The sequence below is a fragment of the Pseudomonas sp. MWU349 genome (assembly GCF_017947325.1).
In the GTDB taxonomy this organism is placed as follows: Bacteria; Pseudomonadota; Gammaproteobacteria; order Pseudomonadales; family Pseudomonadaceae; genus Aquipseudomonas; species Aquipseudomonas protegens.
Window position 1 is genome coordinate 286,885 of the sequence record NZ_JAFEVP010000005.1, and the last position, 115,343, is coordinate 402,227.

A 115,343-nucleotide genomic window follows, 5' to 3' on the forward strand; every position below is an offset into this window, starting at 1 on the left:
AACGCATCCAGGGCAGCGGCGGCATGTCCTACAAGCCGATCAGCGACAGCGTCTATCTGATTAGCGGCGGCACCGCGAGCGACGGGCTGGAACTGCAGGTCCAGTCGGTGAAACACATGTCGATCGCCGGTATTCCCGTGGAATTTCCCTTCCCGATGGAAAGCTTCCTGGCCGACAACAACCAGGCCGAAGTGGTGATCGCCAAGAAGTTCGCCGTGGTCATCGGCCTCAATGGGCATCGCCTGGCCCAATGACGCACTGGCGGCCTGGCTGCCACCTTCACCGCTCGCCCATGCCCCGAGCCCTGCAACCATCGCTGCCCTGCAAGAGTCCGCCATGAAACGTCGCTACCTGCTGCTGTTGCCCCTGCTGCTGTCGCTGGCCGGGTGCAAGGAAGACTTCGCCACCCTGCACTTCCAGGAGCCGGTGCGCTCCGACCCCAAGGCCGGCCCGCAATACTCCGACCAGCTGGTGCACGAGGCGTACAAACAGAGCATTTACGCCGCGCTCGGCGCCCAGGGCCTGGACCCCGATGCCATCGCCCTGGAGCGCGACCAGGAGGATGACAAGGTCATTCACCTGCGCCTGGTGGATTACTCCCTGAGCCCGGAACAACGGGGCCGCCTCAGGGCCGTCTTCGAGCAGGTCACCGAGGCGCGCAAGGCCAGCTCGATGAACCTGCACCTGGAGCTGGACAACGCCCATGCCAAGGTCACCCCGTCGGGCACCAGCGACTTGCCGGACAGCATCGACGCCACCCTGGCGTTCGAGCCGGAGTTCGGCATGCTGCTGGACCGCAGCTACGCAGACAGCATGCAGGCCATCGTCAACGCGAGCGAAATCGAAGGCCCGGTCAGTTGCAAGATCACCGCGCGCCTGGCCACGCCCATGCCCTTGAAACTGATCGCCTACGAAGCCCTTGAGCAGGACAACAGCGAGCGCGGCCTGATCTCCTTGCTGACCCGCGGCGGCAGCATTGCCAAGGTGCCACTCAAGGTGCATTTCGATGACCCGGACCTGAACCGGCTCCTGCAACAGAAGACCATCCAGGCCTGGCCATCCAGCTCGAAGATCACCCGGCCCGCCCCGGTGCCCCTCGACGAATTCGCCATCGTCATCGGCTCCATCGGTGTCCAGACCCTGACCTCGGCCCTGCCTTTCGACACCCGCAAGGAGGAGCTGCAGGAGCTGTGCAATCAGCACATGCAGGCCCTCGGCCGGCCATTCACCTTTCACATGGGCCGCACCCTGGATCGCCTGGTCAGCGTCGAACTGGCCTCGCCCAGCCGCTGAACCCAGGACGGGCGTCAGCTTGATATTCACCCCGGGCGCCGCCATCTAAGGCGCTCAACCTATTTGCGGAGCCCATCATGTCCGAGCCACTGCTGATCCCCTGCCCGCACTGCAACGGCCTCAACCGCATTCCCGCCGAGCGCCTGGGCGATCACCCCAAGTGCGGGCGCTGCAAGGCCGAGGTCTTGCTGAGCCAACCCTTTGACTTGAAACAGGGCGACTACGCCAGCCAGATCAAGGGCGACCTGCCGTTGCTGGTGGATGTGTGGGCAGACTGGTGCGGGCCGTGCAAATCCTTTGCGCCGATCTTCCAGCAAGCCGCCGCGCAGCTCAGCGGCAAGTGCCGCCTGGCCAAGCTGGACAGTGAAGCCAACCCGCAGCTGGCGGGGCAGTTGGGGATTCGCTCGATCCCCAGCCTGATTCTGTTCAAGAACGGTCGGGAAGTGGCCCGGCAAAGTGGCGCCTTGCCACTGCCGCAATTGTTGAGCTGGCTGCGCAGCCAGGGGATTTGACGCAGCGCCAAGAGCCGCAGGCCACGCCCTGCGCTCATGGCCTCTTGAGGGTCAGGCGTTTTCCAGCAGGTTGTGCAGGTCGACGAATTGCTGGGTCAGCTTGTGTCGTGGGTCCAGGTGGATCAGCGGCAGGCTGGCCTGGTGGGACTCACGCATGCGCACCGAGCTGCCCAGGTACACCGGCAGCACTGGCAGGCCCTCGCTGATCAGTTCGTCGAGCATCTGCTGCGGCAGGCTGGCCCGGGCCTGGAACTGATTGACCACGATGCCCTCGACCTCCAGCCCCTCGTTGTGGTCTTCCTTCAGTTCTTCGATCTCCGCCAGCAGGCCGTACAGGGCCTGGCGGGAAAAACTGTCGCAGTCGAAGGGAATCAGCACACGATCAGCCGCGATCAGCGCCGATACCGCGTAAAAATTGAGGGCCGGCGGGGTATCGAGGTAGATCCGGTCGTAATCCTCGGCCAGCTCGTCCAGCAATTTGCGCAGCTTGTTGATCTTGTGCTTGGCCTCAAGCTTGGGCTGCAGGTCCGCCAGTTCGGCGGTGGCCGTGATCACGTGCAGGTTGTCGAAGGGGGTCTCGTAGATATCCACCTGGTTTTTCTTGGCGAACGGTCCGGACGACAGGGTTTGCTTGAAAAAATCGGCAATACCCATGGGAATGTCCTCGCCGGTCAGGCCGGTGAGGTACTGGGTCGAGTTGGCCTGGGCATCCAGGTCCACCAGCAAGGTGCGATAGCCCTCGCTGGCGCTGACCGCCGCCAGATTGCAGGCAATACTGGATTTGCCCACGCCACCTTTCTGATTGAACACCACACGCCGCATGTCTAGACCTCCCTGTATCAAAGATCACCGAGTGTAGTAGGCCACGCGGCCCCTTAGCTACCTTGCTGTCACACAGATGTTCCTTGCCCGCAGCCCTGGCACAAACACCGGGCAATGTCGGCCCCGAGGCCGGCCTGGGACCGAAAGACTTCAGATAGTGGCAAAAAGACACCTCGCATCGCGTCGGATTTTTCGCTTTTGCGACCAACAGGCCAAGGAGCATTTGCTACAAGCCAGTCGCACCGGGATAATGCGCGCCACTGACGCCTTCGCGTCACTCAGGTCAATCGCCGATCGAAGCGATATACCGCGTCAAGGAAGCCCGCAGGGGCGGGATGAAATCAAGTGATCAAGTTCAACATCGCTCAATGGCGTGCGTGGGCCCCTGGGCTCGAAAGCGTGGACGCCTGGCAGGCCTGGAGCCGTCAACCGGCCCTGCCTGAAAACAGCGATGCCGCCCCCGATGTGTCCTTTCTCCCCGCCATGCAGCGGCGGCGCCTCAGCCGCCTGGCGCGCATGGCGTTCAGCGTCGGCTGGCCCCTGGCCGAGGGCCTGGAACAACTGCCGCTGGTGTTCATCTCCCGGCATGGCGAAACCCCGCGCACCTTCGAGATTCTCAGCGACCTGGCCGCCGAGCAGCCGTTGTCGCCCACCCAGTTCAGCCTCTCGGTGCACAACGCAGTGATCGGCCTGTGGTCGATCATGCGCGGCGAAACCAGCGAAATGACCGCCCTGGCCGCTGCCGGCGATGGCCTTGAGCATGGCCTGCTGGAGGCGGCCACCCTGCTGGCCAACGGCGCCCCCCACGTATTGCTGGTGATCACCGAGGAACAACCGCCCGAGGCCTATGCCAGCTGGATCGACGACGTGCCGTTCCCCTATGCCCTGGGCCTGCTGCTGACCCCCGGCGACGACTGGCAGTTGTCCCTGGGCAGCCATGACGGTCAAACGCCCAGGGCCCAATGGCCCCACGCCCTGAATCTGCTGCGCACCCTGCTGGGCGCGCAGACCTTTTGCCAACATGCCTGGATGAATCGTGTATGGACCTGGCAACGCAACCACTGAGCGCCAAGGGCCGCAATGCCTACTACTGGCGCCTGATGGCCACGGCGCTGAGCTTTGCACTGTTCGGAATAGGTGGTTTGTGCCTGCGCCTGGTGATTTTCCCCCTGCTCGCCTGCCTGCCCGGCGACGCCCAGCGCCAGCGCCAGCGGGCGCGCAATACCGTGAGTCGGCTGTTCTGGCTGTTTATCCGCTTCATGGCCAGGAGCGGCGTGCTCACCTATGAGGTCCAGGGCGCCGAGCGGCTCGGGCGACCGGGGCAGATGATCATCGCCAACCACCCCTCGCTGATCGACGTGGTGTTCCTCATCGGCCTGGTGCGCGACGCCAACTGCGTGGTGAAGCAGAGCCTGTGGAACAACCCCTTCACCCGCGGCCCGGTGCGCGCCACCCAGTACATCAGCAACGACGGCAGCATGGACATGCTCGACAGCGCCTGCGGGGCGCTGCAAGCAGGCCAGACCCTGATCGTCTTTCCCGAGGGCACCCGCACCCAGCCGGGGGCCGCTCCGGCCTTTCATCGGGGAGCGGCGGCCATCGCCCTGCGCGGTGCGAAGATCATCACCCCGGTGGTGATCCGGGTCAGCCCCAGCACCCTGACCAAGGCCGAACCCTGGTATCGCATCCCGCAACGCCGCGTGCACTTCAGTTTTCACGTCGGCGCCGATATAGACCCACAGACCTTTGCAGCCCAGGGCCCGGCGCCCCAGGCTTCGCGCAAGCTCAATGAGCACTTGCACCATTTTTTCATTAAGGAGCTCGCCAGAGATGAGCGATACACACCCGGACCTGATGCTTGAAATCAAACTGCTGATCATCGACGCCCTGGGCCTCGAAGACATCAGTGCCCAGGACATCGGCAACGACCAGACGCTGTTCGGCGAAGGCCTCGGCCTGGACTCGGTGGACGCCCTGGAGCTGGGCCTGGCGATCCAGAAGAAGTACGGCATCAAGATCGACGCCGACGCCAAGGACACCCGCAACCACTTCAGCAACGTGGCGAGCCTTGCGGCGTTCGTCACTGCAAAACAGGCAGCTTGAGAACCGACCATGCAAACCCGTGACGATATCTTCAACACCCTGCGCGATGCCCTGGTCGAGCTCTTCGAACTGGAGCCCGAGCGCGTCAGCCTCGAGTCCAACCTGTACGAAGACCTGGAAATCGACAGCATCGATGCGGTCGACCTGATCGACCACATCAAGCGCCAGACCGGCAAGAAAATCGCCGCCGAGGAATTCAAGTCGGTGCGCACCGTCAACGACGTGGTCGAGGCGGTCTACCGTCTGGTCCAGCCGGCCGCATGAGCCGGCTGATCGGCCTGGGCTTGTTGCTGGCCGGCCTGCTCTACCCCTTCGCGGTGTACTTCGGCATGGAGCATTTCGCTCCGTGGCAGTTCGGCCTGCTGCTGGGCGGCCTGTGGCTGGCCCGGGCGCTGACCGGCGAACGCCGCCCCGGCAGCCTGTGGATGGCCATTGCGGCAATCGCCTTCTGCCTGCTGCTGGCCTGGTTCGACAACCCGGCGCTGCTGCGCTGGTACCCGGTGCTGATCAGCGCCTTCATGCTCGGCCTGTTCGGCCTGAGCCTGAAATACGGCCCCCCGGTGGCAGAGCGCCTGGCCCGCATCAGCGAGCCGCAATTGCCGGAAAAGGCCATACGTTATACGCGCCAGGTGACCGTCGCCTGGAGCGTGTTTTTCCTCTGTAACGGAATGCTCGCCGCGGCCCTGACCCTGTGGGCGCCGCTGAGCTGGTGGACGTTGTACAACGGCCTGATCGCCTATGGGCTGATGGGCCTGCTGTTTGCCATTGAATGGCTGTTACGACAACGGGTAAGAGGCCGTAGATGAACTGGATTGCCCTTGAGCAGCTGTTGCTCAAGCTACATACGCCGCGAGCGGTCAGCGCCGCGCCGGCCATCGACCTGGGTGCCGTGCAGGAACAGGCCCTGAGCCTGGCCGCGGCCCTGCAAGCCCGTGGCGTACGACGCCTGGCGGTGCACCTGGAAGACGCCGTGGAACTGGCGGTAGCCCTGCTCGGCGCCTGGCGTGCCGGGGCCAGCGTGCTGTTGCCCGCCGACCTGCAAGCCCAGACCCGCCAGCGCTGGTCGAGCGAAGTCGACCTGTGGCTGACCGACCAGGACACGCCCCTGCACCAGTTGCAGGCCAGCCCCCTGGCCCCGGCCGAGCTGGACCTGGACACCTGCCAGTTGAGCCTGTGCACCTCCGGCTCCAGCGGCGAACCCAAGCGCATCGAGAAGAACCTGCGGCAACTGGCCAACGAGGTCGTCGCCCTGGAACACCTGTGGGGCGCCGACCTGGGCCAGGCCTGGATCATCGGCAGCGTCGCCACCCAGCACATCTACGGTTTGCTGTTCCGCGTGCTCTGGCCCCTGTGCGCCGGGCGGCCTTTTGTACGCCGCCAGCTGCCATTTCCCGAAGACCTGCAACGGGCCAGCCGCGAGTGCCCGGCGTTTGCCTGGGTGGCGAGCCCGGCCCTGCTCAAGCGCATGGGCGACAACCTCGACTGGCCGGCCCTGAGCCAGGTACGGCGGGTGTTTTCCTCCGGCGGCGCCTTGCCCGCCGAAGCGGCCAGCGGCCTGCACCAGCGCCTGCAGCAATGGCCGACGGAAATCCTCGGCAGCTCGGAAACCGGCGGCATCGCCTGGCGCCAGGGGCCAGGCCTGTGGCAGCCCTTCGCCGATGTACGGCTGAGCCAGGATGCCGACGGCGCGCTGTTGATCGCCTCGCCCTACCTGCCGGCCGGGCATATCGAACACACGGCCGACGCCGCGCGGATCGCCGCCGACGGGCGCTTCGAACTGCTGGGGCGCCTGGATCGCATCGTCAAGCTGGAAGAAAAACGCATTTCCCTGCCCATGCTTGAGCAGGCCCTGGCCAGCCACGAATGGGTGGCGGAAGCGCGGCTCGGGGTGATCGAAGACAACCGCGCCTACCTCGGTGCCCTGCTGGTGCTCAGCGAGCCCGGCCTGCATGCCCTGCGCAACCAGGGCCGGCGCCACCTGACCCAGGCCCTGCGCCAGCACCTGGCCGGGCATTGCGAAGCCCTGGCCCTGCCCCGGCGCTGGCGCCTGGTGCGGCAACTGCCGCTGAACAGCCAGGGCAAGCTGCCCCAGGCGCAAGTCCAGGCCCTGCTGCTGGCTCCACGCCCGCAAGCCCCGGAAGTACTGGAGCAACGGCAGCACGAGGAGGAGTGGCAGCTGCAACTGGCCATTCCGCCGGACCTGGCGTACTTCAGCGGGCACTTCCCCCAGACCCCGGTGCTGCCGGGGGTGGTACAGGTGGACTGGGCCCTGGCCCTGGGCCAGCAACTGCTGGAGCTGCCGGGCCGCTTCGCCGGCATGGAAGTGCTGAAGTTCCAGCAACTGGTACGCCCCGGCGACCGCATCCAGCTGAACCTGCGTTTCGATGCCCAGCGCCAGAAACTGTATTTCGCCTACCTCAATGACGGGGCTCCCTGCTCCAGCGGGCGGATCGTCCTGGAGGCCAGCTGTGGATAAGTTGTACGGCGTTGCGCCCGGGATTCGCTGGCAGGCCAGCGCCTACGCTGAAGAGGCCCGCTACCATGCATAAGCCTTGTGCGGTGATCCCGGTCTACAACCATGAAACCGCCGTGCCGGCGGTGGTCCAGGCGCTCCTGGCCCACGGCCTGCCCTGTGTCCTGGTGGACGACGCCAGCAGCCCCGGATGCGCCGCGGTGCTGGAACAACTGGCCGGCCTCGACCAGGTGTTCCTGATCCGCCTGGCAATCAACCAGGGCAAGGGCGGCGCGGTCATGGCCGGCCTGCGCGAAGCGGCGCAGCTGGGTTTCAGCCATGCCCTGCAAGTCGATGCCGATGGCCAGCACGACCTCACGGATGTGGATAACTTCATCCAGCACTCCCAGGCCCACCCCGAGGCGCTGGTCTGCGGTTATCCACAGTACGACGCCAGCGTGCCCAAGGGGCGCCTGTATGCCCGCTACCTGACCCACGTGTGGGTCTGGATCAACAGCCTGTCACTGCAGATTCCCGATTCCATGTGCGGCTTCCGGGTCTACCCCTTGCCACCGACCCTGGCCCTGCTGGACTCGGTGCAACTGGGCCGGCGCATGGACTTCGACCCGGAGATCCTGGTGCGCCTGGCCTGGCGCAACCAGCCCATGCGCTGGCTGCCGACCCGGGTGCACTACCCGCAGGACGGCCTCTCGCACTTTCGCCTGTTCCATGACAACGCGCTGATCTCGAAGATGCACGCCAAGCTGTTCTTCGGCATGTTGGCGCGCCTGCCGCTGATCCTCTGGCGCCGGTGGCGTCCATGAGCCAGGAGCAACCCAAGGAGCCCGGCAACGAACACTGGGCCGGCCATCAGGAGCGCGGCAGCTTCTGGCTGATGAAGCTCACCGCCCTGGGCGTGCGGGTGCTGGGGCGCCGGCTGCTGAGCCCGGTGCTGTACGCCATCGTGTTCTACTTCTTCCTGTTCGGCCGCCGGGCCCGGCGCAGCATCTGGCAGTACCAGCAGCACCTGGCCCAATGGAGCGGGCGCGACGAGTTGCGCCCCAGCCACTGGCGGGTGTTCGGCCAGTTCATGGCCTTTGCCGATGCCCTGCTGGACAAGCTCGACGTGTGGAACGGCAAACTGCGCATCGAACAGATCGAGATCGTCGACCCGGCGCAACTGCGCCACCAACTGCGCGGCGAACGCGGGCAGATGCTGGTGGGCGCCCACCTGGGCAACCTGGAAGTGTGCCGGGCCCTGGCCGAGCTGGGGGAGCAGGTGACCATGAACGTGCTGGTGCACACCAAGCACGCCGAACGCTTCAACCGCCTGCTGGGCGAAGCCGGGGCCAGCAACCTGCGGCTGATCCAGGTCAGCGAGCTGGACCCGGCGATCATGCTGCAACTGAGCCAGCGCCTGGATCGCGGCGAATGGCTGGCGATTGCCGGGGACCGCGTGCCGCTGCACGGCGGGCGCAACGTGCGGGTGGATTTCCTCGGCCACCCGGCCGCCTTCCCCCAGGGCCCATGGCTGCTGGCCGGGCTGCTCAAGTGCCCGGTCAACCTGCTGCTGTGCCTGAAACAGCAAGGCCGCTACCAGGTGATCCTCGAGCCCTTCGCCGACGCCGTGCAGTGGAAACGCAATGACCGCCAGCAAGTGATCGCCCAGTGGACCGCCCGCTACGCCGAGCGCCTGGGCCAGTACTGCCTGCAAGCCCCGCAACAATGGTTCAACTTTTACCCATTCTGGAAGACCGATGACGACCTCGACCCATGAGCCGGTAACCTTCGGCGAACACCCCCTGCGCATCGAAGACGTGCTGGCCCTGGCCAACCGCCAGGTGCCCACGCGCCTGCAAGGCGACGCCGCCTGGCGCCAGCGGATCGCCAAGGGCGCGCAGTTCCTCGATTCCCTGCTGGACAAGGAAGGGGTGATCTACGGCGTGACCACCGGCTACGGCGACTCTTGCGTGGTGGCGGTGCCGCTGCAGCACGTCGAGGCGCTGCCGCGCCATCTGTACACCTTCCACGGTTGCGGCCTGGGCAAGCTGCTGGACGCCCAGGCTACCCGCGCGGTACTGGCGGCGCGCCTGCAGTCGCTGTGCCACGGGGTTTCCGGGGTGCGCGTGGAACTGCTGGAGCGCCTGCAGGCCTTCCTCGACCAGGACATCCTGCCGCTGATCCCGGAAGAGGGCTCGGTGGGCGCCAGCGGCGACCTGACGCCGCTGTCCTATGTGGCGGCGACCCTGTCCGGCGAACGCGAGGTGCTGTTCCGCGGCGAGCGGCGCGAGTCCGCCGAGGTGCACCGCGAGTTGGGCTGGGAACCGCTGGTACTGCGGCCCAAGGAAGCCCTGGCGCTGATGAACGGCACCGCGGTAATGACCGGGCTGGCCTGCCTGGCCTTCGCCCGGGCCGACTACCTGCTGCGCCTGGCGACCCGCATCACCGCCCTCAACGTGGTGGCCCTGCAGGGCAATCCGGAACACTTCGACGAACGCCTGTTCGCCGCCAAGCCGCACCCGGGGCAGATGCAAGTGGCCGCCTGGCTGCGCCAGGACCTGGCGATCGACGCGCCGACCGCGCCCCTGCATCGCCTGCAGGACCGCTACTCGCTGCGCTGCGCCCCCCATGTGCTGGGGGTGCTGGCCGACAGCCTGAACTGGCTGCGCAGTTTCATCGAGACCGAGCTCAACAGCGCCAACGACAACCCCATCATCGACGCCGAGGCCGAGCGCGTGCTGCACGGCGGGCACTTCTATGGCGGGCATATCGCTTTTGCCATGGATAGCCTGAAGAACCTGGTGGCCAACGTCGCCGACCTGCTGGACCGGCAACTGGCCCTGCTGGTGGACGTGCGCTACAACCACGGCCTGCCGAGCAACCTGTCCGGCGCCAGCGCCGAACGCGCCATGCTCAACCACGGCTTCAAGGCGGTGCAGATCGGCGCCAGCGCCTGGACCGCCGAGGCCCTGAAAAACACCCTGCCGGCCAGCGTGTTCTCGCGCTCCACCGAGTGCCACAACCAGGACAAGGTGAGCATGGGCACCATCGCCGCCCGGGATGCGATCCGCGTGCTGGAGCTCACCGAACAAGTGGCCGCCGCCACCTTGCTGGCGGCCAACCAGGGGGTCTGGCTGCGCAGCCAGGAAGCCGATGCCCGGCCTTTGCCGCCTGCCCTGGATGCCATGCACCGGCAACTGGCCGAAGACTTCGCACCGGTGATCGAAGACCGCGCCCTGGAGCGCGAACTGCGCCTGTGCCTGCAACGCATCGCCGAACAACACTGGAGGCTGCATGCGTAGCAAGGGAGTGATCCACGCCGACACCCAGATCCAGGTGCCCTTCTTCGACGTCGACACCATGCACGTCGTCTGGCACGGGCATTACGTCAAATACCTGGAGGTCGCCCGCTGCGCCCTGCTGGACAAGCTCGGCCACAATTACCAGCAGATGCTCGAATCCGGCTACGCCTGGCCGGTGATCGACCTGCAACTGCGCTACGTGCGCGGCGCGGTGTTCGGCCAGACCCTGAACGTGCGCGCCAGCCTGGTGGAGTGGGAAAGCCGGCTGAAGATCAACTACCTGATCACCGACCAGGCCACGGGCGAGCGCATGACCCGCGCCAGCTCAGTGCAGGTGGCCGTGGAGATCGCCAGCCGGGAAATGCAACTGGCCTCGCCCAAGGTCTTCACCGACGCCGTCGCGAGGGCCCTGCCATGACCGTAGGAGCGAGCTTGCTCGCCAAGAGGGTCGGTCTGTCTGCCCAGTGCATGGCGCTGCGCACCGTGGTGCGGCGGTTCGCGAGCAAGCTCGCGCCTACGCTCTTGGTGCTCTGGTGGGTGCCGGGGCTGGCCCAGGCCTTCGACCTGCAACAGTTGAGCGATCAGCTGTCGCGGCCGGAGGTGATCCACGGCCGCTTCATCCAGGAAAAACACCTGCGGGCCCTGCCCCAGCCGCTGACCAGCAAGGGCCACTTTGTCCTGGCGAAAAATCACGGCCTGCTGTGGCTGCTGCAGACCCCGTTGCAACAGGACTACCGCATCACTGCCCAGGGCATCGCCCGGCGCGATGGCAGCGGCTGGCAGATGCTTCCCGGCAAAAGCGCCGGGGCCGAGCAGAACCGCCTGTTCCTCGCTGTGCTGCAAGGCGACAGCAGCGGCCTGCAGCGGGACTTCGAACTCAAGCTGCAAGGCAGTGCGCAGAACTGGCAGTTGCAACTGATCCCCCGTTCCCTGCTGCTGAAACAGATCTTCACCCAGATCAATATCGACGGCGGCGAGCTGGTGCAGCGCATCGAACTGCTGGAAGCCCAGGGCGACCGCACCTTGCTGATCATGCAAGACAGCAGCAGTGCCCAACCCTTGAGCGAAGCGGAGCAACATGACTTTGCCGAGTGAACACTGGCTGCCGCGGTTTTTCCTGATTCTGCTGACCCTGGTCCTGGCCCTCGGTGCCTGGCAATGGCGCCATGGCGCGCCGCTGTCGGCCAACCTCATGGAACTGGTGCCCGGCACCGCCCCGGATGCCCTGGAGCAACAGGCCGAGCAACGCATGCAGGAACCGCTGAACCGGGAAATCCTGGTGCTGGTGGGGCATGCCGAACGCCAGCAGGCAGTGGCCATGGCCCGGCAACTGGCCGAGCAATGGCAGGCCAGCGGGTTGTTCGAGAAGGTCCAGTGGAACCTCCAGGCCGACCTGCCGGCGCTGCGCCAGCAGTTGCTGCAGGGCCGCCTGGCGATGCTCGGGGCCAAGGACCGCGAGCAACTGATCCAGCAGCCCGAGGCGTTTATCCAGCAACGGGTGCAGAGCCTGTTCGACCCGTTCGGCGGTTTTACCCTGGTGCCCAGCCAGGATGACTGGCTGGGCCTGACCGGGCGCATCCAGAACAGCCAGCCGCAACACGGCGCGGTGCAGCTGGACATCGGCAGCGGCGCCCTGGTGGCCGAGGCCGACGGCCAGCACTGGGTATTGCTGCGGGCCCGCACCGGTGGCAACGCCTTCGACATGCAACTGCCTCTGCAAGTGGCTGACCTGCTGCGCCACAGCCGTGAGCAGGCCAGCCAGCAACAGGTACAACTGTTGGCCGCCAGCGGTTTGCTGTACGCCGCCAACGGCCAGCAACAGGCCACTCGGGAAATCACCTGGGTCGGCGGCGGCGCCACCCTGGGCATCCTTTTGCTGTTGCTGCTGGCCTTTCGCCGCTGGCGCGCCCTGCTGGCCTTCGTACCAGTGCTGGTGGGCATGCTGTTCGGCGCCGTGGCCTGCGTGGCGCTGTTCGGCCGCATGCACGTCATGACCCTGGTGCTGGGGTCGAGCCTGATCGGCGTGGCCGTCGACTACCCCCTGCATTACCTGTCCAAGAGCTGGAGCCTGAACCCCTGGCGCAGCTGGCCGGCGCTGCGCCTGACCCTGCCGGGGCTGAGCCTGAGCCTGGCCACCAGTTGCATCGGCTACTTGGCCCTGGCCTGGACCCCGTTCCCGGCCCTGACCCAGATCGCCGTGTTCTCCGCCGCCGGCCTGGTGGGCGCCTACCTGTCGGCGGTGTGCCTGCTGCCGGCGCTGCTCAAGGGCGTCGAGTTGCGTCCGGCGCAATGGCCGCTGCGGGTCGCTGAGGCCTTGCTCAGCGTGCGTGAGGCGCTGCTCAAGCGTGTGCCGAGCACAGCGCTGCTGGTGCTGCTGGCGCTGTTCTGCGCCGGCGGCCTGTGGCAACTGGAAAGCAAGAACGACATCCGCCAGTGGGTCGGCGCGCCGCCGCAACTGCTGCAAGAAGCCCAGGCCATTGCGCGGATCACCGGCTATCAGCCCACCAGTCAGTTCTTCCTGGTGCGCGCCACCGATCAGCAGCAGTTGCTGGAGCGCCTGGAGGCCCTGGACCTGCGCCTGCAACAGCTGGTGAACCTGGGCAAGCTCAAGGGCTACCTGTCGCTGAACCAGTTGCTCAGCCAACCGACCGAACAACAGCAGGTGCGCGAAGCCCTTAAACAATTGCCGCGTTTCTGGCAGCCGCTGTTGGACCTGGGAGTGCCACTGGCCGCCCTGCAAGCGGAGCTGGAACAGCTGCAGCAATTGCCGGTGGAAGACCTCGACGCCGCGCTTTCCGGGCCGCTGGCCGAGCCTTATCGCCCGCTATGGCTGGGAGCCAACGCCAACGGCGTGGCCGCCATGGTCAGCCTCCAGGGGCTGAACGACGCCGCCCTGCTGCGAATCCAGGCCGATGGTCTGCCCGGGGTGCAACTGGTGGACCGCCTGGGTGAGCTGAACCGGGTATTCGCCGCCACCCAGGTCAGCGCCGCCGAGCTCAAGCTGGCCTCCTGCGTGCTGATCGTGCTGCTGTTGATCCTGCCCTTCGGCCTCGGCGGCGCCTTGCGCCTGGTGGCCCTGCCCCTGCTGGCAGCCCTGTGCAGCCTGGCCAGCCTCGGCTGGCTGGGCCAGCCGTTGACCCTGTTCAGCCTGTTCGGCCTGTTGCTGGTGACGGCCATCAGCGTCGACTACGCGATCCTCATGCGCGAGCAGATCGGCGGCGCCGCGGTGAGCCTGCTGGGCACCCTGCTGGCGGCCCTGACCACCTGGCTGTCGTTCGGCCTGCTGGCGATTTCCAGCACCCCGGCGGTGAGCAACTTCGGCCTGGCGGTCAGCCTGGGGCTGGCCTTCAGCTTCATCCTCGCGCCCTGGGCCGGCCACAGGCCGCACCCGGCGCCCGACGCAGAGCGCGCAGCATGCTGACCCTGCTGTTCTGGCTACTGGCCCTGACGCTGTTTGCCCTGGCTACCCACATTGGCCGGCGCCTGGGCCTGATCCCGATTGTCAGCCAGCTGCTGCTGGCGACCTTCGGCCTGCCGCTGCTGATGCTGCTGTGGATCGAACCGCACTGGCAGCTAAGTGGCGCGCAGCTGGTTTCGCCGCAGTGGCTCAAGCATCTGTACAGCCTGAGCTTTGCCTTGCTGCTGGGGCATATCCTCAGCGACGTGATCGACCTGCGCCTGGACCGCCAGAGCCTGAAGATCGCCGTGCCGAGCTTCGGTATTCCCTTCGCCTGCGGCCTGGCCACCGCCTTCTGGCTGCTGCCGGCACAACCCTGGATCAGCTCCCTGGCGGTCGGCCTGCTGTTCGCCATCACCGCGATCCCGGTGCTCTACCTGTACCTGCGACACATCCAGTACCCGCCCGCCGCCACCCGGCGCCTGGTGCAGAGCGCAATCCTCATCGACCTGGCCTGCTGGAGCCTGTTCGCCCTGGCCCAGGGCAGCCTGCACCTGAGCAGCCTGCTGCTGCCCCTGGCCGGCGCCTGCCTGCCTCTGGTGCTGCGCGGCCTGGGCCTGCGCCAGCCGCTGCTCTACAGCCTGGGCTTTTTCGGCCTGCTGGTGGTGGCCGAGCACTACCGGCTCAATGCGCTGATCTTCGGCATCGGCTACCTGCTGTGCATGGCCGCCCTCAAGCTGGCGCTGGTGCTGCCGTTACAGGCTGCCTGGATGAACCGCTTGCAGACCTACATCGCCATCCCGCTGATCCTGACCTTCGGCATCGTGCAGATCGATGTGCACAGCGCCATGGGCAGCCTCGGCTGGGTGCAGCTGGCGGCCCTGCTGCTGTTGCCGATTGCCAGCAAGCTGCTGGGCAACTGGCTGGGCCTGGGCTGGGCCGGTGCTTCCTTTACCGGCGCCAGCCGCTGGCGGGAAAGCCTGCTGCTGAACATTCGCGGCTTGAGCGAGATCGTCTTTCTCAACCTGCTGCTGCAACAACAGTTGATCAGCCCGGCGCTGTATTTCGCGCTGATGCTCATGGGCCTGATCGCCACCCTGCTGCCGGCCCTGGCCGGACTGCACCGAACTCCCAAGGCGGCGACCCACGCTGCCCCCTTGAACCTGAACATCGCCAAACCGGCAAGGAGCCCCAGTGCCAACAGTTGAAATGGAACGTCGCCAAGTCGTGGTGATCGGTGCAGGCCCCTCGGGGGCCATCGCGGCCGCGCTGCTCAAGCGCCAGGGCCATGACGTGCTGATCGTCGAGCGGCAACATTTCCCGCGTTTCTCAATCGGTGAAAGCCTGCTGTCCCACTGCCTGGATTTCGTCGAGGAAGCCGGGATGCTGGAGGCGGTGCAGGCCGCCGGCTTCCAACTCAAGAACGGCGCGGCCTTCGCCTGGGGCGAGCATTACAGCACCTTCGATTTCGGCGACACCTTCAGCGATGGCAAGCCCACCACCTTCCAGGTGCAGCGCGCCGACTTCGACAAGCTGTTGGCCGACCAGGCCACCCTGCAAGGGGTGGAGATCCGCTACGGCGAAGAGATTGTCGCGGTGGATGTGGAACGGCCCTTGCCGCAACTCGACTGCCGTCGTGAAGACGGCAGCCAGTACCGCATCGAAGCCGACTTCATCCTCGACGCCAGCGGTTACGGCCGGGTCCTGCCGCGCCTGCTGGAACTGGAAGCGCCGTCGAACTTTCCGGTACGCCGAGCGGTGTTCACTCATATCGAAGACCGCATCGACTGCGAGCACTTCGACCGCAACAAGATCCTCATCACCACCCACCCCGAACACCGCGACATCTGGTTCTGGAGCATCCCCTTCAGCAACGGCCGCTGCTCGGTAGGGGTGGTGGCCGCCCAAGAGCATTTCGCCGGGCGCGATGGCGACCTGGACGCCTGCCTGCGGGGCTTCATCAGCGAAACCCCGAGCCTGGCCCAGGTGCTGCAATACGCCGAGTGGGACACCCCGGCGCGGACCATCGGCGGCTACTCCGCCAACGTCAGTACCCTGCATGGCCCGGGCTTCGCCCTGCTGGGCAACGCCGCGGAATTCCTCGACCCGGTGTTCTCTTCCGGGGTGACCATCGCCATGCGTTCCGCGAGCATGGCCGCCGCCGTGTTGCACCGGCAGTTGCAGGGCCAGGGCGTTGACTGGGCGACGGAGTTCGCCGAACCGCTGAAACGCGGCGTGGACACCTTCCGCTGCTACGTCGAGGGCTGGTACGCCGGCACTTTCCAGGACGTGATCTACCATCCGGGCAGTTCCCCGGAAATCCGCCGCATGATCAGCTCGATCCTCGCCGGTTATGCCTGGGATGAACGCAACCCTTTCGTCAGCGAGCCCAAGCGCCGGCTCAAGGCCCTCTCGGAAGTCTGTGCGAGGGACCGCGCATGAGTGAGCAAACCAGCCAGTACCTGAGTGACAGCTACGTCGAGGAAACCCGCTTCGGCTTCTGGTTCCTGCGCAGCCACACCTGGCAGCACCATGTGCTGCGGGTGGCGATCAATGACCTGCGCTCGCTGTTCGATGGCGAGCTGCCCCGGCATCCGGTGTTGCTGGACGCCGGTTGCGGCCAGGGCAAGTCCTTCCAGTACCTGCGCCAGGTGTTCGCCCCGCAGCGCTTGATCGGCCTGGACGCCGACCCCCACAGCCTCAAGCTCAGCGCCGAGGAAGCCCGGCGCCAGCAGCTGCAGGTGGAGTTGATCGGCAGCGACTGCGCGACCCTGGAACTGGCCGACGCCAGCGTCGACCTGCTGTTCTGCCACCAGACCTTCCACCACCTGGTGGAACAGGAAAAAGCCCTGGCCGAGTTCTACCGGGTGCTCAAGCCCGGGGGTTACCTGCTGTTTGCCGAATCCACCGAGGCCTATATCGACACCTGGGTGATCCGCTGGCTGTTCCGCCATCCGATGCATGTGCAGAAAAGCGCCGCCCAGTACCTGCAGATGATTCGTCAGCAGGGCTTTGAATTCGGCCCGCAGAACGTGTCTTATCCCTACCTGTGGTGGAGTCGCGCCAAGGACTTCGGCCTGCTGGAGCGCTTCGGCCTGCGCCAGCCACCGCCGGTGGGCCAGCGCGAGGAAACCCTGGTCAACGTGGTGGCCCGCAAGCCACTCGCTCCCCCTGTTGCCGAGGAAGGTCCGTCCGAATGATCCGTGCCCTGCTGCTCGGTTGTGTCCTGTTGCTGAGCGCTTGCGTCAGTCAGGCTCCACTGCCCGAGCGCACGCCCTCGCTGGTTCTGCCGTTGCAGCTCCACGTACAGCGCCAGCTTCAGGACCAGCGCCAGGACTGGCTGCTGGTGATCCAGGCCGAAGGCCCGGACCTGCGCTGGTCGCTGATGGACCCGCTGGGCATTCCCCAGGCCCGTCAGCGCCTGGTGGGCGGCCACTGGCAGGCCGACGGCCTGCTGCCACCCAACCCGGAAGCCCGGGAGCTGTTCGCGGCCCTGCTGTTCGCCCTGACGCCTGTGGCCGAACTGCAGGCCAATTATCCGCACGCTCGGCAACAGGGCGCCCAACGTACCCTCGGCCCGCGCTGGCGAGTCGACTATCAACACGCTCTGGATTTCACCTTGAACCTGCCCCAAGGCCCGCACTACCACATCACGGCTCTGAGCACCGAGGCCACGCCATGACGGCTTACCTCAACGCCCTCGGGGTGATCTGCGCCCTGGGCCGCAATCGCCAGGAAGTCGCCCGCAGCCTGTTTGCCGGCGACTGCTCGGGCATGCGCGACGAAAGCCACTGGGTGCCCGAGCGCACCTTGCCGGTGGCGGCAGTGCGCAGCCCGCTGGCCGGCATGCCGGCGGGCCTCGAAGCCCAGAACAGCCGCAACAATCGGCTGTTGCTGGAGGCCACCCGGCAGATCGAGGACGACATCCAGCAGGCCATCCAGCGCTACGGCCATGGCCGCATCGGCATCGTCCTGGGCACCAGCACATCGGGCATCGACGAAGCCAGCCGGGGCATCGCCCGTTACCTGCAGGATCGGCAGTTCCCGGCGGACTACGACTACCGCCAGCAGGAGCTCAGCGCCCCGGCGAACTTCCTCGCCGACTGGCTGCAACTCTGCGGCCCGGCCTATGTGATTTCCACCGCCTGCACCTCCAGCGCCCGGGCCCTGATCAGTGCCCGGCGCCTGCTCGACCTGGGCCTGTGCGACGCCGTGCTGTGCGGCGGGGTCGACAGCCTGTGCAAGCTGACCCTCAACGGTTTTACAGCCCTGGAGGCGGTCTCCGGGCAACGCTGCAACCCGTTTTCCCGCAACCGCGACGGGATCAACATCGGTGAAGCGGCGGTGCTGTTCCTCATGAGCCGGGAGCCTGCCGGCCACGCCCCTGTTGCCCTGCTGGGCGGTGGCGCCAGCTCCGACGCCTACCATATTTCCGCCCCGGCCCCCGATGGCCGCGGCGCCCTGCAGGCCATGAGCCTGGCCTTGCGCAGCGCCGGCCTGCAACCGTCGCAGATCGACTACCTGAACCTGCACGGCACCGCCACCCAGCACAACGACGCCATGGAAAGCCTGGCCGTGGCCCAGCTGTTCCCCGAAGGCGTGCCCTGCTCTTCGACCAAACCCATGAGCGGCCATACCCTGGGGGCCGCCGGGGCCCTGGAGGCGGCGTTCTGCTGGCTGGCCCTGAGTACCGACAACCCCGGCCTGGCGCTGCCGCCCCATGTCTGGGACGCCCAGGTCGACCCGGCCTTGCCGCCACTGCGCTGGGTCACCCCGGACGACCGCCTGGCCTCCCACGCACCGCGCCGCCTGATGAGCAACTCCTTCGCCTTCGGCGGCAACAACGTCAGCCTGATTATCGGAGACGCCCCATGATTGACTGGCCGCTCGCCGAGTTGCTGCCCCACGCCGGGGACATGATCCTCATCGATCAGGTCCTGGCCTTTGATGAAGAACAGATCCGCACCCGCCTCGAAGTTCGCCCCGGTGGCCTGTTCAACCGCGCCGACGGCAGCCTGCCGGCCTGGGTCGGCGTCGAGCTGATGGCCCAGAGCGTGGCTGCCTACGCCGGTTGCCGCGCCCGCCAGCAAGGCTTGCCGGTGGAGCTGGGCTTTCTTCTGGGCACCCGCAAATTCGAATGCAATGTCGAGCACTTCCCCCTCGGCAGCACCCTGGAAATCCATGCCCTGCGCTCTCTGGAAGACGACAACGGCATGGGTGTGTTCGAGTGCCACCTCAGTGGCCCCGGCATCACCGCCAGCGCGCGCCTGAACGTGTTCCGTCCGCCCCAGGCCGCCGACTACCTGCATGAAACACCTGCCTCTTCTACAGGAACACCGTCATGACTGACTCCGTACTGGTCACCGGCTCCAGCCGTGGCATCGGCCGTGCCATCGCCCTGCGTCTGGCCCGGGCCGGGTATGACCTGGTGCTGCACTGCCGCAGCGGCCGCACCGAAGCCGAAGCCGTCAAGGGCGAAGTCCAGGCCCTGGGCCGCAGCGCCCGCGTCCTGCAATTCGATGTATCGGACCGGGAGGCCTGCCGGGCCGCCCTGGAGGCCGATGTCGAAGCCCATGGCGCCTATTACGGCGTGGTGCTCAACGCCGGCCTGACCCGCGACGGCGCCTTCCCGGCCCTCAGCGAAGAGGACTGGGACCAGGTGCTGCGCACCAACCTCGACGGTTTCTACAACGTCCTGCACCCGGTGATGATGCCCATGATCCGCCGCCGCGCAGCCGGGCGCATCGTCTGCATCACCTCGGTCTCGGGGCTGATCGGCAACCGTGGCCAGGTCAACTACAGCGCCTCCAAGGCCGGTGTGATCGGCGCCGCCAAGGCCCTGGCCATCGAGCTGGGCAAGCGCAAGATCACCGTCAACTGCGTGGCCCCGGGGCTGATCGACACCGCCATGCTGGATGAAAACGTGCCGGTGGAAGAACTGCTGAAAGTGATTCCCGCGCAGCGCATGGGCACCCCGGAAGAGGTGGCCGGCGCGGTGAACTTCCTGATGTCCGCCGAAGCGTCCTACATCACTCGCCAGGTGCTGTCGGTGAACGGGGGCCTGTGCTGATGAAACGTGTGGTCGTCACCGGCATGGCCGGCATCACCTCCCTGGGCAGCGACTGGGCCAGCATCGCCGAGCGCTTTGCCGCCAACCGCAGCGGCATCCGGCGCATGGACGAGTGGGACAGGTTCAGCGAACTCAACACCCGCCTGGCCGGCCCCATCGATGACTTCCAGGTGCCCGGGCACTGGACCCGCAAGCAGCTGCGCAGCATGGGCCGGGTTTCGCGCCTGGCCGTGGGCGCCGCCGAGCAGGCCCTGGCCGACGCCGGGCTGCTGGGCGACCCGTCGATCAAGGACGGGCGCATGGGCGTGGCCTGTGGTTCGTCCACCGGCAGCACCGACGAGATCAAGGCCTTCGGCAACATGCTGCTCAACTCGGTGGCCGAAGGGCTCAACGCCAACTCCTACGTGCGCATGATGCCCCACACCACCGCCGCCAATATCAGCATCTTCTTCGGCCTGACCGGGCGCCTGATCCCTACCTCCAGCGCCTGCACCAGCGGTAGCCAGGGCATCGGCTACGCCTATGAGGCGATCAAGTTCGGCCGCCTGCCGCTGATGCTCGCCGGCGGCGCCGAGGAACTGTGCCCCACCGAAGCCATGGTGTTCGACGCGCTGTATGCCACCAGCCTGAAGAACGATGCGCCGCACACCAGCCCGCGCCCCTACGACAGCGGCCGTGACGGCCTGGTGATCGGCGAAGGTGGCGGCATGCTGGTGCTCGAGGAGCTGGAGCACGCCCTGGCCCGTGGCGCGCGCATCCACGCGGAAATCGTCGGTTTTGGCAGCAACGCCGACGGCCAGCACACCACCCGCCCCGAACAGAGCACCATGCGCCGGGCCATGGAGCTGGCGCTGGAGGATGGGGCCCTGGCCCCGGAGGCCATCGGCTACGTCAACGGCCATGGCACCGCCACCGAGCAGGGCGACATCGCCGAGACCCTGGCCACCAGCAGCCTGTTCGGCAACCGCATGCCCATCAGTTCGCAGAAGAGTTTCCTCGGCCACACCCTGGGCGCCTGCGGCGCGCTGGAATCCTGGTTCAGCATCGAGATGCTCAACCGCGACCTCTATGTGCACACCTGCAACCTGGATCAGGTCGACCCCCGCTGCGGCGAGCTGGACTACCTGCAGGGAGGCTTTCGCGCCATGAGCCACGAATACGTGATGAACAACAACTTTGCCTTTGGCGGCGTCAACACCTCGTTGATCTTCCGCCGCTGGCCTTGACGCCTCACCCCACTGGAGAAATGGAATGTCTTCCCTGCTTCGCGCCACCCTCGTTGTCCTTGCCCTGCTCAGCGTCACCGCTTGCACCAGCAAGCGCATGTACACCCCCAACCGGGTGATCCCGGCCACCATCCAGGCCGACCAGGAGCAGGTCAAGCAGGCGATCCTGAAGAACCTCGTAGCCCGCAAGTGGACCGTGCAGCGCATCAGCCCGGAGCTGATCCAGGCCGAGATCACCGTGCGTCAACAGTTCCACGCGGAGATCGATATCCAGTACTCCGCCAGCTACTACAAGATCGTCTACCGCGACAGCCGCGACATGGACTACAAGGACGGCAAGATCCACAAGAACTACATCCGCTGGGTACGCCTGCTGGACAAGGGAATCCTGCGCGAACTGCGGGACAACCAGAACGAGCGGGCCGCGCAACAGCTGTCGGATGCCGCGGCCAAGAGCTTCCCGGCCGCACAATGAGCCCTTCCCTGTGACCCTGGTCACAGGGCTGCTTCACCCCCTTTGATGTCATGGAGAATGCGATGCGTTTGAAGACACTGGCGGCCACCGCCACCCTGCTGCTGTGCACCCTGCCCGGCGTCAGCCAGGCCCGCGATACGGCCCTGTACCTGCCCTTCGACAAGGTCGTGGCCGAGGCCATCAGCACCGGCAAGATCGACGGCAGCGTGAAGTTCTACCTGGCGGGCAACAAGCCGGCCGGCAAGGTCAGCGTGCTGAGCCCCGGCGCCGTGACCAACAAGAAGACCAATGCCTTCGGCAAAGCCGACCAGGTGGCCTGCGAGTGGGCCTTGCAGTCGGCACTGATCACCCTGCATGAAGCGGCGAAGAAAGTCGGCGCCAACGCCGTGACCGACATCGCCAGCTTCTACAAGAGCCACGAGCGCAAGGACGCCACCACCTATGAGTGCCATGCCGGCGCCATCATGGCTGGTGTAGCACTGCGTGGAGACCTGTCCAAGGTCCAGTGAGCTGCGGCTGACAACGAAAAGGGCGCCTGGGGCGCCCTTTTCGTTTCCGGGATTTTCCGAAAGCGCGCCAATCGGCGTCTACACTCGCAACAGCAGGCCGGGTCACCGCCGCCTGCGGGAGCCAAGTTGCGCGATCGGGCATCGGCCGGCGTGACAGTGGCGCCCCTTTCACGTCCGTCAAGGAGCCGACCATGCAAGTCAAAGCACTGATTGCCCTGGCCCTGCTAACGACCCTGAGCCCCGCCAGCCAGGCCACCAACCTGATGTACATGCCCTTCGAGAAAGTCGTGGCCGACGCCGAGCGCGCCGGGCGCCTGGATGGCAGCGTGAGCTTCCATCTGGCCGGCAACCCACTTCCGCCAGTGCTCCAGGTGCGGCTCACCGAAGTCACCACCAACAAGAAGACCAACGCTTTCAACAAGAGCGATATCGCCGCCTGCGAATGGGCCCTGCAGTCGGCCCTGATCACCCTGCAAGCCGCAGCCAAGCGGGTCGGCGCCAACGCAGTGACCAATATCGTCAGCTACTACAAGCACCACGTGCGCAAGGACCTCAACACCTACGAATGCCATGCCGGGGTACTGATGGCCGGAGTGGCCCTGCGCGGCGACCTGGTGAACCTGCAGGCCCCGGTGCGGCCCAACAGCCCCTCAGGGCGTAGCCCCGGTCTTGCGCGTCAGTAGCTCGACAAAGGCCTTGGCCATGGGCGAAGCCTGATCCTTGCGCTGCACCAGCCACACCGCCGACATCGCCGCCGGGTCCAGCAGGCGGCGATAGACCACGCCATCGATGCGCATGCGCTGATAGGACGCCGGCAGCACCGACACCCCCAACCCCGCCGCCACCAGACCGATGATGGTCATGGCTTCCGCCGCCTCCTGAGCGAAATGCGGGGTAAAGCCGGCATCCCGGGACAGGCTCAGCAACTGCGCATACAGGCCGCTGCCATAGCTGCGGGGGAAAAACACAAAGGGCTCATGGGCCAGCTCCGCCAGGTGCAGCCCCTCTTCACTGCCACTGGCCAGCGGGTGCTTGGAACTGAGCACCGCCACCAGCGGCTCGCGCAGCAGCTCCACCACCGACAGCGAATCCGGCAGGGGCAAGGGCCGCATGATGCCGACCTGGATCGCCTGGTCCACCAGGGCCTCGGCCACCTGGGTGCTGCTCATTTCCTTGAGCTTGAGGTGTACCGCGGGAAAGCGCTGGCGAAAGGCGAAGATCGCCTGGGGAATGGTCGAATTGAAGGGCGCCGACGAGGTGAAGCCGATCTTCAGTTCCCCCAGCTCGCCCAGCTGCGCGCGCCGCGCCACGTCCGCCGCCTTGTCCACCTGGGCCAGTACCAGCCGCGCCTCTTCCAGGAACAGGCGCCCGGCCTCGCTGAGCTCGACCCGACGATTGGTGCGTTCGAACAGGCGCGCCCCCACCTCCTGCTCCAGCGCCTGGATCTGCTGGCTCAGGGGCGGTTGGGAGATGCCCAGCACCTGGGCTGCACGGCCAAAATGCAGTTCTTCGGCGACAGCGATGAAGTAGCGCAGGTGACGCAGTTCCATGAGGGCCTCATTAAGTCTTAAAACCTATCAAACAGGTCGAACAATATATTGGAAAGAATCATTAGCCAGCTATATGCTTTTTCCATTGCCTGACCGGCTGCGTTCCCCCCGAGGTCCCCCGTGAAATCCGCTGTTGCCGCTGTTGCCCCCTCCGCCCACGAACCCCCTGCCACGCCCCTGGACGAGGTGGTCGCCCAGCTCAACGAGGTCTATATCGAAAAAGGCACGCCGATGTTCATGCGCACCGTGCTGGCGCTGTTCTCCGGCGGTTTTGCCACCTTCGCCCTGCTGTATTGCGTACAGCCGATGATGCCGCTGCTGTCCCGGGACTTTTCCATCAATGCCGCCCAGAGCAGCCTGATCCTCTCGGTCGCCACCGGCATGCTGGCCATCGGGCTGCTGATCACCGGGCCGGTTTCCGACCGCATCGGTCGCAAGCCGGTGATGGTCGCCGCCTTGCTGGCCGCCGCCCTGTGCACCATCGCCAGTGCGCTGATGCCGAGCTGGCACGGGGTGCTGCTGATGCGTGCGCTGGTGGGCCTGTCCCTGAGCGGGCTGGCAGCGGTGGCCATGACCTACCTGAGCGAGGAGATCCACCCCCAGCACATCGGCCTGGCCATGGGCCTGTACATCGGTGGCAACGCCATCGGCGGCATGAGCGGGCGACTGATTACCGGGGTGCTGATCGACTTCGTCAGCTGGCACACGGCGATGCTGGTGATCGGCGGCCTGGCACTGATCGCTGCCGCGGTGTTCTGGCGCATCCTTCCCGAATCACGCAATTTCCGCCCCCGTTCGCTGCACCCGCGCAGCCTGCTGGACGGCTTTGCCATGCACTTTCGCGATGCCGGCCTGCCCTGGCTGTTCCTCGAAGGTTTCCTGCTGATGGGGGCTTTCGTCACCCTGTTCAACTACATCGGCTACCGCCTGCTGGCCGAGCCCTATCAACTGAGCCAGGCCTGGGTCGGAATGCTGTCGGTGGTGTACCTCTCGGGCATCTACAGCTCGGCGAAGATCGGCGCACTGGCCGACCAGTTGGGCCGACGCCGGGTGCTCTGGGGCACCATCGTGCTGATGCTGGCGGGGATCGCCCTGACCCTGCTGACCCCGCTGTCCCTGGTGCTGATCGGCATGCTGCTGTTCACCTTCGGCTTCTTCGGTGCCCACTCGGTAGCCAGCAGCTGGATCGGCCGTCGCGCCACCAAGGCCAAGGGCCAGGCGTCGTCGCTGTACCTGTTCAGCTACTACGCCGGCTCGAGCATTGCCGGCACCGCCGGCGGAGTGTTCTGGCACCTGGCGGGTTGGAACGGCATCGGCCTGTTTATCGGCGCCTTGCTGATCGGAGCCCTGTTGATCGCCATGAAACTCGCCAAACTCCCCCCTTTGTAGGAGCTGGCTTGCCAGCGAAGTGGTCCGCAAGGCAGGCGCAAGCCTTGAAGGCCCTTTCGCCAGCAAGCTGGCTCCTACACCGAGCGAATCTGACTGGCCGGCCCCTGTAGGAGCTGGCTTGCCAGCGAAGGCGTGCGCCAGGCAGGCGCAAGTCTTGAAGGCCCTTTCGCCAGCAAGCTGGCTCCTAACACCGAGCGAATCTGACTGGCCGGCCCTTGTAGGAGCTGGCTTGCCAGCGAAGTGGTCCGCAAGGCAGGCGCAAGTCTTGAGGGCCCTTTCGCCAGCAAGCTGGCTCCTACACCGAGCGAATCTGACTGGCCGGCCCTTGTAGGAGCTGGCTTGCCAGCGAAGTGGTCCGCAAGGCAGGCGCAAGTCTTGAAGGCCCTTTCGCCAGCAAGCTGGCTCCTACAAAAAGTGTCCGCCAATGAAAACGCCCGGCATTGGCCGGGCGTTTTTTATGGGGGCGCTTATTCGTGGTATTGCGCTGACAACTCGTGCACCGCTTCCAGGAAGGCTCCGGCGTGCTCCGGTTTCACTTCCGGAGTGATGCCGTGGCCCAGGTTGAACACGTGGCCGCTGCCCTTGCCGTAGCTGGCGAGGATGCGCGCAACTTCGCTGCGGATCGCCTGCGGGTTGGCGTAGAGCACGGTAGGGTCCATGTTGCCTTGCAGCGATACCTTGCTGCCGACCCGGCGGCGGGCTTCGCCGATGTCACAGGTCCAGTCCAGGCCCAGGCTGTCCGCGCCGGCATCGGCAATGCTTTCCAGCCACAGGCCGCCGCCCTTGGTGAAGAGGATCACCGGAACCTTGCGCCCGTCGTGTTCGCGGATCAGGCCACTGACGATCTTGCGCATGTAGGCCAGGGAGAATTCCTGGTAGGCCGCCGCCGAGAGGCTGCCGCCCCAGCTGTCGAAGATCTGCACCGCCTGCGCGCCGGCACGGATCTGCCCGTTCAGGTACGCGGTGACCGACTGGGCCAGCTTGTCCAGCAGCAGGTGCATGGCTTGCGGGTTGTCGTAGAGCATGGCCTTGGACTTGCGGAAGTCCTTGGAGGAGCCGCCTTCGACCATGTAGGTGGCCAGGGTCCAGGGGCTGCCGGAGAAGCCGATCAACGGCACACGGCCGTTGAGTTCGCGACGAATGGTGCTGACCGCATCCATTACATAGCCCAGGTCCTTGTGCGGATCGGGGATCGGCAGGGCTTCGATGTCGGCCAGGGTGCTGACCACTTTCTTGAAGCGCGGGCCTTCGCCGGTTTCAAAGTACAGGCCTTGGCCCATGGCATCGGGGATGGTCAGGATGTCGGAGAAGAGGATCGCCGCATCCAGCTGGGGATAGCGGTCCAGAGGCTGCAGCGTGACTTCGCAAGCGAACGCCGGGTTCATGCACAGGCTCATGAAGTCACCGGCGTTGGCACGGCTGGCGCGGTATTCAGGCAAGTAGCGCCCAGCCTGACGCATCATCCACACCGGGGTGACGTCTACGGGTTGCTTGAGCAGGGCACGAAGGAAACGGTCGTTCTTCAGGGCAGTCATGTCGGCATCCGGAAAAAAAGTGGGGGCATTTTCTCAGAGCCGGGCACAAAAGGCACGGCAAGAGCCGTTTCTTTATGTCTATGGGGGCAATTTGTCACGGGACGGGCACAGATCCCGTAGGAGCCAGCTTGCTGGCGAAGCGATCGACGCGGTGCATCAACAGCACCGCGTTATCGTTGTTCGCCGGCCAGCCGGCTCCTGCAGGTGGGTCAGACGCCCAGGTAGTCGAGGATGCCTTCGGCGGCGTTACGCCCTTCGAAGATCGCCGTCACCACCAGGTCAGAACCGCGGACCATGTCGCCACCGGCAAAGATCTTCGGGTTGCTGGTCTGGTGCTTGAACTGCCCCTGTTCCGGGGCCACGACACGGCCCTGGCTGTCGGTCTGGATGCTGAACTGCTCGAACCACGGCGCCGGGCTTGGACGGAAACCGAAGGCGATGACCACGGCGTCGGCCGGGATGATCTCTTCAGAGCCCGGGATCGGCTCGGGGCTGCGGCGGCCACGGGCGTCCGGCTCGCCGAGACGGGTCTCGACCACCTTCACGCCTTCGACGCGGTCTTCACCGACAATGGCAATCGGCTGGCGGTTGTAGAGGAACTTCACGCCTTCTTCCTTGGCGTTCTTCACCTCTTTGCGCGAACCGGGCATGTTGGCTTCGTCACGACGGTACGCACAGGTCACCGACTTGGCGCCCTGGCGGATCGAGGTGCGGTTGCAGTCCATCGCGGTGTCGCCACCGCCCAGCACCACCACCTTCTTGCCTTTCATGTCGACGAAGTCTTCCGGCGACTTTTCAAAGCCCAGGTTGCGGTTGACGTTGGCGATCAGGAAATCCAGCGCGTCATAGACCCCCGGCAGGTCCTCACCGGCAAAGCCGCCCTTCATGTAGGTGTAGGTGCCCATGCCCATGAATACCGCATCGTATTCAGCGAGCAGTTGCTCCATGGTCACGTCCTTGCCCACCTCGGTGTTGAGGCGGAACTCGATGCCCATGCCGCTGAAGACTTCGCGACGATTGCTCAGCACGGTCTTTTCCAGCTTGAACTCGGGGATGCCGAAGGTCAGCAGGCCGCCGATTTCCGGGTTCTTGTCGAACACCACCGGGGTCACGCCGCCACGCACCAGCACGTCGGCGCAGCCCAGGCCCGCCGGGCCCGCGCCGATGATCGCCACACGCTTGCCGGTGGGCTTGACCTTGGACATGTCCGGGCGCCAGCCCATGGCGAAGGCGGTGTCGGTGATGTACTTCTCCACCGAACCGATGGTCACCGCGCCAAACCCGTCGTTGAGGGTGCAGGCACCCTCGCACAGACGATCCTGCGGGCACACCCGGCCACAGACTTCCGGCAGGGTGTTGGTCTGGTGCGACAGCTCGGCGGCGGCGAGGATGTTGCCCTCGGCCACCAGCTTGAGCCAGTTGGGAATGAAGTTGTGCACAGGGCACTTCCATTCGCAGTACGGGTTGCCGCAACCCAGGCAGCGGTGGGCCTGGTCGGCCGACTGCTGGGGTTTGAAGGGTTCGTAGATTTCCACGAACTCTTTCTTGCGTTGACGCAACAGTTTCTTCTTCGGATCCTTGCGCCCGACATCGATGAACTGGAAGTCGTTATTCAGACGTTCAGCCATTATCAAAACCTCATCACACTCTTCAGGCGCATATCACTGCGGGTTGGCACGGGTGCTGGAAAGCAACGATTTCAAGCTGGCAGCCTTGGGCTTGACCAACCAGAAACGGCGCAGGTAGTCGTCGAGGTTCTCGGCGAGGTTACGGCCCCATTCGCTGTCGGTTTCCTCGACGTACTCGTTCAGCACGCGCTGCAGGTGGCTGCGATAGGCTTCCATCGCTTCGCCGCTGATCCGTTGGATTTCCACCAGTTCGTGGTTGACCCGGTCAACGAAGGTGTTGTCCTGGTCCAGCACATAGGCGAAACCGCCGGTCATGCCTGAGCCGAAGTTGTAACCGGTCTTGCCCAGGACGCAGACGAAACCACCGGTCATGTACTCGCAGCAGTGATCGCCAGTGCCTTCCACCACGGTGTGGGCACCGGAGTTGCGCACGGCGAAGCGCTCGCCCGCGGTGCCGGCGGCAAACAGCTTGCCGCCGGTGGCGCCGTACAGGCAGGTGTTGCCGATAATGGCGCTGTCCTGGGTCTTGTAGACGCTGCCCTTGGGCGGGACGATCACCAGCTTGCCGCCGGTCATGCCCTTGCCCACGTAGTCGTTGGCGTCGCCTTCCAGGTAGAGGTTCAGGCCGCCGGCGTTCCACACGCCGAAGCTCTGCCCCGCAGTGCCCTTGAAGCGGAAGGTGATCGGCGCCTGGGCCATGCCCTGGTTGCCGTGCAGCCTGGCGATCTCGCCGGAGATCCGTGCGCCGATGGAGCGGTCGCAGTTGCAGATATCCAGGGCGAAATCGGCGCCGCTCTTGTCATTGATCGCCGAGCGGGCCATCTCGACCATTTTCTCGGCCAGCAGGCCCTTGTCGAACGGCGGGTTGCGGTCCACCTGGCAGAACTGCGGCTTGTCCGCCGGAATGTGGTCACTGCCCAGCAACGGGGTCAGGTCCAGGTGATGCTGCTTGGCGGTCTGGCCTTCCAGCACCTCCAGCAGGTCGGTCCGGCCGATCAGTTGCTCCAGGGAACGCACGCCGAGCTTGGCCAGCCACTCACGGGTTTCCTCGGCGACGTAGGTGAAGAAGTTCACCACCATGTCGACGGTGCCAATGTAGTGATCCTTGCGCAGCTTCTCGTTCTGGGTCGCCACGCCGGTGGCGCAGTTGTTCAGGTGGCAGATGCGCAGGTACTTGCAGCCCAGGGCGATCATCGGCGCGGTGCCGAAGCCGAAGCTCTCGGCGCCGAGGATGGCTGCCTTGATCACGTCGAGGCCGGTTTTCAGGCCGCCGTCGGTCTGCACCCGGACCTTGCCGCGCAGGTCGTTGCCGCGCAGGGTCTGGTGGGTTTCCGCCAGGCCCAGTTCCCACGGCGCACCAGCGTACTTGATGGAGGTCAGCGGCGAAGCGCCGGTACCGCCGTCGTAGCCGGAGATGGTGATCAGGTCGGCATAGGCCTTGGCCACGCCAGCGGCGATGGTGCCGACGCCGGCTTCGGCCACCAGCTTCACCGACACCAACGCCTGAGGGTTGACCTGCTTGAGGTCGAAGATCAGCTGCGACAAGTCTTCGATCGAATAGATGTCGTGGTGCGGCGGAGGCGAAATCAGGGTCACGCCGGGGACTGCGTAGCGCAGCTTGGCGATCAGGCCGTTGACCTTGCCGCCAGGCAATTGCCCGCCTTCACCGGGCTTGGCGCCCTGGGCCACCTTGATCTGCAGCACTTCGGCGTTGACCAGGTATTCCGGGGTCACGCCGAAACGGCCAGTGGCCACTTGCTTGATCTTCGAGCTCTTGATGGTGCCGTAGCGCGCCGGGTCTTCGCCGCCCTCACCGGAGTTGGAACGCGCGCCGAGGCGGTTCATGGCTTCGGCCAGGGCTTCGTGAGCCTCCGGCGACAGAGCGCCCAGGGAGATACCGGCGGAGTCGAAGCGCTTGAGGATCGATTCCAGGGGCTCGACTTCGCTGATGTCCATCGGCGTGTCCAGGGTCTTCACCTGGAACAGGTCGCGGATCATCGACACCGGGCGGTTGTCCACCAGCGCGGTGTATTCCTTGAACTTGGCGTAGTCGCCCTGCTGCACGGCCGCCTGCAGGGTGTTGACCACGTCCGGGTTGTAGGCGTGGTATTCGCCACCGTGGACGAACTTCAGCAGGCCGCCTTGCTGGATCGGCTTGCGCGGGCTCCAGGCTTCGGTCGCCAGGGCTTTCTGCTCGGCTTCGATGTCGACGAAACGCGCGCCCTTGATCCGGCTCGGCACGCCACGGAAGCTCAGGTTGCAGACCTCCTCGGACAGGCCGATGGCTTCGAACAGCTGCGCGCCACGGTAAGAAGCGATGGTGGAGATGCCCATCTTCGACAGGATCTTCAGCAGGCCTTTGGTGATGCCCTTGCGGTAGTTCTTGAACACCTCATAGAGGTCGCCCAGCACTTCACCGGTACGGATCAGGTCGCCCAGCACTTCGTAGGCCAGGAACGGATAGACCGCCGAAGCGCCGAAACCGATCAGCACCGCGAAGTGGTGCGGATCGCGGGCGGTGGCAGTTTCCACGAGGATGTTGGAGTCGCAGCGCAGGCCTTTCTCGGTCAGGCGGTGGTGCACCGCGCCCGTGGCCAGGGAAGCGTGGATCGGCAGCTTGCCCGGAGCGATATGGCGGTCGCTGAGGACGATCTGGGTACGACCGGCGCGCGCGGCTTCTTCAGCCTGGTCGGCGACATTGCGGATCGCCGCTTCCAGGCCGACGCTCTCGTCGTAGTTGAGGTCGATGACCTGGCGCTCGAAGCCCGGGCGGTCGAGGTTCATCAGCGAACGCCACTTGGCCGGGGAGATCACTGGCGAGCTGAGGATCACTCGCGAAGCGTGCTCGGGCGACTCCTGGAAGATGTTGCGCTCGGCACCGAGGCAGATCTCCAGGGACATGACGATGGCTTCGCGCAGCGGGTCGATCGGCGGGTTGGTGACCTGGGCGAACTGCTGGCGGAAATAGTCGTAGGGGGTACGCACGCGCTGGGACAGCACCGCCATCGGCGTGTCGTCGCCCATCGAGCCCACTGCTTCGTAGCCCTGCTCGCCCAGCGGGCGCAGCACCTGGTCACGCTCTTCGAAGGTGACCTGGTACATCTTCATGTACTGCTTGAGCTGGTCGACGTCGTAGAAGGCCGAACCGTGGTCGTTGTCTTCCATGGTGGCCTGGATGCGCAGGGCATTCTTGCGCAGCCATTGCTTGTACGGATGACGGGACTTCAGCCGGTTGTCGATGGCGTCGGTGTCGAGGATCTGCCCGGTCTCGGTGTCCACGGCAAAGATCTGGCCCGGGCCGACCCGGCCCTTGGCGATCACGTCCTCGGGCTGGTAGTTCCACACGCCGATTTCTGACGCCAGGGTGATGAAGCCGTTCTGGGTGGTGACCCAGCGCGCCGGGCGCAGGCCGTTGCGATCCAGCAGGCAGACGGCATAACGGCCGTCGGTCATGACTACGCCGGCCGGGCCGTCCCACGGCTCCATGTGCATCGAGTTGTATTCGTAGAACGCGCGCAGGTCGGCGTCCATGGTCTCGACGTTCTGCCACGCAGGCGGAATGATCATGCGCACGCCGCGGAACAGGTCGATGCCGCCGGTGACCATCAGCTCCAGCATGTTGTCCATGCTCGACGAGTCGGAACCCACGCGGTTGACCAGCGGGCCGAGCTCTTCCAGGTCCGGGATCAGGTCGTTGGCGAACTTGGTGCGCCGGGCCACGGCCCAGTTGCGGTTGCCGGTGATGGTGTTGATCTCGCCGTTGTGGGCGAGGAAGCGGAATGGCTGGGCCAGCGGCCATTTCGGCAAGGTGTTGGTGGAGAAGCGCTGGTGGAACACGCAGATCGCGGTCTGCAGGCGTTCGTCACCCAGGTCCGGATAGAAGGCGGCGAGGTCCGCCGGCATCATCAGGCCCTTATAGATGATGGTCTTGTGGGAAAAGCTGCAGATGTAGTGGTCGGTGTCGGCGGCGTTGGCCACTGAGGAGCGACGACGGGAGCTGAACAGCTTGATGGCGAAATCCTGGTCGCTCAGACCCTGGCCGCCGATGAACACTTGCTCGATCTGCGGCAGGCGCTCCAGGGCCAGACGCCCGAGCACACTGGTATCGATCGGCACTTTGCGCCAGCCCACCAGTTGCAGGCCGGCGGCGAGGATCTCGCGGTTCATGTTTTCGCGAGCGGCTTCGGCTTTTACCGGATCCTGGTTGAAGAACACCATGCCCACCGCATATTGCTTGGGCAGCTCGATGCCGAAGTGCTCCTTGGCGACTGCGCGCAGGAACAGGTCGGGCTTTTGCATCAGCAGACCGCAACCGTCGCCGGTCTTGCCGTCCGCGTTGATCCCACCGCGGTGGGTCATGCAGGTCAGGGCCTCAATGGCCGTTTTCAACAGGGTATGACTGGGTTCGCCCTGCATGTGGGCTATCAGGCCGAAACCACAGTTATCCTTAAATTCATCTGGTTGGTACAGACCTGCTTTCATAGACACTTTCTCACCAGGCTGCCTCTTTTAGAGGCAAATTTCTTTTCAATTCAACCACTTGCATTCCGCGCCGAACGTACGCCAGCTTTGCGGGGGCAAAAGGGAGGTCATTGTACACACCGACACAAAGCCCCACAAATTTAGCGACGATCTGTCGTAAATTCATGTCGCATTTATGAACGTTTTAAAGCGATATGCTGTGCTAGTCAAAAAGTTTTGCTTTTGACTGCCGCGACTCAAAAACTACTGTGACGCAGACACCACAAGGCACGCGGCCTGTAAGGCAGCATGCCGATGCGGAAATTTGAGGTTGCCGGGAGAGGCGGCCTGGGTAAGGCCGCCGAATCTTCAGCGAGTTGTTGCCAGTTCTTGTTGAACGCTAGCGACAGTGCGAGGCCAAGGTTTACCAGCCTGAACCTTCGCTGGCAAGGATTTGATGGCGCTGACCGCTGCATCGCGGCTTGCGAAGTTGCCGTAGGTGATCACATACAGCGGCTTGCCGTTGAGGACTTTCTTGAAGTAGCGGTATTCGCCGCCCTGTTCCTTGACGAAGTTCTGCGCGGTGGCTTCCGAGCTGGTGCCGAGGATCTGCACCACGTAGTTGCCTGGCGCCTGGCCAGCGTACCAGCTGCCACCGGCGGCCTTGGCCACGGTGACCGGCTTCTCGGCCGGCTTGGCCGGAGCAGGCTTGGCTGCCACTGGCTTCTCTGCCGGCTTGGCGGCAGGAGCAGGCTTGGCCGTGGCCACCTGGGTCGGTGCCGGGGTTGGGCGCGCTGCCGGAGCCGGCGTCGGGCCAGCCGTAGCCCCAGCAGGCGGCGCGGTGGTGGTCACGGTCGGTGGAACGGCGCTGGAACCTTCAACCGGTACCCCGTCGTCACCCTCGCTGATACCCCCTGCGGCTTCGGCCAGAGGACCGCGCATCACTGGCTGCGACTGGCCGACCAACGGCAGCGGCATTGGCTGTGACGAACCGGCGAACTCTACTGACGGGCTGCCATTGGCATTGGGTGTGGGTGTTTGCCCCAAAGGCAGTTGCGCTTGCTCATTGGCCGGAGCGCCGGTGGTTGGAGCCTTGCTGCGGCCCGGCATCAACCAGGCCGCGGCCACGGCCACCACCACGACAGCGGAGATGGCCAATACGTGTTTCTTCGGCATGTTGAACCCCATACTTGGACGCTTGACCGCAGAGCGGCTGGCGATCATTGCTTCGATCATTGCATCCCTGGCGACCTGGTTGATGTTGCCCGGCCAGCCATCGGAGCTTTCGTGAATATCACTGATCTGATCTGCGGAGAAAAGTTCGATGCCCTGCCCCGCACCTTCAAGCCGCTGGGCCAGATATTCGCGGGTTTCCTCTTCGGTATAAGGCTGCAACTCGATGACGTGGAAGCGCTCTTCCTCGGTATTGAGCTGGTCCAGTGCGGCGATCAGCGACGACTCGCCGAACAGGAACACATGGGGGCGACCTTCCGGTGCGCCGGCCGCCAGGGCCAGCAGGGCCTCGAGGGCGGACTCGTCGAGCTGCTCGGCGTCATCCACCAGCAGATAGACTTCCTGACCGGTCAGGGCCAGTTGCACGATCTGGGCGAGGATCGCGCCGATTTCGGCCTCGGCCACGTTCAGCGCCTGGGCCACCTGGCGCAGCACGCCGGCAGCGTCGCCAGCGCCGCGGGCCGACACCACCACGCTCTGCACCGATTGCTTGTTGGTACTGGCTACCAGCGCCTGGCGCAGCAGGGTCTTGCCGCTGCCCTGAGGCCCGGTGACCACCAGCAGCAACTGGCTGTAGCGGGCCAGGTGATGCAGTTGCCCCAGCACGGGCTTGCGCTGGGCAGGAAAGAACTTGAAGCCAGGGACCCGGGGAGCGAAAGGATCGTGGCTCAACTGGTAATGGCCGAGGAAAGCCTCGTCGGCGTGCAAACTAGTCATCGGGATCTTATTAACCTTTAAGCTGAGCCAGGGCGCGGTAGTCCGCTCCCAGCGTGGCCTGTAAAACCTCTTTCGGATAATCGTCGGTCACTACGGCTTCGCCCATGCGGCGCAACAGCACCAGACGCAAACGACCGTCGATCACTTTCTTGTCAATTGCCATGTGCTCGAGAAAATCCGCTTCGCTCATTTCCTCTGGCGGGATGACCGGCAAGCCCGCGCGCTGGAACAGGCGAATACCGCGGTCACGCTCCTGGCTGGTGATCCAGCCCAGGCGCGCGGACATTTCCAGGGCCATTACGGTGCCAGCAGCCACCGCCTCCCCATGCAGCCACACACCGTACCCCATGTGGGTTTCGATGGCGTGGCCGAAGGTATGCCCCAGGTTGAGGGTGGCCCGCACTCCCGATTCACGTTCGTCGGCACCCACTACCGCGGCCTTGGCCGCACAGGAGCGCTCGATGGCGTAAGTCAGGGCCTGCTGGTCCAGCGCCCGCAGGCGGTCGACGTTCTCTTCCAGCCACGTGAGGAAGGGTTCGTCGCAGATCAGGCCGTACTTGATCACTTCCGCCAGACCGGCCGACAGCTCGCGGCTGGGCAGGGTGTTAAGGCTGGTGGTATCGATCAGCACCACGTTGGGCTGGTAGAAGGCGCCGACCATGTTCTTGCCCAGCGGATGGTTGATACCGGTCTTGCCACCCACCGAGGAGTCCACCTGGGACAGCAGGGTGGTAGGAATCTGGATGAAATCCACGCCCCGCTGGTAGCAGGCCGCGGCAAAGCCGGCCATATCACCGATCACGCCGCCACCGAGGGCGATGATGGTAGTGCGTCGATCGTGGCGCGCAGTGAGCAGGCCATCGAAGATCAACTGCAGGGTTTCCCAGTTCTTGTAGGCCTCGCCATCGGGCAGGACCACCGAGATCACCGAGAACTGCCCCAGGCTGCGGGTCAGACGCTCAAGGTAAAGCGGCGCGACGGTCTCATTGGAAATGATCGCCACTTGCCGCCCGGCGATATGCGGCACCAGCAGCTCGGGCTGGTCCAACAGACCTTCACCAATGTGAATCGGGTAGCTGCGCTCGCCTAGATCGACCTTAAGTGTCTGCATGTGTCCCCACAGTGAAGATGGAAGCAGGCATTGTGCCCTGCATTGACGATGGGCCTCGTCTGGTCTTCTGACGCGGCCCGATAGCTCTGCGCCACACCTTGGCGGTCTGGCGCGACGCCGAGAATAGCGCATTTCGCTCGACGCATTAACGGGGTGGCAGCTGCTGCAGGCGCTCCAGTATGTCCAGCACCACCATTCGTGGCGGCCGCTCATCGGTTTCCACCACCAGATCGGCGATTTCCCGATAAAGCGGGTCGCGGATTTCCAGCAGGTCGCGCAGGGTCTTGGCCGGATCGGCGGTGCGCAGCAGGGGACGATTGCGGTCCCGAGCGGTGCGCCCCACCTGTTGCTCGACCGAGGCGTGCAGATAGACCACTCGTCCGCCAGCATGCAGCGCCCGACGATTGGCTTCGCGCATCACCGCACCACCGCCAGTGGCCAGGACCACGCCGTCGGTACCACAGAGCTCGGCGATCATCGCCTGCTCGCGATCACGAAAGCCCGGTTCGCCTTCCTTATCGAAGATCCACGGGATATTCGCGCCTGTGCGCAGTTCAATTTCCTTATCGGAATCTTTGAATGGCAGGCGCAGCTCTTTGGCCAGTAAGCGACCGATGGTGCTTTTTCCAGCCCCCATCGGCCCAACAAGAATCAAATTTCGCACAGAATCAACGACTCACAGCAATCGCCTGGTTGTTCATGATACGCGGAGTGAGAAATACCAGCAGCTCGGATTTTTTCTCCGACACCACGTCACGCCGGAAAAGGCGGCCAAGATACGGCACATCGCCAAGAAATGGCACTTTATCTACAACCTTGCTCTGGGTATTCGAGAAAACCCCGCCGATGACGATGGTCGCCCCGTCGTTGACCAGGACCTTGGCATTGACCTCGTTCTTCTTGATCGGCGGTACATCCTGGACCTTGTTCAGGTAGTCCGGCTCATCCTTGGTGACCTTGACCTCCATGATGATGCGGTTGTCCGGGGTGATCTGTGGTGTCACTTCAAGCGACAGCGACGCCTCCTTGAAGGACACCGAGGTAGCGCCGCTGGAGCTGGCTTCCTGGTAGGGGATCTCGGTGCCCTTGAGGATCTTTGCGGTTTCCTTGTCGGAGGTGACCACCTTGGGCTGGGAAACGATCTCGCCGTTGCCGGTCTTCTCCATGGCGGTCAACTCCAGGTCCAGCAGCACGTTGTCGGTGATGTAGGCGATGCCGATGCCCGAGGTATGGGCGCTAGCCCCCAGATCGACAAAGGGTGAGTTGCTGCCGCCGCTGCCCGGAGCGCCGATGCCGCTGGAACCGCTGGCAGCGTTCTGCACCCCGCTGGCGCTCCAGTTGCCCTGGTTCTGCACCGAGCCGCCCCAGCGCACGCCCAGGCTCTTGTCGTAGTCAACGTTGGCCTCGACGATGCGTGCTTCGATCATCACCTGGCGCACCGGAACATCCAGTTGGGCGACGATGCGCCGAAGTTCGTCGAGGCGCTCCTGGCTCTGGTAGGCAATGATGCTGTTGGTGCGCTCATCCACGGTGATCGAGCCACGCTCATCGGCTTTTTCCTCGGCGCGGGTCACCGACTGGAACAGCTTGGCGATGTCCGCCGCCTTGGCGTAGTTGACCTGCAGCAGCTCCCGACGCAACGGCGCCAGGTCCTCCAGCTGCTTCTGCGACTCCAGTTCCTGACGCTCCCGAGCGGCAATCTCATCCGCCGGAGCCACCAGCAGCACATTGCCGATCTTGCGCGAATCAAGGCCCTTGGTCCGTAGCACCAGATCCAGGGCCTGATCCCAGGGCACGTTCTGCAGGCGCAGGGTGATGCCGCCCTGCACCGTGTCGCTGGCCACCAGGTTGAGGCCCGTGAAATCGGCGATCAGTTGCAGCACCGAGCGCACCTCGATGTCCTGAAAGTTCAGCGAGAGCTTTTCCCCCTTGTAAGCAGGTCGAGCCGCAGCCGCCCTGCTACTGGTCTCGGCCAGGGGGCGGACACTGACCGTCAGGCGGTTGTCGGTCTGGAAGGTGGAATAGTCGAAGGCGCCCTTGGGCTCCAGGGTGACGGTGGTACGCCCGGCAGCCGTATCCGCAGTGATGTACTGCACCGGGGTGGCGAAATCCTTGACGTCCAGGCGAACCCGCAGCGCCTCGGGCAATTGGGTACGGGCAAAATCGAGGACGATCCGGCCCTCGCGCCGCTGGACATCGACAGCGATGCGCGGGTCGGACAGGTCGATCAGCACATTGCCTTCGCCCTCCTCGCCGCGCTGAAAATCCACGCCGCGTATCGACCCGGCCACTGCCTGCGGCTTTGCAGGCGCCCGAGCTGCCGTCCCCGGAGCAGCGGGCTTGGGCTCGGCGGCGCCGACCAGCGGTGCCAGCAGCGCTATCCATAGCGCTACACCGAGGGCTGAAACAGTCCTGTTCATTTTCCAGATTCCACTTAAGAGTGTTTTTTCAGCGCCAGTGTTCGCGGCCGCTCCAGCCAGGCTCCCGCTCCATCGGGAACAATTTCCACCACCTCGATCTGCGATTCGCTGATGGTCACAACCCGGCCTTCGTTGCGCCCCAGGTAGTCGCCCACCTGCAAGCGGTGGATGCCACCTGCGCCGCGCAACAGGGCAAAGCTCCCGGAGGCGTTGGACAGGGTCCCGACCATTTGCAACTGCTCGATATCGAACCCCTCCAGGTATTGCCGGGCTCGCTGCGGGTCGGGCCGGACCGCACTGGCCCCTTGCCGACGAGCCGCCAGGTCAAGCCTTTGCGGCGGCTGGAACGGGCTGCGCAATGCGCTGGCGTCATAGGTGAACGAGGGGTAAGACCGGATTACCGGCATTGGTTCAATCGGCCCGGGCGCTTGCAGGCGCATCTGGTTCATGTAGGCGTCCAGGTCGGCAAAGTCGTCGTCGGCGCCACCACACCCCCACAGCCCGGCACAAAGGCAGCCAAGCACCGCCCAGCGCAGGCGCCTCATGAGTGCGGCTCCGGAGCGTCGTACCTGTAGGTGCGCGCCTCGATGCTCATGCGCAACAGCGCCGGATTGCCCGCCGCCACAGGCTGAATGCGAAAATCATGCAAGGTGACGATGCGCGGCAGGCCGGCGACGCCACTGACGAAGCTCGCCAGGTCGTGATAGGCCCCGGTGACGGTAATCTGGATCGGCAACTCGACGTAGAACTGCCTGGCCACCTCCGGTTGCAGCCTGATCTCCTCGAAGGCCAGGCCACTGCCCAACCCCACGCGACTGATGTCCTCCAGCAGGCCGGGGACCTCGGTGTCGCTAGGCAACTGACGCAACAGCAGGTCGAAGCTGTTGCGGATGACGGCCAACTGCTCCTGGTAGCGCGGCAAATTGGCTCCCTGGCGCGCCTTGCCGGCAAACGCCTGCCGGAGACGAGTTTCCTCCTGGCGCTGGCGCTCCAGCTGCTCCAGGTGCGGGCTCAGGTAAAAGCCGTAGCCCACTAGCAGAACCAGGAGCAGAAGCAGGGCCGCCACCAGACTCCTGGCCGGCCCGGGCCAGGAGCCCAGGTTGGCCAGCTCCAGCTCCCGCAGATCGATACGCCGCAACTCTGCCAGCCATTGTCGAGGTGTCATCGCCGAAGCTCCTCGGTTGGACCGGGCGCCTGCCCGACATTCAGCCGGAACAGGTTGTTCAGCCCTTGCTGGGCGTCCACTGCGTTCTTCACCTCGGTCAGGCTGGGGGCGGCAAAACCCTCGGCAGCCTGCAGATTGCGCATCAGGTCGGACACCCTGTTGTTTGACTCAGCAGCACCACTGATTCCAAGGTTCTGCCCCTGCAGATCCACCTCGGTGAAGTACACACCATCAGGCAGGCTGCGGGCCAACTGCTGAAAAATCCGCACACTGTTCGAGCGGTTGCCCTGCAGTTCTTCGATGATGCCCATGCGTTCGAGCAACTGCTGTCGCTGTGCCTTGAGCCCCTGGATGCTGGCGATCTGCTCATCCAGGCGTGCCGTCGCCTGGCCCAGATACTGGTTGCGCAAATGCTGGCGCTCGATCACCCGGCTTATATAGGCGTCGGCCAACAGAATGACCCCGGCCCCGAGCACGACCATCATCGCCAGCATCTGCAGAAAACGCCGACGCCTCAGTTCGCGCGAGGCCTCGCGCCAGGGCAACAGGTTGATCCGCGCCATCAGTCGAACCCTCGCAGGGCCAGGCCACAGGCCAGGAGCAGGTTCGGCGCCCGTTCGTTCAATACCTGGGGGTCGACTCGAGGCCCCATCGGCATGGCCCGAAAAGGATTGGCCAGCGACGTATCGATGCCTGTCTCGCCCTTCACCCGCTGCTCCAGGCCGGCCAGGCCGCTACCGTCTCCGGCCAGCAGCAGGTGCACCAGGGGCTGCTGCTGAGGCGAGGTGGCGAACTGCTGCAGGCAACGGCCGACCTGTTGCAGCACCTCCTGCTCGAAGGGTTGCAGCAACTCTTCGGCGCAACCCTGTGGCAAACGGCCCTGGCTCTGCGCCAGCAATGCCTGCTCCAGTGTCAGCCCGTATCGACGCTGGAGCGCTTCCAGCAGCAGCCCGCTACCGAAAAGCTGCTCACGGCTATAGATCACTCGCTGGCCGTGCAGGACGCTGAAACGGCTGAGGGCCGGGCCTATATCCAGCAACGCCACGGCGCCAGGAGCCGCCAGCGGCAGGTGCGCCGCCAGCAGCAACAGGCAGCGCTCCAGAGCCAGGGGCTGGGTATCCACCACCCGGGCTGTCAGGCCGGCCAGGCCCAATACCGTTTCCAGGGCCTCTACCCGCTCGTTGCGACAGGCTACCAGCAGCACCTGAACCCGCTGCGGGTTACCGGGCACCGGCCCCTGCACTTCAAAATCGAGGGCCACGTCTTCCAGGGGATAGGGAATGTACTGGCCGGCTTCCAGCCGGACCTGCTGCTCCAGTTCGTCGGTGTGCAGGCCCACCGGCATTTCGATCAGCTTGCTGATCACCGCCTCGCCGGCCACCGCTACCGCCGCCCCCTTGAGCCGGCTGCCCGTCTTGAGCCAGGCGCGGGACAGGGCCGCGGCCAGGGCCTCGGGGTCGGCAATGTGCTGGTCGAGCACAGTATTGGGCGCCAGGGGCTCCCTGGCGTAGGCCTCGACCCGGTACCCCTGCCCCTGGCGCCCCAGGGCCAGAAGCGTGACCGATGTCGCATTGATATCGATCCCCATAAGGGAACTCGGCTTTTTGCTGAAGAGTCCAAGCACGACCAATTCCCTATGACTATCCGTGACTTACGGACTGCTTAAGCTGCATTGCGTTCAATGGTCACGTCTTGACAGACGGGCAAATGACGCTCTCGGCGGAAAATGCTTATAATGCCCAGCGTTTTTTTCCGCTTTTACCTGCTGCGTGGGCCGGCCCCTGATGTCCGTGAATGCCCTGACGCCTAATTCATTCCTTTCTCTGGAAATCCAAAAGCCTTGATTCGTCTGCTGAAGTTTTTCGGGTGGTCCATCGTCGCGGTGTTCTGCGGGCTCCTCCTCGCCCTCTCCGGTGCGTTTCTCTATCTTAGTCCCGGCTTGCCGTCGGTTGAGGCCCTGAGAAGCATCCAGTTGCAGATTCCCCTGCGGGTGTACAGCAGCGACGGCAAACTGATCGCTGAGTTCGGTGAAATGCGCCGTACTCCCATACGTTTCGCCGACATTCCGCCCAACTTCATCAATGCGTTACTAAGTGCTGAAGACGACAACTTCGCTAACCATTACGGGGTTGACCCCAGCAGCCTGATGCGTGCCGCAACCCAGCTGGTCAAGAGCGGACACATCCAGTCCGGCGGCAGCACCATCACCATGCAGGTGGCGAAAAACTTCTTCCTGACCAGCGAGCGCAGCTTCTCGCGCAAGACCACCGAGATCCTCCTGGCGCTGCAGATCGAACGGCAGCTGACCAAGGACGAGATCCTCGAGCTGTACGTCAACAAGATCTACCTGGGCAACCGCGCCTACGGGATCGAGGCAGCGGCCCAGGTGTATTACGGCAAGTCCATCCGTGACGTGAGCCTGGCGCAGATGGCGATGATCGCCGGCCTGCCCAAGGCGCCTTCGCGCTTCAACCCCCTGGCCAATCCGGCACGCAGCAAGGAACGTCGCGACTGGATCCTGGGGCGCATGTACAAGCTCGGCAAGATCACCGAAGCGGCCTACACCGAGGCAATCAACGAACCGTTGAACGCCAGCTATCACGTACCGACTCCGGAAGTGAACGCCCCGTACATCGCCGAGATGGCCCGGGCCGAAATGGTCGGCCGCTATGGCAGCGATGCCTACACCGAAGGTTTCCGGGTCACCACCACGGTGCCCAGCGATCTGCAGGAAATGGCCAACACCGCGGTCCATGAAGGCCTGATGACCTACGACCAGCGCCACGGCTATCGCGGCCCGGAATCGCGCCTGCCAGGCAAGACCCAGGCGGCCTGGGCCAGCGAACTGACCAAGCAGCGGACCATCAGCGGCCTGGAGCCGGCGATCGTCACCCTGGTAGAGAAGAACGGCCTTCAGGTGCTGACCCGCAACGGCGAAGAACATGTGGCCTGGGACAGCATGAAATGGGCCCGGCCGTTCCTCAATACCAACAGCATGGGCCCGGTCCCGCGCCAACCGGCGGACGTGGCCCAGGTCGGCGACCTGATCCGCGTGCAGCGTCAGGCGGACAACTCGCTGAAGTTCAGCCAGATCCCGGTCGCCCAGGGCGCCCTGGTGACGCTGGACCCGCAGAACGGTGCGATCCGCGCCCTGGTGGGCGGCTTCGCCTTCGAGCAGAGCAATTACAACCGTGCGATGCAGGCCAAGCGCCAGCCCGGCTCCAGCTTCAAGCCGTTCATCTATAGCGCGGCCCTGGATAACGGCTACACCCCGGCCAGCCTGGTGAACGACGCACCTATCGTGTTCGTCGACGAATACCTGGACAAGGTCTGGCGCCCGAAGAACGACACCAACACCTTCCTCGGCCCGATCCGCATGCGCGAGGCGCTGTACAAGTCGCGCAACCTGGTGTCGATCCGCCTGCTGCAGAGCATGGGCGTGGACCGCACCATCGACTACATCAGCAAGTTCGGCTTCAACAAGCAGGACCTGCCGCGCAACCTGTCCCTGGCCCTGGGTACCGCAACCCTGACGCCGATGGAGATCGCCACCGGCTGGAGCACCTTTGCCAACGGCGGCTACAAGATCACCCCGTACATCATCGACAAGATCGAAAGCCGCAACGGCGAGCTGCTGTTCAGCGCCAACCCGCCAAGCGCCCCCACCGGCAACACGGCCAGCAGCGGCATCGCCGCCCCGGAGCACAACTTCACGATCAACAACGTGGCCGGCGAAACCTCGGCTCCAGCAGCGACGCAAGCCCCAGCGGTTGCCGAGCGGATCATCGATGGCCGCACCACCTACATCCTCAACAGCATGCTCCAGGACGTGATCAAGCTGGGTACCGGACGCCGCGCACTGGCCTTGGGCCGTACCGACCTGGCGGGCAAGACCGGTACCACCAACGAGTCCAAGGATGCCTGGTTCTCCGGCTACAACGCCGACTACGTGACCACCGTATGGACCGGTTTCGACCAGCCAGAAAGCCTGGGGCGCCGCGAATACGGCGGCACCGTGGCCCTGCCGATCTGGATGAGCTTCATGGGCGCGGCCCTCAAGGACAAGCCGCCACACACCCAGCCGGAGCCGGAAGGCATTCTCAGCCTGCGGGTCGACCCGGTCAGCGGCCGCGCCGCCACACCTGGCACGCCCAATGCCTACTTCGAGCTGTTCAAGAGCGAAGACACTCCGCCTTCGGTCAATGAACTGGGCAATGGCGCCGTACCAGGCAGCCCACTGCCGGCGGACGAAGCGGCGCCGATCGATCTGTTCTAGCGCCAGGGGAGCCGTGAACGCGGCAACCTTCGCCGGCTTGCCCGCTCCTCCAGCGGGCAAGCGCCCACAAAAAAGCCCCGGCTCTCGCGAGCCGGGGCTTTTTGCATGACGCTACAAACGCTTAACCGTTGAACACATCATCCACGCTCTTGAGCGGGTAGTTCTTCGGGTACGGCAGGGTAGCCACGCCGGTCTCGATGGCGGCCTTGGCCACGGCATCGGAGATCACGGTGATCAGGCGGGCATCCATTGGCTTGGGAATGATGTACTCACGGCCGAATTCCAGCTTGATGCCACCGTAGGCGTCGCACACTTCCTGAGGAACCGGCAGCTTGGCCAGCTCACGCAGGGCGTTGGCCGCGGCGATCTTCATTTCTTCGTTGATGCGCTTGGCGCGAACGTCCAGGGCACCACGGAAGATGAACGGGAAGCCCAGGACGTTGTTCACCTGGTTCGGGTAGTCCGAACGGCCGGTAGCCATGATCACGTCGTCGCGGGTGGCGTGCGCCAGTTCCGGGGCGATTTCCGGATCAGGGTTGGAGCAGGCGAACACGATCGGGTTCGGCGCCATGGACTTCAGGCCTTCAGCGCTCAGCAGGTTCGGGCCGGACAGGCCGACGAACACGTCGGCGCCTTGCAGGGCGTCGGCCAGGGTGCGCTTGTCGGTGGCGTGGGCGAACACCGCCTTGTACTGGTTCAGGTCATCGCGGCCGGAGTGGATCACGCCGGTACGGTCGACCATGAAGATGTTTTCGATCTGTGCGCCCATGCTCACCAGCAACTTCATGCAGGAGATGGCGGCAGCACCGGCACCCAGGCAGACGATCTTGGCGTCGGCCAGGGTTTTGCCAGCGATTTCCAGGGCATTGATCATGCCGGCGGCGGTCACGATCGCGGTGCCGTGCTGGTCATCGTGGAACACCGGAATGTCGCACTGCTCGATCAGAGCGCGCTCGATCTCAAAGCACTCGGGTGCCTTGATGTCTTCCAGGTTGATACCACCGAAGGTGATGGAAATGCGCTTGACGGTGTCGATGAAAGCCTGCGGGCTTTCAGAGTCGACTTCGATGTCGAATACATCAATGCCGGCGAAACGCTTGAACAGCACGCCCTTGCCTTCCATCACTGGCTTGGAGGCCAGTGGGCCCAGGTTACCCAGGCCGAGAATCGCGGTGCCATCGGAAATGACGGCAACCAGGTTGCCTTTGCCGGTGTACTTGTAGGCCAGTTCCGGATCGCGAGCGATTTCGCGCACCGGCTCGGCTACGCCGGGGCTGTAGGCCAACGCCAGATCACGAGCGGTAGCAGTGGCCTTGGTGAGCTCGACACTCAGCTTTCCTGGACGAGGATTGGCATGGTATTCGAGAGCGGCAGTTTTCAAATCAGACATGTGGGCATTCCGCTTTTTGCTGTTGGACAGACGGACCGCCGAGGATACTCGTGTCGCATAGTCCCCACAAGACTGCCCAGTCACCCCTGTCAAGGCCCCTAGCGTACGACTTTGGGCCAAGAGCCGCAGGGTACAAGGCTTTCAACTGTTCACAATCCATTAAAAAAATGTCTACAATTTTTTCTTTATCAGATAAGTCTGAGCATGGAAGGGTCAGTCACTGACAACATCCAGCGTGGATGTGCAGATTGCCGGCCAGGCTGACGTGAGCGATCGACAACCCAGCCGCGAACCTCGATTCGCCGCCCTGCAAGGCCACTGAGCAGCCGGCGATCGAAGCGCCGCAGGACATTGGGTGCAATGCGCAATACAACCTGGCCCTGCAATGTGATCCAAAGGCCACCGCGATTGCGCTGCACCCTGCTCACTCGCCCTTCGAACAAGGCAAAGCCCGCGCGGCGGATCTGCTGCGCCTTGAGTACAGGTGAACGTCGCCAAAGCCCCAGCCCGGCTCGGCGCGCATGGTTCTCGGCAGCCTTCTGGCAACTCGCCAGGGCGACGTTTGGCAGCACGGCAATCCGATAGGCCAGGCCTTCCGCGATCAACCGGGCTTCGAAGTTGATACCAGTGACGCCATAGACATGGGCCAGGACACGACCGTAACGATCCTGCCTTTCATGCCCCAGCAGCAGGCCGACCCGCCCACCACTCTGCGCCACCAGTTGCCGCAGGCGCTGCCGCGCCGCCTCGGCGAAGGGCTCGGCAGGGCGCCCCTTGCCCCCTAGCTCCGGGGCATTGAGGCCAATCATGCGCAACCTGCGGCCATCCTTGAGATGCAGGGTGTCGCCGTCCACCACCCGGAGTACCGTTGCCGGCAACAGCCCCTTGGGCGCCGGGCAAAACGCCTCGGCCGTTGTCAGCCAAATCGCGCCCACAAAAAAGGCGCCCACTAGGGACGCCTTTTTCATCAGCGAGGAAAGTCGGTATCGGCTTTCCAGAACGATCAGCCTCAGGCCTTCTTCGTTGCGCCGAAAGCACCGAAGCGCGACTTGAACTTGTCGACACGACCGCCAACGTCCAGAGTCTTTTGCTTGCCGGTGTAGAACGGGTGGCACTCGTTGCACACGTCCAGGCTCAGAGGCTTGGCCAGGGTGGAGCGAGTTTCGATGACGTTACCGCAGCTGCAGGTAGCGGTAATGGCTTCGTATACTGGATGGATATCGGCTTTCATGGTGTATTCCTCAGGCTAGCGTGCCGCCACCCAACACTATTGTTGAATACCGCACGAATTAGGGCGCGAATTCTACCAGACCGCGTCAAACGCGCAAGCGATCCTGAGTGCAGCCCATCAGAAAAAGCCGGTGCAACCTTGACAGCCCAGGCTTTGCCACCCCCTGAACTGCAACACCGGCTCCATGCCCGGGCAGACCCCGCAGGTACAGGGGCCACGCACGCTTATACAGGACACTCCACCGCTGCTCTGTTAGGCTCCGGGGCCTATTTACCCTCTGCTCAACGAGATTGTCCCGCGTGCCCGACGCCATCCTGCGCCTCGCCCTGCCCTCGCCCCTGCGCCGCCTGTTCGACTACCGTGCTCCGGCCGGGGTGCTGCGTGCCCAGTTGCACCCCGGCATGCGCCTGCGGGTGCCATTCGGCCGCCGGGAAATGATCGGCATCCTGGTGGAGGTGGCGGATCACAGCGAGGTCCCGGCGGAAAAACTCAAGCCGGCCCTGGCCCTGCTGGACCCTACACCACCGCTGCCGCCAGCCCTGTTCAAGCTGTGCCTGTGGACCGCCCAGTACTACCAGCACAGCCTGGGAGACACCCTGAGCTGGGCATTGCCAGTGCTCTTGCGCCAGGGCGAGCTGGCCGAAGCTCGCCAGGAACGCTTCTGGTCGATCGCCCCCGGTGCCCGGCTCGACGACCCGCGCATCGCTCGCGCCCCGCGCCAGCGCGAAGCCCTGGCAACCCTGGCCCAGCACCCCCACGGCGTGCCTCACGCCCTGCTGAGCAAGCTGATGCTGAGCAAGGACAGCCTCGACCTGCTGCTGGCCAAGGACCTGGTGCAGGTGGAGGTGCGCAAGCACGCACCGGGCGTGCGCCACGAACACTGGCTGGCCCAGCCCGAACTGCCGCTCAACAGCGAGCAGCGCGCCGCCTATGAAGCCATCCGTGCCGGGTTCGACAGCTATCACGCGTTTCTCCTGGCCGGGGTCACCGGCAGCGGCAAGACCGAGGTCTACCTGCAACTGATCCGCGAAACCCTGGAGGCCGGCAAGCAGGCCCTGGTGCTGATTCCGGAGATCAACCTCGGCCCGCAGACCCTGGCGCGCTTCGAGCAGCGCTTCAACGCCCGCATCGCCCTGCTGCACTCGGCGGTCAATGACCGCGAACGCCTGGACGCCTGGCTGGCTGCCCGGGATGGCGAGGCCGACATCATCATCGGCACCCGCTCGGCCCTGTTCACGCCGATGAAGAACCCTGGCCTGATCATCATCGACGAGGAGCACGACGGGTCCTATAAACAGCAGGAAGGCCTGCGTTACCACGCCCGTGACCTGGCCCTGGTGCGTGCCCGCCAGGAAAACATCCCCATTGTCCTGGGCTCGGCCACGCCGTCCCTGGAAAGCCTGCACAACGCCTACACCGGCCGCTACGGCCTGCTGCGCCTGAACGAACGGGCCGGCGGCGCCAAGCAGCCGCGTTTCCTGCGCCTGGACGTGAAGAGCCGCCCGCTGGACAGCGGCATTTCCGGCCCCATGCAGCAAGCCATCGGCCAGACCCTGGCCGCCGGCCAGCAAGTCCTGGTGTTCCTCAACCGCCGCGGTTTCGCCCCGACCCTGCTCTGCCACGACTGCGGCTGGATGTCCGAGTGCAAGCGCTGCGACGCCCGCATGACCGTGCACCAGCGTTCCGGCGAACTGCGCTGCCATCATTGCGGCCATGTGGAGCGGGTTCCTCGCCATTGCCCGCAATGCGGCAAGGTCGACCTTCGCCCCGTGGGCGCCGGCACCGAGCGGGCGGAAGAGCGCCTGGGCATCTTGTTTCCCGACTACCCGGTGCTGCGGGTGGACCGCGACAGCACCTCGCGCAAGGACGCGATGAACCAGCTGTTCGCCACCATCCAGAAAGGCCAGCCGTGCATCCTCGTGGGCACCCAGATGCTGGCCAAGGGGCATCACTTTCCCCGGGTGACCCTGGTGTCGATCCTCGATGCCGATGGCGGCCTGTTCTCCGGCGACTTCCGCGCCAGCGAGCGCATGGCGCAACTGATCGTCCAGGTCGCCGGGCGGGCTGGCCGGGCCGAAGAGCCGGGCAAGGTGATCATCCAGACCCACCTCGCCGACCACCCGTTGCTGGTGCAGTTGACCGAGCAGGGCTACTTCGCCTTCGCCGAACAGGCCCTGAGCGAGCGCCGCGCGGCCGGCCTGCCACCTTTCGCCCACCTGGCGCTGCTACGGGCCGAAGCCCACAAACCGGGCCAGGCCGAGGGGTTCCTCGATGAAGCCTGCAGCGAGGCCGAGCGCCTGCTGGCGGAACAGAATCTGGGCGGCATCGAACTATTGGGCCCGGTGCCGGCTCCGATGGAGCGGCGCGCCGGACGTTATCGCGCGCAATTGCTGCTGCAGGCCAATGCCCGAGCGCCCTTGCATCGGTTGCTCAGCAGTTGGCTGCTGGTGCTGGAACAGATGCCCAGTGGGCGGCAGGTCCGCTGGTCGCTGGACGTGGATCCCGTGGATCTGTATTGATCGAGGTCGTGTTTTCGCGGGCAAGCCCGCTCCTACAATGGGCAGCATCAAACCCGCAAGAGCGGGCTTGTCGGCGAAGGCAATCGAATGCCGCCATCGATCCCCAAGCAGTCCTCTATAGTTGGCAAGCCCGTTCCAGCAACGGATAATGCCCAGTTTTTCCACCTGCGCACCGAAGCGCCGCCGCACCAGCGGTCGAAAGAGAAGACCATGAAAGACACCATTCGCCAGCTCATCCAGCAAGCCATCACCCAACTCGTCACCGAAGGTGTGTTGCCAGAAGGCCTGACGCCGGCGATCCAGGTCGAAAACACCCGCGACAAGACCCACGGCGACTTCGCCAGCAACATCGCCATGATGCTGGCCAAGCCGGCCGGCATGAAGCCGCGCGACCTGGCGGAGAAAATCATCGCCGCCCTGCCGGCCCATGAAGACCTGAGCAAGGCGGAAATCGCCGGCCCCGGCTTCATCAACTTCTTCCAGAACACCCAGGCCCTGGCCGCGCGCCTGGACGCCGCTCTGGGCGACGACCACCTGGGCGTACGCAAGGCCGGCCCGGCGCAGCGCACCGTGATCGACATGTCGGCGCCCAACCTGGCCAAGGAAATGCACGTTGGCCACCTGCGCTCCACCATCATCGGCGACGGCGTGGCCCGGGTCCTGGAGTTCCTCGGCGACACCGTGATCCGCCAGAACCACGTGGGCGACTGGGGCACCCAGTTCGGCATGCTGATGGCCTACCTGGAAGAAAACCCCATCACCAGTGACGAGCTGTCGGACCTGGAGAACTTCTACCGCGCCGCCAAGCAGCGCTTCGACGAGTCCGAAGCCTTCGCCGACCGCGCCCGCGGCCTGGTGGTCAAGCTGCAGGCCGGCGACCCGGACTGCCTGGAGCTGTGGACCAAGTTCAAGGACATCTCCCTGTCCCACTGCCAGAAGATCTACGAGCTGCTCAACGTCAAGCTGACCATGGCCGACGTGATGGGCGAGAGCGCCTACAACGACGACCTGATCAACGTGGTCAACGACCTCAAGGCCCAGGGCCTGCTGGTGGAGAGCAACGGCGCCCAGTGCGTGTTCCTCGACGAGTTCAAGAACGCCGAAGGCGAGCCGCTGCCGGTGATCATCGTCAAGGCCGACGGCGGCTACCTGTACGCCACCACCGACCTGGCGGCCGTGCGCTACCGCAGCGGCAAGCTCAAGGCCGATCGCGCCCTGTACTTCGTCGACCAACGCCAGGCCCTGCACTTCCAGCAAGTGTTCGCCGTGGCCCGCAAGGCCGGCTTCGTGACCCATCCGATGGAAATGGAGCACATGGGCTTCGGCACCATGAACGGCGCCGATGGCCGTCCGTTCAAGACCCGCGACGGCGGCACCGTGAAGCTCATCGACCTGCTGACCGAAGCCGAAGAGCGTGCCTACGCCCTGGTGAAGGAAAAGAACCCGCAACTGCCGGAAGCCGACCTGCGCAGCATCGCCAAGGTGGTGGGCATCGACTCGGTGAAGTACGCCGACCTGTCCAAGCACCGCACCAGCGACTACAGCTTCAACTTCGACCTGATGCTCAACTTCGAAGGCAACACCGCGCCGTACCTGCTGTACGCCTACACCCGCGCCGCCGGTGTGTTCCGCAAGCTGGGCAAGGATTTCAGCGAAGTTGGCGGGCAGATCGAACTGCACGCCGCCCAGGAACTGGAGCTGGCGGCCAAGCTGGCGCAATTCGGCGAGATCCTCAACAACGTCGCCGAGAAGGGCACGCCGCACATCCTCTGCACCTACCTGTATGACGTGGCCGGCCTGTTCTCCAGCTTCTATGAAAACTGCCCGATCCTGGCAGCCGAGACGCCGACCCAGATGCACAGCCGTCTGCGCCTCACCGAGCTGACCCGGCGCACCCTCAAGCAAGGTCTGGAACTGCTGGGCCTCAAAGTCCTGGAGCAAATGTAAGTTGGCTGCCAAGAAAAAACCTGCACCCAAGCGTGGCGCCAGCCGTTACCAGGCCCCGGCCAAGAAGCCGATTCCGGGCTGGTTGTGGCTGGCCATCGGCCTGACCATCGGTGCCTTCATCGTGTTCCTGATGAAGCTCGAGCCCGGCAAGGGCGGCGACAGCGTCAAGCGCGAGAAGATCGAACAGCAGAAAGCCACCAAGATCGCCGAGGCCAACAAGACCCCGCCGAGCCCCCAGCAACCGGTGAAGCCGAAATACGACTTCTACACCCTGTTGCCGGAATCGGAGGTCATCGTGCCGCCGGAAGCCGTGCCGGAAAAAACCCTGCCCACGCCACAGGTGCCGCCAGTGCCGACCACTCCGGTAACCCCGGCGGAAGCGGCCAAGATCGACACCGCCCGTGCCCAGGCAGCCCTGGCCGGGATCACCCCGCCACCAGCGCCACCGGTGGCCAAGGCGGCGCCGGTGACCAAGTTCTTCCTCCAGGCCGGTTCGTTCCGCAAGGAAGCCGATGCCGACAAGGTCCGGGCGCAGATCATCCTGCTGGGCCAGTCGGTCTCGGTGGAGTCCGGCACGGTGAAGGATGAAACCTGGTACCGGGTGTTGGTGGGCCCGTTCAGCAACCGCGAACAGCTGACCGTGGCGCAGAAGCAACTGGCCGGCGCCGGCTTCAGCAACCTGCTGTTACAACAGCGCCAGAACCGCTAAGCCGACCGCTACGCGATTGACCGCCGGCACGCCCACTCCTGCAAACACCCCGTAGGAGCGGGCTTGCCGGCGAAGCTCTCGCAACTTGCAACAATGACCGCCGGTCCCTCGCTACAGCCTCCGGTTGAAAAACGTCCGGCCACCCCCATATGAGTTTCCATCAGGGCACTTTCGCCCCGCTGTGTGGAGACTCCCCCCTTGACCACCATCGTTTCAGTCCGCCGCCACGGCAAAGTCGTCATGGGCGGCGACGGCCAGGTTTCTCTCGGCAACACCGTGATGAAAGGCAACGCGAAAAAAGTCCGCCGCCTCTATCACGGCCAGGTCATCGCCGGCTTTGCCGGGGCCACCGCCGACGCCTTCACCCTGTTCGAGCGCTTTGAGGGCCAACTGGAGAAGCACCAGGGCCATCTGGTCCGTGCCGCCGTCGAGCTGGCCAAGGAATGGCGTACCGATCGCTCCCTGAGCCGCCTGGAAGCCATGCTGGCCGTGGCCAACAAGGATGCATCCTTGATCATCACCGGCAATGGCGACGTGGTTGAGCCCGAAGACGGCCTGATCGCCATGGGTTCCGGTGGCGCCTACGCCCAGGCCGCCGCCAGCGCCCTGCTGAAAAAGACCGACCTGTCGGCCCGTGAAATCGTCGAGACCGCCCTCGGCATCGCCGGCGACATCTGTGTATTCACCAACCACACTCAAACCATCGAGGAGCAGGATCTCGCGGAATAAGCCTGTTGCGGCGCTTGCGCCACGGCATTCATTCCCGCTTGAGGACCGCCAATTACTATGTCCATGACACCCCGCGAAATCGTCCACGAACTCAATCGCCATATCATCGGCCAGGACGATGCCAAGCGCGCCGTCGCTATCGCCCTGCGCAACCGCTGGCGCCGGATGCAACTGCCGGCCGAGCTGCGCGTTGAAGTGACCCCCAAGAACATCCTGATGATCGGCCCGACCGGCGTCGGCAAGACCGAGATCGCCCGTCGCCTGGCCAAGCTGGCCAACGCGCCCTTCATCAAGGTCGAGGCCACCAAGTTCACCGAGGTCGGCTATGTGGGCCGCGACGTTGAATCCATCATCCGCGACCTGGCCGACGCGGCGATCAAGATGTTCCGCGAACAGGAAATGATCCGGGTTCGCCATCGCGCCGAAGACGCCGCCGAAGAACGCATCCTCGATGCCCTGCTGCCACCGGCACGTACCGGCTTCAACAGCGACGACGCGGCCCCGGCCCATGATTCCAACACCCGCCAGCTGTTCCGCAAGCGCCTGCGCGAAGGCCAGCTGGATGACAAGGAAATCGAGATCGAAGTGGCGGAAGCTGCAGGCGTCGACATTTCCGCGCCACCGGGCATGGAAGAAATGACCAACCAGCTGCAGAGCCTGTTCGCCAACATGGGCAAGGGCAAGCGCAAGAACCGCAAGCTCAAGGTCAAGGAAGCGCTCAAGCTGGTACGCGACGAAGAAGCCAGCCGCCTGGTCAACGACGAAGAACTCAAGGCCAAGGCCCTGGAAGCCGTCGAGCAGCACGGCATCGTGTTCATCGACGAGATCGACAAGGTGGCCAAGCGCGGCAACGCCGGCGGTGTGGACGTCTCCCGCGAGGGCGTGCAGCGTGACCTGCTGCCGCTGATCGAAGGCTGCACCGTCAACACCAAGCTGGGCATGGTCAAGACCGACCACATCCTGTTCATTGCCTCCGGTGCCTTCCACCTGAGCAAGCCCAGCGACCTGGTACCGGAGCTGCAAGGCCGTCTGCCGATCCGCGTGGAACTCAAGGCGCTGTCGCCGGAAGACTTCGAGCGCATCCTCAGCGAGCCGCACGCGTCGCTGACCGAGCAATATCGCGAGTTGCTGAAGACCGAAGGCCTGAACATCGAGTTCCTGCCCGAGGGCATCAAGCGCCTGGCGGAAATCGCCTGGCAGGTCAACGAGAAGACCGAGAACATCGGTGCCCGTCGCCTGCACACCCTGCTCGAGCGCCTGCTGGAAGAGGTGTCGTTCAGTGCCGGTGACCTGGCCAGCGCCCACAGCGAAGAGCCGATCCGCATCGACGCCGCCTACGTCAACAGCCACCTGGGCGAATTGGCGCAGAACGAAGACCTTTCCCGTTATATCCTGTAAACCTTCGCCACCCATGCACGGACTGGCTTGCCAGCGATAGGGCCTCCCCCCGATCGCCAGCAAGCCGGCTCCTGCCGGAAGGACTACAGGTCATGAGCAAACTTCCCACCGGTATCAACCTGCACAAAGCCTCGAAAACCCTGACCCTGACTTACGGGCCGGACGAGGTCTATCACCTGCCTGCAGAACTCCTGCGGGTGCATTCTCCCTCCGCCGAGGTCCAGGGCCACGGCAAACCCATCCTGCAATTCGGCAAGCTTGGCGTCGGCCTGACCAAGGTTGAACCGGCGGGCCAGTACGCACTGAAATTGACCTTCGACGACGGTCATGACAGCGGACTGTTCACCTGGGACTACCTCTACCAACTGGCGCTGCGCCAGGACGAGCTGTGGAACGACTACCTGGCGGAGCTCAAGGCTGCCGGAAAATCCCGCGATCCGAACGAGTCCATCGTCAAGCTGATGCTCTAGCTCAAGGCTCTGATGGTTTAGAGGGCATTTTCTAATTTCATCTGTTTGAATGCTTGGCTGTATGGCCAATGAATGGCCTGCTTGCGGAAAAAATTAAACTCGGGTAACCAATGGAGCTGGCAAGTTCCCTGCAGAGCTTTCGGAACAAAAAAGCAGCGGTGCGCAATCAACGGTCACCCGAGCAGTAGTACCTGGCATCGTGCTGTGTGACTGCACAGCAGGTCCGGTACTCGTCTCAGGACAATGGAGCGTCGTAGATGAGTAACAAGAATAACGATGACCTGAAACGCCAAGCCTCGGAAAACACCCTGGGGCTCAATCCGGTCATTGGCTTGCGTAGAAAGGACCTGCTTACTTCCGCTCGAATGGTGCTTGCCCAGGCCATCAAACAACCCATCCACAGCGTCAAGCACGTCGCCCATTTCGGCATCGAACTCAAGAACGTGATGTTCGGCAAATCCACCCTGCAGCCGGAGAGCGACGACCGTCGCTTCAACGACCCGGCGTGGAGCCAGAACCCGCTGTACAAACGCTACCTGCAAACCTACCTGGCGTGGCGCAAGGAGCTCCACGACTGGATCGACGACAGCAGCCTGTCCGAGCAGGACATCAGCCGCGGTCACTTCGTGATCAACCTGATGACCGAAGCCATGGCCCCGACCAACAGCGCGGCCAACCCCGCAGCGGTCAAGCGTTTCTTCGAAACCGGTGGCAAGAGCCTGCTGGACGGCCTGTCCCATCTGGCCAAGGACCTGGTGCACAACGGCGGCATGCCCAGCCAGGTCAACATGGACGCCTTCGAAGTGGGCAAGAACCTGGGCACCAGTGAAGGCGCGGTAGTGTTTCGCAATGACGTGCTGGAGCTGATCCAGTACCGGCCGATCACCGAGCAGGTGCATGAGCGCCCGCTGCTGGTGGTGCCACCGCAGATCAACAAGTTCTATGTCTTCGACCTCAGCCCGGACAAGAGCCTGGCGCGCTTCTGCCTGCGCAACAACGTGCAGACCTTTATCGTCAGCTGGCGCAACCCCACCAAGGCCCAGCGCGAATGGGGCCTGTCCACCTACATCGAAGCCCTGAAAGAAGCGGTCGACGTAGTGACCGCGATCACCGGCAGCAAGGACGTGAACATGCTCGGCGCCTGCTCCGGCGGCATCACCTGCACCGCGCTGCTGGGCCACTACGCGGCGCTGGGGCAGAAGAAGGTCAACGCCCTGACCCTGCTGGTCAGCGTACTGGACACCACCCTGGACACCCAGGTAGCGCTGTTCGTCGACGAGCAGACCCTGGAAGCGGCCAAGCGCCACTCCTATCAGGCCGGAGTCCTGGAAGGCCGCGACATGGCCAAGGTGTTCGCCTGGATGCGCCCCAACGACCTGATCTGGAACTACTGGGTCAACAACTACCTGCTGGGCAACGAGCCGCCGGTGTTCGACATCCTGTTCTGGAACAACGACACCACTCGCCTGCCCGCCGCCTTCCACGGCGACCTGATCGAAATGTTCAAGAACAACCCGCTGGTGCGCCCCAATGCACTGGAAGTGTGCGGCACGCCGATCGACCTCAAGCAGGTGACCGCCGATATCTTCTCCCTGGCCGGCACCAACGACCACATCACCCCGTGGAAGTCCTGCTACAAGTCGGCGCAGCTGTTTGGCGGCAACGTCGAGTTCGTGCTCTCCAGCAGCGGCCATATCCAGAGCATCCTCAACCCGCCTGGCAACCCCAAGGCGCGCTACATGACCAGCACCGACATTCCGGCCTGCCCCGACCAGTGGCAGGAAAACTCGATCAAGCACACCGATTCCTGGTGGCTGCATTGGCAGGCCTGGCAGGCCGAGCGCTCAGGTGACCTGAAGCCGGCACCCACCAGCCTGGGCAACAAGAAGTATGCAGCCGCCGAAGCGGCGCCCGGGACCTACGTCCACGAGCGCTGAGCCCCGACCATCGACACGGCGGCGCCAGGAGGCTCTGCCAAGCCCTATTCTTGACAAGAGGCTCGGCCTCAGGAAATCCGCAGGGCGCCCGGGATGGCGGCTGCGACGGTTTAATTCACAGGGCTACGGCATGCCACACTCATTCATATTCCGCACCGTCGACCTGGATGGCCAGACCATCCGCACCGCGGTACGCCCAGGCAAGCCGCACTTGACGCCGCTGCTGATCTTCAACGGCATCGGCGCCAACCTGGAGCTGGTGTTTCCCTTTGTCCAGGCCCTGGATCCGGACCTCGAGGTGATCGCCTTCGATGTGCCCGGTGTCGGCGGCTCCTCTACGCCGAGCCGGCCCTACCGCTTTCCCGGGCTGGCCAAGCTCACCGCGCGGATGCTCGACTACCTGGACTACGGCCAGGTCAATGCAGTGGGTGTGTCCTGGGGCGGCGCGCTGGCCCAGCAGTTCGCCTACGACTACCCCGAGCGCTGCAAGAAGCTGGTGCTGGCCGCCACCGCGGCCGGGGCGTTCATGGTCCCGGGCAAACCCAAGGTGCTGTGGATGATGGCCAGCCCACGGCGCTACGTGCAGCCCTCCCATGTGATGCGCATCGCGCCGCTGATCTATGGCGGCTCCTTCCGCCGCGACCCGAGCCTGGCAGCCGAACACGCAGCCAAGGTGCGCTCGGCCGGCAAGCTCGGCTATTACTGGCAGCTGTTCGCGGGCCTGGGCTGGACCAGCATTCACTGGCTGCACAAGATCCATCAGCCGACCCTGGTGCTGGCCGGCGATGACGACCCGCTGATTCCCCTGATCAACATGCGCATGCTGGCCTGGCGCATACCCAATGCCCAGTTGCACATCATCGATGATGGCCACCTGTTCCTGATCACCCGGGCCGAGGCCGTCGCCCCGATCATCATGAAGTTCCTCCAGGAAGAACGCCAAAGGGCGGTGATGCACCCGCATCCCGAACCTGTGCGCCCTACCAAGTAAAAGATACCTGTCGACAGGATCGTCGCGCGCAAGAAGGGCCAGGACCGACTATGTTGTCTGTCTTGGATTGGTCTGCTTGTTAGTGGTTTGACGAAGGAGTGTTGACTCATGCAAGACAAACCTGCGACGGGCTCATTGCCGTCACCCGCCGCGTATATCAATGCGCAGAGCGCGATCACCGGCCTGCGCGGCCGGGACCTGTTCTCCACCTTGCGCAGCCTGGCGGCCCATAGCCTGCGCAATCCGTTGCACAGTGCCCGGCATACCCTGGCCCTGGGCGGCCAGCTGGGGCGTGTGCTGCTGGGGGAAACCCTGCACAAGACCAACCCCAAGGACAACCGCTTCGCCGACCCGGCCTGGAGCCTCAACCCCTTCTACCGGCGCGGCCTGCAGGCGTACCTGAGCTGGCAGAAGCAGGTGCGCCACTGGATCGACGACAGTGGCATGAGCGAGGACGACCGGGCCCGGGCACACTTTGCCTTTTCCCTGCTCAATGATGCCGTTGCGCCTTCCAATACCCTGCTCAACCCCCTGGCCCTCAAGGAGATCTTCAACACCGGGGGCAACAGCGTGGTGCGGGGCATCGGCAACCTGCTGGATGACCTGCTGCACAACAACGGGTTGCCCAGCCAGGTGACCAAGCACGCCTTCGAAGTGGGCAAGAACCTCGCGGTCACCCCGGGCTCAGTGGTGTTTCGCAATGAATTGCTGGAGCTGATCCAGTACAGCCCCATGAGCGAAAAACAGTACGCCAAGCCATTGCTGATCGTGCCGCCGCAAATCAACAAGTACTACATTTTCGACCTGAGCCCGACCAACAGCTTCGTCCAGTACGCGCTGAAAAACGGCCTGCAGGTGTTCATGGTCAGCTGGCGCAACCCGGATGTGCGGCACCGCGAGTGGGGTCTGTCGACCTACGTCGAAGCGGCCGAAGAAGCGCTGAACGTCACCCGGGCGATTACCGGCAGTCGCGAAGTCAACCTGGTGGGAGCCTGTGCCGGAGGGCTGACCATCGCCGCCCTTCAAGGCCATCTGCAGGCCAAGCGCCAGCTGCGCCGGGTGTCCAGCGCGACCTACCTGGTAAGCCTGCTGGACAGCCAGATGGACAGCCCGGCAACGCTGTTCGCCGACGAGAAGACCCTCGAAGCGGCCAAGCGTCGCTCTTATCAGCAAGGGGTACTGGACGGTCGCGACATGGCCAAGGTGTTCGCCTGGATGCGCCCCAACGACCTGATCTGGAACTACTGGGTCAACAACTACCTGCTGGGCAAGGAGCCGCCGGTCTTCGACATTCTCTACTGGAACAACGACAGCACCCGGTTGCCGGCCGCGCTGCACGGCGATCTGCTGGACTTCTTCAAGCACAACCCCCTGAGCCATGTCGGCGGGCTGGAAGTCTGCGGCACGCCGATCGACCTGCAGAAGGTCACGGTGGACAGCTTCAGCGTGGCCGGGATCAACGACCACATCACGCCCTGGGACGCGGTCTACCGCTCGACCCTGCTGCTGGGCGGCGAACGGCGCTTCGTGCTGTCCAACAGCGGCCACGTGCAGAGCATCCTCAACCCGCCGAGCAATCCCAAGGCCAACTACGTGGAGAACCGCAAGCTCAGCAGCGACCCGCGGGCCTGGTACTACGATGCCAAGCATGTGGACGGCAGCTGGTGGAGCCAGTGGCTGACCTGGGTCCAGGAGCGTTCGGGGGCGCAGCGGGAAACCCTCACCACCCTGGGCAACCAGAACTATCCACCGATGGAGGCTGCGCCAGGCACCTACGTGCGCGTGCGCTGAAGACACTTTGCACCACGGTTCCACACCGGAGCCGTGCCCCTTCAATGGACCGACAAGAAGTCAGGATGAAGACCCGCGACCGGATACTCGAATGTGCCCTGCAACTGTTCAACCAAAAGGGCGAGCCCAATGTCTCCACCATGGAGGTGGCCAATGAGATGGGGATCAGCCCCGGCAACCTCTACTACCACTTCCACGGCAAGGAGCCACTGGTGCTCGGCCTGTTCGAGCGCTTTCAGAGCGAACTGACGCCGTTGCTGGATCCACCGTCCGACGTCCAGCTGGCGGCGGAAGACTACTGGCTGTTCCTGCACCTGATCGTCGAACGCCTGGCCCACTACCGCTTTCTGTTTCAGGACCTGTCCAACCTGGCCGGGCGCCTGCCAAAACTGGCCAAGGGCATTCGCAACCTGCTCAATGCCTTGAAACGCACCCTGGCCTCCTTGCTGGCCCGGCTCAAGGCTCAGGGGCAACTGGTCAGCGGCACCCAGGCCCTGGGGCAACTGGTGGAACAGATCACCATGACCCTGTTGTTCTCTCTGGATTACCAGCGGATTCTTGATCGCGAAGGCGAAGTCCGGCTGGTGGTCTACCAGATCATGATGCTGGTGGCGCCACACCTGCTGCCGCCCGCAAAGATGGCCACCGAACAGATGGCGCTACGCTACCTGGATGAGCAGGGCTAGAACGCCTCAATAAAAAACGCCCGGCCTTCCCAGGCCGGGCGTTTTTTTGTTCCTGATGCGATCAGGACTGGCTGCTTGGCGTCGCTGGAGCTGGCGCGGCAGTCGGGGTTGCAGCCGGGCTCGGGGCTGCGGCGGAGTTCGCCGAGCTGGCCGGGGCCGGGGCTGCAGGCTTGGCCGCGACAGCGGGCTTGGCTGCTGGCTTGGCTGCCGCAGGCTTCTTGGCCACAGGCTTTTTCGCCACTGCAGGCTTGGCGGCCGGTTTGGCCGCTGGTTTGGCCGCTGCGGTTTTCGCCGCGGGCTTGGCTGCTGGTTTGGCCGCGGGCTTGGCCGCTACAGGCTTGGCAGCCGGTTTGGCGGCTGCGGTTTTCGCGGCCGGCTTGGCTGCGGGTTTAGCGGCGGCCTTGGTGGCAGGCTTAGCGGCAGGCTTGGCCAGAGGCTTGGCTGCGGGTTTTGCAGCAGGCTTGGCCGCTGCAGTTTTGGCTGCAACCGGCGCAACCTTGGCACCTGTGAGTTTTTCAATCTGCTTGGTCAGGGTATCGACCTTGTCGTGCAATGCCTTGACTTCGTTGCGGCTAGGCACGCCCAGACGCGAGATGGCGCTGTTCAAGCGCTTGTCGAAAGCACCTTCCAGTTCATCCCACTTACCCAGGGCACGATCCTTGACGTCGCTGATACGCGACTTGGCCGAAGTTGCGGAATCTTTTGCCGCATCAACTTTCTTGCCGACTACGCTCTTGGTCAGTTTCTCGGCTTTCTCACCATCTTTGACCAATGTCTCGAAAAGCTTGCTGCCGTCAGAGTCGATTTTCGAGTACACGCCTAAACCAGCAAGCCAAATTTTACGGGAGTACTCTTCGACTTTCCCGATCCACGAGCTGCCTTCTTTTTCAGTATTCTTTTTACCAGCCATCCCGTTCTCCTTAATGTTTACGCGCGACACGTTCGAGCAACGCCGTCAGCTCATCGAGCTTAGCAGAGAGTGTCTCAACGTCATGTTTAGACGGAATGCCGATACGATTCAAGGCACTGGCGACGCGCGTGTCAAAAGCCTTCTCGACCTTGTCCAGTTGCACTTCGACTTTGCCTTTAAGAGTGCTGACATCCCCTTTAACGCCATCTATCTGACTGTTGGCCGCTTCAAGTTGTTCAGTGACAACTTTTTTGCCTTTCTTTTCAACGGATTGACCAGCCTTGATCAACTCCTGAAAGTACTCGCTGCCTTCCTGACCGACTTTGGCGTAGGCCCCCAGGCCTGCCAGCCAGATCTTGCGGGCATAGGTTTTGACTTCACTCAGAGCAGTCGATTGGGCATCAACTTTTTTCTTCAGAATTACTTTGGCCATGGTGCACCTCACGCGCAGAAGGTTTGAGGAACTGCCCTCGGAAAGAGGACCTGAGGCACAACCTAGAGAGAAAAATTAGAATCGGCACCCTAACGACTGTCATGAATTCATGTAGGAGCCGGTTCAGGCCAGGGCCTTGTCCAGAGCCTTTTCGATTTCCGACTTGATGGTGCCGCTCATGGCCGACATCAACATCCCCAGTTCCACGTCGATGCGGATCGACTCTTCACCCACATGCACCGCGCCTTTGACGCCCGAGCGCTTGAGGTTCAGGGTATCGCCTGCCCACTGCGGCTCCAGGCCATATTGATCGGCGAGTTTCTGCGCCAGTTTGTCGGCCTTTTCACGGGCTGCCTGCTTGCCCAGGCCATGGGCACGTTCAACACTAATACGGGCCATTGAAGGTCTCCTGCTGTTTCGGGACTTGCCTGAAGCATCTTGACCCTGAGTGCGTCAAAACGTCCCGGCGGATCGCTATCTTACATTCAGCCTTGCCAAGACAAAGACCGCCACCGGCATTAGAATGTCCCGCATTCTCTTTTGGTGACAGCGATATGACTGATCAGCGCAAAGGCAGCGATGCCGAACCCACCACTCACTTCGGCTTCAAGAATGTTCCTGAAAGCCAGAAAGCGGAAAAAGTCGCTGAGGTGTTCCACTCGGTAGCGGCCAAGTACGACTTGATGAACGACGTGCTGTCCGGTGGCATGCACCGGCTGTGGAAACGCTTCACGATCGAGCTGTCCGGCGTACGCGCCGGCAATCGCGTACTGGACATCGCCGGCGGCACGGGCGACCTGACCAAGCGTTTCTCCCACCTGGTAGGCCCGACCGGCCAAGTGGTACTGGCCGATATCAACGAATCCATGCTCAAGGTCGGTCGTGACCGCCTGCTGGACCTGGGTGTGGCCGGCAACGTCGAGTTCGTCCAGGCCGATGCGGAAAAACTGCCGTTCCCGGACAACCATTTCGACTGCGTGACCATCGCCTTCGGCCTGCGCAACGTGACCCACAAGGAAGACGCCCTGCGCTCCATGCTGCGGGTGCTCAAGCCCGGCGGTCGCCTACTGGTGCTGGAGTTCTCCAAACCCACCAACGCGCTGATGTCCAAGGTCTACGACGCCTACTCGTTCGCCTTCATGCCCCTGGCCGGCAAGCTGATCACCAACGACTCGGAAAGCTACCGCTATCTGGCCGAATCGATCCGCATGCACCCCAACCAGGAAACCCTGAAGTCGATGATGGTCGAGGCCGGTTTCGACCGCGTCACCTATCACAACATGACCGCAGGCATCGTTGCCCTGCACCGCGGCATCAAGCCCTGATGTTGCTCAGCGGCCTGCTCGCCAGCGTCGAGACCGGCATCAATCGGGTGCTGCGCCTGGACAGCACGGCGCTGCCGCGCCTGCAGCACCTCAATGGCAAGGTGATAGCCGTGGACTGCCGCAACCCGGCGCTGCAGCTGTTCATCCTGCCCAGCGATGAGGGCCTGATGCTCGCCACCCAGTGGGCCGCGGACCTGGATTGCACCCTGCGCGCGCCGGCTTCGAGCCTGGTGCGCCTGGCCCTGAGCAAGGACAAGACCGCGGTCCTGCACGGCCCCGAAGTGGAGCTGGAAGGTGACAGCGGCGTGCTGCTGGACCTGGCAGCGATCCTTCAGGACCTGGAGCTGGATTGGGAATACGAACTCTCACGCTGGCTGGGCCCGGTGGCCACTCAGTTGTTCAGCGGCCACGTGCGCAGCCGCGCCCGCTGGTATCAGCAAGGCTTGGCCAGCCTCAACCAGAACCTCGCCGAATTCCTCGCCGAAGAATCGCGGACCCTGGTGGGTCAGCGCGAAGCCGAAGCGCGCTTTCGCGAGCTGGATCAGGCCAAACTCGACCTGGACCGTCTCGAGGCGCGCTTGGAGCGCCTTTCCCGATCCCTTGACCCAAGCGATAACGCATGAAGCTGCTTGCCGTCCGCCGTCTGTTGCGCATCCAGCGCGTCGTGATCCGCTACCGCCTCGATGACCTGCTGTTCGACCTGCCCCTGCCTTGGTTCCTCCTGGCCCTGCGCTTCGCCCTGCCCTGGCGCTGGTTCCCGCGCAAGCCGCTGGACCTGAGCCGCGGTGCACGCCTGCGCCTGGCGTTGCAGGACCTGGGACCGATCTTCATCAAGTTCGGGCAGATCCTCTCCACCCGCCGCGACCTGCTGCCCGAAGACATCGCCGACGAGCTGATGCTGTTGCAGGACCGGGTGCCACCGTTCGACTCGCAAAAGTCCGTAGCCCTGATCGAAGCGCAGCTGGGCAAGAAGATCAGCGACGTGTTCAGCCGTTTCGACATCGAGCCCCTGGCGTCGGCGTCGGTGGCCCAGGTGCACGCCGCCAAGCTCAAGACTGGCGAAGAAGTGGTGGTCAAGGTGATCCGCCCAGGCCTCAAGCCGATCATCGCCCAGGACCTGGCGTGGCTGTTCATCCTCGCCCGGGCCGCGGAAAAGCTCTCCGCCGACGCGCGCCTGCTGCACCCGGTGGACGTGGTCAGCGACTACGAGAAAACCATCTACGACGAGCTCGACCTGCTACGCGAGGCGGCCAACGCCAGCCAGCTCAAGCGCAACTTCGAAGGCTCGCCGCTGCTCTATGTGCCCCAGGTCTACTGGGACTGGTGCCGGCCCAAAGTGCTGGTGATGGAGCGCATCTACGGCATTCAGGTCACCGACCTGGCCACCCTGGCCGACCAGCGCACCGACATGAAGATGCTCGCCGAGCGTGGCGTGGAGATCTTCTTCACCCAGGTGTTCCGCGACAGCTTCTTCCACGCCGACATGCACCCGGGCAACATCTTCGTCAGCACCGTACAGCCCTGGAGCCCGCAGTACATCGCCATCGACTGCGGCATCGTCGGCAGCCTGACCCCGGAAGACCAGGACTACCTGGCCCGCAACCTGTTTGCCTTCTTCAAGCGCGACTACCGCCGCGTGGCCCAGTTGCACATTGATTCCGGCTGGGTCCCGGCGGAAACCAAGCTCAACGAATTCGAGGCGGCAATCCGCACCGTGTGCGAACCGATCTTCGAAAAACCGCTGAAGGACATTTCCTTCGGCCAGGTGCTGATGCGCCTGTTCCAGACCGCCCGGCGCTTCAACATGGAAGTGCAGCCGCAGTTGGTGCTGCTGCAAAAAACCCTGCTCAACATCGAGGGCCTGGGTCGCCAGCTGTACCCGGACCTGGACCTGTGGAACACCGCGCAACCCTTCCTCGAACGCTGGATGCGCGAACGGGTCAGCCCCAAGGCCGTGCTCGGCAATATCCACAGCCAGATCGAACAATTGCCGCACCTGGCCAACATGACCCGCGACCTGCTGGAGCGCATGTCGCAACCCCATGCCGCCGATCCGCCTGCGCCCTGGCACAAGCGCAAGGACGACTGGTTCCTGCGCCTGCTGGGCACTGCCCACCTGGGCGGTGGCGCGGTCCTGGCCGCCGGCGGTCCATTGCATGAGCTGGGGCACTGGCCTGCTGGCATCATGATTGCGGTCGGTTTGTATCTGATCGTTCGCCGATAGCCAGTGGCGCGACCTGCTGGCAAACTGTCGAAATCGCCGAGGCGTCACCAGCGGGTCGAGCCCGGTTGTCGGAGTCGAAAATGAAAGATTGGCTGGACCAGATCAAATGGGATGCGGACGGCCTGGTGCCGGCCATCGCCCAGGATCACAAGACCGGGCGCGTACTGATGATGGCCTGGATGAACCGCGAGGCCCTGAGCCTGACCGCTGCCGAGAACCGCGCCATCTACTGGTCACGTTCCCGTGGCAAGCTGTGGCGCAAGGGCGAAGAATCCGGGCACGTGCAGAAGCTTCATGAAATGCGCCTGGACTGCGACGCCGATGTGATCATCCTGATGGTTGAGCAGATCGGCGACATCGCCTGCCATACCGGCCGCCACAGCTGTTTCTACCGCGTCTATGAAGATGGCGAGTGGAAAACCGTCGAACCGGTCCTCAAGGACCCGCACGCGATCTATTCTGCAGGACACTGACATGAGCGATACCCTCACCCGTCTGGCCCAGGTGCTGGAAGAGCGTAAAGACGCCGCAGCCGACAGCTCCTACGTTGCCAGCCTGTACCACAAGGGCCTGAACAAGATTCTGGAAAAAGTCGGCGAAGAATCGGTGGAAACCATCATCGCCGCCAAGGACGCCGCCATCAGCGGCGACTGCAGCGATGTGATCTACGAAACCGCGGACCTGTGGTTCCACACCCTGGTCATGCTGGCGCAGCTGGGGCAGCATCCCCAGGCCGTGCTCGATGAGCTGGACCGCCGCTTCGGTTTGTCCGGACACGCCGAGAAAGCCTCGCGTCCGTCCGCCTGAACAACTTTCTAAGAGGAAACGCAGCATGGGCATTTTTGACTGGAAACACTGGATCGTCATCCTGGTGGTCGTGGTACTGGTATTCGGCACCAAGAAGCTCAAGAACCTGGGCACCGACGTCGGCGAGTCGATCAAGGGCTTTCGCAAGGCCATGAATGACGACGAAAAGCCTGCCGAACCCGTGGTCCCGCCAGCGGCGCAGCCTGTGCCACCGGTTCAGCCGCAGCAGAGCGCGCCGTTGAACCAGCCGCACACCATCGACGTGCAGGCGCAGAAAGTCGAAGAGCCGACCCGCAAAGACTCGTGAGCACTGACTAATGTTTGGTATCAGCTTCTCTGAACTGCTGCTGGTGGGCCTGGTGGCCCTGCTGGTGCTCGGCCCCGAGCGCCTGCCCGGCGCTGCGCGCACCGCCGGCCTGTGGGTCGGGCGCCTCAAGCGCAGCTTCAACGCGATAAAACAGGAAGTTGAACGTGAAATCGGTGCCGACGAAATCCGCCGGCAACTGCACAACGAGCACATTCTGTCCCTGGAGCAGGAAGCGCGGAAAATCCTTGCTCCGACCCAGCAGCAACCGACACCGGTAGAGCCTGTGGCCGAGCAGACGATTCACGCGCCGGGCGCCGCTACGGTCGCCGAAGCGCCACCCGCCAGCGAAGTGCCCGCGCCTCAGCCATCGGCACCAGCACCGACCGCAGAGCCTGCAGCCCCCGTGGCAACACCCGCCACCACGGTCCCCCACGACTCCACCTTGCCGCCGCGAGCACCATGAGCGATATCCCAGAGAACGACCAACACATGCCGCTGGTATCGCACCTCACCGAGCTGCGTACCCGCCTGCTGCGCTGCGTAGCGGCGATCTTCATCATCTTCGCCGGGTTGTTCGCCTTCACCCAGCAGATCTACACCATCGTCTCCACCCCGCTGCGCCAGTACCTGCCGGTGGGTGCGACGATGATCGCCACCGACGTCGCCTCGCCGTTCCTCACGCCGCTGAAGCTGACCATGATGGTCTCGCTGTTCCTGGCGATCCCGGTGATCCTGCACCAGATCTGGGGCTTTATCGCACCCGGCCTGTACAAGCATGAAAAGCGCATTGCCGTGCCCTTGCTGGTGTCGAGCATCCTGCTGTTCTACATCGGCATGGCGTTCGCCTACTTCCTGGTGTTCCCGCTGATCTTCAAGTTCTTCGCCGCCGCCACCCCAGCCGGCGTGGAGATGATGACCGATATCACCAGCTACCTCGATTTCGTCATGACCCTGTTCTTCGCCTTCGGCGTGGCCTTCGAGATCCCGGTGGCCGTGGTCCTGCTGGTGTGGATAGGCGTGGTCAACGTGGCGTACCTGCGCAAGATCCGCCCTTACGTGATCATCGGCTGCTTCGTGGTGGGCATGATCCTCACCCCGCCGGACATTTTCTCCCAGACCCTGCTGGCCGTGCCCATGTGGCTGCTGTTCGAGATCGGCGTGCTGTTCGGCGGGCTGATCAGCAAACGTGGCGAGCACCCGGACGATGAGCCGGCCGACGACCACAACGACCAGCCGCCAGCGACCCAAGCGTGAACCTGCTGCTTCTGGAAGAGGCCGATTTCATTGCGGCCGACCGCGTAGTGCTGCGCGACCGACGCCTGACCCACATGCAGGACGTGCATCGGGTGGCGGTCGGCGACAGCCTGCGGGTCGGGCGCATCGGCGGCTTGATGGGCAGTGCCCAGGTACTGCGCCTGGAGGCTGCTGAAGCCGAACTGCAAGTGACCCTCGATCAGCCGCCACCGGCCAAGCTGCCGTTGACCCTGGTGCTGGCCCTGCCGCGCCCGAAAATGCTTCGCCGGGTGTTCCAGACCATAGCGACCATGGGCGTGCCGCGGCTGGTGCTGGTCAACAGCTACCGGGTAGAAAAGAGCTTCTGGCAGACCCCGTTCCTGGAACCCGAAACGATTCGCGAACACCTGGTGCTCGGCCTGGAACAGGCCCGTGACACCGTGCTGCCCGACGTCCTGATCGAAAAACGCTTCAAGCCCTTCGTCGAAGACCGCCTGCCGGCCCTCAGCGCTGGCACCCTGGGGCTGGTGGGCCACCCTGGCCCCTATCCGCCCTGCCCCCGCGGGCTGGACCAGGCCGTCACCCTGGCCATTGGCCCGGAAGGCGGCTGGATTCCCTACGAGATCGATCTTCTGGGCAAGGCCGGCCTGCAACCGGTGCAACTGGGCGAACGCATCCTGCGGGTCGAAACCGCGGTCACCGCCCTGCTTTCGCGCCTGTTCTGAGCCCCCCTGTGCGTGCTGGCCAGCTGGCCAGCCGAACCTCACGACCGTAATGGCAACTAGCCATTTAAGCTACAGAATCCCCCACTCCCGCCGATAGCCTATGGTTAAGCGCACATTGCTAAAAGGGAGTTCGCAGAATGTACCGTTGGCTAGCCAGAAACCTGGGAAACGTAAGCGTCAGCCTCAAGCTGGGTATCGGCTTCGGCCTGGTACTGCTCCTGACCCTGCTGATCACCGCCACCGGCTGGACCGGCCTGAGCCGAGTGATCGACCGAGGCGACAAACTGGGCAATATCTCCGTTATCTACGCCCTGACCAAGGACCTGCGCATCGCCCGCCTCAACTACGAGATGAGCCGCGGTGAACACGGCCCGGCAGCGGTCAACGACTTCCTCAAGCAACTCGACGACGGCCTGCAGGACGCCCGCGCGCAACTGCAGCAGCCGGAAAGCATCACCATGGTCGACCAGCAACTGGACGCCGTGGCCGAATACCGGAAAGCCTTTACCGACATGACTCGCGCCACCGCCAGCCGCGAGGCCGCGAGGTCCCAGCTTGGCGCCACCGCGGACAACGCTGTGGCCCGGGTCGCGGAGGTTGAGAACTCGCTGCTGCAAGGCGACAGCGTGGCGCAGTTCAATAGCGTGATCGACCTGTCCAAGCTGATCCAGCAGGCACGCTTCCAGGTACGCGGTTACACCTACAGTGCCAAGCCCGAAGCCAAGCAGCCGGCGCTGGACGCCATCGACAACGCCCTGAACAATCTCACCAGCCTGCCTTCGCGCCTGCCCGAGCAGCACGTTGCCAACCTGCAACAGGCCAGCGACTCGCTGAAGGCCTACCGGATGGCCGTCAGCGCCTACAGCGACGCCGAAGAAGCCAGCGCGGCTGCGCTCAAGCGCATGGCCGCCCAGGGCGAGCGGCTGATGGACCTGAGCAAGCAACTGACCGTGGCCCAGACCGCCAAGCGTGACAGCGACGCCGCGCAGGCCAAGAACACCCTGCTGATCGCCACCTTGCTGGCCATGCTGTTCGGCCTGATCGCCGCCTGGGCCATCACCCGGCAGATCACCCAGCCGCTGCAGCAGACCCTCAAGGCCGCCGAGCGCGTGGCCTCCGGGGACCTGAGCCAAAACCTCGCCGTGGAGCGCCGCGACGAGCTGGGCCAACTGCAGAAAGCCATGCAGCGCATGACGGTGAGCCTGCGGGAACTGATCGGCGGCATCAGCGACGGGGTGACCCAGATCGCCAGCGCTGCCGAGCAACTGTCCGCGGTGACCGAGCAGACCAGCGCCGGGGTCAACAGCCAGAAAGTCGAGACCGACCAGGTGGCCACGGCCATGAACGAAATGGCCGCCACCGTGCAGGAAGTGGCGCGCAACGCCGAAGAGGCCTCCGAGGCTGCTGTGGCGGCCGACCAGCAGGCCCGCGAGGGCGACCGGGTGGTGAACGAAGCCATCGCCCTGATTGAGCGCCTGGCCAGCGAGGTAGGGCATTCCACCGAGGCCATGGGCCATCTCAAGCAGGAAAGCGACAAGATCGGCAGCGTCCTGGATGTAATCCAGTCGGTAGCCCAGCAGACCAACCTGCTGGCCCTGAACGCCGCCATCGAAGCCGCCCGGGCCGGTGAAGCCGGTCGGGGTTTTGCCGTGGTGGCGGATGAAGTGCGCAGCCTGGCGCAACGCACCCAGCAATCCACCGAAGAAATCGCTGAACTCATCGTTGGCCTGCAAAGCGGCACCCAGCAGGTGGCCAGCACTCTGGACACCAGCCGCAGCCTGACCGACAGCAGTGTCGAGCTGACACGCCGAGCCGGAGGGTCCCTGGAAAACATCACCCGTACCGTGTCGGCGATCCAGGCGATGAACCAGCAGATCGCCGCGGCAGCAGAGCAGCAGAGCGCGGTGGCGGAAGAAATCAACCGCAGCGTGTTGAATGTGCGGGATGTGTCTGAACAGACGTCATCGGCCAGCGAAGAAACCGCCGCCTCCAGCGCCGAGCTGGCGCGGCTGGGGATTCACCTGCAGAGCCTGGTGGGGCGTTTCCGGGTCTGAGCCGCTTCGCCGGCAAGCCGGCTCCTACCGGAAAATGCAGGAGCCGGCCTTACAGCACCTGGCGCAGGAACGCCTGGGCCCGCGGGTCCTGCGGCGCGTCGAAGAACACCTGCGGCGCCGCGTCTTCCAGCAATTTGCCGTGATCGAAGAACAGCACCCGATCCGCCACTTCCCGGGCAAAGCCCATCTCGTGGGTCACGCAGACCATGGTCATGCCTTCAAGGGCCAGGGTCTTCATCACATCCAGCACCTCGCCGACCATTTCCGGGTCCAGGGCCGAGGTCGGCTCGTCGAACAGCATCACCTTGGGCTCCATGGCCAGGGCCCGGGCGATGGCCACGCGCTGCTGCTGGCCACCGGAAAGCCGCGAAGGAAACTCGTGGGCCTTCTGGGCGATCCCGACCTTTTCCAGCAACGCCAGGGCCTTGGCCTCGCGCTCCTGCTTGCCGCGCTTGCGTACCACCTTCTGCGCCAGGCAGAGGTTTTCCAGCACGGTCATGTGCGGGAACAGGTTGAAGTGCTGGAACACCATGCCGACTTCCCGGCGGTAGGCGTTCACATCGGTCCTCGGGTCGGCCAGTTGCAGCCCGTCGATGCTCACCGAGCCGGAATCGAACTCTTCAAGGCCATTGAGGCAACGCAGGAAGGTCGACTTGCCGGAGCCGGACGGGCCGATCACCACCAGCACCTCGCCCTTGGCCACCTGGGTGGTGACGTTATCCACCGCACGCACCACCTGGCCGCGGGTGTCGAAGACTTTTACCAGATCGCGGACTTCAATCACTTTGCGCGAGCCTCCGCTCAAGCCGGCTGGCCATCTTCGACAGCGGCAGGTTGATCAACAAATACAGGCCCGCCACACAGAACAGGATTTCGAATGGCGAGAACGACGTGGTAATGACTTCCCGGCCGCTCTTGAGCAGTTCGGTAATGGCGATCACCGACACCAGGGAGGTGTCCTTGACCAGGCTGATGAACTGCCCGGCCAGCGGCGGCAGCACCCGCTTGAAGGCCTGGGGCAGCACCACATGGCGCATCGACTGGCCGGCGCTGAGCCCCAGGGAGCGGGCGGCTTCGTTCTGCCCACGGGCGATGGACTGCACCCCGGCGCGAACGATTTCCGCCACATAGGCCCCGGTAAACAGCGACAGCGCGGCGATCCCGGCGAACTCCCGGGACAGATTGAGCACCGTGCCGATAAAGAAATAGAAGATGAAGATCTGCACCAGCAGCGGCGTGCCCCGCACCAGTTCGACATAGATCGTCGACAGGTCGCGCAGGGTCGGGTTGCTGGACAACCGGCACAGGCCGGTACCCAGGCCGATCAGCAGCCCCAGCACGCCGGACACCACCGACAGCCACAAGGTGGTCCACAGGCCCCACAACAACGGGCCCGCGGCCCAGTGCCGGGTCACGCCGATGACATCGCCTTCGGCCACGTCATCGCCCCTAGCCACCTGCAAGCTGCTTTCATCGACGCTCAGATGCTGCTCGGCACCCGAGTCACCGCGCAGCGTGACTTGCGCCTTGCCGCCCTGGCGCACCACCTCGGCGACGGTGGAGATTTCCGCCGCCCGCTGGGACTCCTCGGCCTGATAGGCGAAGTACTGGGGGACACGGTTCCAGCGCCACTCGTAGGACATCAACGAGGTGGCGTAGTACAGCGCGCCAGCCAGACCGATCAGCACCAGCACGGTCAGCACGTGCCAGGGCCATTGGGCTTTCTTGTGTTTGTTCACTTTGCAGGTTCCAGCGGTTTGCAGCGGGGAGGTTCGGCAGAGCCCGGGTGGGCATCGTCGCGAGCAGGCTCGCTCCTACAAAAACGCTATGCGCCCTGTAGGAGCGAGCTTGCTCGCGATCAACCAGAAGTCAGTGGCCTGACACCTATTCCATGTCCTTGAGCCACTCGGTGCTCTTGAACCACTTGTCATGGATGCGATCGTAGGTGCCGTCTTCGTGGATCTGGTGCAGGAAGTTGTTGATGAAGTTGATGCTGTCGTAATCGCCCTTCTTCAAACCGAAGGCCAGGGGCTCATAGGTGAACGGCTTGTCGAGGAATACCAGCTTGCCATTGCCTACTTTGTTGACGGCTACCACGTTGTACGGGGCGTCGTAGATGAAGGCGTCGGCCTTGCCGTTGACCACATCCAGCACCGCTTCCTGCTCGTTGTCGTAGCCGTGGTACTTGGCCTTGGCGATCAGCTTCTTGGCGACCATCTCACCGGTGGTGCCCAGCTTGGACGTGATGCGGTAGTCGGCGCTGTTCAGGTCCTTGTAGGACTTGATGGTGCCTTCCAGGTCCTTGCGAATCAGCAGGGTCTGGCCCACCACGATGAAGGGTTCGCTGAAGTTCAGGCGCAGGTTGCGTTCCTGGGTCAGGGTCATGCCGCTGCCGATCATGTCGAACTTGTCGGTCAGCAGGGCCGGGATGATGCCGTCGTAGCCAGTGGAAACCATCTCCAGCTTGACCCCCATGGACTTGGCCATGGCCTTGAGCAGGTCGACTTCGAAACCGATGATTTCGCCGCGCTTGTTGGTCATTTCGAACGGCATGTAGGTCGGGTCCATGCCGACTTTCAGCGTGCCGCGCTTGACCGCGTCGTCGATAGCGCCGGCCTGGGCCGTGTTGACCGCCAGCAGGGCTGCGGCCCCCGCCAGCAGCAGCGAAAGATACTTCTTCATCTCAAGTCCCCTGAAGCCATTTTATTGTGGTGTCTGCGCACGGCGGTCATCTGCTTGAGTGCTTCGAATGGCAGGCCGTTGTCGATTGCGCGCAGAAATTTGCGGGTGCGATGCTAACGCACTCGGCCATTTGCACAAGGATTTTTGTTGTTTCAGGGGGAGCGACCGGTGGCCGCTGCCACAGCCTCCGGCAAGGCGTAGGCGGCCATTGGCGCCATAAAGCAAAACGCCCTTGAGCAAGAGCTCAAGGGCGTTGGCTTCAGGCCGGTTGCGGCGCCGCGTTCAGCGGCTGCAACGGCAGTAGCGGTGCATGGGGATCGGCATCCACCGACTGGCGCCAGGCGCTCAGCCATTCGCTGTGCCCCTCGCTCCAGACCTGTTCGTGCAGGCGCCCCAGGGCTACCGGGTCGCTCAGCAGCGCCAGGCGCTCGCTGTTGTTCAGGGCCGCCGGGCCGACTTTCAGAGCATGCCGTACACGCTCCTGGCGCAGCCACTCGATGGGCTCGGCCTGGGTGTGGCGCGAGGTCGCCAGGGCACAGGCCAGGGCGTTCTGCTGCGGATCCACCACGGCCCGGACAAAGCCGTCGTTGAGCGCATGCCAGCGGTTTTCGTGGGTGTACTGGTCGGTTGCCAGCAGCGCCTGCGGCGGAGCGTATTCCTCGGGGATCAGGAACAGGCTTTCATCACGGGACTTCAGGCCCAGGCCCACGCGGCTGGAGATCACCGACACCGGGATCGACAGCATCAACGAACCGACGATCGGTACCAGCCACCAGAGGAAGCTCGGGTTCAACCAGATCACCAAGAGCGCCCAGCAGAAGCCCAGCAGGGTCTGTGGACCGTGGCGCTTGACCGCTTCGCTCCACGGCGTGGAGTCGTCGTCACGCTGCGGCGAATTCCAGGTCGCGGCCCAGCCCAGGAACGCGGCCAGGACGAAACGGGTGTGGAAAATCATCCGCACCGGCGCCAGCAACATGGAGAACAGCATCTCCAGGAGCATCGACAGGGTCACCTTGAACTTGCCACCGAACTCTTTCGCACCCTTGGCCCAGATCAGGATGATGCTCAAGAGCTTGGGCAGGAACAGCAGCACGATGGTGGTGGAGAACAGCGCGATGGCCTTGTCCGGGTGCCACTGCGGCCACAGCGGATACAGCTGCCGCGGCTCGAGGAAGTACTGCGGCTCCATCAGGGTGTTGACCGCCAGCAGGGCCGTGGACAGCACCAGGAAGAAGAACCACAGCGGCGCCGACAGGTAGGACATCACCCCGGTGAGGAACACCGCGCGGTGCACCGGGTGCATGCCCTTGACCAGGAACAGGCGGAAGTTCATCAGGTTGCCGTGGCACCAGCGCCGGTCACGCTTGAGTTCATCCAGCAGGTTCGGCGGCAACTCTTCGTAGCTGCCCGGCAGGTCGTAGGCAATCCACACGCCCCAGCCGGCACGGCGCATCAGCGCGGCTTCGACGAAGTCGTGGGAGAGAATCGCACCAGCGAAGGCACCCTTGCCCGGCAACGGCGCCAGGGCACAGTGCTCGATGAACGGCTTCATGCGGATGATCGCGTTGTGCCCCCAGTAGTGGGATTCCCCCAACTGCCAGAAGTGCAGGCCAGCCGTGAACAGCGGGCCGTAGACCCGGGTGGCGAACTGCTGCATGCGCGCATACAGGGTGTCCATGCCCGAGGCCCTTGGCGCGGTCTGGATGATCCCCGCGTCCGGCGTGGCTTCCATCAGGCGTACCAGGCTGGTCAGGCATTCGCCGCTCATCACGCTGTCAGCGTCGAGCACGACCATGTACTTGTAGTCACCGCCCCAGCGACGGCAGAAGTCGTCGAGGTTGCCGCTCTTGCGTTTCACTCGGCGGCGACGGCGGCGATAGAAGATCTTGCCGAAGCCCTTGGCTTCGCGGCAGACATCCAGCCAGGCCTGCTGCTCGGCCACGCAGATGTCGCTGTCGTTGCTGTCGCTGAGGACGAAGAAGTCGAAGCGGTCCAGGTCACCGGTGGCGGCCACCGACTCGAAGGTCGCGCGCAGGCCGGCAAACACCCGGGGCACGTCTTCGTTGCAGATCGGCATCACCAGTGCGGTGCGCGCATCCTTGGGAATCGGCTCGTTGCCGGCGCTGGCCCCGGAGATGCGGTACTTGTCGTGGCCGGTCAGCAGTTCCAGGAAGCCCATCAGGGCGGTCCAGAAACCTGCCGAAACCCAGCAGAACAGGATCCCGAACAGAATCAGGATGCTGGTCTGCAGGGCATAGGGCAGCACTTGCTGGGCGGTCTGCATCAGCGGCTGGTGCATGACCTCTTCCAGGTCGACGAAGGACCAGCCCTGGTACGGCATGATGCCTTTCATGTACCAGCCGGCGACGATGGTCTGGCCGAGCATCAGCACCAGCAGGATGTAGCGGCGGATCGAACCGACGGTACGCCAGCGGGCGGCCGGCAGTACCCGTTCGTCCTTCTTCGGCGCTGGCGGGTTGGTACGCCCGGTCAGGCGCCGCCAGCCGCGCACCAGGATATTGGTGCGCCACGGCTCCGGGACCACCTTGGTGCGGCGGATCGGCGGCGTGGCCTTGAGGCAGACCCGGCCCTCGGCATCCACCGTGAGCATTTGCGCTTCTTCCAGCTCAGCGGCGGTGCTCAGGGTCAGGCGCTGGCCCACCGAGGCCTGGGCGGCATCGGTGGGGCCATCGAAGGTGCTGGACGACAGGCGTTGGTGCAATTCGCTGAAGGACTGGCAGCCCGCGAGTTCCGCGCGCTGCTGGTCCGACATCGGCAAATGCGCCAGGTACTCGGCAAGAGACTCTGGCTGTAGTTGAGAGTTACTCATCGGCAGGCAACTGATAGCTCCAGGTCTCGGTCAGGACTTGCTCCGTTTTAACCGGTTCCGGTGTGGCTGGGGCCGCGTCCGCAGCAGCAGGCTGCTTGGCGTCTTTGTGGTCCTTGTCCTTGGCGTTCTTGGCGTCTTTAGCCTCTTTGCCCGGCTGGGCTTGCGCCTGCTTGGCGGCTGCCGCTGCGGCTTCCTTCTCTTTCTTCTCCTGCTGCTTGGCGGCGATCTTGTCGGCCTTGGCGATGGAGGAGTTGGAGTTCGGCGTCGAGGCCTTGGCCGGCTCGGGCTGCGCAATGTCGCGGACCAGAGCGGCACGCATCTCGGTGGACTTGCTCGCGTCCTTGATCTTCATCCGCAGGGTCAGGCGCCAGCCCTTGGTTTCCGGGTTGTAGCGAACGCTGTTTTCCACCAGCTCGGCGTTGTCACCCACGCTGACCTGGCTGCGAACGTCGGCGTTTTCCGGCAATGCCGCCAGGGACGGGCCTTCGAAGTCCACCAGGTAGGCCACGCTACCGTCGGGCTGACGGATCAGGTTGGACTGCTTGACGTCACCGGTGGAACGCAGGGTCTGCTGTACCCAGGCGCTGTCAGGGGAATGCAGGGCCGCTTCGTCGATGGTCCAGTGCAGGCGATAGGCGAAGTCCAGCGGCTGGCCTGGCTCAGGCTGCTTTTCCGGGTTCCAGAACGCCACGATGTTGTCGTTGGTTTCGTCCGCGGTCGGGATCTCCACCAGATCGACGGTGCCCTTGCCCCAGTCGCCCTTGGGCTCGATCCAGGCGCTTGGGCGCTTGTCGTAGCGGTCGTCGAGGTCTTCATAGTGGCTGAAGTCGCGGCCACGCTGGAGCAGGCCGAAACCACGCGGGTTTTCCACCGAGAAGTTGCTCACGGCCAGATGTTTCGGGTTGTTCAGCGGGCGCCAGATCCACTCGCCATTGCCGGCATGGATCGACAGGCCGCTGGAGTCGTGCAGTTCGCGACGGTAGTTGAGGACCTTCGACGGCTGGTTGGCGCCGAACAGGTACATGCTGGTCAGCGGGGCCAGGCCCAGCTTGCCGACCTTGTCACGCAGGAACACCCGGGCCTTGACGTCGACAATGGTGTCGGCGCCCGGCCGCAGGGTCAGGCGGTAGGCGCCGGTGGCCCGTGGCGAATCCAGCAGGGCGTAGATCACCAGGTGCTTGTCGGTAGGCTTGGGCTGCTGGATCCAGAACTCGCTGAAACGCGGGAATTCCTCGCCGGAAGGCAGGGCGGTGTCGATTGCCAGGCCCCGGGCGGACAGGCCATAGGTATGGCCCTTGCCAACGACGCGGAAATAGCTCGCGCCGAGCATGGTCATGATCTCGTCTTGCTTGTCAGCCTTGTTGATCGGGTACAGCACGCGGAAACCCGCGTAGCCGAGCTTCTCGGTGGCCTTGGGGTCGAACTTCACGTCGCCGAAATCGAAACGGTTCGGGTCGTACTTGATCTCGGTAACGGTGTTGGCGCTGATCTCGTTGATCTTCACCGGCGTGTCGAAGTGCATGCCCTGGTGGTAGAACGACAGCTTGAACGGGGTCTTCTGGTCGGCCCATTCGGCTTTTTCGGTGAGGAAGCGGATTTTCTGGTAATCCGCGAACTTCATCTCACGGAACTCGTTCGGCAGGTTACTGCGCGGGGCCTCGTACTTCTGCCCGGCCAGGTCCTTGGCCTTGACCGACACATCATCCAGATTGAATGCCATGAGTTGACCGGCGCCGAACAGGCAGACCAGCGCAGAGCCCGTCACCAGTGCGTTTCGTAACCGTTTGGCAAACAAGTTTGGTGCATTACAGGGACTAACAATCACGAGCAACCCTCGCCGAAAACAGATCAAAAAACCAACGGCCAGCTATCTATATGCCAGGTTGGCGAGCATTGTTCCGACTCCGATGGGGCTAAATGATTCCCCAAACGGCCGTGGACAAGTCTCTACTTAAGTCAAAATGGACCAACGAACGCTGATCCCCGTAGCGCGCGATTATCTAGTAGCCCGCGTTACAACGCATCAGGGGTAACAAAGTATTTATCGCGAAAAACAGTCGTTTCCGGCCCAAATCGGTGGAAAAAGCTGTTTCAGGCGTTTTCAGGTCTGTAACAGGAAGGTTACCGGGCCATCATTGACCAGGTGCACCTGCATGTCCGCGCCAAAACGCCCTGATGCCACTTTGCCATGCAACTGTTGCGCCTTCACTACCAGGTAGTCAAAAAGCTCTTCGCCAAGGGCCGGCGGCGCCGCTGTGGAAAAGCTCGGGCGCAACCCGCTCTTGGTGTCCGCCGCCAGGGTGAATTGCGACACCAGCAGCAAGCCGCCCTGCACATCCGCCAGGGACAGGTTCATCTTGCCCTCGGCATCACTGAACACCCGATAGTTAAGCAGCTTATGCAGGAGTTTGTCGGCGCTGGCCCGGGTGTCCTCGGGCTCCACCGCCACCAGCACCAGCAATCCCTGGTCCACCGCGCCGACTATTTCCCCGGCGACTTCCACCCGCGCGCCACGCACGCGCTGCAACAGGCCCTTCATGCTTCTTCGGGTGGCAGGTCGAGCAGACGGCGCGCCATCTGGTCGGTGGCGCGTACCAGAGCATCGGTGATGCCCGGCTCGGAGGCGGCGTGGCCAGCGTCGCGGATCACCTGCAGCTCGCTGTTGGGCCAGGCCTGATGCAGCTCCCAGGCGTTGTCCAGCGGGCAGATCACATCGTAGCGGCCATGGATGATGACCCCGGGCAGATGGGCGATCTTGCCCATGTCGCGGATCAACTGGTCAGGTTCGAGGAAGGCGTTGTTGGTGAAGTAATGACATTCGATCCGGGCAATCGACAGCGCCCGCTGGGGCTCGGAGAAACGGTCCACCACCAACGGGTTGGGGCGCAGGGTCGCGGTGCGCCCTTCCCAGCCCGACCAGGCCTTGGCCGCATGCATCTGGGCGATCTGGTCGGTGCCGGTCAGGCGCTTGTGGAAGGCGCTGACCAGGTCATGCCGCTCTTCCAGGGGAATCGGCGCCACATAGTCCTGCCAGTAGTCGGGGAACAGGCGGCTGGCGCCACACTGGTAGTACCACTGGATCTCCTGGGGCCGGGCAAGGAAGATGCCCCGCACGATCAGGCCGAGCACGCGCTCGGGGTGGGTCTGGGCATAGGCCAGGGCCAGGGTCGAACCCCAGGAGCCGCCAAACAGCACCCACTTGTCGATGCCCAGGTGCTGGCGAATGCGCTCAAGGTCCGCCACCAGGTCCCAGGTGGTGTTGTTTTCCAGGCTGGCGTGGGGGGTGGAACGCCCGCAACCGCGCTGGTCGAAGGTGACGATGCGGTACAGATTCGGGTCGAAGTAGCAGCGGCTGGCCCCATCGCAGCCCGCCCCCGGCCCGCCGTGAATGAACACCACCGGCAAACCTTCCGGTGAACCACTTTCGTCGACATACAGCACGTGCGGCTCGTCGACGGCCAGATCGTGCCGGGCATAGGGTTTGATCTGCGGGTACAAAGTCTGCATTACGCGCTCCGTGGAGGTCGGGTTCATCCCTGGCGGGGACTACATTTATTCTGCCGTCCGGCATCATAAACCCGAATTACGCAATGAGCATGTCCTTGGAGAAAACAGGGTTGTCTGCAGGTTTTGCGCGGGGGTCGAAGGCGCTTCGCGAGCAAGCGCGCTCCTACACAAAGGCCTGTATCGGCTGTAGGAGCGCTTGCTGTCAGGCGTAACGTTCCTGCCCCCAGGCCAGCAGCCCCTGGAGCAATTCCTTGAGCACCACCTGGGTCGGTGCTGCCAGGTCCTCGCGATAGCGGAACGGTTCGAACTCTTCCATGTAGGCGCTCTGTGCCAGCTCCAGTTGCACGGCATGGATATGCTCGGCCGGATTGCCGTAGTGGCGGGTGATATGCCCGCCCTTGAAGCGCCCGTTGAGCACATGGGTGTAGTCGTTGTGGCCGGCGCAGATCGCCTCCAGCCGGTTGGCCAGTTGCGGATCGCAGCTGGCGCCATTGAAAGTGCCGAGGTTGAAGTCCGGCAGCTTGCCTTCGAACAGGTGCGGAATCAGCGAGCGGATGGAGTGGGCATCGAACAGCAGGGCATAGCCGAATTCGGCCTTGAGCCGCGCCAACTCTTCCTGGAGGGTGCGGTGGTAAGGCCCCCACACCTCGTGCAGGTACTGCTCGCGCTCCTCACTGGATGGCGCCTGACCTTCGATGAACAAGGGCTCGCCGTCGAACAGGGTGGCCGGGTACAGGCCAGTGGTGGCCCCCACGTACAGGGGCTTGTCATCGGACGGGCGGTTCAGGTCGATGACAAAACGCGAATATTCGGCCGCCAGGGTACTGGCTCCCAGCTCCTGGGCGAACTGGTACAGCCGTGGAATGTGCCAGTCGGTGTCCGGCAGGCTCTGCGCCCGGGGCACCAGCCCGGCCGCCACCGCCGGGGTCAGGCGCGTACCGGCGTGGGGCATGCTGATCAGCAGCGGCACCCGGCCTTGTTTGAAATTCAGAACCTTATCCACAACCCTTCTCCTACACAGTCACTTCAACGCCGTGTCGCACGACGCGCTTTTCCAGATCGCCGCCCAGCCAGTAGGCCAGGTCGGCAGGACGATCGATCTGCCAGGCGACGAAGTCCGCCACCTTGCCCACCTCCAGCGAACCATGGGTCTTTTCCATGCCCAGGGCCTGGGCCGCATGCAGGGTAACCCCGGCCAGGGCCTCCTCGGGGGTCATACGGAAACAGGTACAGGCCATGTTCAGCATCAGCCGCAGCGACAACGCCGGTGACGTACCGGGATTGAGGTCGCTGGCCACGGCGATCTTCACCCCGTGCTTGCGCAGGGCCTCCATTGGCGGCAGCTGGGTTTCCCGGAGGAAATAGAAGGCCCCCGGCAGCAATACCGCCACGGTCCCGGACGCCGCCATGGCTATTGCATCCTCCTCGGTCATGAACTCCAGGTGATCGGCGGACAGCGCATGGTAGCGGGCCGCGAGGCTCGAACCATGCAGCGACGACAGTTGCTCGGCGTGCAGCTTGACCGGCAGGCCGAGCTGTTGCGCGGCAATGAACACCCGCTCCACCTGCTCCGGGGAGAACGCCAGGTATTCACAGAAGGCATCCACCGCGTCCACCAGCCCCTCGGCCGCCAGGGCCGGGAGCATCTCGCTGCAGATATGCTCGATGTAGGCATCGCTGCGCTCGGCGTATTCCGGCGGCAGGGCGTGGGCCGCCAGGCAGGTGCTGCGCACGCTGACCGGCAACTCTTCGCCCAGGCGACGGATCACCCGCAGGATCTTGCGCTCACTGGCCAGGTCCAGGCCGTAGCCGGACTTGATCTCCACACTGGTCACCCCATCGCGCAACAGGCTCAGCAGACGCTTGCGGGCGCTGCCGAACAGCTCTTCCTCGGTGGCGGCCCGAGTAGCCCGCACGGTACTGGCGATACCACCGCCGGCAGCGGCGATCTCGGCATAGCTCACCCCTTGCAGGCGCTGCTCGAACTCACCACTGCGGTTGCCGCCAAAAACCGTGTGGGTGTGGCAATCGATAAAGCCCGGGGTTACCCAGGCTCCAGCCAGGTCCTTGACCTGGGCGTAGTCGCCGGCCGGCGCCTCCGAGCGCCGGCCGATCCACTCGATGTGCGCCCCTGACGTCACCATGGCCGCATCCTCGATGATCGAGTAAACACCCGAGGCCATGCTGGCGACGTTGCAGTGTTGCCAAAGAGTTTTCATCCAACCTCCATTAATGGTCAGTAGGTAAAGAAGCGTCGCTCATGATCGCCTGGGCCTGCCCCGCCATGGGCTTGACCCACAGCATATAGGCCACGATCAGTAGAGCGATCCACACTACGCCGACAATCAGCGCTCCCTGGGTTTTCGGGAAATAGCCCAGCACGCCGAAGATGAACAGCATGAAGGCAATGGCCGCCGCCGGGGCCCAAGGCCAGAATGGCACCTTGAACTGCAACTGGGCCACCTGCTCGGCGGTCATCGAACGGCGCATGGCCACGTGAGTCAGGAGAATCATCAGCCACACCCAGACCGTGGCGAACGTGGCCAGGGACGCGATCAGCAGGAAGATGTTTTCCGGGATCAGGTAGTTCAGCACCACTCCGATCAACAGCGTCACGGCCATCACCACCACGGTCATCCACGGCACCCCGTGTTTGGACACCTGGGCAAAACCCTTGGGCGCCTGCCCTTGCCGGGCCAGGCCATACATCATCCGGCCGGCGCCGAAGATGTCGCTGTTGATGGCCGATACCGCCGCCGAGATCACCACGATATTGAGGATAGTGGCGGCCGAGCTGATGCCCAGGCTGTCAAAGATCTGCACGAACGGGCTGCCCTGGGTGCCGATCTGCGGCCAGGGGAAAATCGACATCAGCACGAACAGGGTCAGCACGTAGAACAGCAGGATACGCAGCGGCACGGCATTGATCGCCTTGGGAATGACCCGCTTCGGATCCTGGGCCTCGCCCGCGGTGACGCCGATGATCTCGATGCCGCCAAAGGCAAACATCACCACGGCAAACGAGGCGATCACCCCACTGATGCCATTGGGCATGAAGCCGCCGTGGGCCCAGAGGTTGGCGGCGCCAGTGGCCTGATCCTGCGCGGCGCTGCTGATACCGAAGAGCATGATGCCCAAGCCCCCCAGGATCATGGCGACGATTGCCCCGACCTTGAGCAGCGACAGCCAGAACTCCATCTCGCCGAACACCTTGACGTTGCACAGGTTCAGGCCGCCGATGAACAGCACGATGCCCAGCACCCAGATCCAGCGCGCCACTTCGGGAAACCAGAAGCCCATGTAGATGCCAAAGGCAGTGACGTCCGCCAGGCACACGATCAACATCTCGAAAGCGTAGGTCCACCCCAGAATGAAGCCCGGCAACGGCCCCAGGTACTGGCTGGCATAATGCCCGAACGAACCGGACACCGGGTTGTGCACGGCCATCTCCCCGAGGGCGCGCATCACCATGAAAACCGCCGCGCCACCGATCAGGTAGGCCAGCAACACGGCGGGCCCGGCCATCTGGATGGCCGAGGCCGAACCGTAGAACAATCCCGTACCGATGGCCGACCCCAAGGCCATGAAGCGTATATGGCGGGCTGTCAGCCCTCGGCGTAGTCCACTGTCTTGCGATTGCATGTCTTCGTCCCTTTTATTGTTATCGGACAAGTCCGCCCCGCGCAGGGGTGCGGGGCGGAGGAAGCAGACGCTCCGCGCCTGTCTTGCAGGTAAAGCCAAGCGGCACGGGCCGCAGCTCCACGCCGAGCGCGAAGCTGCCTGGCGGCCCGGCGTGCATTACAGGCTCGGCAACAACCGGGCGGGCAGCAGCCCGTTCAGGCAACGCGAAGCCAGCAGCTCACTGGCGGCGTTGATGTCCGGTGCAAAGAAGCGGTCCTTCTCGTAGTACGCCACTTTCTCGCGCAGGGTGGCACGGGCCTTTTCCAGGGTCGGCGAGGTTTTCAGGCCTTCGCGCAGGTCCAGCCCCTGGCAGGCCGCCAGCCATTCCACAGCCAGGACACCACGGGTGTTCTCGGCCATTTCCCACAAGCGCTTGCCGGCGGCCGGGGCCATGGAAACGTGGTCTTCCTGGTTAGCCGAGGTAGGGATGCTGTCCACCGAGTGCGGGTGGGCCAGGGCCTTGTTCTCGCTGGCCAGGGCCGCGGCGGTGACCTGGGCGATCATGAAGCCGGAGTTGACCCCGCCATTGGCCACCAGGAACGGCGGCAGCTGGGACATGTGCTTGTCCATCATCAGCGAGATCCGCCGTTCGCTCAGCGAGGCGATCTCGGCGATGGCCAGGGCCATGTTGTCGGCGGCCATGGCCACCGGCTCGGCGTGGAAGTTGCCACCGGAAATCACGTCACCTTCGGCGGCGAACACCAGCGGGTTGTCCGACACGGCGTTGGCTTCCACCACCAGCACTTCGGCAGCCTGGCGCAACTGGGTCAGGCAGGCACCCATCACTTGTGGCTGGCAACGCAGGGAATACGGGTCCTGGACCTTGTCGCAGTTCTTGTGCGACGCGGATACCTCGGTGCTGTCCCCCAGCAACGCGCGATAGGCCGCGGCGGTATCGATCTGCCCGCGCTGACCACGAGCGGCGTGAATCCGCGGGTCGAATGGCGAGCGCGAACCCAGCACCGCTTCCACGGTCAGGCCGCCGCAAACCAGGGCGCCGGCGAACAGGTCTTCGCCCTCGAACAGACCGCGCAAGGCGTATGCGGTGGAAACCTGGGTGCCGTTGAGCAGCGCCAGGCCCTCCTTGGCGGCCAGGGTCAACGGCTTGAGGCCGGCCACTTCCAGGGCCGCTGTCGCTTCCAGCCACTGCCCCTTGTAGCGCGCCTTGCCCTCGCCCAGCAGCACCAGGGACATGTGGGCCAAAGGCGCCAGGTCGCCGGAAGCACCCACCGAGCCCTTGAGCGGGATGTACGGGTAGACCTCGGCGTTGATCAGGGCGATCAAGGCATCGATCACCTGGCGGCGGATCCCGGAGAAACCACGGCTCAGGCTGTTGACCTTGAGCACCATGATCAGGCGTACCAGGTCATCGCTGATAGGCTCGCCAACACCGGCGGCGTGGGACAGCACCAGCGAGCGCTGGAGGTTCTCCAGGTCGGCGCTGGCAATGCGGGTCGAGGCCAGCAGGCCGAAACCGGTGTTGATGCCATAGGCCGTACGATTCTCGGCCAGGATCTGCTCGACACAGGCGACGCTGGCGTCAATCTGCGCCGAGGCGCTGCCATCCAGGGTCAGGGTCAGCGGCTGCTGATAGATGGCCCGCAGTTGGGCCAGGGTCAGTTGGCCGGGAATCAGGTTCAGCGCAGTCACATTCATGCTCCTTTTGAGAGTTTTGTAATAACTAGCCAGTCGCTCCGGAAGCTTCCGTTATCCGTCGCCGCACGCAGCTTGAGCGGGCGGCGCCTTGGCACGCTGGCGATGTGGAAATCCGTTTTATTGCACCTTGGAAAAGCGTTTGTTGAACAATCGCGGGTCCTTGAGCAAGGCCGCCACGCTGGCGATATCCGGGGCCAGCCAGCGGTCCTGGTCGTAGGCCGGAACCCGCTCGCGCAGCAGGCACCAGGCAATGCCGGTGCCGGTGCCGAAGCGCTGCTCCTTGAGAAATTCGAATGCCTGGGCCGCCAGCAGGTACTCGATGGCGAGGATCTGGGTGCAGTTTTCCAGCACCTGCAGCAGCTTCAGGGCGGCGTTGGTGCCCAGGCTCAGGTGGTCTTCCTGCAGGCCCGAGGTGACGAAGTTGTCGAGCACCGCCGGCTGTGCCAGCTGGCGGTTCTGCGCACACAGCGAGGCCGCCACGTACTGCACGATCATCATCCCGGAGTTGACCCCGGGCTCGGCCACCAGGAACGCCGGCAGGCCACTGACATGGGGGTTGATCAGGCGGTCCAGGCGGCGCTCAGCGATGGAGCCGATCTCGGCCATGGCAATCGCCAGCACGTCCGCCGCCAGGGCCACCGACTGGCCGTGGGGGTTGGCCTGGGACACCACCCGATAGTTGTCCGGGGTGCCCAGCAGCAACGGGTTGTCGGTGGCGGCATTGAGCTCGGTTTCCACCTGCCTGACCGCGTGGGCCAGTTGATCCCGGGCAGCACCGTGCACCTGGGGAATCGAGCGGATGCTCAGGGCGTCCTGGGTACGGATGCCCTTGCTGGAAGCGATCACCTCGCTGCGGTCGAGCAAGGCCCGCAGGTTGCTGCCCACCACCTGCATGCCGGGGTGCGCCTTGAGGGCGATGATCTCGGCATCAAAGGCGGCAATCTGGCCGCGCAGGGCCTCGAAACTCATGGCGCCGATCACGTCGGCCCACTGCAACAGGCGGCTGGCATCGGCCAGGGCCAGGCAACCGAGGCCGGTCATGCACGGCGTGCCGTTGACCAGGCACAGACCATCCTTGGCCCCCAGTTGCACCGCTTGCAGCCCTTCCTCGGCCAGGGCCTGCTCGGCGCTGACGATGTGCCCGCGATAGCTGACCTGACCGACGCCGAGCAGCGCCACGCCGATATGGGCCATGTGGGTCAGGTAGCCCACCGAACCCTGCGACGGCACCTGCGGGGTGATCCCGCGATTGAGCAGCGCCAGCAGCGCCTGGACCACCTGCCGGTGGATCCCGGACTTGCCGTGGCTGTAGTTGATGATGGCCGCACAGATGATCGCCCGGGTCTGTTCGTCGGCCAGCACCGGGCCAACTCCGCAGGCATGGCTGAGCAGGGTATTGCGCGACAGCTGGCTGAGCTGCTCGCCGGCCAGCACCACATTGCACAAGGCCCCGAGGCCGGTGCTGATGCCATAGGCGCGCTCGCCGCTGTCCACCACTTTGCGCACGATGGCCTGGGCATTGTCGATCCGCGCCCAGGCCTGCTCCGAGAGTTCGAGCTCAGCACCGTGGCGGGCGACGGCGACAACATCCTGCCAACCCAGGGGGGCGTCGGCGATTACGATCTTTTCAGCCTGGAACATCGTTAACCTCGTGGTGAAATCCTGGGGCCTCTTCGCTGGCAAGCCAGCGCCTACGGGCCGGGGTTTGTTGACTGTGAACTACACCGTCGCAGCACGACGCTGGACGAAACGGTCGACGTACTCATCGGCCGGTGAATGCAGGATCTCCCTGGGCGTGCCCACCTGGATCAGGCGGCCGTCCTTGAGGATCGCGATGCGGTTGCCGATGCGCACGGCCTCGTCCAGGTCATGGGTGATGAAGACGATGGTCTTGTGCAGGGTCTTCTGCAGCTCCAGCAACTGGTCCTGCATTTCTGCGCGGATCAGCGGGTCGAGGGCGCTGAAGGCCTCGTCCATGAGAATGATGTCGGTGTCCGCCGCCAGGGCCCGGGCCAGGCCGACCCGCTGGCGCATGCCGCCGGACAGCTGGTGCGGGTACTTGCTCTCGTAGCCCTTGAGGCCCACGGTGTTGATCCAGTGCAAGGCACGCTCGGCACACAGCGCCTTGCTTTCGCCGCGCACCTTGAGGCCGTAGGCAACATTGTCCTGCACGTTGCGGTGGGGCAGCAGGCCGAAGCTCTGGAACACCATGCTGATCTTGTGCCGGCGAAACTGGCGCAGGGCCTCCATGTCGTATTGCAGGATGTCCTCGCCGTCCACCAGGATCGCGCCGCTGGTGGGGTCGATCAGGCGGTTGAAATGGCGCACCAGGGTCGACTTGCCAGAGCCGGACAGGCCCATGATGACGAAGATCTCGCCGGTGCCGATGCTCAGGGACAGGTCGTTGACCCCGACCACACAGCCGGTCTCGGCCAGCACCTGGTCCTTGCCCTTGCCTTGGCGGATCATCGCCAGGGCGTCGGCAGGGCGACTGCCGAAAATCTTGAAGACGTTCCTGACTTCGATCTTGCTGATGGCAGCGCTGTTCATTTGCTCACCTCATGACGCGGACGACCGTAGGCCTGGGTAATGCGGTCGATCACCACCGCCAGAATCACGATCGCCAGCCCCGCTTCCAGGCCGCGCCCGACGTTGAGGGTCTGGATCCCCACCAGCACGTCTTCGCCCAGGCCACGGGCACCGATCATCGAGGCGATCACCACCATCGACAGGGCCATCATCGTGGTCTGGTTGATCCCGGCCATGATGCTCGGCAGGGCCAGGGGCAGTTGCACACCGAACAGCTGCTGCCAGCGGTTGGCGCCGAAGGCGTTGATCGCCTCCATCACCTCGCCGTCCACCTGGCGGATCCCCAGGTCGGTGAGGCGGATCAAGGGCGGCGCAGCGTAGATCACCGTAGCGAAGATCGCCGGCACCTTGCCCAGGCCGAACAGCATCAGCACCGGAATCAGGTACACGAAGCTGGGCATGGTCTGCATGATGTCCAAGAGCGGCATCAGCACTGAGCGCAGGCGGTTGCTGCGGGCCGAGAGGATCCCCAGGGGGATGCCGATCAGCACCGAGATCAGGGTGGCCACCAGCATCAGCGCCAGGGTCTGCATCAGCTTGTCCCACAGCCCCACCGCGCCCACCAGGAACAGCAGGCCGACGATCACCGCGGTGGTCAGCAGCTTGCGGGTGGCGTGCCAGGCGATACCGCCGACAATCGCCAGCATCAGCCACCAGGGCGCCATGCGCAGCAGGCTTTCGAGGTTGACGATGGCCCACAGCAGGGTGTCGGAAATGTGCCGGAACACATCGCCATAATGGGTCACCAAGGCATCGACCCAGCCGTTGACCCAGTCGGCGATGGAAAACGTGAAACTTTCTGGAAACATAGGAAACTCTCGCTCAAAGGAGGTTGCTGTCCGGTTCCCGACGGCCCTTGGAGCCGCCGGAAAAGCCCCGGCTACAGGGCCGCGTCGATTTTCCCGGCGGCCTCTTCACTGACCCATGGGTGCCAGACTTCAGGATGTTCCTTGAGAAAGAGTTTCGCCAGTTTCGGCGATTCGATGCGCTCGCGGCTCATGCGCGCCAGGTTCTGGTTGAGCAGGTCGATCGGCAGGTTGACCTTTTCCAGCACCGCCACCAGCTCCGGGGCCTCGTCGTGGAAGACTCGGGACAAACCGACCTTGATGCTCACGCTCTTGTCGACGCCAGGTTTCTCATCGAGCTTGACCAGGTCCACCTGGCCCATCAGCGGGGTCGGCGACCAGTAGTAGAAGAGGATCGGCTCGCCGCGCTTGTAGCTCGACAGCACTGCCGCATCCAGGGCCGGGCCGGTGCCCGGGCGGAAGTTGGTGTAGCTGCTTTCCAGGCCGTAGCTCTTGAGCATCTCGCTGTTGTCCAGCTCGCAGGTCCAGCCCGCCGGGCAGTTGTAGAAACGCCCCTTGCTCGGTTCTTCCGGGTCCTTGAACACGCTGGCGTACTTGCCCAGGTCGGCAATGTTCTTCAGGTCCGGGGCCTTGGCTTCGAGCTTGCGCTTGGCATCGCCTTCGATCACGTAGCGCGGGACGTACCAGCCTTCGACAGCACCCACCACCGGTGCGCCGACGCCCACCACCTTGCCGGCCTTCTCGGCCTTGTTCCACACCTCGCTGCGGCCTACCCACTCTTCGGCGAAGATCTGGATGTCATTGCTGCCCAGGGCGTTCTCCATGGTGATGGAGTTGCCCGGCAGGCTGTCGGTCTTGCAGCCGTAGCCCTTCTCCAGGACCACCTGCAGCACGTCAGTCAGCAACATGCCGCTTTCCCAGTTCAGGCCGGCGAACTTCACCGCCTTGCCCGACTCGCACCAGCCCGCAGCCTGGGCGCCGGAAGCGGCCAGCAGGCCCATGGATAACAACGTGGTCAGCAGGGTCTTATGCATTTTCATTGTGTGACGCTCCTAATCATGAGTTGGCTTACGGCAGTTAAGAGGCATCCAGCCCTGTCCACGTCCAATCAAGACTCATACCGCTGCAGCGCGGGTGGCCCTGCTCAGTTTTTGTTCGATGGGCGCGCCCTGCTCTACCGGCAGGATCAGGTGCTCGGGCACCGCGCCATGCCACTTCTTCGCACAGGCGTAGTACAACGCCGCGGGCACCACCAGGCCGATGATCCAGGAGATGTCGGTATCTCCGAGGCTCGCCACCAGGGGGCCGGTGTAGAAGTGGGTGGAAATGAACGGCATCTGAATCAGCACGCCGAACACATAGATACTGATGCCCATGACATTCCAGCGACCGTAGCGACCGTCCGGATTGGACAGCGCGGGGATGTCATAGCGCTCCTTGGTGATGCAGTAGAAATCCACCAGGTTGATCGCACTCCAGGGCGTGAAGAACGCCAGCAGGAACAGGATGAAGGCGGAGAAATCCTTGAGGAACGAATCCTTGCCCAACAGTGCCAGGGTGGCGGCTAGCGAGACCATGATGAAGATGTAGAGCAGGCGCACGCCGCTGCCGATATGCCGGCTGCCGCGAAAGCCGCTGATGATGGTGGCGATCGACATGAAGCTGCCGTAGGCATTCAGCGTGGTCACCGTGACCTTGCCGAAGGCCACGGCGAAATACAGCAGGCCGGCGACGACACCGGTACCGCCGAGGCCGACGATGAACGACACCTCGTGGTGGGCGAACTGGGACCCGGCCAGGGCCGCCGCGAAGACCCCGAAGACCATCGCGGCCTGGGCCCCGATCACCGAACCCAGGCCTACGGCCCAGAAGGTTTTCGCCGCCGAGGTGCTGCGCGGCAGGTAGCGCGAGTAGTCCGCCACATAAGGGCCGAAGGCGATCTGCCAGGAAGCCGACAGCGATACCGCCAGCAGGAAGCTGGCCAGGGAAAAATGCTTGTTGCCGAGCAGGGCGGCGATGTCGTTACCTGCCAGGAGCTTGTAGAACAGGTAGATGAAGGCCACCACGCCAAGCACGCTGGCGATTCGCCCGATGCCGTGGATGACCCGGTAGCCGAAAATGGTGAAGACCATGATCGAGCCGGCGAACAGCAGGATGCCGGCCCAGTCTTCGACGTGCAGCAGTTGCGCCACCGCCTGCCCCGCCAGCAGCGAACCGCTGGCGGAAAAGCCGACGTACATCAGGCACACCAGCACCAGGGGAATCACCGCACCGTACACACCGAACTGCACGCGGCTGGAGATCATCTGCGGCAGCCCCAGTTGCGGGCCCTGGGCGGCATGCAGGGCCATGACCCCGCCCCCCAGCAACTGACCGATCAGCAAGCCGATCAGCGACCAGAACACATCACCGCCCAGGACCACTGCCAGGGCGCCGGTGACAATGGCGGTGATCTGCAGGTTGGCGCCCAACCACAGGGTGAATTGACTCAAGAGACGACCGTGTCTTTCCGCTTCCGGGATGTAGTCGATCGAACGCCTTTCGATCAACGGTTTGTTGCTTGCACGATCATTCGCTAAAGCCATGGACGTCGAACCTCTAATGGGCACTGCAGACGATTTCCCCTGTAGGAGCGAGCGTGCGAGCGAGGCGGTGTGCCTGATGCACCGCGGTGCTTGCTTGGCCAGCAAGCTGGCTCCTACAGAGAGCGGTGGTTATTTGCCGGTGATCATCGGCAGATTCAGGCCCTGTTCCTTGGCGCAATCGATGGCGATCTGGTAGCCGGCATCGGCGTGACGCATCACCCCGGTGGCCGGGTCGTTGTGCAGCACCCGGGCAATACGCTCGGCCGCTTCATCGGTGCCATCGCAGACGATCACCATTCCCGAATGCTGGGAGAAGCCCATGCCAACGCCGCCGCCGTGGTGCAGGGAAACCCAGGTCGCGCCACTGGCGGTGTTCAACAGGGCATTGAGCAGCGGCCAGTCGGATACGGCATCGGAACCGTCCTGCATGGATTCGGTTTCACGGTTCGGGCTGGCCACGGAACCGGAGTCCAGGTGGTCGCGACCGATGACGATCGGTGCCGACAGCTCGCCGCTGCGGACCATTTCGTTGAAGGCCAGGCCGAGCTTGGCGCGCAGGCCCAGGCCAACCCAGCAGATCCGCGCCGGCAAGCCCTGGAAGCTGATGCGCTCGCGTGCCATGTCCAGCCAGTTGTGCAGGTGGGCGTCGTCGGGGATCAGTTCCTTGACCTTGGCGTCGGTCTTGTAGATGTCTTGCGGGTCGCCAGACAGCGCCGCCCAGCGGAACGGGCCGATGCCACGGCAGAACAGCGGACGGATATAGGCCGGGACGAAGCCGGGGAAGTCGAAAGCGTTTTGTACGCCCTCTTCCTGGGCCATCTGGCGGATGTTGTTGCCGTAGTCGAAGGTCGGAACCCCCATTTTCTGGAAGTCCAGCATGGCTTGGACGTGCACGGCCATGGACTGCTTGGCCGCCTTGATCACCGCCGCCGGCTCGGTCTGGGCGCGGTCACGGTACTGCTCCCAGGTCCAGCCCTTGGGCAGGTAGCCGTTCAGCGGGTCGTGGGCGCTGGTCTGGTCGGTGACCATGTCCGGGCGCACGCCGCGGCGCACCAGTTCCGGCAGGATCTCGGCAGCGTTGCCGCACAGGGCAATGGAGATGGCACGGCCTTCGGCGGTGTATTTCTTGATCCGCGCCAGGGCGTCGTCCAGATCGGTGGCCTGCTCGTCGACGTAGCGGGTCTTGAGGCGGAAGTCGATGCTGGTCTGCTGGCACTCGATGTTCAGCGAGCAGGCCCCGGCCAGGGTCGCGGCCAGTGGCTGGGCGCCGCCCATGCCGCCCAGACCGGCAGTCAGTACCCAACGGCCCTTGAGGTTGGAATCGTAATGCTGGCGGCCGGCTTCGACGAAGGTTTCATAGGTACCCTGGACAATGCCCTGGCTGCCGATGTAGATCCAGCTGCCAGCGGTCATCTGGCCGTACATGGCCAGACCCTTGGCATCCAGTTCGTTGAAGTGTTCCCAGCTGGCCCAGTGCGGCACCAGGTTGGAGTTGGCGATCAGTACCCGTGGCGCGTTGCTGTGGGTCTTGAACACGCCCACCGGCTTGCCGGACTGCACCAGCAGGGTTTCGTCGTCATTCAGATGGGTCAGGGCCTCGACGATCTTGTCGTAGCACTCCCAGTTGCGCGCCGCGCGGCCGATGCCGCCGTACACCACCAGCTCCTTGGGGTTCTCGGCAACTTCCGGGTCGAGGTTGTTCATCAACATGCGCAGCGGCGCTTCGGTCAGCCAGCTCTTGGCGGTCAGCTTGTTGCCGCGTGCAGCACGGATTTCGACGTTACGGTATTTAGTTGGCTTGCTGTCGGTCACGGAAAAACTCCTCGGCGATGAGTCCAAGGTGCGAAGAGGATTCCATCGACTCTTACGCACACATATTTACTTGTACATACAAGCATATGCAATCAAGCGGCCAACTCCCTTAAGATCATTCCCATAAACCTGATCAACACATCGCAGGCCTTGTAGAACGGGGCTTTCAACGAAAGATAAATTTTCAGCGAAGGTTTTTTGCCACGCGCGTGGCTGTTACCAGGATGGGCTTTTGCGCCGAGCTGGGGCGTTAGGTAACAAATGAGTGCGCGCAAGAAACAGCAGGTGCGCCGGCGCAGGCACGCAGCCCCCCGCACGAAGCCGAGGGCAACCAAGCACTAATAAACAAAGGAGGTTTGCAGCATCCGCAGGCCGTATCCCGGCCTGCGGCAAGATGTGATGAATCAGCGGGCGGTGAGTTCGATCACGCAGCACAGCCCGTCCAGGGCGACTTCCAGTAACCCGCTATTGCCTTCCAGGCGCAGGCAGTCATAACGCCCCAGTGCTTGGACCGGTGCGCTACCGGTATCCACCCAGGCTTGCTCGGCAGCGCTGAACAGCAACAAGGTGTGCGCCTGGGTGAAAAACCGCTGCTGGCCATCGAGCCACTGCAGGCGGGCAGCGTAGCGCTGTGGGCAATAGATCAGGTTGAAGTCGCGGATCGCCCCCTCCAGCAATGTGCAATCGACCTGGCTCGCGCCGTTGAAGGCAAAGGCGTCCAGAGGCAACAGCGGCCGCACATCCTCACCATCGATGGTCAGTTGCATGCCCGCGCCCTGAAGCACGGTGATGACCCGCTGGTAACCGGCAAAACTGGAAAACCCGCCGGACTCGGCGATATCGGCAATCGACAGGCGCCAGCCGAAACCGTCCAGGCCGTCACCGGTGTCCCGGGCAATCTCTTCGGTGCTGCCTCCACCGTTTTTCCAGGGCATGCGTGGGTAGTCGGCGGCACGCAGATGGGTGAGCTGGATCATTTGTGAAAGCGCCCTTCCAGACGATGACGGGAACCGGGGTGGATCAGCCGCGCGGCGGTCACCGGCTGGCGCCCGGACCAGGTGCGGCGGCGAATCAGCAGGCAAGGCTCGCCCCGCTCGATCTGCAGCAGCCGGCATTCTTCGGCTTCGGCGAGAATCGCCTCCACCACATGCTCGCCCTCGGTCAGGGGCGCGACCTGGGACAGATAGGCGTAGGGGGTCTGCAGGGTGAAGTCCTGCTTGAGGTACTCCGGCGCCACCAGGGCGTTGACGAAACGGTCCTCGATCTGCACCGGGATGTCGTTCTCGAAATGCACGATCAGCGAGTGGAAGACCTTCTGCCCTTCACGCATGTCCAGGGCCAGGGCACGCTCGGAACCGGCGGCCTCCTCGCCCAGGGTGATCACCTGGCAGGTGTGGCGATGACCGCGGGACGCGATCTCGTCGGCAATGTTGTGCACTTCGAACAGGGCGGACTGGCTCTTGGGTTCGGCGACGAAGGTCCCCACGCCCTGCATCCGCACCAGCATGCCTTCGGCCGTCATCTCGCGCAGCGCGCGGTTGATGGTCATGCGGCTGAAACCCAGCTGATTGACCAGCTCGCTTTCCGAGGGAACACGGTAGTGCGGCGGCCAGTTTCCGCTCTCGATCTGCTGGGTGATCATCTGTTTGACGCGGGCGTACAAGGGCGCCGGACTATCACCCAAGTGGGCAGCCAGCGGCGATTTGGCAGGCGGAGTCGGCACAGGAAATCCTTGTTGATCGATAAAGGTGGCTAGCTTGCCGGAGTTTACCGGGCAGGCAAACGTCTGTATATGTATATACAAATAACAAACGATAGGGTGCTTGAACCATGTCCGCCTTTTTCGCCGAACGTGCACTGCTGCCTGATGGCTGGGCCAACCATGTACGCCTTGAAGTCAGCGCCAGCGGCCTACTGACACAGATCCAGGCCAACGCCAGCGCAGACGGCGCGGAACGGCTCAAGGGCCCGCTGCTGCCGGGCATGCCCAACCTGCACTCCCATGCATTCCAGCGGGCCATGGCCGGGCTGGCGGAAGTGGCCGGCAACCCCAATGACAGCTTCTGGACCTGGCGCGACTTGATGTACCGCCTGGTGGGCAAGATCGATCCCGAGCATTTGGAAGTCATCGCCCGGCAGCTGTATATCGAAATGCTCAAGGCCGGCTACACCTCGGTAGCTGAATTCCACTACGTGCATCACGACAGCGACGGCAAGCCCTACGCCGACCCCGCCGAACTGTCCCGACGCATCAGCCAGGCCGCCGCCAGCAGCGGTATCGGCCTGACCCTGCTGCCAGTGCTCTACAGCCATTCCGGCTTTGGTGGCCAGGCGCCGAATGACGGCCAGCGCCGCTTCATCAACAGCACGGAAAACTACCTCAAGCTGCAACAGCACTTGCAGCCTCTGCTGGCGCAGCAGGCCAACCAGCAACTGGGCCTGTGCTTTCACTCGTTGCGGGCGGTCACGCCACAGCAGATCAGCGAAGTGCTGGCTGCCGGTGATCGCCATTGCCCGGTGCATATCCACATCGCCGAGCAGCAGAAGGAAGTCGACGACTGCCTGAGCTGGAGCGGCCGGCGTCCATTGCAGTGGCTGTATGAAAACGTCGCGGTGGATCAGCGCTGGTGCCTGGTCCACGCCACCCACGCCAACCCCGAGGAAGTCAGCCTCATGGCCAGAAGCCGGGCCATCGCCGGCCTGTGCCTGACCACCGAGGCCAACCTGGGCGACGGTATTTTCCCGGCGGTGGATTTCCTGGCCCAGGGCGGGCGCCTGGGCATCGGCTCCGACAGCCACGTGTCCTTGAGCGTGGTGGAAGAACTGCGTTGGCTGGAGTACGGCCAGCGCCTGCGGGACCAGCGCCGCAACCGCCTGTACCGCGCCGACCAGCCCATGGTCGGCCGGACCCTGTACGACGCCGCGCTGGACGGCGGCGCCCAGGCCCTGGGACAAGGCATTGGCGCCCTGGCCGTGGGCACCCGCGCCGACTGGCTGGTGCTGGATGGCAACGACCCCTACCTGGCCACCGCCGAAGGCGACGGGATTCTCAACCGCTGGCTGTTCGCCGGCGGCGACCGCCAGGTGCGCGATGTGATGGTGGGTGGGCAGTGGGTGGTGCGCGACGGGCGTCACGCCGCCGAAGAAGACAGCAGCCGGGCCTTCACCCAGGTCCTGCGTGACCTGCTCAACTAACCCCGACCTGTAGGGGCCGGCTGGCCGGCGAAAGCATTCTCACGAGCGCCTTCGCCGGCCAGCCGGCTCCTGCGGATGAGCTTATTTCGAGGTCTTGGCCATGGCCGAGTCCGACACCCGCCAGATCAGCCGCGTGGTGTCATACCCCTGCTGGCGAGCCTTGCTCAGCAGTTCCTCGCGCACCGTTTCGTTGACCTCCTTGGTCCGCGACAGCAGCCACAGGTAACGGCGGTTCGGGTTGCCGACAATCGCGGTCTTGTAGTCATCGCTGACGTACAGTACCCAGTAGTCGCCCTTGGTAGCGCCCGGCAGCAGCCGCGAGAACCAGTTATCGAACTCCACCCACAGCTTGTCGGTCTTGCCCGGCACTTGAGGCGTGGCCGTACCACGGGCCTCTTCCCATTTCCATTCCGGCGTCAGGCAGCGATTGAGCACCGCCACGTTGCCCTCCGGCAGCAGGGTATAGCGAGCCTCGGATTGCGCACAGTTGCGCTGGAAGTACATGGGCAACCGCGCCAGCTCGTACCAGGTCCCCTGGTAACGCTTGAGATCGACGTGGTTGACGGTCTTGGGCGCCAGCGAATCGTCCCGGGACGTGGCGCAGCCGGCCAAGAGCAGGCCGACCAGAAGAGTGACAGCAAAACGCATCATTATTTTTCTCCCGTGGGCCCGAAGCCCCGGTTTTTACTTCAGGCCTTGCCCGGAAAACATCAGAACCTTGTCACCGGCGTACTGCACGCTGATAAAGCTGTTCTTGTCGCCCCAGGTGCAGCTGGACATGCCCAGCGCGCCCGAACAGTCAGTCGGCTTGCCCAGGAGTTGTTCGACCTCGGCCTTGGGCATACCCGCCGACAGCTTGGAATAGTTTTCCTGATTGACCTTGCTGCACGCGGCCAGCAGCACGCAGAACGACAACAGAGCGAGAGAACGCAGGGACATGGTGAACTCCTGGACAAAAGGGGGAAGGCCTGTCAGCCAACCAGAAGCTTAGAAGAGAAAACCCCCTTCTGGTTCCCCGGTGCGACGGGTATTTCTTGCCTGGCAAACCGGGCAATTGCCTCGTAAATCAAGGACCTTTTTGCCGCACCTGACAGTTCGTCGGCTTTGTGCATCTGCCCCTCATTTTCCGTGGTGGCCAGTCGACATAAGATGCAGCGCAAAGCCCTCCACTGTGGCAAATTGACGCCCCTCGTTGACCAGCCCCTCGCGGTAGTTCATTTAATGACCAGAAATATGAAATTCAGCCACAAGATCCTGCTTGCCGCCGCCCTTGTGGTTGCCGTTGCGTTCGCCTGTTTTATTCTGTTCAACGACTATCGACAGCGAGAGGCCCTGCGCAGCAGCACCGAAGCCTCGATGCAGGAACTGGGCAGCCTGACCACCAGCAACATCCAGACCTGGCTGGAGAGCCGCATCCAGCTCCTGCAATCCCTGGCCCAGCAGATCGCCGTGGACGGCAGCGGCGCCGATAGCCTGAAACGCAGCGTCGGCCTGCCCGCCTACACCGGCAACTTCCAGCTCAGCTACTTCGGGGGCCAGGACGGCGTGATGTTCTCGGTACCGGCCGGCAACCGCGCCGCCGATTACGACCCACGCGCCCGCGGCTGGTACAAGGCAGCCACCAGCGCCCAGCGGACCATCGTCACCGAACCCTACATCGCCGCCTCGTCGGGCAAGCTGGTGATCACCGTCGCCACCCCGGTACAGCACCAGAACCAGATGATCGGCGTGGCCGGTGCCGACATCGACCTGTCGAGCATCAGCGCCATCATCAACTCACTGAACTTCGGCGGCCACGGCCATGCCTTCATCGTCAGCGCCGAGGGCAAGATCCTCATCCACCCTGACAGCAAGCTGGTACTCAAGAACCTGAACGAGGCCTACCCCAACGCAGCGCCGACCATCAGCCCGGGCCTGAAAGAAGTGCAACAGGGCGGCAAGACCCAGTTCATTTCCTTCACCCACGTCAATGGCGTGCCCTCGGCCGACTGGTACGTGGCCCTGGTCCTGGACCAGGACACCGCCTTCGCCATGCTCAGCGAGTTCCGCACCTCGGCCATCATCGCCATGGCCATTGCCGTGGTGATCATCATCAGCCTGCTGGGCATGCTGATCCGCATGCTGATGCAGCCCCTGCACCTGATGGGCCGGGCCATGCACGATATCGCCGAAGGTGAAGGCGACCTGACCAAGCGCCTGGTGATCCACGGCCACGACGAATTCGGCACCCTGGGAGTGTCGTTCAACCGTTTCGTCGAACGCATACACAGCTCGATCCGCGAAGTGTCCTCGGCCACCGGCCAGGTCAACGAAGTGGCCCTGCGGGTCGTGGCTGCCTCCAACTCGTCGATGTTCAACTCCGACCAGCAGGCCTCACGCACCAGCAGCGTGGCCGCAGCCATCAACCAGCTGGGCGCCGCCGCCCAGGAAATCGCCCAGAACGCAGCCCTGGCCTCGCAGCACTCCAGCGACGCCCGCAGCCTGGCGGAGGACGGCCAGCAGGTAGTGGACAAGACCATCGCCGCGATGCACCAGCTGTCGGCCAAGATCAGCAGCTCCTGCGACAACATCGAAACCCTCAACAGCAGCACGGTGAACATCGGCCAGATTCTGGAAGTGATCACCAGCATCTCCCAGCAGACCAACCTGCTGGCCCTCAACGCCGCCATCGAAGCCGCCCGCGCCGGTGAAGCCGGGCGCGGCTTCGCAGTGGTAGCGGACGAGGTGCGCAACCTCGCCCACCGCACCCAGGATTCGGCGCAGCAAGTGCAGAAGATGATCGAGGAACTGCAGGTAGGCGCCCGTGAAGCGGTAGGCACCATGACCGAAAGCCAGCGCGAGAGCGAGAACAGCGTGGGCATTGCCAACCAGGCCGGCGAGCGCCTGGGCAGCGTGACCCAGCGCATCGGCGAGATCGACGGCATGAACCAGTCGGTGGCCACCGCTACCGAGGAACAGACCGCCGTGGTGGAGTCGATCAACGTCGACATCACCGAGATCAACACCCTCAACCAGGAAGGCGTGGAAAACCTCCAGGCCACCTTGCGCGCCTGCGCCGACCTGGAGCAGCAGGCCAAGCGCCTGCAGCATCTGGTGGGCAGTTTCCGTATTTAAAGGAACAGCTTCGCCGGCTTGCCGGCGAAAGCGCTCTTAAAAACGCGAACCGGGCTCGCGCAGAAAGGCCAGCTCTTCGGCCGTGGATTCGCGGCCGAGGATGGCATTGCGATGGGGAAAGCGCCCGAAGCGGGCAATGACTTTCTGGTGCCGCTCGGCGTAGTCCAGGTTGCTGGCAAACACTGCACGCTCGTCCACTGGCTGTTCATCGTGCAGGGCCGCAAAGCGTGAAACGCTCTCATTCTGCACCGCCAGGTTTTCGCAGTGCTCGAACACCAGGTAGATGAAGCAGCGCTGCATGGCCGGCAGGCGCCGGTCAAAATCCGCGGCGATGCCCTGGGCCACCACTGCCTGGGCACGCAGGTCGCCGGCAAATGCCTTGGGCGTGTCGCGATAGATCATCCGTGGCAGTTGGTCGAGCAACAGCACCAAGGCCAGCCAACCCTGGGGAGTTTGCGTCCACTCGGTCAATCCGCCGGCCAGCGCCTGCTCCGTCAAGTCCCCAAAGCGCTGACGCGCTTCGAGGTCCTGGCTGTCGCGCTTGCCAAACCACAACCGACCCTTGGCAGCGACAATCTGCGCCGGTTTTTCGGCTGAACCGAACCACCAATCCAGCAGAGGCTGCCAGGGCGCGCTCATGGTTTATTCCTTGTGGTAACCGGTAACCCGGGCCACTTCTTCCTTCGAACCGAGGAATACGGCCACACGCTGGTGCAGGCCTTCAGGCTGAATGTCGAGAATGCGCTTGTGGCCGTCGGTGGATGCACCGCCGGCCTGCTCCACCAGGAACGACATCGGGTTGGCTTCGTACATCAGGCGCAGCTTGCCCGGTTTTTCCGGCTCGCGGCTGTCCCGTGGGTACATGAACAGGCCGCCACGGGTCAGGATACGGTGCACGTCAGCCACCATCGCGGCGACCCAGCGCATGTTGTAGTTCTTTTTCAGTGGGCCAGTGTCGCCCGCCAGCAGCTCTTCCACGTAGCGCTTGACCGGGGCTTCCCAGTGACGCTCGTTGGACATGTTGATGGCGAATTCCTGGGTGGATTCCGGAATCTTGATGTCTTCGTGGGTCAGGACGAAGCTGCCCATTTCGCGGTCCAGGGTGAAGCCTTTGACGCCGTCGCCCAGGGTCAGCACCAGCATGGTCTGCGGGCCGTAGATGGCGTAACCGGCGGCGACCTGCTGGGTGCCCGGCTGCAGGAAGGCCTTTTCATTCAGGGCTTCGTTCTGGCTCAGGTACTCGTTCGGGCAGCGCAGTACCGAGAAAATGGTGCCGACCGGTGCGTTGATATCGATGTTCGAGGAGCCGTCCAGCGGGTCGAATACCAGCAGGTAGGCGCCTTTGGGGTACTTGCCCGGGATCTGGTAGGCATTGTCCATTTCCTCGGACGCCATGCCGGCCAGGTGGCCGCCCCATTCGTTGGCTTCGAGCAGGATCTCGTTGGAGATCACGTCGAGCTTCTTCTGCACTTCGCCCTGCACGTTTTCCGTGCCCATGCTACCCAGGACACCGCCCAGGGCGCCCTTGGAAACGGCGTGGCTGATCTCCTTGCAAGCACGCGCCACCACTTCGATCAGGAAGCGCAGATCGGCAGGAGTGTTGTTGCTGCGGGTCTGCTCAATCAAATAGCGACTCAGGGTAACGCGGGACATGGAAGGCTCCGGAGGAATGGGGGGCTAAAAACCCGCGCAGTTTAACGCGAGTCGAGGCGCATTTCCTCCTCTCAGACAGGGAACCGCCAGTTAGAGTTCAGGCGCCGGTTTCAGCGTAGTCAAAAACCCCAGGCACGATGGACCTTGGTGGCGAGGGCGCTTGGTCCCTCGCCACACCTGCCCGCTTCAGGCCGCGGGCTTGCGCAACATGCTGAAGGCCATCCCGGCCAGGGCCAGTACCCCGAGAAGCAATACGGCCCACAGGCCGATCTTCTTCCAGTCCGGCCCGCCTGCCGCCACGGCAGCGGCAGGCGCGACAGAGGCCGAGGCCAGTTGCGCCGCGCCCTCGACCTTGGCCTGCCCCAGCTGCTTGAGGCGTTGCGCACTGTAGTCGGGAATCAGGGTCGCCAGCGGCAGGTTGGCCGCGCTCGCGGTGGGGTTGCCCAGGGCCAGGGTGTAAGGGCCGGCCCCCCGGGCCAGGAACACCAGTTGGGTGCCACGCACGGCGAACTCCAGGCTCGGGGCCTCGGCGCCCAGGCCGCCGCCACGCTCATCCACCACCAGCCTGAGTTGCTGCACGGTCTGCCCCGGCAGTTGCAGTTCGTTCTGCTGCACGTCCTGGCCATTCTGGGTCAGGCGGTACAGCAGGCCATTGCCCAGGGGCTGCCACGGCAGGCTGCTTTCTCGGCGCCCATAAAGCGTGGCCGGGGCCAGGCTGTTGGCCTGGGTCAGGGCAATGCGCACCCGTTCCAGGTTCAGGCCCATGGGCAGCTGCCAGGTGTACTCGCCGGCTTTGGCACTGCTGCCCGTCAGGGGCTGCGACCACACCAGCGGCGATGGCAGGCTGCTGGTGGTACTGCTTTGCAATTGCGCCGAAGTCAGCACCGGCGCCGTTTGCGGGGTGTTCCATAACAGGCGCAGGTAGCGCGCCGTCTGCCCGGGCAAGGCCACTTCATGCTGTTCGACCCGCTCGTCGGCGAACGACAGGCGCGCCACCTGGCCTTCGCCCCAGGGCTGCCAGTGCTGCAGGTCGTCACTGGCTTCGATGCTGAACCGCTGGAAGCCGTCGCGTTCGCTGGTCCAGTCCAGCACCAGTTGCTGCAATGGTGCCTTGATTGCGCTGGCATCCAGCAACCAGCCACGCAGCACCTCCTCGCCGGCCTCCAGTTGAGTGGAGGGCTGAACCTCCACCAGCGTGCCATTGGTGGTGGATTGCACCCGCACGCTGGGGGTGCTGTCGGCGGCATCTGCCGAGCCGTACAACGGGAACCACTTCACATCGCTGAGCGTGTGCTGCTCGGTGGTCTGCGCCTGCTGGCGCGCCAGGGCATAGGCCTGGGGCTCGCCGGCGGCGTTGAACACACGGATATCCCGCAGGTCGGTCTGGCTGGCGTGCAGTTGCACCGCCAACGGCAATTCCAGGCGATACCAGGGGCCCTCGCCGCTCAGGCTCAGGGGCGCCAGGGACTTGAAGTCCCCCGGCTTGTCCTGGGCCACGGCGGACAACGCCACACACAGGCCCACAGCCCCCAACCAGCCCAGGCTCAGCTTCGCACTCACGATGACACTCCTTCATTCAACGGTTTGCCGGGCTCGGCTTGCGCCTCGGCGCGCTTGGGCGGCAATGGGGCGAAATAGCCCACCACCAGCAGCAATACTCCCACCCCGATGAACGAGACGATCCGCGCCAGCCCGCCACGGTTGCTCAACTCCACCAGGAACAGCTTGGCCACCACCACGGCAATCAGCACTGCGCCGATCAGCCAGACTTCACGGCGATGACGCAGGTGGCCGCCGATCATCAGGCTCAGGGCAATCAGGGTCCAGACGATGGACAGCCCGGCCTGGACCATCATCGATTCCAGCAACGCATCCGCCTGGAACGGCACGCCGCTCCAATGGTGCGCCGCCCGCATCACCAGCACGGTGAAGAAGGCGAACAACGACAGCCCCGCTACCAGTTGCGTGGCACGCTCGGCGTAGTCGGCACGGATCGCCACTTCCCGCACTGCGCTGCGCGACCAGACATAGACGCCGAACAGCGCGAACAGCAGCCCCAGTTCCAGCGGGTTGAGCAGCGGCAGGTAGGGCAGTGGTTCGGCCCGGCCATCGCTGAAGATATTCGCCAGCCAGAACCAGCCGAGCATCAGTACCGCCAGGGGCAGCGCGGCATACAGGCGGTACTCGCGGGAATGGGCAGAAACCGGCCACGGCCAGGCACGCGGCGCGGCCATCGCCACCAGGTACAGGCTCGGCAGGATCGCCCAGCCCAGCCAGCGCCAGGCGTTGTACTGCTCGGACAACAGCAGCAGGCCATAACGCAGCTCCAGCGCCAGCACGCCGATCAGCAACCAGCAGCCCAGCACATGGGCGATGCTCGTCACCCGTGCCGGCAGCTGCGATGCCAGACGCCGCTGGCTGAAGAAGTGCACGGCGAACAACAGGGTCCAGGCCAGCCAGCCGAAATCCGCCGCCGGGTGATAGCGCGGAGCCCAGGAAGCCAGCAGCACCAGGCCCGCGGTCGGTATCAACAGGCTGCACAACAGGCCCAGGGACGACCATTTCAAACGTACCGCCAGCAGGGCCCAGAGCAACACGCTAGCCGCGCTGATCAGCAACAGCAGGCTGGCCTGCCAATGGGCCGGGGCGAAGCGCAGCACTTCCTTGAGCCAGGTAAAGGCCCACCAGCCGGCGCCCCAGGCCAGCAACAGATCGGACAGATGGCCCAGGCTCAAGGTATCGAAGGCCGAACCATGGTTGCCCCGCTGCAGGCGCCAGGCGCCCACCATGGCCGCCAGGGCCAGGACCATCGGCGTCCAGAAATCGCCATTGGCCAGAGGCCGCGCAGCGTCCGCCGCCACGAAATACCAACCCGAACCGGCCAGCAGGAAAGTGCTGCCGCCAATCACCTGGAGCACCAGGCCGAAGACAAAGCTGGCCCGCTGCTGCAGATACAGGCTGAGCCAGATGATCAGCAGGCCACTGGCGGCCCAGACGCCGCTGGCCGTGCTCCAGGGCAGGACGAACAGCACCGCCAGGTTGATCATCATCAGGCCGGCCAGCAGTACCAGGGACAAGCCCCGCAGCAGCCGCGGATCACTGCGCACCATGTCATTGCGGGCCGCCAGGAGCATGCCGCCGATCAGCGCCAGGCCAATCAGCGAAGCGCTCATCAGCCCGCTCCAGCCGGCGTTGAACACCGCACCGGCATCGCCGCCCGCACCTTGCAGGCGCATCAGGAACAACGCGCCGCCCAACAGCTGTACGGCGAAGGCGGTGAACAGGAACGTCCGCGATTGCAGGCGCAGGCCGACAAGCAGCGTCGCCAACCCGGCCACCGCCCAGCTGATGGCGGTGCCCTGGGTGAACAGGAACAACGGCGCCAGCAGGTACAGGAAAGCCAGCCCGGCCACCGCCAGGATCGGCGCAATGCCCTGCTCCCAGCTCGCTACCTGGGTCTTCTGCGCCCGCCGCAACTGATCGAAGCTGAACAGCAGCGCGACGCCCAGCAGCAACGCCCCCAGCGGCGCGCCGTCCAGCAGGCTGGTAGCGCCAGGTTGCAGCTTACTGAGGAAGGCCAGGGCCGACCCCAGTTGCAGCAGCAGGGCGAACGCCCGGGCCAGCGGCCGTTGCTGGCGCAGGCCGAGCCAGAAGATTCCCGCCCCTTCCACGGCCCAGGCGGCGCAGGTCCAGCGCGCATCCAGGCCTAGAGGAATAGCCAGGCTGGCGAAGATCACGCCCAGGGCCAGGCAGGTTTCACCCAGCAACAGGGCGCGGCCGCCCATCAGTAGCCGGGCCAGGACCATGTAGGTCAGGCCCAGGGCCAGGGCACTGAAGGAAGCGGCGAACTCCAGGTGCTGGACCAGCGCCAGTTGCAGGCCGAAGCCCACCAGGGGCGGGCCGAAGAGCATGCTGCCGTCGACGTAGTCACCCTTGCGCGCAGACCAGTGCAGCAGCGCCTGGCGGCTGTCATCCGCGGGTGCGTCGGGCATTTCCAGCAGCTTGCGCCGGGTGAACAGCAGGCCGATGGCCAGGTACATGACAAAGAACAGGATCAGGAAGGGCTCGGTGCTCCACAGCAGCTCCGGCGCGTAGGAACGCAGGCCCCAGGCAAAGCCGATACCGAAGGTGCCGACAAAGCCGATCAGGTTCAGCAGGCGCCAGGCCTTGAACCAGGCAATGGCCAGGATGCCGGCATTGAGCAGGGCGAAGTAACTGAACAGTGCCACATGGCTGCCGGCGCCGGTGGACGTCAGGATGGGTGCGGCAAAGCCGCCCAGGGCTGCAGCGGCCGCCAGACTGAGGGCGTCCTGGGTAATGGCCAGGATCGCCGAAAACACCGTGACCGCCACCAACAGGCCCAGGGCCGCGGAAGGGTCGAGCAACGGATGCAGGCGCATCGCCGCAAACACCGTCAGGTACAGCACGGCGATACCGGTGCCCTGGAGCATCAGGGCGTAGTTGCCGTTGCGCCGCCGCAGCCACCAGCCCAGGCCCAGCAGGCCCAGGGAACAGGCCGCAACCCCGGCGTAGCGCAGCTCCAGCGGCACCACCATACCTTCGGTGGCATAGCGCAGAAGGAAAGCCAGGCCAAGGAACAACAGCACCACGCCGACCCGCAGCACGGTGTTGCCGCCAAACAGCCAGGTGCGCGCGCCGCTCAGGGCGCGCTCGATCAGGTTGGGTTCCCGAGGCGCAGCGACAGATTCACGGGCTGGCGCCTGTGGCTGGGGTTGCCATACCGACTCCGGCACCGGCTGGCTGGCCTCCACGGAGGCGGCAGGGCTCGCCGCCGCGGGCAGTTCCCAGACCAGCTCGGGGGCAGCCGGCGCCGGCTCCACGGGCTGGACTTCCTCAAGAATGAATTCGGGAAGGTCTGCAAGTTCCGGCGCGGCGCTCATGCCGGTGCCTGCCTCGGCCAGCGGGGCGCTGGCCGGGGGTTGTGATGCAGGTTCGGCAGCGGGGCCGCCGGTACTTTCCAGCAGGGCAAGGCGCTGGCCCAGGGTCGCGAGGGTCTTCTTCGCCTTCTCCAGCTCACGATGCTGGTCGACAACTTGTCGATGCAGGGCGTCGGAACGAATCGCCAGGCCGATGGCCAAGCCCGAGATCGCGCCAATCAGGGCGTCGCTGAAGGACTCATCAAGGAGCCAGCCCAGCCCCCCTCCCAGCAGCATGAACATCCATTGCATGTGTCGATATCCCTAAGCAGTCCATTGACGGACGGGTGCAACCGTATGGGTGCCCGTTCCGGTAAACCGGTAAAGGCCTCTCCCCGCTTGGAAGCCGGACACCAGCCAAAAGACACCGCAGGGGAGGCAAAACGCTGCCCAGTATATCGGCAAGGCCCAACAAACGCTGGGCCTTGTGCACACTTCTAGAATTTTTTCAGGAGCCTCATTCCAGGGCCTTCCAGATCTCTGTGGCGTATTCACGGATGGTCCGGTCCGAAGAGAACCAGCCCATGCGCGCAGTGTTGAGCACCGCCGAACGCCACCATTCCTTGGAGTCGTGCCAGCGCTCCTCGACCCGGGCCTGGGCGTTCCAGTAAGCGTCGAAATCGGCGCAGACCAGGAACCGGTCGTAATCGATCAGCGAATCGATCAGCGCGGTATAGCGCGACGGATCGTCCGGGGAGAACACCCCGCCGCGAATCGCCTGCAGCACGTCATTCAGCCGATGGGAGGCGGCGATGTCCGGCACCGCACTGAACTCGCCATTGCGTTTGCGCGCCTCCACCTGCTGGGCACTGAGGCCGAAGATGAACATGTGCTCGGCGCCAACCTGCTCGCACATCTCGACGTTGGCGCCGTCCAGGGTGCCGATGGTCAACGCGCCATTAAGGCCGAACTTCATGTTGCTGGTGCCCGAGGCCTCGAACCCGGCGGTGGAGATCTGCTCCGACAGGTCGGCGGCAGGAATGATGCTTTCCGCCAGGCTGACGTTGTAGTTGGGCAAGAACACCACCTTGAGCAGGCCGCGCACCGTGGGGTCATTGTTCACCGTACGGGCGATGTCGTTGGTCAGCTTGATGATCAGCTTGGCCTGGTGATAGCTGGCGGCGGCCTTGCCGGCGAAGATCTTCACCCGCGGCACCCAGTCGGTTTCCGGTTCGGCGCGGATCGCCTGGTACAACGCCACGGTGTGCAACAGGTTGAGCAACTGGCGCTTGTATTCGTGGATGCGCTTGACCTGTACATCGAACATTGCCGCCGGGTTGATCGCGATCCCCAGACGCTCATGGATGATCGCCGCGAGGGCGCGCTTGCTGTGCAGGCGCTGCTCGGCGAACTGTTTGCGAAAGGCCGGTTTCTCGGCAAAGGGTTCGAGCCCCCTGAGCAGTTCCTCGGGGCTGTCCAGCAGCTCGGGCCCCAGGGCCTCCACCAGCATTTCAGTGAGTTGCGGGTTGGCCTGGTACAGCCAGCGGCGGAAGGTGATGCCGTTGGTCTTGTTGTTGATGCGCTCGGGGTACAGCTTGTGCAACTCGGAGAACACCGTGCTGCGCATCAGCTGGGTGTGCAACCCGGACACGCCGTTGACGCTGTGGGAGCCGAGAAACGCCAGGTTGCCCATGCGCACCCGGCGGCCGTTGTCTTCCTCGATCAGCGACACCGCCCGCAGCACGTCGAAATCGTGCAGGCCCTTGGCCCGCAGCGAGTCGATGTGCTGGGCGTTGATCAGGTAGATGATCTGCATGTGCCGCGGCAGCATGCGCTCCATCAGGCCCACCGGCCAGGTTTCCAGGGCTTCGGGCAGCAAGGTGTGGTTGGTGTAGGAGAGGGTTTCCACGGTGATCTGCCACGCCGCGTCCCAGGCGATGCCGTGCAGGTCGACCAACTGGCGCATCAGCTCGGCCACGGCGATCGACGGGTGGGTGTCATTGAGCTGGATCGCCGCGTGCTCGCCGAGGCTGAGCACCGAGTCGTGCATGTTCTTGTGGCGGCGCAGCAGGTCCTGCAGCGACGCCGAGACGAAGAAATATTCCTGGCGCAGGCGCAGCTCCTGGCCGGCCTCGGTGCTGTCGGCCGGGTACAGCACCCGGGAAATGCTCTCGGCCCGGGCCACTTCGGCTACCGCGCCCAAGTGGTCACCGGCATTGAAGCGCTCCAGGTGCAGGTCTTCCATGGCCCGCGCCCGCCACAGGCGCAAGGTGTTGACGCTGGCCCCGCGCCAGCCCACCACCGGGGTGTCGTAGGCCACCGCGCGCACCGTTTCCGCCGGCCACCAGACCTGCCGGGTGTTGCCCGCCTCGTCGGTCACGGTGTCGACACTGCCGCCAAAGCCGATGGAGTAGATCACCTCGGGGCGCTCGAACTCCCAGGGGTTGCCGAAATCCAGCCAGTGCTCGGTCTGCTCCTGCTGCCAGCCATCGACGATGGCCTGGCGGAACAGCCCGTGTTCGTAGCGGATGCCGTAGCCGTGGCCGGCGATGCCCAGGGTCGACATGCTTTCCATGAAGCACGCAGCCAGGCGCCCCAGGCCACCGTTGCCCAAAGCCGCATCGGGCTCCAGCAGGCGGATGCGCTCCAGGTCCACCCCCAGGTCGGTGAGGGCCTCGCGGGCCACCTCCAGCAGCCCGAGATTGCTCAGGCTGTCGAACAGCAGGCGGCCGATAAGGAACTCCAGGGACAGGTAGTACACCCGCTTCTGGCCCTTGCGGTAGATCTGCCGCGTGTGATCCATCCAGTGGTCGACCATGTGGTCCCGCGCAGCCAGGGCGATGGCTTCGAACCAGTCGTGGTCGAAGGCGTGATCCGGGTCTTTGCCTACCGCGTAGGTGAGTTTGGTCAAGACGGCTTCGCGAAAAGCGGCCACCTCAGCGTCGCGAACAAGGGGTTCCTGAGTCATCGATACGACCTCTGACGAGATACACAGTGAGCATGGAATTGTCTGAGCCTAGTCGGTCTGACACGAGGCGAAGGCTCTGGTTCGGCGCTATTTCAAATGGCTCGGCTAAAGAGGGAGTCTTCTGCGCCAGCGGGAGAAAAAGATGCAGTTGCCGTGCCGCCAGGTATTGTTCGGTGCCACATGAAGAAAAATCCGACCTAAAGTCGTTCAAAAATCCACCAGTCCCGGTATGATCGCGCGCCCTGGAACACCTGCCGGAAATGACCTTGATGAAGTCCAACCTGATCGCTGCCGCGGAAATCGATCGTCTCGATACCTGGGCCAAGTACACCGCCCCCATGTGCGGCTCCTGCATGTCCAGCTGCTGCACGCTGCCGGTGGAAGTGAAGATCAAGGACCTGATTCGCATCGGCATCGTGGATGAATTCGAACGCGGCGAGCCGGCGAAGAACATCGCCAAGCGCCTGCAGAAGGAAGGCATCGTCGAGCGCTACAACCAGAAGTCGGAAATCTTCACCCTGCAGCGCATGAGCAACAACGACTGCCTGTATCTGGATCGTAAAAGCCGCCTGTGCACCATTTATGACAAGCGCCCGGACACCTGCCGCAACCATCCGAAGATCGGCCCGCGCCCCGGCTACTGCGCCTACAAGCCCAAGCCCCAGGAGCGCCCGACCAATACCAGCAGCCGGACCCTGGAACGCTTCTGAGCCCCGGCCTGCGCCTGCAACCCCGTTCCCCATGTAACCCTGCCGTCCTGCAGCCGCCGCCGAGCCTTGGCGAGGCTGCGAACGGCTGCAAAGCCGCCGCAGTACGGGCCACTGCAGAGTTTCAGATACACCGCTTTACGACCGCTACGCGGTCGATCGCAGCCTCGCAGGCTCGGCAGCGGCTACAGGACCCGAGCTTTTTCACAGATCAAAAAAAACGCCCCCGACCGCAAGGCCGGGGGCGTTTTCATTCAGCCGGAACTAAAGACTCAGTTCTTGGCTTTCTTGGCAGCGCGAGTACGCTCGCCTTCGTCCAGGATCTTCTTGCGAAGACGGATGGACTTAGGCGTCACTTCACACAGCTCGTCGTCCTGGATGAATTCCAGAGCCTGTTCCAGGGTGAAACGGACCGGTGGAACCAGGGCGATGGTTTCGTCCTTGCCCGAAGCACGCATGTTGTCGAGCTTCTTGCCTTTGGTTGGGTTCACACCCAGGTCGTTGTCACGGCTGTTCAGACCAACGATCTGACCGTTGTAGATTTCCTGGCCGTGCTCGACGAACAGCTTGCCGCGCGCCTGCAGGGTTTCCAGGGAGTAGGTCAGGGCCTTGCCGGTTTCTACCGATACCAGTACGCCGTTCTGACGGCCGGACATGTGGCCGGACTTCATCGGAGCGTAGCGATCGAAGATCGAGGTCAGGATGCCTGCGCCGTTGGTCAGGGTCAGGAACTGGTTACGGAAACCGATCAGACCACGGGCTGGAATGTTGTATTCCAGGCGTACACGGCCCTTGCCATCCGGGACCATGTTGCTCAGGTCGCCCTTACGCAGGCCCATTTCTTCCATGACCTTGCCCTGGGAATCTTCAGGGATGTCGATGGTGACGTTTTCGAACGGTTCCTGCTTCACGCCGTCAACTTCACGGATGATCACTTCAGGACGGCCAACGCCCATTTCAAAACCTTCGCGACGCATGGTTTCGATCAGTACCGACAGGTGCAGCTCACCACGGCCGGAAACCTTGAACTTGTCAGCCGAGTCGCCTTCTTCAACACGCAGAGCAACGTTGTACAGCAGCTCCTTGTCCAGACGCTCCTTGATGTTGCGGGAGGTCACGAACTTGCCTTCTTTACCGCAGAATGGCGAGTCGTTGACCTGGAAGGTCATGGAAACGGTTGGCTCGTCGACGGTCAGCGGCTTCATCGCTTCAACAGCGGTCGGGTCGCACAGGGTGTCGGAGATGAACAGCTCGTCGAAACCGCTGATGCAGACGATGTCGCCGGCAGCGGCTTCTTCAACGTCTACGCGGTGCAGACCGTGGTGGCCCATCAGCTTGAGGATACGACCGTTGCGGCGCTTGCCGTCGACGTCGATGGCCACTACTGGGGTGTTGGGCTTGACGCGACCGCGAGCGATACGGCCAACGCCGATCACACCCAGGAAGCTGTTGTAGTCCAGAGCGGAGATCTGCATCTGGAACGGACCGTCACGGTCAACGCTTGGCGCTGGCACGTTGTCGACGATCGACTGGTAAAGCGGGGTCATGTCTTCGGCCATTTCGGTGTGGTCCAGACCGGCGATGCCGTTCAGGGCCGAGGCGTAGACGACTTTGAAGTCCAGCTGTTCTTCGGTGGCGCCCAGGTTGTCGAACAGGTCGAAGATCTGGTCCAGAACCCAGTCAGGACGCGCGCCCGGACGGTCGACCTTGTTGATCACCACGATTGGACGCAGGCCGGCTTCGAACGCCTTCTTGGTCACGAAACGGGTTTGCGGCATAGGGCCGTCTTGAGCGTCGACCAGCAGCAGCACGGAGTCGACCATGGACATTACGCGCTCAACTTCGCCGCCGAAGTCGGCGTGGCCCGGGGTGTCCACGATGTTGATGTGGTAGCCGTTCCAGTTGATGGCGGTGTTTTTCGCCAGGATGGTAATGCCGCGCTCTTTTTCCTGGTCGTTGGAGTCCATCACGCGCTCGTCGTTGAGCTCGTTGCGCTCCAGGGTGCCGGATTGACGCAGGAGTTTGTCTACCAGGGTGGTCTTACCATGGTCAACGTGGGCAATGATGGCGATGTTGCGTAGATTTTCGATCACTTGTGTATCTCGATCAGAGGATTCGGTGTGCTGACAAATGCTGGCAGCGATTAACAATAGATTCAGGCCTGGCCGTTACAGCTGGACGGCGGCGTCGGGGGGCCGGTGACGCAAGCCACAGGCGAACATCCCCGGGCACTTAGCTCGGTCTATAAACGCGCACATTGGCATGTCCCTCACTGAGCAGATGGTGAGCATGCAGGCGACTCATGACGCCTTTGTCGCAATACAGCAGGTACTGGCGCGTAGGGTCCAGTTCCTTGAAGCGGGCGTTCAATGCATAGAACGGCAGCGCTTGTACTTCGATGCCAGCAAGCTCCAGCGGGTCGTCTTCCTGGGCATCCGGATGACGGATGTCGATGACGATCTGACCGGCCAGCGCTTCACTGACTTCTTCAATCTGTACATCCTGGCCCAACTCGTCGATCACCCGATCGATCGGCACCAGTTTGGCCCGCTCGATCGCACGCTCGAGCACCGCCATATCGAATTCTTTCTCTTCATGCTCGACGCGATGGCGCTTGGCATGGGTCTTGGGGTTCACCGAGATGACCCCGCAGTACTCCGGCATGTGCTTGGCGAAGTCGGCAGTGCCGATCTCCACGGCCAGGTCGATGATGTCCTGCTTGTGGCTGGCGATCAGGGGGCGCAGTACCAGTTTCTCGGTCACGCAGTCGATCACCGACAGGTTCGGCAGGGTCTGGCTGGACACCTGGGAAATCGCCTCGCCGGTCACCAGCGCATCGATGTGCAGGCGGTCAGCGATGCTCGACGCGGCACGCAACATCATACGCTTCAAAATGACGCCCATATGACTGTTGTCGACTTTGCCGAGGATTTCCCCGAGCACTTCCTCGAATGGCACGCTGACGAACAGCACGCGCTGGGAGCTGCCGTACTTCTTCCATATATAGTGCGCGACTTCCATCACGCCCAGTTCATGGGCACGCCCGCCCAGGTTGAAGAAGCAGAAATGCCCCATCAGGCCGCGGCGCATGATCTGGTAGGCCGCCACCGTGGAATCGAAACCACCGGACATCAGGACCAGGGTCTGTTCCAGGGCGCCCAGCGGGTAGCCGCCGATGCCGTTGTGCTGGCTGTGGATCACGAACAACCGTTGGTCGCGAATTTCCATCCGCACTTCGATCTCAGGCTCTTTCAGGGAAATTCCGGCGGCGCCGCACTGCCGACGCAGTTGGCTGCCGACGTATTTTTCCACGTCCATGGAGCTGAATTCATGCTTGCCGGCACGCTTGCAGCGCACGGCAAAAACCTTCCCCGGGAGGGCTTCGCCGAAGTGCTGCTTGCACTTGGCGACGATGTCGTCGAAGTCGCCCAGAGGGTACTCGTCGACCTGCAGGAAATGCGCGATGCCGGGCATGCAGCTCAGGCGCTCGGTCATGTCCTTCAGGGCCTTGGGCTCGCTGACGGCGGTTTCCAGCTCGAGGTTGTCCCACACACCATTGACCACCACGGCCGGGTCCAGGTCGCGGAGCACGGCACGGATGTTCTTCGCCAACTGACGGATGAAGCGCGTCCGAACCGGGCGGCTCTTGATGGTGATTTCCGGGAAAACTTTAACGATTAGTTTCATGAAAACAGCGCGCGCTGGGCCAGCCGAAAAAGGGGGGCGCGGATTATAGCGGAAATTGCTCAAGGTTTAACCAGTTTATGTGCAGAAGGTTTTCGATGCACCAAAACGGGTCATTTATTGGCAAAGACGCTACATTGCAGTGCGCCGAATGCCGGCATTCAACCCAATACGTCGCAGAAAGCGTGATTTTGGGGCAGAAAACCCATCTCGGGGCACTGGCATGCAATTTGCTCCCTTGTGAGGCAGGTTGCCATGGCAGAGTATTCGCGCCGGCATCACCCACATTCTAAGGGCACTCCAACACCAAGCCCGAAGCCACCCGGAGGACACTATGTCGAAGTCGGTTCAACTCATCAAAGATCATGACGTCAAGTGGATTGATCTGCGCTTCACTGACACCAAGGGCACTCAACATCACGTGACCATGCCGGCTCGTGATGCGCTGGATGAAGACTTCTTCGAAGCTGGCAAGATGTTCGACGGCTCCTCCATCGCTGGCTGGAAAGGCATCGAAGCCTCCGACATGATCCTGATGCCGGACGACGAAACCGCCGTACTGGACCCGTTCACCGAAGAACCGACCCTGATCCTGGTGTGCGACATCATCGAACCTTCGAGCATGCAAGGTTACGACCGTGACCCGCGTGCCATCGCCAAGCGCGCCGAAGAGCACCTGAAAGCCACCGGTATCGGCGACACCGTATTCGCCGGCCCAGAGCCAGAGTTCTTCATCTTCGACCAGGTGAAATTCAAGTCCGACATCTCCGGCTCCATGTTCAAGATCTACTCCGAACAAGGTTCGTGGATGTCCGACCAGGACATCGAAGGCGGTAACAAGGGCCACCGTCCAGGCGTCAAGGGCGGCTACTTCCCGGTTCCACCGTTCGACCACGACCACGAAATCCGTACCTCCATGTGCAACGCACTGGAAGAAATGGGCCTGACCGTCGAAGTTCACCACCACGAAGTGGCGACTGCCGGCCAGAACGAAATCGGCGTCAAGTTCAACACCCTGGTGAAGAAGGCCGACGAAACCCAGACCCTGAAGTACGTGGTGCACAACGTAGCCGACGCCTACGGCCGCACTGCCACCTTCATGCCCAAGCCTCTGTACGGCGACAACGGCTCGGGCATGCACGTGCACATGTCGATCTGGAAAGACGGCAAGAACACCTTCGCTGGCGAAGGCTATGCCGGCCTGTCCGATACCGCCCTGTACTTCATCGGCGGCATCATCAAGCACGGTAAGGCCCTGAACGGCTTCACCAACCCGGCGACCAACTCCTACAAGCGTCTGGTGCCAGGCTTCGAAGCCCCGGTCATGCTGGCCTACTCGGCGCGCAACCGTTCCGCTTCGATCCGTATTCCTTACGTGTCGAGCCCTAAGGCCCGCCGTATCGAAGCCCGTTTCCCGGACCCGGCCGCCAACCCGTACCTGGCCTTCGCTGCCCTGCTGATGGCCGGCCTGGATGGTATCCAGAACAAGATCCACCCTGGCGACGCTGCTGACAAAAACCTGTACGACCTGCCGCCTGAAGAGGCCAAAGAGATCCCACAAGTTTGCGGCAGCCTGAAGGAAGCCCTGGAAGAGCTGGACAAAGGTCGTGCGTTCCTGACCAAAGGCGGCGTTTTCAGCGACGACTTCATCGACGCCTACATCGCCCTGAAAAGCGAAGAAGAAATCAAGGTACGTACCTTCGTACACCCACTGGAATACGAGCTGTACTACAGCTGCTGATCCGGTAGCGCCGGCGCAAGCCGCGTGATCAAGAGGCCTCCTTCGGGAGGCCTTTTTTATGCCCGCGCATTTGCCCTGCCCGGGGTGGTTGCGTGCATCATGGGCGCCGTCTCCCCATCAGCAGCCGAGCCCGCCCATGACTTCGCGCCTCAACCTGTGCCTCGCCCTGACTTGCAGCCTGTTCGCCACCGCCGCCTGCGCCAGTGACGCTCCGCCCTCCCTCGCCCCGCTGCTGCAGAGCATCGGCGAACGCCTGGCGATTGCCGATCAGGTGGCCCTGAGCAAATGGGACAGCCACAAGGCCGTGGAAGACCGCCCGCGAGAGCAGCAAGTGATTGCCGGCGCCACGGCCCAGGCGGCGACCTATCACCTGGGCGAGGAAAGCGTGGCGCAGTTCTTCGCCGCCCAGATCGAAGCCAACAAGCTGGTGCAATACGCCCGACTCTCGGCCTGGCACCTGCAAGGCCGGGCACCGGACACTCCGCGCCAGGACCTGGCCGGGCAGATCCGCCCCCAACTCGATCAGTTACAAAAACGCCTGCTGCAGCAACTGGCCGACTTCAGCCCGCAGCGCACCGACCGCCAATGCCCGCAATGGCTGGCACGGGCCAATCAGGCCAGCAGCAGCGACCCGCTGCGACGACTGGCGATGGTTCGTGCCACGGCAGAGTTATGTGTGTTCAAAGGTTAACCACGCCTGTGCCACGCGCAGCAACACCCTATGCTGGAGCCTTTCAGGCACCCGCCAGGATCAGCGAGATGCACCTCGTCATTGCTTGCCTGCTGTGGATCAGCGCATTGCCAGCCGGCGCGCAGATCTACCAGTACACCGATTCGGCCGGTAATCGCGCCTACAGCGACCAGCCGCCGGGAACCTCGTACCGGCAGATTGAAACGCCCGCGCCGAATCGCCTCCCCAGCCCGGCCACCCCGGCGCCACATACGCCGGCGGCACAACCTGCCAGCGCCCTTCTGGCCTACGAACGGCTGCAACTGAGCGGCGTACCGGAGCACGGTGCCTTGCGCGCCAACAACGGCAGTTTCAACGTGCAGGTGGAGTTGCAGCCCAGCCTGCGGCCCGGCCACCACCTGCGCCTGCTGCTGGATGGCCAGCCCTATGGCCAGGCCGGCCAGGGGCCCGAGCTGCAACTGGTGAATATCGACCGTGGCCAGCACCGGTTGGCGGTGCAGGTGCTGGCTGGCGACAAGGTCCTGCAACAGAGCCCGGCCGTCAGCTTCACTCTGCTGCGGGCCCGCCGCCCCTGAGCCTCAACCGTGCACCACGCCGCTGGCCAGCAGTGCGGCAATGGTCGGTTCGTCCAGGCCCAGCCCCTGCAATACCGCCCGGGTGTCCTGCCCCAGGCTCGGCGGCGCCGTGCGGTAGCTGGCCGGCGTGCGCGACAACTTCACCGGCGAACCTATGCCCCGGTAGCCATCGAGCTCCACTAGCAGCCCGCGATGCCGGGTGTGGGGATGAGCCACCACCTGGTCGACGGTAGCGATCGAACCACAAGGCACCCCCAGGCCGATCAGCCGCGGGGCCAGCAACGCGCCGTCGTGTGCCGACAGGTAATGCTCCAGTTGCTGCTTCAAGGCCTCGCGGTTGACCGAGCGCTGGCCGTTGTCGGTAAAGCGCGGGTCCTCCAGCAAGGCGCCGGCCCCCAGCTCCTGGCACAGCCGGGCGAACTGGCGGTCGTTGCCCACCGCCAGAAAAATCGGCTCGCCAGCGGTGCGGTAGCTGTCGTAGGGAGCAATGTTGGGATGGGCGTTGCCCGTGCGTTGGGGCGCCTTGCC

101 protein-coding genes and 1 pseudogene (2 of these 102 only partly in view) are annotated in these 115,343 nt (G+C 64.0%); 54 read left to right on the forward strand and 48 right to left on the reverse strand.

Annotated elements, in window-relative coordinates; all coding sequences use genetic code 11:
* From KCG88_RS21360 to trxC, 3 genes are all read left to right on the forward strand, one after another.
* On the forward strand, positions 1–254 hold the 3' portion of the coding sequence (locus tag KCG88_RS21360; RefSeq protein ID WP_047283630.1) for an IgaA/UmoB family intracellular growth attenuator. Its footprint begins 187 nt before the window's first position; the window shows 254 of its 441 coding nt (coding positions 188–441); the start codon falls outside the window, past its left edge; it ends in the stop codon at positions 252–254.
* 82 nt (positions 255–336) lie between these two features.
* Positions 337–1,293 carry a hypothetical protein gene (locus tag KCG88_RS21365; protein WP_210713048.1) on the forward strand — a complete coding sequence of 319 codons (957 nt, stop codon included), beginning with the start codon at positions 337–339 and terminating at the stop codon, positions 1,291–1,293.
* A gap of 77 nt (positions 1,294–1,370) precedes the next feature.
* Entirely contained in the window at positions 1,371–1,805 is a 435-nt protein-coding gene (gene trxC, locus KCG88_RS21370; RefSeq protein ID WP_047283628.1) for a thioredoxin TrxC, read from the forward strand.
* 51 nt (positions 1,806–1,856) lie between these two features.
* Here trxC and KCG88_RS21375 read toward each other — a convergent pair whose 3' ends face one another.
* Positions 1,857–2,627: a ParA family protein gene (locus KCG88_RS21375; protein WP_047283627.1), complete on the reverse strand. Its 771-nt coding sequence runs from the start codon at positions 2,625–2,627 to the stop codon at positions 1,857–1,859.
* Between the two features lie 345 nt (positions 2,628–2,972).
* Here KCG88_RS21375 and KCG88_RS21380 point away from each other — a divergent pair, with 345 nt between their 5' ends.
* The 23 genes from KCG88_RS21380 to KCG88_RS21490 all read left to right on the forward strand — a co-directional run bounded on the left by KCG88_RS21380 (position 2,973) and on the right by KCG88_RS21490 (position 22,844).
* Entirely contained in the window at positions 2,973–3,692 is a 720-nt protein-coding gene (locus tag KCG88_RS21380; RefSeq protein ID WP_047283626.1) for a beta-ketoacyl synthase chain length factor, read from the forward strand.
* Positions 3,668–4,489 carry a lysophospholipid acyltransferase family protein gene (locus KCG88_RS21385; protein WP_047335488.1) on the forward strand — a complete coding sequence of 274 codons (822 nt, stop codon included), beginning with the start codon at positions 3,668–3,670 and terminating at the stop codon, positions 4,487–4,489. The genes KCG88_RS21380 and KCG88_RS21385 overlap by 25 nt, the downstream gene beginning before the upstream one ends.
* On the forward strand, positions 4,458–4,730 hold the full coding sequence (locus KCG88_RS21390; protein WP_011058851.1) for a phosphopantetheine-binding protein: 273 nt from the start codon (positions 4,458–4,460) through the stop codon (positions 4,728–4,730). Before KCG88_RS21385 ends, KCG88_RS21390 begins: the two co-directional genes overlap by 32 nt.
* 9 nt (positions 4,731–4,739) lie before the next feature.
* Complete coding sequence (locus tag KCG88_RS21395) at positions 4,740–4,994, forward strand: acyl carrier protein (RefSeq protein WP_011058850.1); 255 nt, start codon at positions 4,740–4,742, stop codon at positions 4,992–4,994.
* Positions 4,991–5,536 (forward strand): membrane protein, encoded by a 546-nt coding sequence (locus KCG88_RS21400; RefSeq protein ID WP_011058849.1) that lies wholly within the window; start codon positions 4,991–4,993, stop codon positions 5,534–5,536. Before KCG88_RS21395 ends, KCG88_RS21400 begins: the two co-directional genes overlap by 4 nt.
* Positions 5,533–7,206, forward strand: coding sequence for an AMP-binding protein (locus KCG88_RS21405; RefSeq protein ID WP_047283624.1), 1,674 nt, complete (start codon positions 5,533–5,535; stop codon positions 7,204–7,206). Before KCG88_RS21400 ends, KCG88_RS21405 begins: the two co-directional genes overlap by 4 nt.
* Before the next feature lie 65 nt (positions 7,207–7,271).
* The gene (locus KCG88_RS21410; RefSeq protein WP_047283623.1) at positions 7,272–8,006 is read left to right on the forward strand and encodes a glycosyltransferase family 2 protein; all 735 of its coding nucleotides are present in this window, start codon (positions 7,272–7,274) and stop codon (positions 8,004–8,006) included.
* Positions 8,003–8,959: a hypothetical protein gene (locus tag KCG88_RS21415; protein WP_015633885.1), complete on the forward strand. Its 957-nt coding sequence runs from the start codon at positions 8,003–8,005 to the stop codon at positions 8,957–8,959. The genes KCG88_RS21410 and KCG88_RS21415 overlap by 4 nt, the downstream gene beginning before the upstream one ends.
* Entirely contained in the window at positions 8,940–10,484 is a 1,545-nt protein-coding gene (locus KCG88_RS21420; RefSeq protein WP_047283622.1) for an aromatic amino acid ammonia-lyase, read from the forward strand. The genes KCG88_RS21415 and KCG88_RS21420 overlap by 20 nt, the downstream gene beginning before the upstream one ends.
* Entirely contained in the window at positions 10,477–10,902 is a 426-nt protein-coding gene (locus KCG88_RS21425) for an acyl-CoA thioesterase (protein ID WP_011058845.1), read from the forward strand. Before KCG88_RS21420 ends, KCG88_RS21425 begins: the two co-directional genes overlap by 8 nt.
* A complete protein-coding gene (locus KCG88_RS21430; RefSeq protein ID WP_047283621.1) occupies positions 10,899–11,579 on the forward strand; it encodes an outer membrane lipoprotein carrier protein LolA in 681 nt (226 codons plus the stop codon). Before KCG88_RS21425 ends, KCG88_RS21430 begins: the two co-directional genes overlap by 4 nt.
* Positions 11,563–13,905: an MMPL family transporter gene (locus tag KCG88_RS21435; protein ID WP_210713049.1), complete on the forward strand. Its 2,343-nt coding sequence runs from the start codon at positions 11,563–11,565 to the stop codon at positions 13,903–13,905. The genes KCG88_RS21430 and KCG88_RS21435 overlap by 17 nt, the downstream gene beginning before the upstream one ends.
* Positions 13,899–15,089, forward strand: a complete 1,191-nt coding sequence (locus tag KCG88_RS21440) for a hypothetical protein (RefSeq protein ID WP_047335485.1) — start codon at positions 13,899–13,901, stop codon at positions 15,087–15,089. Before KCG88_RS21435 ends, KCG88_RS21440 begins: the two co-directional genes overlap by 7 nt.
* A complete protein-coding gene (locus tag KCG88_RS21445; protein ID WP_047283618.1) occupies positions 15,076–16,323 on the forward strand; it encodes an NAD(P)/FAD-dependent oxidoreductase in 1,248 nt (415 codons plus the stop codon). Before KCG88_RS21440 ends, KCG88_RS21445 begins: the two co-directional genes overlap by 14 nt.
* On the forward strand, positions 16,320–17,081 hold the full coding sequence (locus KCG88_RS21450) for a class I SAM-dependent methyltransferase (protein WP_047283617.1): 762 nt from the start codon (positions 16,320–16,322) through the stop codon (positions 17,079–17,081). The genes KCG88_RS21445 and KCG88_RS21450 overlap by 4 nt, the downstream gene beginning before the upstream one ends.
* Positions 17,078–17,563 (forward strand): hypothetical protein, encoded by a 486-nt coding sequence (locus KCG88_RS21455; protein WP_015633878.1) that lies wholly within the window; start codon positions 17,078–17,080, stop codon positions 17,561–17,563. The genes KCG88_RS21450 and KCG88_RS21455 overlap by 4 nt, the downstream gene beginning before the upstream one ends.
* Positions 17,560–18,756: a beta-ketoacyl-[acyl-carrier-protein] synthase family protein gene (locus KCG88_RS21460; protein ID WP_210713050.1), complete on the forward strand. Its 1,197-nt coding sequence runs from the start codon at positions 17,560–17,562 to the stop codon at positions 18,754–18,756. Before KCG88_RS21455 ends, KCG88_RS21460 begins: the two co-directional genes overlap by 4 nt.
* Complete coding sequence (locus KCG88_RS21465; RefSeq protein ID WP_047283615.1) at positions 18,753–19,226, forward strand: hotdog family protein; 474 nt, start codon at positions 18,753–18,755, stop codon at positions 19,224–19,226. The genes KCG88_RS21460 and KCG88_RS21465 overlap by 4 nt, the downstream gene beginning before the upstream one ends.
* On the forward strand, positions 19,223–19,951 hold the full coding sequence (gene fabG / locus KCG88_RS21470) for a 3-oxoacyl-ACP reductase FabG (protein ID WP_210713051.1): 729 nt from the start codon (positions 19,223–19,225) through the stop codon (positions 19,949–19,951). Before KCG88_RS21465 ends, fabG begins: the two co-directional genes overlap by 4 nt.
* Entirely contained in the window at positions 19,951–21,177 is a 1,227-nt protein-coding gene (locus KCG88_RS21475) for a beta-ketoacyl-ACP synthase (protein ID WP_047283613.1), read from the forward strand. Before fabG ends, KCG88_RS21475 begins: the two co-directional genes overlap by 1 nt.
* Positions 21,178–21,202: 25 nt before the next feature.
* A complete protein-coding gene (locus KCG88_RS21480; RefSeq protein WP_047283612.1) occupies positions 21,203–21,652 on the forward strand; it encodes a hypothetical protein in 450 nt (149 codons plus the stop codon).
* 62 nt (positions 21,653–21,714) lie between these two features.
* The gene (locus KCG88_RS21485) at positions 21,715–22,161 is read left to right on the forward strand and encodes a hypothetical protein (protein WP_011058833.1); all 447 of its coding nucleotides are present in this window, start codon (positions 21,715–21,717) and stop codon (positions 22,159–22,161) included.
* A gap of 191 nt (positions 22,162–22,352) precedes the next feature.
* A complete protein-coding gene (locus KCG88_RS21490; protein ID WP_015633873.1) occupies positions 22,353–22,844 on the forward strand; it encodes a hypothetical protein in 492 nt (163 codons plus the stop codon).
* Here the strand turns inward: KCG88_RS21490 and KCG88_RS21495 are convergent.
* Positions 22,812–23,711, reverse strand: a complete 900-nt coding sequence (locus tag KCG88_RS21495) for a LysR family transcriptional regulator (protein WP_011058831.1) — start codon at positions 23,709–23,711, stop codon at positions 22,812–22,814. The two genes, KCG88_RS21490 and KCG88_RS21495, sit on opposite strands and share 33 nt — an antisense overlap.
* A 177-nt stretch (positions 23,712–23,888) precedes the next feature.
* Here KCG88_RS21495 and KCG88_RS21500 point away from each other — a divergent pair, with 177 nt between their 5' ends.
* On the forward strand, positions 23,889–25,100 hold the full coding sequence (locus KCG88_RS21500; RefSeq protein ID WP_210672720.1) for an MFS transporter: 1,212 nt from the start codon (positions 23,889–23,891) through the stop codon (positions 25,098–25,100).
* A 467-nt stretch (positions 25,101–25,567) separates the two neighbouring features.
* Here the strand turns inward: KCG88_RS21500 and hemE are convergent, their stop codons facing one another.
* The 11 genes and pseudogenes from hemE to pilM form a co-directional block, all read right to left on the reverse strand.
* The gene (gene hemE, locus KCG88_RS21505) at positions 25,568–26,635 is read right to left on the reverse strand and encodes a uroporphyrinogen decarboxylase (RefSeq protein WP_041115348.1); all 1,068 of its coding nucleotides are present in this window, start codon (positions 26,633–26,635) and stop codon (positions 25,568–25,570) included.
* A gap of 209 nt (positions 26,636–26,844) precedes the next feature.
* The gene (locus KCG88_RS21510) at positions 26,845–28,263 is read right to left on the reverse strand and encodes an FAD-dependent oxidoreductase (RefSeq protein WP_011058828.1); all 1,419 of its coding nucleotides are present in this window, start codon (positions 28,261–28,263) and stop codon (positions 26,845–26,847) included.
* A 33-nt stretch (positions 28,264–28,296) separates the two neighbouring features.
* A complete protein-coding gene (gene gltB / locus KCG88_RS21515) occupies positions 28,297–32,745 on the reverse strand; it encodes a glutamate synthase large subunit (RefSeq protein WP_047283610.1) in 4,449 nt (1,482 codons plus the stop codon).
* 348 nt (positions 32,746–33,093) lie between these two features.
* Positions 33,094–34,674 (reverse strand): AAA family ATPase, encoded by a 1,581-nt coding sequence (locus tag KCG88_RS21520; protein WP_210713052.1) that lies wholly within the window; start codon positions 34,672–34,674, stop codon positions 33,094–33,096.
* 10 nt (positions 34,675–34,684) lie between these two features.
* Complete coding sequence (gene aroB, locus KCG88_RS21525; RefSeq protein WP_011058825.1) at positions 34,685–35,785, reverse strand: 3-dehydroquinate synthase; 1,101 nt, start codon at positions 35,783–35,785, stop codon at positions 34,685–34,687.
* A gap of 145 nt (positions 35,786–35,930) precedes the next feature.
* Positions 35,931–36,449: a shikimate kinase AroK gene (aroK, locus tag KCG88_RS21530; RefSeq protein WP_011058824.1), complete on the reverse strand. Its 519-nt coding sequence runs from the start codon at positions 36,447–36,449 to the stop codon at positions 35,931–35,933.
* Positions 36,450–36,453: 4 nt separating this feature from the next.
* Positions 36,454–38,130, reverse strand: a pseudogene (locus KCG88_RS21535) (type IV pilus secretin PilQ family protein); the annotation flags it as partial.
* Between the two features lie 89 nt (positions 38,131–38,219).
* Positions 38,220–38,750: a pilus assembly protein PilP gene (locus KCG88_RS21540; RefSeq protein ID WP_011058822.1), complete on the reverse strand. Its 531-nt coding sequence runs from the start codon at positions 38,748–38,750 to the stop codon at positions 38,220–38,222.
* Positions 38,747–39,370, reverse strand: a complete 624-nt coding sequence (pilO, locus tag KCG88_RS21545) for a type 4a pilus biogenesis protein PilO (protein WP_210713053.1) — start codon at positions 39,368–39,370, stop codon at positions 38,747–38,749. The genes KCG88_RS21540 and pilO overlap by 4 nt, the downstream gene beginning before the upstream one ends.
* The gene (locus tag KCG88_RS21550; protein ID WP_047283604.1) at positions 39,367–39,933 is read right to left on the reverse strand and encodes a PilN domain-containing protein; all 567 of its coding nucleotides are present in this window, start codon (positions 39,931–39,933) and stop codon (positions 39,367–39,369) included. The genes pilO and KCG88_RS21550 overlap by 4 nt, the downstream gene beginning before the upstream one ends.
* Positions 39,933–40,994, reverse strand: a complete 1,062-nt coding sequence (gene pilM, locus KCG88_RS21555) for a type IV pilus assembly protein PilM (RefSeq protein ID WP_047335479.1) — start codon at positions 40,992–40,994, stop codon at positions 39,933–39,935. The genes KCG88_RS21550 and pilM overlap by 1 nt, the downstream gene beginning before the upstream one ends.
* 216 nt (positions 40,995–41,210) lie before the next feature.
* Between pilM and KCG88_RS21560 the strand changes: the two genes are divergently transcribed.
* The gene (locus KCG88_RS21560; RefSeq protein ID WP_047283602.1) at positions 41,211–43,646 is read left to right on the forward strand and encodes a penicillin-binding protein 1A; all 2,436 of its coding nucleotides are present in this window, start codon (positions 41,211–41,213) and stop codon (positions 43,644–43,646) included.
* 121 nt (positions 43,647–43,767) lie between these two features.
* Here KCG88_RS21560 and KCG88_RS21565 read toward each other — a convergent pair whose 3' ends face one another.
* The 3 genes from KCG88_RS21565 to rpmE all read right to left on the reverse strand — a co-directional run bounded on the left by KCG88_RS21565 (position 43,768) and on the right by rpmE (position 46,267).
* Positions 43,768–45,036, reverse strand: coding sequence for a malic enzyme-like NAD(P)-binding protein (locus tag KCG88_RS21565; RefSeq protein ID WP_047283601.1), 1,269 nt, complete (start codon positions 45,034–45,036; stop codon positions 43,768–43,770).
* A 188-nt stretch (positions 45,037–45,224) separates the two neighbouring features.
* Positions 45,225–46,004: a thermonuclease family protein gene (locus KCG88_RS21570; RefSeq protein ID WP_210713054.1), complete on the reverse strand. Its 780-nt coding sequence runs from the start codon at positions 46,002–46,004 to the stop codon at positions 45,225–45,227.
* Between the two features lie 41 nt (positions 46,005–46,045).
* Positions 46,046–46,267: a 50S ribosomal protein L31 gene (gene rpmE, locus KCG88_RS21575; protein WP_011058815.1), complete on the reverse strand. Its 222-nt coding sequence runs from the start codon at positions 46,265–46,267 to the stop codon at positions 46,046–46,048.
* Positions 46,268–46,566: 299 nt separating this feature from the next.
* On the opposite strand from rpmE, the gene KCG88_RS21580 reads away from it, so the two are divergent.
* The 10 genes from KCG88_RS21580 (at position 46,567) to KCG88_RS21625 (ending at position 59,444) form a co-directional block, all read left to right on the forward strand.
* A complete protein-coding gene (locus tag KCG88_RS21580; RefSeq protein ID WP_047335477.1) occupies positions 46,567–48,786 on the forward strand; it encodes a primosomal protein N' in 2,220 nt (739 codons plus the stop codon).
* A 210-nt stretch (positions 48,787–48,996) separates the two neighbouring features.
* Positions 48,997–50,733, forward strand: a complete 1,737-nt coding sequence (gene argS, locus KCG88_RS21585; RefSeq protein ID WP_011058813.1) for an arginine--tRNA ligase — start codon at positions 48,997–48,999, stop codon at positions 50,731–50,733.
* A gap of 1 nt (position 50,734) precedes the next feature.
* Complete coding sequence (locus KCG88_RS21590; RefSeq protein ID WP_047283597.1) at positions 50,735–51,442, forward strand: SPOR domain-containing protein; 708 nt, start codon at positions 50,735–50,737, stop codon at positions 51,440–51,442.
* Between the two features lie 198 nt (positions 51,443–51,640).
* Positions 51,641–52,171 (forward strand): ATP-dependent protease subunit HslV, encoded by a 531-nt coding sequence (hslV, locus tag KCG88_RS21595; RefSeq protein ID WP_003186641.1) that lies wholly within the window; start codon positions 51,641–51,643, stop codon positions 52,169–52,171.
* A 57-nt stretch (positions 52,172–52,228) separates the two neighbouring features.
* On the forward strand, positions 52,229–53,569 hold the full coding sequence (hslU, locus tag KCG88_RS21600) for an ATP-dependent protease ATPase subunit HslU (RefSeq protein WP_047283596.1): 1,341 nt from the start codon (positions 52,229–52,231) through the stop codon (positions 53,567–53,569).
* Positions 53,570–53,661: 92 nt separating this feature from the next.
* Positions 53,662–54,039 carry a DUF971 domain-containing protein gene (locus KCG88_RS21605; RefSeq protein WP_011058810.1) on the forward strand — a complete coding sequence of 126 codons (378 nt, stop codon included), beginning with the start codon at positions 53,662–53,664 and terminating at the stop codon, positions 54,037–54,039.
* Positions 54,040–54,296: 257 nt separating this feature from the next.
* Positions 54,297–55,976: a class II poly(R)-hydroxyalkanoic acid synthase gene (gene phaC / locus KCG88_RS21610; protein ID WP_210713055.1), complete on the forward strand. Its 1,680-nt coding sequence runs from the start codon at positions 54,297–54,299 to the stop codon at positions 55,974–55,976.
* Positions 55,977–56,106: 130 nt separating this feature from the next.
* Positions 56,107–56,967 carry a poly(3-hydroxyalkanoate) depolymerase gene (gene phaZ, locus KCG88_RS21615; RefSeq protein ID WP_011058808.1) on the forward strand — a complete coding sequence of 287 codons (861 nt, stop codon included), beginning with the start codon at positions 56,107–56,109 and terminating at the stop codon, positions 56,965–56,967.
* 108 nt (positions 56,968–57,075) lie between these two features.
* Positions 57,076–58,758: a class II poly(R)-hydroxyalkanoic acid synthase gene (gene phaC, locus KCG88_RS21620; RefSeq protein WP_047283594.1), complete on the forward strand. Its 1,683-nt coding sequence runs from the start codon at positions 57,076–57,078 to the stop codon at positions 58,756–58,758.
* A gap of 65 nt (positions 58,759–58,823) precedes the next feature.
* The gene (locus KCG88_RS21625) at positions 58,824–59,444 is read left to right on the forward strand and encodes a TetR/AcrR family transcriptional regulator (protein ID WP_210713056.1); all 621 of its coding nucleotides are present in this window, start codon (positions 58,824–58,826) and stop codon (positions 59,442–59,444) included.
* A gap of 61 nt (positions 59,445–59,505) precedes the next feature.
* On the opposite strand, the gene KCG88_RS21630 is transcribed toward KCG88_RS21625, so the two are convergent.
* The 3 genes from KCG88_RS21630 to KCG88_RS21640 form a co-directional block, all read right to left on the reverse strand.
* A complete protein-coding gene (locus KCG88_RS21630; protein ID WP_210713057.1) occupies positions 59,506–60,354 on the reverse strand; it encodes a phasin family protein in 849 nt (282 codons plus the stop codon).
* A gap of 10 nt (positions 60,355–60,364) precedes the next feature.
* A complete protein-coding gene (locus tag KCG88_RS21635; protein ID WP_080965369.1) occupies positions 60,365–60,787 on the reverse strand; it encodes a phasin family protein in 423 nt (140 codons plus the stop codon).
* 123 nt (positions 60,788–60,910) lie between these two features.
* Complete coding sequence (locus KCG88_RS21640; protein ID WP_047283591.1) at positions 60,911–61,186, reverse strand: polyhydroxyalkanoic acid system family protein; 276 nt, start codon at positions 61,184–61,186, stop codon at positions 60,911–60,913.
* A 155-nt stretch (positions 61,187–61,341) separates the two neighbouring features.
* Between KCG88_RS21640 and ubiE the strand changes: the two genes are divergently transcribed.
* The 10 genes from ubiE (at position 61,342) to KCG88_RS21690 (ending at position 69,462) form a co-directional block, all read left to right on the forward strand.
* A complete protein-coding gene (ubiE, locus tag KCG88_RS21645; RefSeq protein ID WP_011058802.1) occupies positions 61,342–62,112 on the forward strand; it encodes a bifunctional demethylmenaquinone methyltransferase/2-methoxy-6-polyprenyl-1,4-benzoquinol methylase UbiE in 771 nt (256 codons plus the stop codon).
* Positions 62,112–62,735: an SCP2 sterol-binding domain-containing protein gene (locus KCG88_RS21650; protein WP_210713058.1), complete on the forward strand. Its 624-nt coding sequence runs from the start codon at positions 62,112–62,114 to the stop codon at positions 62,733–62,735. Before ubiE ends, KCG88_RS21650 begins: the two co-directional genes overlap by 1 nt.
* Positions 62,732–64,336, forward strand: coding sequence for a ubiquinone biosynthesis regulatory protein kinase UbiB (gene ubiB, locus KCG88_RS21655; protein WP_011058800.1), 1,605 nt, complete (start codon positions 62,732–62,734; stop codon positions 64,334–64,336). The genes KCG88_RS21650 and ubiB overlap by 4 nt, the downstream gene beginning before the upstream one ends.
* An 80-nt stretch (positions 64,337–64,416) precedes the next feature.
* On the forward strand, positions 64,417–64,809 hold the full coding sequence (gene hisI / locus KCG88_RS21660) for a phosphoribosyl-AMP cyclohydrolase (RefSeq protein ID WP_011058799.1): 393 nt from the start codon (positions 64,417–64,419) through the stop codon (positions 64,807–64,809).
* Between the two features lies 1 nt (position 64,810).
* Positions 64,811–65,143, forward strand: a complete 333-nt coding sequence (locus KCG88_RS21665; RefSeq protein WP_011058798.1) for a phosphoribosyl-ATP diphosphatase — start codon at positions 64,811–64,813, stop codon at positions 65,141–65,143.
* A 25-nt stretch (positions 65,144–65,168) separates the two neighbouring features.
* On the forward strand, positions 65,169–65,450 hold the full coding sequence (locus KCG88_RS21670) for a twin-arginine translocase TatA/TatE family subunit (protein ID WP_011058797.1): 282 nt from the start codon (positions 65,169–65,171) through the stop codon (positions 65,448–65,450).
* Positions 65,451–65,460: 10 nt separating this feature from the next.
* The gene (gene tatB, locus KCG88_RS21675; protein WP_047283589.1) at positions 65,461–65,913 is read left to right on the forward strand and encodes a Sec-independent protein translocase protein TatB; all 453 of its coding nucleotides are present in this window, start codon (positions 65,461–65,463) and stop codon (positions 65,911–65,913) included.
* The gene (gene tatC, locus KCG88_RS21680; protein ID WP_011058795.1) at positions 65,910–66,704 is read left to right on the forward strand and encodes a twin-arginine translocase subunit TatC; all 795 of its coding nucleotides are present in this window, start codon (positions 65,910–65,912) and stop codon (positions 66,702–66,704) included. Before tatB ends, tatC begins: the two co-directional genes overlap by 4 nt.
* On the forward strand, positions 66,701–67,408 hold the full coding sequence (locus KCG88_RS21685; RefSeq protein ID WP_123473083.1) for a 16S rRNA (uracil(1498)-N(3))-methyltransferase: 708 nt from the start codon (positions 66,701–66,703) through the stop codon (positions 67,406–67,408). Before tatC ends, KCG88_RS21685 begins: the two co-directional genes overlap by 4 nt.
* A gap of 137 nt (positions 67,409–67,545) precedes the next feature.
* Positions 67,546–69,462 (forward strand): methyl-accepting chemotaxis protein, encoded by a 1,917-nt coding sequence (locus KCG88_RS21690; RefSeq protein ID WP_047283587.1) that lies wholly within the window; start codon positions 67,546–67,548, stop codon positions 69,460–69,462.
* Positions 69,463–69,511: 49 nt separating this feature from the next.
* Here the strand turns inward: KCG88_RS21690 and KCG88_RS21695 are convergent, their stop codons facing one another.
* From KCG88_RS21695 to hutC, 19 genes are all read right to left on the reverse strand, one after another.
* Positions 69,512–70,246 (reverse strand): amino acid ABC transporter ATP-binding protein, encoded by a 735-nt coding sequence (locus tag KCG88_RS21695; protein WP_011058792.1) that lies wholly within the window; start codon positions 70,244–70,246, stop codon positions 69,512–69,514.
* The gene (locus KCG88_RS21700) at positions 70,239–71,201 is read right to left on the reverse strand and encodes an amino acid ABC transporter permease (RefSeq protein WP_047283586.1); all 963 of its coding nucleotides are present in this window, start codon (positions 71,199–71,201) and stop codon (positions 70,239–70,241) included. The genes KCG88_RS21695 and KCG88_RS21700 overlap by 8 nt, the downstream gene beginning before the upstream one ends.
* A 145-nt stretch (positions 71,202–71,346) precedes the next feature.
* Positions 71,347–72,144: a transporter substrate-binding domain-containing protein gene (locus KCG88_RS21705; protein ID WP_019095754.1), complete on the reverse strand. Its 798-nt coding sequence runs from the start codon at positions 72,142–72,144 to the stop codon at positions 71,347–71,349.
* 259 nt (positions 72,145–72,403) lie between these two features.
* Positions 72,404–74,974, reverse strand: a complete 2,571-nt coding sequence (mdoH, locus tag KCG88_RS21710) for a glucans biosynthesis glucosyltransferase MdoH (protein ID WP_047335473.1) — start codon at positions 74,972–74,974, stop codon at positions 72,404–72,406.
* Positions 74,967–76,799 carry a glucan biosynthesis protein G gene (locus tag KCG88_RS21715; protein ID WP_047335500.1) on the reverse strand — a complete coding sequence of 611 codons (1,833 nt, stop codon included), beginning with the start codon at positions 76,797–76,799 and terminating at the stop codon, positions 74,967–74,969. Before KCG88_RS21715 ends, mdoH begins: the two co-directional genes overlap by 8 nt.
* Positions 76,800–77,075: 276 nt before the next feature.
* Positions 77,076–77,513: a D-aminoacyl-tRNA deacylase gene (gene dtd, locus KCG88_RS21720; RefSeq protein WP_015633852.1), complete on the reverse strand. Its 438-nt coding sequence runs from the start codon at positions 77,511–77,513 to the stop codon at positions 77,076–77,078.
* Complete coding sequence (gene pip / locus KCG88_RS21725; RefSeq protein WP_047283584.1) at positions 77,510–78,481, reverse strand: prolyl aminopeptidase; 972 nt, start codon at positions 78,479–78,481, stop codon at positions 77,510–77,512. The genes dtd and pip overlap by 4 nt, the downstream gene beginning before the upstream one ends.
* A 202-nt stretch (positions 78,482–78,683) precedes the next feature.
* A complete protein-coding gene (gene hutG, locus KCG88_RS21730; RefSeq protein WP_210713059.1) occupies positions 78,684–79,484 on the reverse strand; it encodes an N-formylglutamate deformylase in 801 nt (266 codons plus the stop codon).
* A 10-nt stretch (positions 79,485–79,494) separates the two neighbouring features.
* Positions 79,495–80,700 carry an imidazolonepropionase gene (gene hutI, locus KCG88_RS21735; RefSeq protein WP_047335471.1) on the reverse strand — a complete coding sequence of 402 codons (1,206 nt, stop codon included), beginning with the start codon at positions 80,698–80,700 and terminating at the stop codon, positions 79,495–79,497.
* Between the two features lie 10 nt (positions 80,701–80,710).
* Positions 80,711–82,123 carry an amino acid permease gene (locus KCG88_RS21740; protein ID WP_210713060.1) on the reverse strand — a complete coding sequence of 471 codons (1,413 nt, stop codon included), beginning with the start codon at positions 82,121–82,123 and terminating at the stop codon, positions 80,711–80,713.
* Between the two features lie 156 nt (positions 82,124–82,279).
* Complete coding sequence (gene hutH, locus KCG88_RS21745) at positions 82,280–83,818, reverse strand: histidine ammonia-lyase (RefSeq protein WP_144417733.1); 1,539 nt, start codon at positions 83,816–83,818, stop codon at positions 82,280–82,282.
* 117 nt (positions 83,819–83,935) lie between these two features.
* Positions 83,936–85,459 carry a histidine ammonia-lyase gene (gene hutH / locus KCG88_RS21750; RefSeq protein WP_047283580.1) on the reverse strand — a complete coding sequence of 508 codons (1,524 nt, stop codon included), beginning with the start codon at positions 85,457–85,459 and terminating at the stop codon, positions 83,936–83,938.
* 78 nt (positions 85,460–85,537) lie between these two features.
* Positions 85,538–86,368 (reverse strand): glycine betaine/L-proline ABC transporter ATP-binding protein, encoded by an 831-nt coding sequence (locus KCG88_RS21755; protein ID WP_052914285.1) that lies wholly within the window; start codon positions 86,366–86,368, stop codon positions 85,538–85,540.
* Complete coding sequence (locus KCG88_RS21760; protein WP_210713061.1) at positions 86,365–87,216, reverse strand: proline/glycine betaine ABC transporter permease; 852 nt, start codon at positions 87,214–87,216, stop codon at positions 86,365–86,367. Before KCG88_RS21760 ends, KCG88_RS21755 begins: the two co-directional genes overlap by 4 nt.
* Positions 87,217–87,287: 71 nt before the next feature.
* Positions 87,288–88,253 (reverse strand): ABC transporter substrate-binding protein, encoded by a 966-nt coding sequence (locus tag KCG88_RS21765; RefSeq protein ID WP_047283578.1) that lies wholly within the window; start codon positions 88,251–88,253, stop codon positions 87,288–87,290.
* Between the two features lie 75 nt (positions 88,254–88,328).
* Positions 88,329–89,798 carry a cytosine permease gene (locus KCG88_RS21770; protein WP_047283577.1) on the reverse strand — a complete coding sequence of 490 codons (1,470 nt, stop codon included), beginning with the start codon at positions 89,796–89,798 and terminating at the stop codon, positions 88,329–88,331.
* A 129-nt stretch (positions 89,799–89,927) separates the two neighbouring features.
* Positions 89,928–91,610 (reverse strand): urocanate hydratase, encoded by a 1,683-nt coding sequence (gene hutU / locus KCG88_RS21775; RefSeq protein WP_047283576.1) that lies wholly within the window; start codon positions 91,608–91,610, stop codon positions 89,928–89,930.
* 404 nt (positions 91,611–92,014) lie between these two features.
* The gene (locus tag KCG88_RS21780) at positions 92,015–92,587 is read right to left on the reverse strand and encodes a HutD family protein (protein WP_047283575.1); all 573 of its coding nucleotides are present in this window, start codon (positions 92,585–92,587) and stop codon (positions 92,015–92,017) included.
* Entirely contained in the window at positions 92,584–93,333 is a 750-nt protein-coding gene (hutC, locus tag KCG88_RS21785) for a histidine utilization repressor (protein WP_011058774.1), read from the reverse strand. The genes KCG88_RS21780 and hutC overlap by 4 nt, the downstream gene beginning before the upstream one ends.
* Positions 93,334–93,440: 107 nt before the next feature.
* Here hutC and KCG88_RS21790 point away from each other — a divergent pair, with 107 nt between their 5' ends.
* Complete coding sequence (locus KCG88_RS21790) at positions 93,441–94,805, forward strand: formimidoylglutamate deiminase (RefSeq protein ID WP_210713062.1); 1,365 nt, start codon at positions 93,441–93,443, stop codon at positions 94,803–94,805.
* A gap of 81 nt (positions 94,806–94,886) precedes the next feature.
* On the opposite strand, the gene KCG88_RS21795 is transcribed toward KCG88_RS21790, so the two are convergent.
* Both KCG88_RS21795 and KCG88_RS21800 read right to left on the reverse strand, forming a co-directional pair.
* Positions 94,887–95,456, reverse strand: coding sequence for a lipocalin family protein (locus tag KCG88_RS21795; protein WP_011058772.1), 570 nt, complete (start codon positions 95,454–95,456; stop codon positions 94,887–94,889).
* Positions 95,457–95,489: 33 nt separating this feature from the next.
* A complete protein-coding gene (locus tag KCG88_RS21800) occupies positions 95,490–95,744 on the reverse strand; it encodes a hypothetical protein (RefSeq protein WP_011058771.1) in 255 nt (84 codons plus the stop codon).
* A 282-nt stretch (positions 95,745–96,026) separates the two neighbouring features.
* Here KCG88_RS21800 and KCG88_RS21805 point away from each other — a divergent pair, with 282 nt between their 5' ends.
* A complete protein-coding gene (locus KCG88_RS21805; protein WP_210713063.1) occupies positions 96,027–97,919 on the forward strand; it encodes a methyl-accepting chemotaxis protein in 1,893 nt (630 codons plus the stop codon).
* Between the two features lie 36 nt (positions 97,920–97,955).
* Here the strand turns inward: KCG88_RS21805 and KCG88_RS21810 are convergent, their stop codons facing one another.
* The 5 genes from KCG88_RS21810 to KCG88_RS21830 form a co-directional block, all read right to left on the reverse strand.
* Positions 97,956–98,558 carry a DUF924 family protein gene (locus tag KCG88_RS21810; RefSeq protein WP_210713064.1) on the reverse strand — a complete coding sequence of 201 codons (603 nt, stop codon included), beginning with the start codon at positions 98,556–98,558 and terminating at the stop codon, positions 97,956–97,958.
* A 3-nt stretch (positions 98,559–98,561) separates the two neighbouring features.
* Positions 98,562–99,572: a class 1 fructose-bisphosphatase gene (locus tag KCG88_RS21815; protein WP_011058768.1), complete on the reverse strand. Its 1,011-nt coding sequence runs from the start codon at positions 99,570–99,572 to the stop codon at positions 98,562–98,564.
* A 186-nt stretch (positions 99,573–99,758) separates the two neighbouring features.
* Positions 99,759–101,132 (reverse strand): DUF3999 domain-containing protein, encoded by a 1,374-nt coding sequence (locus KCG88_RS21820; protein ID WP_210713065.1) that lies wholly within the window; start codon positions 101,130–101,132, stop codon positions 99,759–99,761.
* Positions 101,129–104,761, reverse strand: a complete 3,633-nt coding sequence (locus KCG88_RS21825; RefSeq protein WP_210713066.1) for a DUF2339 domain-containing protein — start codon at positions 104,759–104,761, stop codon at positions 101,129–101,131. Before KCG88_RS21825 ends, KCG88_RS21820 begins: the two co-directional genes overlap by 4 nt.
* Positions 104,762–104,966: 205 nt before the next feature.
* Positions 104,967–107,417: a glycogen/starch/alpha-glucan phosphorylase gene (locus KCG88_RS21830; protein ID WP_041115300.1), complete on the reverse strand. Its 2,451-nt coding sequence runs from the start codon at positions 107,415–107,417 to the stop codon at positions 104,967–104,969.
* A 269-nt stretch (positions 107,418–107,686) separates the two neighbouring features.
* Here KCG88_RS21830 and KCG88_RS21835 point away from each other — a divergent pair, with 269 nt between their 5' ends.
* Positions 107,687–108,127: a YkgJ family cysteine cluster protein gene (locus KCG88_RS21835; RefSeq protein ID WP_047283798.1), complete on the forward strand. Its 441-nt coding sequence runs from the start codon at positions 107,687–107,689 to the stop codon at positions 108,125–108,127.
* A 269-nt stretch (positions 108,128–108,396) separates the two neighbouring features.
* Here KCG88_RS21835 and typA read toward each other — a convergent pair whose 3' ends face one another.
* Both typA and thiI read right to left on the reverse strand, forming a co-directional pair.
* Positions 108,397–110,217, reverse strand: a complete 1,821-nt coding sequence (gene typA, locus KCG88_RS21840) for a translational GTPase TypA (protein ID WP_019093868.1) — start codon at positions 110,215–110,217, stop codon at positions 108,397–108,399.
* 139 nt (positions 110,218–110,356) lie between these two features.
* Entirely contained in the window at positions 110,357–111,811 is a 1,455-nt protein-coding gene (thiI, locus tag KCG88_RS21845; RefSeq protein WP_047283568.1) for a tRNA uracil 4-sulfurtransferase ThiI, read from the reverse strand.
* Between the two features lie 331 nt (positions 111,812–112,142).
* On the opposite strand from thiI, the gene glnA reads away from it, so the two are divergent.
* The 3 genes from glnA to KCG88_RS21860 all read left to right on the forward strand — a co-directional run bounded on the left by glnA (position 112,143) and on the right by KCG88_RS21860 (position 114,815).
* The gene (glnA, locus tag KCG88_RS21850; RefSeq protein ID WP_011058761.1) at positions 112,143–113,549 is read left to right on the forward strand and encodes a glutamate--ammonia ligase; all 1,407 of its coding nucleotides are present in this window, start codon (positions 112,143–112,145) and stop codon (positions 113,547–113,549) included.
* A gap of 136 nt (positions 113,550–113,685) precedes the next feature.
* Positions 113,686–114,240: a chorismate mutase gene (locus tag KCG88_RS21855; RefSeq protein WP_047283567.1), complete on the forward strand. Its 555-nt coding sequence runs from the start codon at positions 113,686–113,688 to the stop codon at positions 114,238–114,240.
* Between the two features lie 68 nt (positions 114,241–114,308).
* Positions 114,309–114,815: a DUF4124 domain-containing protein gene (locus KCG88_RS21860; RefSeq protein WP_210713067.1), complete on the forward strand. Its 507-nt coding sequence runs from the start codon at positions 114,309–114,311 to the stop codon at positions 114,813–114,815.
* Positions 114,816–114,818: 3 nt separating this feature from the next.
* Here the strand turns inward: KCG88_RS21860 and KCG88_RS21865 are convergent, their stop codons facing one another.
* Positions 114,819–115,343, reverse strand: partial view of a CaiB/BaiF CoA-transferase family protein gene (locus tag KCG88_RS21865; protein WP_210713068.1) — the end only. It continues 663 nt past the right edge of the window; 525 of the gene's 1,188 nt are visible here — the last part of the coding sequence; its start codon lies beyond the right edge, outside the window; its stop codon occupies positions 114,819–114,821.

Excerpts from the sequence above, each read along its gene's own strand:
- KCG88_RS21395 (WP_011058850.1), top strand. The coding sequence starts at position 4,740 with ATGCAAACCCGTGACGATATCTTCAACACCCTGCGCGATGCCCTGGTC.
- KCG88_RS21665 (WP_011058798.1), top strand. The coding sequence starts at position 64,811 with ATGAGCGATACCCTCACCCGTCTGGCCCAGGTGCTGGAAGAGCGTAAA.
- thiI (WP_047283568.1), bottom strand. The coding sequence starts at position 111,811 with ATGAAACTAATCGTTAAAGTTTTCCCGGAAATCACCATCAAGAGCCGC.
- KCG88_RS21800 (WP_011058771.1), bottom strand. The coding sequence starts at position 95,744 with ATGTCCCTGCGTTCTCTCGCTCTGTTGTCGTTCTGCGTGCTGCTGGCC.
- hutI (WP_047335471.1), bottom strand. The coding sequence starts at position 80,700 with ATGAAAACTCTTTGGCAACACTGCAACGTCGCCAGCATGGCCTCGGGT.
- phaZ (WP_011058808.1), top strand. The coding sequence starts at position 56,107 with ATGCCACACTCATTCATATTCCGCACCGTCGACCTGGATGGCCAGACC.
- KCG88_RS21815 (WP_011058768.1), bottom strand. The coding sequence starts at position 99,572 with ATGTCCCGCGTTACCCTGAGTCGCTATTTGATTGAGCAGACCCGCAGC.
- KCG88_RS21520 (WP_210713052.1), bottom strand. The coding sequence starts at position 34,674 with ATGACTAGTTTGCACGCCGACGAGGCTTTCCTCGGCCATTACCAGTTG.
- KCG88_RS21455 (WP_015633878.1), top strand. The coding sequence starts at position 17,078 with ATGATCCGTGCCCTGCTGCTCGGTTGTGTCCTGTTGCTGAGCGCTTGC.
- ubiB (WP_011058800.1), top strand. The coding sequence starts at position 62,732 with ATGAAGCTGCTTGCCGTCCGCCGTCTGTTGCGCATCCAGCGCGTCGTG.
- KCG88_RS21465 (WP_047283615.1), top strand. The coding sequence starts at position 18,753 with ATGATTGACTGGCCGCTCGCCGAGTTGCTGCCCCACGCCGGGGACATG.
- ubiE (WP_011058802.1), top strand. The coding sequence starts at position 61,342 with ATGACTGATCAGCGCAAAGGCAGCGATGCCGAACCCACCACTCACTTC.
- KCG88_RS21440 (WP_047335485.1), top strand. The coding sequence starts at position 13,899 with ATGCTGACCCTGCTGTTCTGGCTACTGGCCCTGACGCTGTTTGCCCTG.
- KCG88_RS21405 (WP_047283624.1), top strand. The coding sequence starts at position 5,533 with ATGAACTGGATTGCCCTTGAGCAGCTGTTGCTCAAGCTACATACGCCG.
- hisI (WP_011058799.1), top strand. The coding sequence starts at position 64,417 with ATGAAAGATTGGCTGGACCAGATCAAATGGGATGCGGACGGCCTGGTG.
- KCG88_RS21825 (WP_210713066.1), bottom strand. The coding sequence starts at position 104,761 with ATGCAATGGATGTTCATGCTGCTGGGAGGGGGGCTGGGCTGGCTCCTT.
- KCG88_RS21650 (WP_210713058.1), top strand. The coding sequence starts at position 62,112 with ATGTTGCTCAGCGGCCTGCTCGCCAGCGTCGAGACCGGCATCAATCGG.
- glnA (WP_011058761.1), top strand. The coding sequence starts at position 112,143 with ATGTCGAAGTCGGTTCAACTCATCAAAGATCATGACGTCAAGTGGATT.
- KCG88_RS21385 (WP_047335488.1), top strand. The coding sequence starts at position 3,668 with ATGGACCTGGCAACGCAACCACTGAGCGCCAAGGGCCGCAATGCCTAC.
- KCG88_RS21485 (WP_011058833.1), top strand. The coding sequence starts at position 21,715 with ATGCGTTTGAAGACACTGGCGGCCACCGCCACCCTGCTGCTGTGCACC.
- KCG88_RS21415 (WP_015633885.1), top strand. The coding sequence starts at position 8,003 with ATGAGCCAGGAGCAACCCAAGGAGCCCGGCAACGAACACTGGGCCGGC.
- KCG88_RS21430 (WP_047283621.1), top strand. The coding sequence starts at position 10,899 with ATGACCGTAGGAGCGAGCTTGCTCGCCAAGAGGGTCGGTCTGTCTGCC.
- KCG88_RS21495 (WP_011058831.1), bottom strand. The coding sequence starts at position 23,711 with ATGGAACTGCGTCACCTGCGCTACTTCATCGCTGTCGCCGAAGAACTG.
- KCG88_RS21690 (WP_047283587.1), top strand. The coding sequence starts at position 67,546 with ATGTACCGTTGGCTAGCCAGAAACCTGGGAAACGTAAGCGTCAGCCTC.
- KCG88_RS21760 (WP_210713061.1), bottom strand. The coding sequence starts at position 87,216 with ATGTTTCCAGAAAGTTTCACGTTTTCCATCGCCGACTGGGTCAACGGC.
- KCG88_RS21805 (WP_210713063.1), top strand. The coding sequence starts at position 96,027 with ATGACCAGAAATATGAAATTCAGCCACAAGATCCTGCTTGCCGCCGCC.
- KCG88_RS21635 (WP_080965369.1), bottom strand. The coding sequence starts at position 60,787 with ATGGCCAAAGTAATTCTGAAGAAAAAAGTTGATGCCCAATCGACTGCT.
- hemE (WP_041115348.1), bottom strand. The coding sequence starts at position 26,635 with ATGACTGCCCTGAAGAACGACCGTTTCCTTCGTGCCCTGCTCAAGCAA.
- KCG88_RS21420 (WP_047283622.1), top strand. The coding sequence starts at position 8,940 with ATGACGACCTCGACCCATGAGCCGGTAACCTTCGGCGAACACCCCCTG.
- KCG88_RS21625 (WP_210713056.1), top strand. The coding sequence starts at position 58,824 with ATGAAGACCCGCGACCGGATACTCGAATGTGCCCTGCAACTGTTCAAC.
- KCG88_RS21755 (WP_052914285.1), bottom strand. The coding sequence starts at position 86,368 with ATGAACAGCGCTGCCATCAGCAAGATCGAAGTCAGGAACGTCTTCAAG.
- KCG88_RS21670 (WP_011058797.1), top strand. The coding sequence starts at position 65,169 with ATGGGCATTTTTGACTGGAAACACTGGATCGTCATCCTGGTGGTCGTG.
- KCG88_RS21435 (WP_210713049.1), top strand. The coding sequence starts at position 11,563 with ATGACTTTGCCGAGTGAACACTGGCTGCCGCGGTTTTTCCTGATTCTG.
- KCG88_RS21550 (WP_047283604.1), bottom strand. The coding sequence starts at position 39,933 with ATGGCGCGGATCAACCTGTTGCCCTGGCGCGAGGCCTCGCGCGAACTG.
- argS (WP_011058813.1), top strand. The coding sequence starts at position 48,997 with ATGAAAGACACCATTCGCCAGCTCATCCAGCAAGCCATCACCCAACTC.
- KCG88_RS21770 (WP_047283577.1), bottom strand. The coding sequence starts at position 89,798 with ATGGCTTTAGCGAATGATCGTGCAAGCAACAAACCGTTGATCGAAAGG.
- hutH (WP_047283580.1), bottom strand. The coding sequence starts at position 85,459 with ATGTTCCAGGCTGAAAAGATCGTAATCGCCGACGCCCCCCTGGGTTGG.
- rpmE (WP_011058815.1), bottom strand. The coding sequence starts at position 46,267 with ATGAAAGCCGATATCCATCCAGTATACGAAGCCATTACCGCTACCTGC.
- KCG88_RS21565 (WP_047283601.1), bottom strand. The coding sequence starts at position 45,036 with ATGTCTGATTTGAAAACTGCCGCTCTCGAATACCATGCCAATCCTCGT.
- KCG88_RS21400 (WP_011058849.1), top strand. The coding sequence starts at position 4,991 with ATGAGCCGGCTGATCGGCCTGGGCTTGTTGCTGGCCGGCCTGCTCTAC.
- KCG88_RS21450 (WP_047283617.1), top strand. The coding sequence starts at position 16,320 with ATGAGTGAGCAAACCAGCCAGTACCTGAGTGACAGCTACGTCGAGGAA.
- KCG88_RS21640 (WP_047283591.1), bottom strand. The coding sequence starts at position 61,186 with ATGGCCCGTATTAGTGTTGAACGTGCCCATGGCCTGGGCAAGCAGGCA.
- KCG88_RS21390 (WP_011058851.1), top strand. The coding sequence starts at position 4,458 with ATGAGCGATACACACCCGGACCTGATGCTTGAAATCAAACTGCTGATC.
- fabG (WP_210713051.1), top strand. The coding sequence starts at position 19,223 with ATGACTGACTCCGTACTGGTCACCGGCTCCAGCCGTGGCATCGGCCGT.
- hslU (WP_047283596.1), top strand. The coding sequence starts at position 52,229 with ATGTCCATGACACCCCGCGAAATCGTCCACGAACTCAATCGCCATATC.
- KCG88_RS21705 (WP_019095754.1), bottom strand. The coding sequence starts at position 72,144 with ATGAAGAAGTATCTTTCGCTGCTGCTGGCGGGGGCCGCAGCCCTGCTG.
- pip (WP_047283584.1), bottom strand. The coding sequence starts at position 78,481 with ATGCAGACTTTGTACCCGCAGATCAAACCCTATGCCCGGCACGATCTG.
- aroB (WP_011058825.1), bottom strand. The coding sequence starts at position 35,785 with ATGCAGACACTTAAGGTCGATCTAGGCGAGCGCAGCTACCCGATTCAC.
- tatB (WP_047283589.1), top strand. The coding sequence starts at position 65,461 with ATGTTTGGTATCAGCTTCTCTGAACTGCTGCTGGTGGGCCTGGTGGCC.
- KCG88_RS21835 (WP_047283798.1), top strand. The coding sequence starts at position 107,687 with ATGAAGTCCAACCTGATCGCTGCCGCGGAAATCGATCGTCTCGATACC.
- KCG88_RS21740 (WP_210713060.1), bottom strand. The coding sequence starts at position 82,123 with ATGCAATCGCAAGACAGTGGACTACGCCGAGGGCTGACAGCCCGCCAT.
- KCG88_RS21480 (WP_047283612.1), top strand. The coding sequence starts at position 21,203 with ATGTCTTCCCTGCTTCGCGCCACCCTCGTTGTCCTTGCCCTGCTCAGC.
- KCG88_RS21860 (WP_210713067.1), top strand. The coding sequence starts at position 114,309 with ATGCACCTCGTCATTGCTTGCCTGCTGTGGATCAGCGCATTGCCAGCC.
- KCG88_RS21365 (WP_210713048.1), top strand. The coding sequence starts at position 337 with ATGAAACGTCGCTACCTGCTGCTGTTGCCCCTGCTGCTGTCGCTGGCC.
- KCG88_RS21855 (WP_047283567.1), top strand. The coding sequence starts at position 113,686 with ATGACTTCGCGCCTCAACCTGTGCCTCGCCCTGACTTGCAGCCTGTTC.
- KCG88_RS21460 (WP_210713050.1), top strand. The coding sequence starts at position 17,560 with ATGACGGCTTACCTCAACGCCCTCGGGGTGATCTGCGCCCTGGGCCGC.
- KCG88_RS21790 (WP_210713062.1), top strand. The coding sequence starts at position 93,441 with ATGTCCGCCTTTTTCGCCGAACGTGCACTGCTGCCTGATGGCTGGGCC.
- KCG88_RS21510 (WP_011058828.1), bottom strand. The coding sequence starts at position 28,263 with ATGGCTGAACGTCTGAATAACGACTTCCAGTTCATCGATGTCGGGCGC.
- KCG88_RS21410 (WP_047283623.1), top strand. The coding sequence starts at position 7,272 with ATGCATAAGCCTTGTGCGGTGATCCCGGTCTACAACCATGAAACCGCC.
- KCG88_RS21475 (WP_047283613.1), top strand. The coding sequence starts at position 19,951 with ATGAAACGTGTGGTCGTCACCGGCATGGCCGGCATCACCTCCCTGGGC.
- gltB (WP_047283610.1), bottom strand. The coding sequence starts at position 32,745 with ATGAAAGCAGGTCTGTACCAACCAGATGAATTTAAGGATAACTGTGGT.
- phaC (WP_210713055.1), top strand. The coding sequence starts at position 54,297 with ATGAGTAACAAGAATAACGATGACCTGAAACGCCAAGCCTCGGAAAAC.
- mdoH (WP_047335473.1), bottom strand. The coding sequence starts at position 74,974 with ATGAGTAACTCTCAACTACAGCCAGAGTCTCTTGCCGAGTACCTGGCG.
- KCG88_RS21425 (WP_011058845.1), top strand. The coding sequence starts at position 10,477 with ATGCGTAGCAAGGGAGTGATCCACGCCGACACCCAGATCCAGGTGCCC.
- KCG88_RS21830 (WP_041115300.1), bottom strand. The coding sequence starts at position 107,417 with ATGACTCAGGAACCCCTTGTTCGCGACGCTGAGGTGGCCGCTTTTCGC.
- KCG88_RS21490 (WP_015633873.1), top strand. The coding sequence starts at position 22,353 with ATGCAAGTCAAAGCACTGATTGCCCTGGCCCTGCTAACGACCCTGAGC.
- tatC (WP_011058795.1), top strand. The coding sequence starts at position 65,910 with ATGAGCGATATCCCAGAGAACGACCAACACATGCCGCTGGTATCGCAC.
- KCG88_RS21605 (WP_011058810.1), top strand. The coding sequence starts at position 53,662 with ATGAGCAAACTTCCCACCGGTATCAACCTGCACAAAGCCTCGAAAACC.
- KCG88_RS21795 (WP_011058772.1), bottom strand. The coding sequence starts at position 95,456 with ATGATGCGTTTTGCTGTCACTCTTCTGGTCGGCCTGCTCTTGGCCGGC.
- KCG88_RS21780 (WP_047283575.1), bottom strand. The coding sequence starts at position 92,587 with ATGATCCAGCTCACCCATCTGCGTGCCGCCGACTACCCACGCATGCCC.
- KCG88_RS21810 (WP_210713064.1), bottom strand. The coding sequence starts at position 98,558 with ATGAGCGCGCCCTGGCAGCCTCTGCTGGATTGGTGGTTCGGTTCAGCC.
- trxC (WP_047283628.1), top strand. The coding sequence starts at position 1,371 with ATGTCCGAGCCACTGCTGATCCCCTGCCCGCACTGCAACGGCCTCAAC.
- hutH (WP_144417733.1), bottom strand. The coding sequence starts at position 83,818 with ATGAATGTGACTGCGCTGAACCTGATTCCCGGCCAACTGACCCTGGCC.
- KCG88_RS21375 (WP_047283627.1), bottom strand. The coding sequence starts at position 2,627 with ATGCGGCGTGTGGTGTTCAATCAGAAAGGTGGCGTGGGCAAATCCAGT.
- KCG88_RS21570 (WP_210713054.1), bottom strand. The coding sequence starts at position 46,004 with ATGAAAAAGGCGTCCCTAGTGGGCGCCTTTTTTGTGGGCGCGATTTGG.
- KCG88_RS21630 (WP_210713057.1), bottom strand. The coding sequence starts at position 60,354 with ATGGCTGGTAAAAAGAATACTGAAAAAGAAGGCAGCTCGTGGATCGGG.
- dtd (WP_015633852.1), bottom strand. The coding sequence starts at position 77,513 with ATGAAGGGCCTGTTGCAGCGCGTGCGTGGCGCGCGGGTGGAAGTCGCC.
- phaC (WP_047283594.1), top strand. The coding sequence starts at position 57,076 with ATGCAAGACAAACCTGCGACGGGCTCATTGCCGTCACCCGCCGCGTAT.
- KCG88_RS21765 (WP_047283578.1), bottom strand. The coding sequence starts at position 88,253 with ATGAAAATGCATAAGACCCTGCTGACCACGTTGTTATCCATGGGCCTG.
- KCG88_RS21540 (WP_011058822.1), bottom strand. The coding sequence starts at position 38,750 with ATGAGGCGCCTGCGCTGGGCGGTGCTTGGCTGCCTTTGTGCCGGGCTG.
- pilO (WP_210713053.1), bottom strand. The coding sequence starts at position 39,370 with ATGACACCTCGACAATGGCTGGCAGAGTTGCGGCGTATCGATCTGCGG.